Origin of the sequence: Actinoplanes sp. NPDC049668 (assembly GCF_044465445.1) — a bacterium.
GTDB lineage: Bacteria > Actinomycetota > Actinomycetes > Mycobacteriales > Micromonosporaceae > Actinoplanes.
In genome coordinates this window covers 56,025-170,325 of sequence record NZ_JBITLR010000002.1, presented here as the reverse complement: position 1 = coordinate 170,325, position 114,301 = coordinate 56,025, and the positions used below count along the sequence as shown (strand labels likewise).

Genomic DNA, 114,301 nt, shown 5'->3' with positions numbered 1-114,301 from the left:
GGCCGGGTCGAGCGGTGCGGGGCTGGTCGGCGCCTCGCCGGGCAGGCCGGAGGGCGAGATGAAACCGACCCGTGGCCGGCGCGGGCCGGCCGGTGCACCCGGCGCGTGGACGCCCTGGTCGTACGCGGCGGGGTCCGCGGGCGCGTCGTACGGCGCCGGCGACGCCGGACGCAGGACGTCGGCGGACGCGGCGGGGGTCTTCGGCACGTTCGGCGGCGCCGGCGTCACCACCCGCGGCGCGGCCGTCTGCGGCGGCGCGTCGACGACGCGGGGCGGCGCCGGCGGCTCGGCCTTCTTGATCACGCGCGGCGTCGCCGGCGGCGTCGCCTTGCTGATCACCCGTGGGGCGGTCGGGGGAGTGGCCCGGCTCTTGACGCGCGGGCCCTCGCCCGGCGTGCCCGTCTCGGCCGTCCGGTCGCCGACCTGCGGCCCGGCGGCCGCGGCGGCGGGCTGCTCGGACCACGGCTCCGGCCGGGACGCGGCGGGCAGGTCCGGACGCGCGATGCGTGGGTCGCCGCCGGGCTGCGCCGCGGCCGGGCGCCCCGATGGCACCTGGCCCGGCCGTACGGGCGGACGACGGTCCTGCCCCGGGGTGTCGTAGGTGCGCGGATCCGGCCGGCGCTCGTCCGGCGAGACCCGGGCCCGGCCGGCGGCCACGTCGGGCGCCTCGGGCACGTCGCGCCGGGTGCGCGGGTCGTATCCGTCGCGGTCGCGCGCCGGCTGGTTGCGGCGCGCGGCGATGTGGCGGCGCTGCTCCTCCCAGTCCTGTGCGTCGAACTCGCGGTCGTCGTACTCGAGCTCGTCGAAGTCGAGGCTGCGGCGCTGCCAGCCCTCGGCGCCGGGCGAGACCGGGGCGGCGTCGAGGTCGGCGGGGGCGAACGAGGGGTCGTCCAGCCAGCCCGGGCGCTCACCGTCGAAGGCCGAACTGATCCGCTTGTCGCGGTTCGGTGACCGCTGGTAGCCGGCCTCCCGCCGCTGACGGCGGCGCTCGGCGAGCTCGTCGACGCCCGGATCGAACGAATTGACCGGGGTGGACGCCGGGGTGGGCACCGGCGCGGACTGCGGGGCGGGCAGCGGGGCGGACACCGGGTCCGGCGCATCGCCGAAATTGTCGTCTTCGATGTATTGGGTGCGCTGCGCCGGCCGGCGGGTGTCGGCGCCCCACCGGGCCAGGACGGCGTCCGCATACGGGTCCCGCGCCGTGGCGGCGGTGTCCGTGTACCGCGACCTACGAGGGCCGTCGTCGTACTCGGATTCCCAGTATTCGTCGTCCTCGAAGCTCATCGGGTCACCCCGCGACGGCCCTCGGGAGCGCGCGAAACAGGATGCGCCGAGCCGGCCCGCTGCCGCATACGTGCCCCCCGTCATCGCCGCCGCGTAAACGCACCACGCGTCCCGTGACGCCTTCCGTGCGGACTGACTTGGAAGGTTAACCACGGGTTTGCGCGCAGCGCCACCGCCCGCGGAGGCGCGTCACCCGACCCACGGACGGCCGTTGCGCCCGGGACCGGCCCCGGCGCCGCGGCCCGCCGGGAGTGTTCCGTCAACGGACAGTACGGGCCGGCGCGCCGAGCGGTTCAATCGCCGAGGTAAGCGGTCGTGGAACGTTCGGGGCGCCTGACGGAAAGTGACCGCCTCGGATGCGGTCCGCGACATTCCATGAACGGTTTCCATTGTTACGCGGACATGGCGGGCCGCAGAAGTTAAGCCATTCTTAATGGCCCGCTGAGGAAAGCGACGGAAATGGTCCCGGGTGGACCGTCCCGGCCGTCGCCGGCGCGATCACGGAACGTGACCGTGGCGAGGGACACGTCTCCGCGCCGCGGATCATGGACCCGGTCGATGTCATGGTTGGAGCCGCGGGCCGGTCCGACGATGTACCGGCCCTGCGGCATGTCGGCGGGCCGCGGCCACCGGCCCGCGCAGTGACCGATACCCGACACCGATGGTGTCCACCCCGAACTCCCGGCCGGCGGCCACCGTCCCCCTCGAACGCCGCCATCAGCCGGGACACAGAAACGGCGGCGGGTGCACACGCCGCCGTTTCGACCTACCTCGGGCCCCGACGGGTCAGAGGCGGCCGTCCCTCGTGAACGGTCCGACGGTCGCCGGCAGTACCAGCCCGGCGTCCGCCAGCGCGCGCAGCAGCCGGCCGAGCTCGGTCCGGCTCAGCGTGCCGTCCGGCGCGGGCTCGCGGTGCGGCACGTCGAGCGCCTGCGCCGCCTCGACGGCGCGCACGCTGATGGCGGCCTCGACCGCCCACAGCCGGTGCGCCCGCATCGCGATGTGCGCGGAGCGGGTGAGCTCGTCGTGCAGCCGTAGCAGCCGGCGCAGGTCGGCCGCGAGCTTCTCGATGGGCAGGCCGATCGGCACGGCCTGGTGTTCGGCGTGCCGCGGCCAGACCTGGACCAGCGCGGCGCACCACCGGGGTGCGTAGACGACCACGGCGCCGATCAGGGTCGGTGTGACGGTGATGAGGGCGAGCTTGCCCAGGTCGAGCAGGTTCATGGTGAACTCCTTCAGCCCGCGTGCACGGCTGTCCCACTGACGATCCGCCCGCCCGCGACCACCGTCAAGCCGGGTTTGTGCGATTCGCCGTGGCGGATCTTCCCAGCTCAGCGCGTGCGGCCCCGGGCGACCAGCCGGGTGCTCGGCATCGGCGGCGCCGGGATGTCGGGCCCGTCGTAGCCGCGCACCCGCCCGAAGCGGCCACCGTCCGACCGGGACTCCCAGGCCTCCCGCGCCGCGACGATCTCGTCGTGGTCGCGGCCGACGAAGTTCCACCACATGACGATCCGCTCGCCGAACGGCTCGCCGCCGATCAGCAGGAGCCGGGTCGCCGGGCCCGCGGCCAGGCGCACCCGCTGCCGCCCCGCGCCGAGATAGAGCAGCGGCCCGGGCACGACCCGCGCGCCCTCGACGGTGGCGTCCCCGTCGAGGACCAGCACCGCGTGCTCGAAGTCCGGCCGCAGCGGCAGCGTCGCGCCCCCGTCCGGGGCCAGCGTGACCTGCGCACCCACCAGCGGCGAATGACAGACCGCGGGGGAGACCTCGCCGGCCAGCTCGCCCATGAGGACGGTGGCGGACAGGCCGCCGGCGGCGACCACCGGCAGGTCCGGGTGGTGCGTGAACGAGGGCGCCACGTCCCGGGCGGCGCCGGGCAGGGCGACCCACAGCTGCACGCCCTGGAGCACCGGGCCGTGCGCGGCGGGAGTCTGCTCGGAGTGCGAGATGCCGCGCCCCGCGGTCATCAGGTTGAGCCGGCCGGGCCGGATCTCCTGGACGTTGCCGAGGCTGTCGCGGTGCAGGACCTCGCCGGCGACGAGCCAGCTGACGGTCTGCAACCCGATGTGCGGATGCGGCCCGACCCGCATCCCCGGCGACCCGGCCAGCGTGTGCGGCCCGTACGCGTCGAGGAAGCACCACGCGCCGACCATCCGCCGGTGCTTGTTGGGCAGGGTCCGGGTGACCTCGAATCCCCGGGGCCCGCCGAGCGCGACGGGCGCGCCCTCCAGCAACTCCGTGCCCTCCGGCGACGGCGGCACGACCGGGCGGTCGACCTCGGGATCCGCTTCGAGACTGCTCACCGTCGAAAACTACCGCCGGGCTCCGACGATTATCACCGGTACGGCGTCAGAGTGGAGCGCCGAGGCTCACCGACCCGATCACCCGGGTGATCGTCACCTCGATCGCCACCCGCTCCGGGTTGGGGCGCGGCTGCCGGTAGCGCACGGCGTAGCGGCGGACCGCCTCGGCCACCGACTCCGGGTCGTCGCGGACCACGGCCTTGCCCTCGATCGTGCTCCAGCGCGCGCCGTCCACCTGGCAGACCGCCACCCGGTCGCCGCCCGCGAGGACGTGCCGGACCTTCGCCGAGCCCCGGAACGCGATGATCCGCAGCAGCCCGGCCGCCGGGTCGACCGTCGCGCCGACCGGGACGACGTGCGGCGAACCGTCGGCGCGCAGCGTGGTGAGCGTGCAGAGGTGCCGCTCGGTCCAGAACTCCAGCACCGCCGGAGCCGAGAGCTCCAACCGACCGCTCATGACATCGCCTCCGCTGGCGCTCCGGCGATGACAAGAGCTCGGCACTGAGTTGATGATTCGCTCGCAAGCTCGCTCATGCCTTCTCCTCTGCGGGTAACAGTCCTTTGCGGACGGCGTCCACCAGGCACTGGTGGTCGCTCTCGACCTGGTCCGCGTACGCGCGGGCGAACCGGGCGAACATCTCGTCGAGCTTGTCGCTGCCGCCGATGTAGCCCGCGATCATCGACGCGCCGCTGGTCCGGGCGTGGCTCTTGGCGAGCAGGTAGCCGCAGATGCCCGCGTAGTCGCCGAGCGCCGCCGCGTCGATGCCCTCGACCAGGATCGCGCCCTTCATGTCGCGGAACTGTCGCACGTAGAACTGCCGGTCGCCGATCGTGGTCCAGCCCAGCAGCGGGTCGCTGACCGTCTGCAGCGCCTGCTGATACTCCACCACCCGCTGGCCCTGGTGGCGGTGCCAGGCCGAGTCGCCGTGCTGGTGCTTGGCGATGACCGACCGGCGGGCCTGCTTGAGCTGCAGGAACACCACGTCGTCCGGGCTGCTGCCCTCGCACAGCGCCACGTAGGCCCGCAGCCCGACCGAGCCGACCCCGACCACCTTGTGCGCGATGTCGACGATCCGGTAGCCGGCCAGGATCCGGGTCCAGTGCGGCGGCAGCGTGTTCAGGTAGCCGTCCAGCGCCGCCGCCAGGTGCGCGTACTCCCGGTCGCTCGGCCTGGTGATCAGCGGCGGTTCCTCCACCAGCCGGACCGTGCCGTCGCCCTGTGCGTTGGTGAAGCGGGGCAGCGCGCGGTCGCTGGTGCGGCGCCGGGCCCGGCGGGCGGCCCGTTCGATCTCCTCGCGGAAGCCGGCCTTGGTGGCCGCCTTGCGCAGGTCGTCCACGTCGAGGGCGGCGAAGGAGCGGCCCAGCAGCGGCTGCGCGGCGAGGTGGCCGATCTGCTCGCGGTACTCCGCGACGCAGTGCCGCACCGCGTCCGCGCAGGCGTGCTCGCGGAAGCCGTTCTGCCGTCCGGCGACCCAGACGCTGGTGACGAGCCGGCGCAGGTCCCACTCCCAGGCGCCCGGGTGCGCCTCGTCGAAGTCGTTGAGGTCGAAGACGAGTTCGCGCTCGGGGGAGGCGTAGAAGCCGAAGTTGCCGAGGTGGGCGTCGCCGCAGATCACCGGCGTGATCCCGGTGTACGGCAGGCCGGCGAAGTCGTCGGCCATGATGTTCGCCGAGCCGCGCAGGAACGCGTACGGCGAGGCGAGCATGCGGCCGACGCGTACCGGGATCAGCCAGGGCAGCCGGCCCTGGTGCGCGTCGGTCAGCTGCCGGATCGGGTCGACCCGGTCCGGCGCGGGCCGCCAGTCGGCCAGGTCGGTGCGCGGCGAGCGTTCGCGCAGGGAGCGGCCGAGTTCGTAGCGCGCCGCGCGGGGCCGGGCGGGGGTGCGCAGCGAGGCGAAGCCGCCGTCGCCGCCGGTGCCGGGCACGGCGTCGCCGCCGTTCGGCGACAGAGCCGGGGCTGCGTTCATCTCCGATGAGCCTACGGCGCGGCCTCGGAAAGGGGGAAACGGGCAGGTTGACGCCGATCTTGTTATCGCTAACAATTACCGTCGGGCTCATCGCGCGGGACGGCCCGCGCCGCCGGTAACCGGCCGCGGGGATCCGCGCGGCGCCGGTACGGTCACTCATCGGGTCGCGACGGGTACAGGAGCGGCGATGGACGTCAAGGCAGCGCGCAGCCCGGCCATGACCGATGTCGCGCGGCTGGCGGGGGTCTCCCACCAGACCGTCTCGCGGGTGCTCAACGACCATCCCAACGTGCGCGAGCAGACCCGGCTGCGGGTGCGTGCCGCCATCGCCGAGCTCGGTTACCGCCCCAACCGCGCGGCCCGGGCGCTGGTCACCGGCCGCTCCCAGCTGATCGGCATCGTCGCGCAGAACAGCACCCTGTACGGCCCGGCCTCGCTGCTGGCCGCGTTCGAGCAGGCCGCCGCGGAGGCCGGGTTCGCGGTCAGCGTCGGCAGCGTCGGGCGCCTGGACCGGGAGTCGATCGCCGGCGCGGTCGAGCGGCACCTGGATCAGCGCGTCGCCGGGCTGGTGGTGATCGCGCCGGTCAAGTCCGCCGACGACGCGCTCGAGGACATGCCGGCCGGCGTGCCGCTGGTGACGATCGACGGCGATCCGCAGCGTTCGCACACGCTCGTCACCGTCGATCAGGTTGCCGGCGCCCGGGCCGCGACCGAGCACCTGCTGGCCGCGGGCCACCGCACGGTCTGGCACATCTCCGGGCCGGTGGACTGGTATGACGCGGCCGGGCGGATCGAGGGCTGGCGCGGCGCGCTGCAGGACGCGGGCGCCGAGGTGCCGCCGCTGATGACCGCCGACTGGTCGGCCTCGTCCGGCTTCGACGCCGGGCGGATGCTGGCGCGGATGCCCGAGGTCACCGCCGTCTTCGCCGGCAACGACCATCAGGCGCTCGGCCTGCTGCGCGCGTTCAGCGAGCACGGCCGCCGGGTGCCGCACGACGTCAGCGTCGTCGGCTTCGACGACGTGCCCGAGGCGGCGTTCTTCATTCCGCCGCTGACCACGGTCCGGCCGGACTTCGACGCGGTCGCCCAGGCGGGCCTCGACCTGCTGCTGGCGCAGATCACCGACGAGGCCGCGCCGCCGAACCGGATCGTGATCGCGCCGACCCTGGTCCAACGGGCGAGCGTGGCCCCGCCCGGCTGACCGCGACCGAGACCGTAAACGTTTTCGGCGGGGTTGCCCCGATGTAACCGTCCATCCCGTTGACATCGTAAATGTTAGCGCTCACACTCGGACCACGCCGCTGGCGTGCGCTCTGCGACCACACGGGCGGCACGCCAGGATCCCCCCTTCGCGGAGGTACAACACTCATGCCCGTCGCTGGTTCCGAGACCTATGTGATCGGCGTCGACTTCGGCACGCTCTCCGGGCGGGCCGTCGTCGTCCGCGTCTCCGACGGTGCCGAGCTCGGCTCGGCCGTCCACGACTATCCGCACGCCGTGCTCACCGAGGCACTGCCCGACGGCACCCCGCTCGGTCACGACTGGGCGCTGCAGGTGCCGGGCGACTACCTCGAGGTGCTGCGCGAGGCCGTGCCCGCCGCGGTGCGCGCCGCCGGCGTCGACCCGGCGCGGGTGGTCGGGATCGGCACCGACTTCACCGCGTGCACCATGATTCCGACGCTGGCCGACGGCACGCCGCTGAGCGAGCTCGAGGGTCTGGCGGACCGGCCGCACGCGTACGTGAAGCTCTGGCGCCACCACGCCGCCCAGCCGCACGCCGACCGGATCAACCAGCTCGCCGCGAAGCGCGGCGAGGCCTGGCTGCCCCGGTACGGCGGCCTGATCTCCTCGGAGTGGGAGTTCGCCAAGGGCCTGCAGGTCCTCGAGGAGGACCCGGAGATCTACCACCGGATGGACCGCTGGGTGGAGGCCGCCGACTGGATCATCTGGCAGCTCACCGGCGCATACGTGCGCAACGCCTGCACGGCCGGGTACAAGGGCATCCGCCAGGACGGGCACTACCCGGCGCCGGACTTCCTGGCCGAGCTGAACCCCGCCTTCGCCGGCTTCGTCGCCGACAAGCTGGACCAGCCGATCGGCGAGCTCGGCGACGCGGCGGGCACGCTGACGGCGCGCGCCGCCGCCTGGACGGGGCTGCCCGAGGGCATCGCCGTCGCGGTCGGCAACGTCGACGCGCACGTCACCTCCGCGGCCGCGCAGGCGCTCGAGCCCGGCCAGCTGGTCGCCATCATGGGCACCTCGACGTGCCACGTGGTGAACGGCGACGAGGCCGTCGTCGTGCCCGGGATGTGCGGGGTGGTGGACGGCGGCATCGTCGCCGGGCTGTGGGGCTACGAGGCCGGGCAGAGCGGGGTCGGCGACATCTTCGCCGCCTACCTGCGCCACCTCGCGCCGGAGTTCACCCACGAGCGGCTGACCGAGCTGGCGGCGCGGCAGCGGCCCGGCGAGCACGGGCTGATCGCGCTGGACTGGCACAGCGGCAACCGCTCGGTGCTGGTCGACCACGAGCTCTCCGGCCTGCTGATCGGCGAGACCCTCGCGACCCGGCCGGAGGACGTCTACCGGGCGCTGATCGAGGCGACCGCCTTCGGCACCCGCACGATCATCGAGACGTTCGGCCGGGCCGGCGTGCCGGTCAACGAGTTCATCGCCGCGGGCGGGCTGGTGCGCAACGAGCTGTTGATGCAGATCTACGCCGACGTGCTCCGGATGCCGCTTTCGGTGATCGGCTCCGAGCAGGGCCCGGCGCTGGGCTCGGCCATCCACGCGGCGGCCGCCGCGGGCGCGTACCCGGACGTCCGCTCGGCCGCGGCGGCGATGGGCCGCAAGCAGGCCGCGGTGTACCGGCCCGACCCGCGGGCCGCGGACGTCTACGACGATCTGTTCGCCGAGTACACCCGGCTGCACGACTACTTCGGGCGCGGCGAGAACAAGGTCATGCGCAACCTGCGGGCCATCCAGCGCCGGTCGGTCTCAGCATGATCGGCACGGACGCGATCAACGCGATCCGCCGGCAGGTGGCGCAGCTGCACGCCGAGCTGCCCCGCAACGAGCTGGTGGTCTGGACGGCCGGCAACGTCTCGGCCCGGGTGCCCGGCGCCGACCTGCTGGTCATCAAGCCGTCCGGGGTGCGCTACGACGAGATCACCGCCGACAACATGGTGGTCACGGACCTGGACGGCAACCTGGTCGACGGCGAGCTGAGCCCGTCGTCGGACACCGCCGCCCACGCGTACGTGTACAAGCACCTGCCGCACGTCGGCGGCGTCGTGCACACCCACTCCACGTACGCGACGGCCTGGTCCGCCCGGGGCGAGGCGATTCCGTGCGTGCTGACGATGATCGCCGACGAGTTCGGCGGCGAGATCCCGGTCGGCCCGTTCGCGCTGATCGGCGACGACTCGATCGGCCGCGGCATCGTCGAGACCCTGCGCGGGCACCGCTCGCCGGCCGTCCTCATGCGCAACCACGGCGTCTTCACGGTCGGCGCCACCGCGAAGGCCGCCGTCAAGGCCGCGGTCATGTGCGAGGACGTCGCCCGGACCGTGCACATCTCGCGCCAGCTCGGTGCGCCGGTACCCATCCCGCAGACCGACATCGACGCCCTCTACCACCGGTACCAGCACGCCTACGGACAGGAGTCCACCCGATGAAGCCCCAGATCTGGTTCCTCACCGGCAGCCAGCACCTCTACGGGCCCGAGACCCTGGACCAGGTCACCTCGCAGTCGCAGCAGATCCAGCAGCTGCTCACCGCCTCGGGCGGGATCTCCGCCGAGATCGTCAGCCGGCCGGTGCTCACCGACAGCGCGGCGATCCGCACGGTGATGCTCGAGGCCAACGCCGACCCGGCCTGCCTCGGCGTCATCGCCTGGATGCACACGTTCTCGCCGGCCAAGATGTGGATCACCGGGCTGGACGCGCTGCGCAAGCCGCTGCTGCACCTGCACACCCAGCTGAACCAGGCGCTGCCCTGGGCGTCCATCGACATGGACTTCATGAACCTCAACCAGGCCGCGCACGGCGACCGGGAGTTCGGCTACATACAGACCCGGATGAGCGTCGCCCGCAAGACCGTGGCGGGGCACGCCGCCGACCCGGGCGTGGTGGCCCGCATCGACGGCTGGGCCCGGGCCGCGGCCGGCGTGCAGCGCCTGCGCAGCCTGCGGCTCGCGCGCTTCGGCGACAACATGCGCGACGTGGCGGTCACCGAGGGCGACAAGGTCGAGGCCGAGCTGCGATTCGGCGTCTCCGTCAACACGTACGGCGTGAACGACCTGGTCGCCGTCGTCGACGCCGTCCCGGACGGCGAGATCGACGCGCTGGTCGCGGAGTACGCGGACGCGTACCGGCTGGACCCGGCGCTGGCCCGCGGCGGCGAGCGGCACGACTCGCTGCGGTACGCGGCGCGGATCGAGGCCGGCCTGCGGCAGTTCCTCACCGCCGGCGGCTTCGGGGCGTTCACCACCAACTTCGAGGACCTCGGCGGCCTGCGCCAGCTGCCCGGCCTGGCCGTGCAGCGGCTGATGGCCGACGGCTACGGGTTCGGCGGCGAGGGCGACTGGAAGACCTCCGCCCTGCTCGCCGCCGTCAAGGCGATGGGCGAGGGCAGCGGGCGCGGCACCTCGTTCATGGAGGACTACACGTACCATTTCGGCCCCGGCGAGCAGAAGATCCTCGGTGCGCACATGCTCGAGGTCTGCCCCAGCATCGCCGCGGCCCGGCCGTCCTGCGAGATCCACCCGCTGGGCATCGGCGGCCGCGAGGACCCGGTGCGCCTGGTCTTCGACGCCGCGCCCGGCCCGGGCGTGGTGATCGGCATGGTGGACCTCGGTGACCGCTTCCGGCTGGTCGCCAACACCATCGAGGTGACCGCGCCGGACGAGCCGCTGCCGAAGCTGCCGGTCGCCCGCGCCGTGTGGAAGCCGGCGCCGTCGCTGGCCACCTCCGCGGAGTCCTGGCTGACCGCCGGCGGGCCGCACCACACCGTGCTGACCCAGGGCGCCGGGGTGGAGTCGCTGCGCGACTTCGCCACGATGCTGCAGACCGAGCTGCTGCTCATCGACGAGCGCACGAACACATATGACTTCGCCGACCGCGTCCGGTGGAACCAGGCTTATTACCGTCAGTTCGCAAGGTAGGTCGCAGAGCGGCCGAATGTAACGCACCGCTAACAACCGTGTTCAGGATTGTTTACTTCTGAGCGGACGTGCGGGAAAGTTCCCTCGTCGCGTGCGTCCGCGACCCCCCATCGCAAGGAGAGATCGATGAAGTTGACCCGACTCGCGTCGGTGGCCACGGCCATGACGCTGGCGGCGGCCATGGCCGCCTGCGGTTCGAGTGAGAAGACGGCCGACCAGGACACCGGCACCGGCGACAACAGCGGCGCGCTCGTCGGCGTCACCATGCCGACGCGCTCCTCCGAGCGGTGGATCGGCGACGGCGACAACCTCAAGAAGCAGCTCGAGGCCAAGGGCTACAAGGTCGACCTGCAGTACGCCGAGGACGACATCCCCACCCAGGTCAACCAGCTCGACAACCAGATCACCCGCGGCGCCAAGCTGCTGATCATCGCGTCCATCGACGGCACGGCGATCACCACGCAGCTGCAGAGCGCCAAGGAGAAGAACATCCCGGTCATCGCCTACGACCGGCTGATCCGCGACAGCCCGAACGTGGACTACTACGCCACCTTCGACAACTTCAAGGTCGGCGTGCAGCAGGCCACCTCGCTGCTGGTCGGCCTGAAGCTGCTGAAGGAGGACGGCACCACCAAGGGCGACGCCAAGGGCCCGTTCAACGTCGAGCTGTTCGCCGGCTCGCCGGACGACAACAACGCCACCTTCTTCTTCAACGGCGCGATGTCGGTCCTGCAGCCCTACATCGACGCCAAGACCCTGGTCGTCAAGAGCGGTCAGACCGACTTCAAGCAGGTCGCCATCCTGCGCTGGAAGCCGGAGACCGCGCAGAAGCGCATGGAGGACCTGCTGACCTCCACCTACAAGGGCGGCGTCAAGGTCGACGGCGTGCTGTCGCCGTACGACGGCCTGTCCATCGGCATCCTGTCGGCGCTCAAGAGCAGCGGCTACGGCACCAGCGGCCAGCCCTACCCGGTCGTCACCGGCCAGGACGCCGAGGTCGCCTCGGTGAAGTCGATCATCGCGGGTGAGCAGTTCGCGACCATCTACAAGGACACCCGCAAGCTCGCGGACACCACCGTCCAGATGGCCGACGCGGTCCTCAAGGGCGAGAAGCCGCAGACGAACAACGACAAGGACTACGACAACGGCGTGAAGGTCGTCCCCGCGCAGCTGCTCGACTCGGTCATCATCTACAAGTCGAACTACGAGAAGGAGCTCGTGGCGTCGGGCTACTACCAGGCGTCGGACCTCCAGTGATCCGAACCGGCGCCCGCCGCTGAGCTCTCAGCGGCGGGCGCCGGTCCCTTCGCGTGCCGACCCTGGGGGATGAGCATGAGCGACACCATCCTGCAGATGCAGGACATCACCAAGACGTTTCCCGGGGTCAAGGCGCTCCAGGACGTCAATCTGTCCGTACGCCGCGGCGAGATCCACGCGATCTGCGGCGAGAACGGCGCCGGCAAGTCGACCCTGATGAAGGTCCTCTCCGGGGTCTACCCGCACGGCTCCTACGACGGAGAGATCACGTTCGAGGGCGAGCCGTGCAGCTTCGGCGGCATCCGCGACAGCGAGCACCGCGGCATCGTCATCATCCACCAGGAGCTGGCGCTGGCGCCGCAGCTGTCCATCGCCGAGAACATCTTCCTCGGCAACGAGCAGGCCACCCGCGGCCTGATCGACTGGAACCGCACCAACCACGCCGCGGGTCAGCTGCTGGAGCGGGTCGGGCTGCGGGAGAACCCGGTCACCCCGATCATCGACCTCGGCGTCGGCAAGCAGCAGCTGGTCGAGATCGCCAAGGCGCTCTCCAAGGAGGTGCGGCTGCTCATCCTCGACGAGCCGACCGCGGCGCTCAACGACGAGGACTCGGCGCACCTGCTCGGCCTGCTGCGCGGACTGCGCGACCACGGCATCACCTGCGTGATCATCTCGCACAAGCTCAACGAGGTCATGGCGATCGCCGACCGGGTGACCATCCTGCGCGACGGCCGCACCATCACCACGATGGATCTGGTCGCCGACGAGGTCACCGAAGACAAGATCATCTCGGGCATGGTCGGGCGCGACCTGGACCACCGGTACCCGCCGCACGAGTCGCGGATCGGCGAGGAGGGGCTGCGGATCGAGGACTGGACCGTGCACAGCCCCACCCAGCACGGCCGCGTGGTGGTCCGCAACGCCAACCTGAGCCTGCGCCGCGGCGAGATCGTCGGGCTGGCCGGGCTGATGGGCGCCGGCCGCACCGAGCTGGCCATGAGCGTCTTCGGCCGCTCGTACGGCACCGGCATCTCGGGGCGGATCTTCAAGGACGGCAGGGAGATCCACCTGCGGACCGTGCGTGACGCGATCAAGAACGGCATCGCGTACGCGACGGAGGACCGCAAGCGGTTCGGCCTGAACCTGATCGAGGACATCAAGCGCAACATCTCCGCGGCGGCCCTCGGCAAGCTCGCCAAGCGCGGCCTGGTGGACGAGAACGAGGAATACAAGGTCGCCGGCGACTTCCGCACGAGCATGAACATCAAGGCGCCGAGCGTGCTGAGCATCACCGGCAAGCTCTCCGGCGGTAACCAGCAGAAGGTCGTGCTGTCCAAGTGGATCTTCACGAACCCCGACGTGCTGATCCTGGACGAGCCGACCCGCGGCATCGACGTCGGCGCCAAGTACGAGATCTATACGATCATCAACCGCCTGGCGGACGAAGGTAAGGCGATTTTGGTCATCTCCTCGGAGCTGCCGGAGCTGCTCGGCATCTGCGATCGCATCTACACGCTGTCGGCGGGCCGGATCACCGGCGACGTGCCGCGGCACGAGGCCACCCAGGAAGGCCTGATGACGCTCATGACCAAGGGAACGGAGTAACCGCGATGTCTGTCGCACCCACCAACGCCGACCTCGCGGTGGACGCCACGCCGGGCGCACCGGCCGGGCCGACCGGGGACTCGCCCCGCAAGTTCAGCCTGAACCTGCGCCAGAGCGGTATCTACATCGCCTTCGCCATCTTCGTCGTGGTGTTCACCGTGCTCACCGACGGTGACCTGCTGGCGCCGCAGAACATCAGCAACATCGTCGTGCAGAACTCCTACATCCTGATCCTGGCGATCGGGATGATCCTGATCATCATCGCCGGTCACATCGACCTGTCGGTCGGCTCCGTCGTCGCGGTCTGCGGCGCGGTCGCCGCGGACCTGATGGTCAACTTTCACGTGGCGTGGCCGCTCGCGCTGCTGATCACGCTGGTGGTCGGCGGCATCATCGGCGCCTGGCAGGGCTACTGGGTCGCCTACTTCGGCATCCCGGCCTTCATCGTCACCCTGGCCGGCATGCTGCTGTTCCGGGCGGCGACGTTCTCCGTGCTGGGCAACCGCGGCATCGGCCCGTTCCCGGACCCGGTACGCACGATGGCGAACGGTTTCACCGAGGGCTACCTGGGCAACATCGGTCTCGGCGTGCTCGGCGGCGCGGACCTGTTCAGCCTGCTGGTCGGGCTGCTCGCCGTCGCGGGCATCGTCTTCACCCAGTGGCGCGCCCGGGCGGGCCGCCAGCAGTACGGCCAGGCCGTCGACGCGATGCCGCTGTTCATCGCCAAGATGGCGGTGCCGTCGATCCTGGTCATCGTCGTGGTGACGCAGCTGGCCCGGTACAAGAACCTGCCCTGGGTGCTGGTGCTGCTGGCCTTCCTGGTCATCGCGTACTCGGTGCTCACCAACCGGGCGGTCTTCGGCCGGCAGATCTACGCGGTCGGCGGCAACCTGCAGGCCGCGACGCTCTCCGGCGTCAAGGTCAAGTCGGTGATCTTCTGGCTCTTCGTCAACATGGGCGTCCTGGCGGCGCTGGCCGGCGTCATCTTCGCCGGCCGGCTGAACCAGGCCGGCCCGACGGCGGGCAACACGTTCGAGCTCGACGCGATCGCGGCGGCCTTCGTCGGCGGCGCGGCGGTGCAGGGCGGCGTCGGCAAGGTCGTCGGCGCGATCACCGGCGGCCTGCTCATGGGCGTGATCAACAACGGCATGTCGCTGATCGGCGCCGAGGTGCAGACGGTCATGTACGTCAAGGGCGGCGTCCTGCTGCTGGCGGTCGCGCTCGACGTGTGGAGCAAGCGCCGCGCCGGCGTCGCGCGCTGACGTCGAACCCGGTGCGGCCCGCCGAACGCGGCGGCCGCACCGGGGCCGCCGTCCGGCTCAGCGGGCGGCGGCCAGCCCGAGCGATGCCGGGGCGACGTCCGGGAAGACGTCCTTCAGCGACCCGAAGCCGCAGCGCTTCTGCAGGATCTCGCCGATGACCGCGCGGTAGTCGGTCGTCGCGGCGAGGTCGCCGGCGACCAGAGCGCCCGCGGACAGGCCCGGCCACTTGCCGTACACCTTGCCGCCCCGGACTCCGCCGCCCATGAGCAGCATCGCGTTGCCGTGCCCGTGGTCGGCGCCGCGGGAGCCGTTCTCCGCCACCCGGCGGCCGAACTCGCTCACCGTCAGCAGCGTCACGTTCGCCATCCCGGCCGGGCCCAGGTCGGCCGCGAACGCGGCCAGGGCGTTCGCCGTCTCGAACAGGTTGTCGTACATGCGCTGGCCCTTGACCGCCGTGCCGAGGCCCTCGTGCATGTCCCAGTCGCCGCAGTCGACCGCGGCGACGGCCAGCCCCGCCTTCGCCTTGATCATGCGCGCCACGTCGCGCAGCGCGGCACCCAGCGGCGTCGACGGGTACGCGGCGCCGTTCGCCGGCGCATACGCCGTGGCGCGCAGCCCGGCCGTCGCCGTCAGAGCCGAGTCCGCCGCCCGTGCCGGCGCCGCCAACAGGACGGGGGCCGAGGCGTACATCTTGCGCAGCGCCGCGGCCATCGGGCGCTTGTCGCTCTCGCCGGCCAGGGCCAGGCCGTCGACGGTCGCCATCGAGATGTCGGCGGACGGGCCGGTGAAGAGGCGGGAGGGCATCGCGGTGCCGAGCGAGACGCCGGCGAGCGGGCCGGTGGCGCCGGTCATCCCGAGCATCCGGTCCAGCCAGCCGGTGCGCGTCGACGTGCCGGCGGCCGCGCGCTCCATCTCCTCCATCGCCGCGAAGTGCGAGCGCGTCGGGTTGGGCTGACCGACCGCGTGCACCGCGGCCAGGCTGCCGCCCTTCCACATGGACAGCAGCGGTGCCAGCGCCGGGTGCAGGCCGAACATGGCGTCGCCGCCGATCGCCTGGCTCTTCGGCAGGGCGATCGCCGGGCGGGCCTTGTAGTACTCCGGGTCGCCGATGGGCGCGATCGCCGACAGGCCGTCGAAACCGCCCCGCAGCGACAGCACGACCAGCGTGTCGCCGGTGTACCCGCCGGCCGCGAACGCCACCCGGGTCGACAGCCCTTCGCCGACGAGGCCGGCCAGGGCTCCGGTCGCGCCGGCGGCCAGGCCGCGGCCCAGCAGCCCGCGGCGGCTCAGCAGTCTGGTGTTCTCGTCGCAGCACGCCTGTGCGGTCATGTCTTCACCTCACCTGGAACGAGGGCGAATCGAGCACGAGGGCGACCAGATACGGCAGGCTCCCGGCCACCGACTTGTCATTGCTGGTCAGAGGACTCGTCGGCAACTTTCCGGCAACGCTTAGCACGGCGGCGACGTGGTCGGCGGGCAGCGAGGTGCCGATCAGGCGCCGGGCCAGGGCGTCCACCAGGGCGCCGTAGGTCGCGGGCAGGCTCGGCACCAGCGCCTTGAGCAGGTCGGCGGGGCGGGTGAGCCCCTTGGGGTACCAGCCGGCCGCGAGGTTCAGGTGGTTGTTGCAACGCAGGACGAAACCGGACGGCGAGGCCCAGGCGGCCGCGACGTCCGGGAAGCCGTTCGGCGGGCTCCAGCGCGCCGGCGCGTTCCCGGCGTTGACCAGGTTGTTGTAGAGCGCGTCGAGCGCCTTGACACCCGAGGCCTCGGGGCCGAGGCCGAGCGCCCGGACCGTCGCGGCCAGGTCCTCGAACGGCGTGCGGACCTTCTGCCCGATCGAGGCGGCGAACTCCGGCGAGGTGAACAGGGCCCTCAGCACCGGTACGACGGCCGTGTCGTTGTCCAGGTACACCTTCGCGAGCTTGGCGACCAGCGTCGGCGGCGCCTCGTCGGCGACGAAGCGGACGCACAGCTTGGTGGCGACGCGCTCGGCGGTCGCCTGGTGCCTGGCCAGGTAGTCGAGGAACGCCAGCACGGCCGCCTCGCCGCCCGCGGCGGTGGCGTTCGCGTGGCTGAAGCCGAGGATCCGCACGGCACCGGTGGCGTGCTTGTCCGCCGCGTACAGGTAGGTGCCGTCCTTGCCGACGGTCAGCCCGGTGAGCAGCTTCGCCGCGGCCTGCACGTCCGCCTCGCTGTACTTCATGCCGACGGTGTGCAGCTCCATCAGCTCGCGGGCGTAGTTCTCGTTCGGCAGGGCCTTGGTCGACGACCGGTTGTCCAGGTACGTGAGCATCGCCGGGTGCCGGGCGGCGGCCTTGAGCATGTCGGCGAAGCGGCCGAAGGCGTGCTTGCGGATCACCGAGACGTCGTAGTCGGTCCGGCTGTCCCACACCCCGCTGGACGGCGCGGTGACGTGCAGGTGGTTGGCCCAGAACGCGGCGGTCGTCTCGAACAGCTGCCGGTTGCTCCAGATCGCCCGGGCGATCGTGGCGCGGCCCAGCTGACCGAACGCCTCGTACGAGTGCAGGGGCAGCTTGGCCCGGACGGTCGCGATGCCGGCGCCGGCCAGCGGGAGGCGGGTCAGCAGCGCGTCCAGCGCGGCATCGTCGATCTTGGCGGGGGCGAGCTGGCGGTCCAGCCAGCCGGCCGCGCCGAGCTTGGTGATCTCGGCGAGGGCGGCCGGGGTCGGGCCGAAGGTCGCCCGGCGCAGCAGGTGCGCGAGCGGGTCGGTGGACACGAGGCCGGCCGGCTCCGGGGTCGCGGCGGCGGCGGGCGCGGCCAGCGCGGCCTCGAGGGCCAGGCCCCCGGCGGTGGTCACGGCCACCGCCACGGCACCACCGAGAACGGCGCGGCGGGTGGTCTCCGGCTTCGTCGTCATACCGGGCACTTCGGCGCGTTTCCGGCCGTCCAGCGTCCGTTCGGCCGCTGGCAACCTGCCTGCAATCGGCGCGCACCCGTCGCCTACCGGCGGGTCCGCACGTACGCTCAGCCGTGTGGATCAGATCGATGTGGTGCGGACCCCGGCGTCCTGGGTGGTTGTTGGCCTCGACAACGGCGGCACCTGCAACAATGCGACCGTGCTGGACGCGACGGGCCAGTATCTCGTCGATCAGATGGTGGAGAGCCCCAGTCTGGTGACCGACGGCCCGCAGGCCGCGGTCGAACAGCTAGCCGAGGCGTTCCACGGCATCCTCTCCATGACCAGCACCCCGATGACGCTGGTCCGCGCCGTCGGCCTGGACACGCCGGGCCCGGCGAGCGCCGACGGGGTGATCTCCTCGAAGGGCTCGACGAACTTCTCCCAGCTCTCCTGGCACGGCTTCGACATCCGCGGCGCCCTCGAGGCGCGCATCGGCCTGCCGGTGATCTACAACAACGACGCCAACGCGGCGGCGCTCTACGCACACCACCGGCACTTCGGCGCCGAGGCGCCGCAGCGCTCGTCGGTGTCGGCGATCGTCGGCACCGGCCTCGGCGGCGGCGTGGTGGAGGACGGCAAGGTCATCGGCGGCGCGGTCGGCATGGCGGGCGAGCTGGGCCACGTGCAGATCCCGCTGCACGGCGTGCTGGAGGCCGACCAGCCGGTGCCGCGGTGCAACTGCGGCTTCGAGGGCGACGTGGAGAGCATCGCGTCGCTGACCGGCATCACCAACAACCTGCTGCCGTACTGGCTGAAGCGGTTCCCCGACCACCCGCTCGCCAATGAGTCGATCAAGAAGGCGGCCAAGCTGCTGCGCGGGTACGGCGAGCGCGAGGACCCGCTCGCGCTCGCGGTCTTCGGCCAGCAGGCGCGCGCGATCGGCAAGCTGTTCACGATCGCGGCGAACTTCACCGATCCGGCCGCCTACTTCCTCGGCGGCGGCGTGGTCGAGGCGGCGCCGCACTTCCGGCAGTGGTTCCTGAACACGGTGCGCGAGCACACCCAGCTCCGCGCCGAGCAGCAGGCGGCGGCGACGTTCGCGCTGGTGCCGGACCTGGACATGGCCGGCGCCCGGGGCGCCGCGGTCGCGGCGCTCGCCCGGGTGCGCGGCGCGCTGTAGGCCCGCGATCGAGCGGTCCGCCTCCCGTACACCGGAGGCGGCGGCGGGCCGCGCCCGCAGATTTCGTGGATTACGAACAATGCCGCCGTATCACCGCTATTCGGTGAATGGTATCGAGCATTCTCGATATACATTCCACCATTTGGAACGGGCGCGAATGTGGGCGTTCCTAACACCTTTTACAGCTCATTGACAGCCCTAGATATTGATCGACATCTTCAGTAGCGTCCCCAGTGCCGTCCGCGGCGGGGGGCCCGGACGCGCTGAAGGGGGATCACTGATGCGACGAAGCATCGCGACCGTCGGAGCTGTCGTGCTCGGACTCGTTGCGCTCACCGCGGGCGCGGCGCCGGCCGCTCCAATCCTGACCGACCCGGGGCTGAGCCCCGCCGACAAGGCATCCGTCGACGCCGGCCTGCCGGTGGCCGACAAGGCCAAACCGGGCACCAAGCCGGCCGGCCCGAACCCGTTCCTGTCCCTGCTGCCCGACGCGTCGAAGGCCGACTACAGCGGCTGGGCGACGTACCTGAAGAAGCAGGCCTCGGCGAAGGCCGCCGCCCGCCTGAAGGCCCTCGCCGGCACGCCGGCCGCGGCCGCCAAGGCCGCCGCGGCCGCGGTGGTCGTCGATGAGGCGGAGCCGGACGGCACCCGGGGCTCCAACGACAATCCCGCGTCCGCCCAGCTGATCAAGAACTTCGGCACCGGGGCCGCGCAGAACTCCGCGATCCGCATCCTGGGCCAGCTCGACCCCGAGACGGTCACCACCGTCGTCCGGCCGCCGAACCCGGAGGACGACGGGTCCATCACCCTCGCCGGCGACACCGGCATCGGCACGGTCCGGTCCGGGATCGTCACCAACGCCGTGATCGGCGACGGGCCGCACGGCTCGGCCGGCACCGGCACCAACGACTTCGACTTCTACAAGCTTCAGGCCACCGCCGGCCAGGTCGTGAAGGTGCAGACCGCCACGCCGACCGGCGCCCTGGACACCCTGGTCGCGCTCTACACCCCGGACGGCACGATCGTCGCCTCCAACGACGACTCGGGCGGCGGCTTCGACAGCCTGATGCAGTACAAGGTCCCGGCCACCGGCACCTTCTACGCGATCGTCGCGGCCTACAGCGGCCTGCCCGCCGACCCGTTCGACCCGGCCAGCGGCGACGGCGGCGCGAGCGAGGGCCCCTACACGGTCACCATCACGGAGGCCTCGGACGACAGCGACTTCTTCGCGGTCAAGCTCAAGGCCGGCGACGTGCTCGGCGCCTCGGTGAAGGGCTCCCCGGCGTACCTGACGGTCTACGACACCGTCCCGCGCGAGGTGCACGGCTCCGACCAGGATGCCAGCTTCATCTACCCGATGGACTCGCTGCTGCCCGGCGGCGGCAACGCGGTCACCGACTACGTGGCGACCAAGGCCGGCTGGCACTACGTCGCCGTCGCGCAGGGCAGCGGCTCCTACGACATCACCGTCGAGGCGTACCGGCCGGTCCTGCAGGGCGCGAAGCCGGTGCAGACGCTGTACCTGGACTTCGACGGTGCCCGGGTCAACACGGGTGTCTTCGGCGGAACGGGCAACGTGCAGCTCAGCCCGTTCTCGGCGTTCCTCGCGCTGTGGGGCATCCCCAGCGTGCAGGAGGACGAGGTGATCGACGCGGTGGTCGCCAGCGTCACCGAGAGCCTCAAGCAGGACCTGATCGACAGCGGTCTCAACAACCGGTTCAAGCTGAAGATCCTCAACAGCAAGGACCACGCGGACCCGTGGGGCCAGAAGAACGTCAGCCGCGTCGTCATCGGCGGCACGATCGACGAGTCCGGCGTCAGCACGATCGGCATCGCGCAGAGCATCGACCCGGGCAACTTCGAGACCGAGGAGACCGCCCTGGTGCTGCAGGACGTGCTCAGTGACCCGGCCGGCGGCCCGGCCTCGCTGAACACCTACCTGACCGCGGACAGCGACCGGATCGCCTTCGTCGGCCAGGCCGTCGGCAACGTGACCGCGCACGAGGCGGGCCACTTCTTCGGCGACTTCCACACCGACAACTCCGACGACATCCCCAACGTGATGGACTCGGGCGGCGCCAACTTCGACGTGCTCTTCGGCGTCGGCCCGGACGGCGTCGGCGGCACCGCGGACGACGTCGACGTCGACTTCGGCGACAGTCCGTTCAGCCCGGCCGAGGGCTTCATCGGCACGGAGGACACGCTGGGCCGGATCGTCTTCGGCGTCACCAGCTGACGTTTCGGCAGGAGTGGGGGCGTCCCGGTGACCCGGGGCGCCCCCATTTTCATTCCTTGAGCGCGGTCGCGACGTCGGCGTGCAGTGACATGTAGTCGGTCAGCCCGAGGGTGTCGAGCAGGCGGCGCAGGAACCCCGAGGGCGCGGCGAGCCGGACCCAGCCGCCGCGTTCCGTGGCCCGGCCGTGCGCCGTGACCAGCACGCCGATGCCCATCGAGTCGCAGAAGTCGAGCCCCGAGAGATCGACGACGAGGCGCGGGGCCGGGCGTTCGACGAGCCGGCCGAGGTTGGCCTTGAGCGACGCGGCGGTGTCGATGTCGAGGGAGCCGCGCAGCGTCAGAACGGCCGTGTTGGGCGGGTGGTGGGCGACCGAGACCTGCATGGCGGCGTCGCTTTCCTCGGGGGGCAGGGGTCAGCCGGGGGATCCGGGGGAGTATCGGCGGGTGTCTCCACCCTAAGGCCTGTTCCGTCGATCTTGTCTGGTTGCGCGGGCGCCGACAAGAGCGCCGCGGAGCCCTGGGGCCGGCAGCGGTCGCCGGTGGCAACCGGTAGCGGTACCTTGATCAAATGAGCATCGACAAGGGTGATGTCGCCCCCGACTTCGAACTATCCGACCAGGACGGCAATCCGCGCCGGCTGAGCACGCTGCTCGCCGACGGCCCGGTGGTCCTGTTCTTCTATCCCGCCGCGATGACCAGCGGCTGCACCGCCGAGGCCTGCAACTTCCGGGACCTCGCCGCGGAGTACGCGCAGGCCGGCGCGCAGCGGATCGGGATCAGCCGCGACGCCGTCGGCAAGCAGAAGAAGTTCGCCGACCTGCACGGCTTCGACTACCCCCTGCTCTCCGACAACGAGAGCACGGTGGCCGAGGCGTACGGCGTGAAGCGCAAGCTGCCGCTCGGCCCGCTGAGCATCCGGCGGATGACCTTCGTGATCGACACCGACCGTACGGTGCTGGAGGTCGTGCACAGCGAGCGGAACATGAACGAGCACGCCGACCGGGCCCTGGAGATCCTGAAGGCCCGATCGGCGCAGTAGTGCCGGCCGCTCAGATCGCGTTGCGCCACTTCCGGCCGCTGCGGCCGATGAGCCGGTCGGCGTCGGTCGGCCCCCAGGAGGCCGCCTCGTAAGTGGGGATCGGCGAATTGTCGTTCTTCCAGTGCTCGATGATCGGATCGACGATCCGCCAGCACTGCTCGACCTCGTCGGTGCGGATGAACAGCGTGGGGTCGCCGAGCAGCGCGTCGAGCAGCAGCCGCTCGTACGCCTCCGGCGACTCCTCGCGGAACGTCTGCTCGTACGAGAAGTCCATGCTCGCCGTGCGCACCCGGAACGAGTGCCCGGGCACCTTCGCGCCGAAGCGCAGCGAGATGCCCTCGTTCGGCTGGATCCGCAGGATCAGCGCGTCCGCGTCCAGCTCGGTGAGCTGGTTGGTCGGGATCGGCAGGTGCGGCGGCCGCTGGAACTGCAGCGCGACCTCGGTCACCCGGGCGGGCAACCGCTTTCCGGTACGCACATAGAACGGCACCCCGGCCCAGCGCCAGTTGTCGACGTTGAGCCGCATCGCCGCGTACGTCTCGGTGCGCGACAGCGGGTCGACGCCGACCTCCTCGCGGTAGCCGGCCATCAGGTCCTCGCGGGTGCCGCCGCGGGTGTACTGGCCGCGGACCGCCAGGTCGGCGATGTCGCGGTCGGTGGGCAGCCGGATCGCCTGCAGCAGCTTGACCTTCTCGTTGCGCAGCCCCTCCGCGTCGAACGACGCCGGGGGCTCCATCAGGGCCAGCGCGAGGACCTGCAGCACGTGGTTCTGCACGATGTCGCGCATCGCGCCGGCGTGCTCGTAGAAGCCGCCCCGGGTGCCGACGCCGAGCGTCTCCGCGACCGTGATCTGCACGTGGTCGACCCACGAGCGGTTCCAGATGGGCTGGAAGATCGCGTTGGCGAAGCGCAGCGCGAGCACGTTCTGGACGGTGTCCTTGCCCAGGTAGTGGTCGATGCGGAAGACCTGCGGCTCGTCGAAGGCGGCGTGCACGATGCCGTCCAGCTCGTTGGCCGTCCGCAGGTCGTTGCCGTAGGGCTTCTCGATGACCAGCCGGGCGAAGGAGCCCTCCCGGGGGTGGTTCAGGCCGGCGCCGGCCAGGCCCTTGATGACCGGCTCGAAGGCCTCGGCGGGGGTGGAGAGGTAGTAGATCCGGTTGCCGGACGTGCCGCGGGTGGCGTCGAGGTCGTCGAGCACCTCGGCCAGGCGCTTGTAGGTCTCCGGGCTGTCGTAGCCGCCCGTCACGTACCGGATGCCGCCCTGCAGCTGCGGCTTGTCCGCCAGGCTGCGGGTGCCGAGCGCGCTCTCGGCGAACTGCTGGTCCTCCATCGGCGTGCGGGCGACGCCGACCAGGGCGAACTCGCCGGGCAGCCGGTTGTGCCGGGCGAGGCTCTCGACGGCCGGCAGCAGCTTGCGGCGGGTGAGGTCGCCGGAGGCGCCGAAGATGACCAGGGTGGCGGGCGGTGCGTTGCGGTCCTGTGCGAGCTGGGGAACGGTGTCCATCGTCAGGTCTTCCTCCGACCGCGTTGCGTGAAGCTTCCGTGTGAACTTTACGCAGCGCGAGGGGCGCCGGATCAAACCCGTACGCCGATGCGACCAGGCCCCTAGCTGCAAAAGTGGCAAACTGGGGAGTAAGGTGCCAATCGGCAGAGGGAGATTGCTCGTGAAGTACCGGCTCGTGACCCGCAGCGACTTCGACGGTCTGGTCTGCGCCGTGTTGCTGCGCGTGCTCGACATGATCGACGACATCACCTTCGTGCACCCCAAGGACGTGCAGGACGGCGCGATCGCCATCACCGACCGTGACATCCTGACCAATCTGCCGTTCGCGCCCGGCGCGCACATGGTGTTCGACCACCATCACTCCGAGACTCTGCGTAACCAGGGCGACCGCTCGAACCACATCATCGACCCGGACGCGCCCTCGGCGGCGCGGGTCATCTACGACTACTACGGCGGGGCGGAGCGCTTCCCGGAGATCTCGGACGAGCTCATGCGCGCCGTCGACCAGGCCGACTCCGCGGACTACTCCCTCGACGACATCCTCAACCCGCAGGGCTGGACGCTGCTCAACTTCCTGATGGACAGCCGGACCGGCCTCGGCCGCTTCCGCGAGTTCCGGATCTCGAACTACCAGCTGATGATGCTGCTCATCGACGCCTGTCTCCAGCTGCAGGGTGTGGACGAGATCCTCGAACTGCGCGACGTCAAGGAGCGCTCGGAGCTGTACCACGACTGCTCGGCGATGTTCGTGGAGCAGCTGCGCCGGGTGAGTCACGTCGACGGCGACGTCGTCGTGGTCGACCTGCGCGAGGAGGAGACGATCCACGCGGGCAACCGCTTCATGGTGTACGCGCTCTACCCCGAGGCCCGGGTGTCGGTGCACATCATCTGGGGCCGGCAGCGGATCAACACGGTCTTCGCGTGCGGCAAGTCGATCCTCGACCGCTCGTCCCCGGTCGACATCGGCGAGGTGATGCTCCGCTACGGCGGCGGCGGCCACCTCGCGGCCGGCACCTGCCAGGTCTCGCACGAGGACTCGGCCCAGGTGCTCGCCGAGATCATCGACGCGCTCAAGACGCCCCGAACGGTCGCGGTGTAAAGAGCTGAGCGGAGCGGGAAGCCGAACCTTCCCGCCCCGCTCTATGCAGGTCGTGGGTCTTGCCCTTGACCCCACCCGCCGGTCGTGTTCCGCGCCCCACGCGCATCAGCACGACACACCCGCGCCCACCTGCGCGGGACGTCTATCAGTCGCCCGGACCGTCCTGGTAGCTCCAGGCGGTCACCCGCGGCGCCTTCGCCGCGCCGACCAGTTCCTTGTCCCCGGCGTCGTCGTCGCCCGCCTCGGGCTCCTCGCCGGTGGTCTCGCCCCGGCGACGGGACCGCAGCACCGCGATCGCGCCGGCGGCGACGGCCAGGGCGGCGACGACCCAGCCCGCGACGGTCCAGAAGCCCGGGCCGTCATCGGCCTCGAGCAGCGCCTCGATCACGGCCGGGTCGAGCTCGTCGGTGCCGGTGCCGGAGTGCCCGCCGTTGTGGCCGGCCGCGTCCTGCCCGGCCGGAGCCGGGGTGAGCGTGAGCACCACCGGCGGCAGCGGCGCGCCCTTGGCCGGGTCCGCGTACGTCGCCTCGACCTTGAAGGTCATCTGTGTGGTGGTCGGCAGCGGGCCCATGGCGACCACCAGGTCCGTCGAGCGGCCCGGGGCGAGCGCCTTGCCGGGCATCGCGATCCAGGTGATCGCCGCGGCGGCCTCGTTGACCTGGCTGTTGCCGTGCAGGCCGAGCATCGGTTTGTCGAGAGGCCGGTTGACGATCTGCGGCGCCCAGTCGTTCACCGAGAGGGGGTAGACCTCGGCGACCGGCAGGTCGGCGGGGAGCAGCAGCTTCACCCGGGTGATCGCGCTCTGCGCCGTGTTCTTCACCTGGAACGTCACGTCGGCGCCGCCGCCCTGCGGCGCGGTCGGCGGGCTGACCGTCACGTCGGCGGCGGCGGGGGACGCCGCACACAGCACGCCCGCGGCGACGGCGACGGCCAGTACGCCCGCCCGGCGGTGCTTCACGAGATGCCTCACGAGGGTTAGTTCGGATCACGGGCCCGAATGGTTCAACCGCGAGGAACTTTTTTCCGCGAGTTCGGCATGATGGTCGGCATGCGTGACGTGCCGATCGACAGCGACATGATCAGACTCGGACAGTTCCTGAAGCTTGCGGACCTCATCGACACCGGGGGTGAGGCCAAGATTCTGATCACTGTCGGCGACGTGACGGTCAACGGCGAGGTCGACACCCGGCGCGGCCGGCAGCTGCATCCCGGCGACGTGGTCTCGGTCCGGGGCCGGTCCGCCCGCGTCGCCTGAGGACGGTTCGGGCAACTTCGATACTCATATATGCAACATCGTGTGATGAGTTGTTGACAGAGTGTCGATCACAGGCATCTACTGAGGTCGGTTGTGTAACCGGCGTCACAGTTGTCCTGTTCGTTCCGCCTCGCCGGGGAGGCCCCTATGTCTCGTGCGGTCACGTCGGGAGCGGTCGCGGTGCTGCTCGCGGCGGCGCTCACCGGATGCGCGGGCTGGGGCGGAGGCGGCGGCGGGTCGGACGACGCGAACAGCATCGACGTGCTGATGGTCAACAACCCTCAGATGATCGATCTGCAACGGCTGACGGCCGAGAACTTCACCGCGAAGACCGGCATCCGGGTCAACTTCACCGTGCTGCCGGAGAACGACGTCCGTGACAAGATCAGTCAGGAGTTCTCCAGCCAGGCCGGCCAGTACGACGTCGCCTCGCTGAGCAACTTCGAGATCCCGATCTACGCCCGGAGCGAGTGGATCGCCCCGCTGGACGACTACGTCGCTTCCGACACCGGGTTCGACCAGGCGGACATCCTGCCGCCGATGACCAAGTCGCTGACCGCCGACGACGGCAAGCTGTACGGCGAGCCGTTCTACGGCGAGTCCTCGTTCCTGATGTACCGCAAGGACGTCCTCGACGCGCAGGGCATCCAGATGCCGGCGAAGCCGACCTGGCAGCAGGTCGCCGCCATCGCCGCGCAGGTCGACGGCAAGCAGCCCGGCATGGCCGGCATCTGCCTGCGCGGCCAGCCCGGCTGGGGCCAGCTCTTCGCGCCGCTCACCACGGTGGTGAACACGTTCGGCGGCACCTGGTTCGACGAGGACTGGAACGCACAGGTCGACGCGCCCGAGTTCCGGCGGGCCACCCAGTTCTACGTCGACCTGGTCCGCGCGCACGGCGAGACCGGCGCGCCGCAGGCCGGCTTCACCGAGTGCCTCAACAACCTGATCCAGGGCAACGTCGCGATGTGGTACGACGCGACCAGCGCCGCCGGCTCGCTCGAGGCCGCGGACTCGCCGGTCAAGGGCAAGATGGGCTACGTCGCCGCGCCGGTGGAGAAGACCGCGAGCTCGGGCTGGCTCTACGCCTGGTCCTGGAGCATCCAGCAGGCCAGCGAGAAGAAGGACAACGCCTGGCGGTTCATCTCCTGGGCGTCCGGCCGCGAGTACGAGGAGCTGGTCGGCGCCCAGCTCGGCTGGTCCCGGGTGCCCGCCGGCAAGCGCGGGTCGACCTACGACAACCCGGACTACCTCAAGGAGGCGTCGGCGTTCGCGGCGCCGACCGAGCAGGCGATCTCCAGCGCCGACCCGCGCAACCCCGGCGTGCAGCCGCGGCCGGCCATCGGCATCCAGTTCGTCGGCATCCCCGAGTTCACCGACCTCGGCACCCAGGTGTCGCAGTACGTGAGCTCGGCCATCGCCGGGCAGATGACCGTCGACGAGGCCCTCGAGCGCGGTCAGCCCTTGGCCGACGACGTCGCCGAACGCTATCGATCCCGCGAGAACGGCTGACGACAGGGAGGCGTAGCGACATGACATCCGTGGCCGAGAAGGCCGGCGAGGGGCAGGTCGGCAGCGCCCCCGTGCGCCCGCCCGGCGCGGCCCGGCGCGCCGCGGCCTGGTCCCGCCGCGCGCCGCTGCTGCCCGCCCTGGTCTTCATGATCATCGTGACCCAGCTGCCGTTCGTGGTGACCCTGGGCATCTCGTTCATGGACTGGAACGCCTACTACCCGCAGGAGCGCGGCTTCGCCGGCTTCGACAACTTCCGGCGGGTGTTCACCGACGTCAACATGCGCGACGCGGTGGCGACGACGATCCTGCTCACCGTCGGCGTCGTGCTGATCAGCCTGGTGCTCGGGCTGGGCATCGCGCTGCTGCTGGACCGTAAGTTCCGGGGGCGCGGCGCGGTCCGCACCATGATGATCGCGCCGTTCCTGGTCGTGCCGGTCGCGGCGGCGCTGCTCTGGAAGCACGCGCTCTACAACCCCGAGTACGGCCTCTTCAACGGCGCGCTGACCTGGATCTGGGGCGTGTTCGGCTCCGACGACCCGCCGCAGCCGGACTGGATCAGCAACATGCCACTGTGGTCGATCATCTTCTCGCTGGTCTGGCAGTGGACGCCGTTCATGATGCTGATCCTGCTGGCCGGACTGCAGAGCCGGCCGCTGGACGTGGTCGAGGCGGCGCGCATCGACGGCGCCGGCGGCTGGCAGATCTTCCGCAGCATGACGCTGCCGCACCTGCGCCGCTACCTCGAGCTCGGCGCGCTGCTCGGCTCGATCTACGTGGTACAGACCTTCGACGCCGTCTTCACCATCACGTCCGGCGGCCTGGGCACGGCGAACCTGCCGTACACGATCTATCAGATCTTCTATCAGGCGCACGACTACGGCCGGGCCTCGGCGGCCGCGGTGGTCGTGGTCGTCGCCACGATCATCATCGCGACGTTCGCGCTTCGGACGGTTTCGTCGCTGTTCAGGGAGGACTCGGGCCGATGAGCACTCTGACACCGACGGCGCCGCGGCGCCGGGACCGTGGCGGGCCGTGGCTCAGCCTGCTGGCCTGGGTCGTCGGCCTGCTGTTCGTGCTGCCGGTGCTCTGGATGGTGCTGACCTCGTTCCACAGCGAGGCCGACGCCGCGACCAACCCGCCCGCGGTCCTCGCCCCGCTGACCCTGGAGGGCTACCGCGAGTTCTTCTCCGGCGCCGCGAGCCCGTGGCCGCCGCTGCTCAACTCGCTCACCGCCAGCATCCTGTCCACGGTCCTGGTGCTGCTGCTGGCGTTCCCCGCCGCGTACGCGCTGTCCATCAAGCCGGTGCGCAAGTGGACCGACGTGCTGTTCTTCTTCCTGTCCACCAAGATGCTGCCGGTCGTCGCCGGCCTGCTGCCGCTGTACCTGTTCGCCCAGTACGCCGGCCTGCTCGACAACATCTGGCTGCTGATCGTCTTCTACACCTCGATGAACCTGCCGATCGCGGTCTGGATGATGCACTCGTTCCTGTCCGAGGTGCCGGTCGAGATGCTCGAGGCCGCGTCGATGGACGGCGCGGGCCTGGCCCGTACGCTGCGCTCGGTGATCGCCCCGGTGGTCCTGCCGGGCATCGCGGCGACCGCGCTGATCTGCTTCATCTTCAGCTGGAACGAGCTGCTCTTCGCCCGGGTGCTCACCGCGACCGTCGCGGAGACCTCCCCGGTCTTCCTGACCAGCTTCGTCACCAGCCAGGGCCTGTTCCTGGCCCAGCTGTGCGCGGCCGCCTTCGTGGTCTCGCTGCCCGTGCTCGTGGCCGGCTTCGCGGCGCAGGACAAGCTCGTGCAGGGCCTGTCGCTGGGCTCGGTCAAGTAGCCGCGCCCCCAAGCTCCACTCCGCCCCGATAAAGGTGACCGGCCCCGCCCCCTGGGGCCGGTCACCGCCCGCGATTTTTCCCCGATAGTGGTAGGAACCGGCCCGTCCCGGGGTACGTCTGACCGCCATGACGAGACTTCGCTGCCTGTGTACGGCCGCTGCCTCCGTGACCTTGTTCCTGCTCAGCGGGTGTGCCCAGTCGGCCGGCTCCGGCGCCGAGGCGTCGTCGTCCACCGCCGTTCCCGAGTCGCCCGCCGTACCCGGCAACGTCGACGCGCTGATGCTGCGGGTGGAGCACACCGGGGGCTTCGTCGGCCCGGACCTGCTCGCGAGCCGGATGCCGCAGATCAGCGTCTACGCCGACGGCCGGGTGATCTTCGACGGCCCGGTGCCGGCCGTCTACCCCGGCCCGGCGCTGCCCAACGTCCAGGTGCTGACCATCTCGCCCGACGCGCTCGGCACGCTGATCGACAAGGCCGTCGCCGCCGGGGTCGAGGACGGCGCCGACCTGGGCCACCCCGGCGTCGCGGACGCGCCGACCACCGAGATCACCGTCCGGACCGTGGCCGGCGAGCAGACCGTCGCCGCGGAGGCGCTCAACGAGGCGCAGGCCGACGACCCGATGCTCACCGCGCCGCAGCGGGAGGCCCGCAAGAAGCTACTGGCCTTCACCGAGGAGCTGGACCGGCTGACCAGCCAGCCGGCCGGCGGCACGCCGCAGCAGTACCGCCCGGAGACCTTGGCCGCGATCGTGCAGAAGTACGTGGCGCCCGACGACGCCGTGCAGCCGGTCCGGCCGCAGGCGGTCCGGTGGCCCGGCCCGGCGCTGCCCGGCGAGTCGCTGAACCCGGCCCTCGGCCTGAGCTGCGTCGCCGCCACCGGCAAGCAGCTCGACGCCGTGCTGGCCGCGGCGAAGGAGGCGAACGCCGTCACGCCGTGGACCTCCGGCGGCGACGCCTACTCGGTGCGGCTGCGGCCGCTGCTCCCGGACGAGACCGGCTGCGCCGACCTGAAGGCGGCCCGATGACCCCGATCGGCGAGCCGTTCGACGCGTCCCGGGGCTCGCGACCGGAGCCCGGCACGCCGGGCGGCGACGGGCCGGGACAGGCGCCGCCCGTCCCGGCCCGCACGACCTGCCGGCCCTGGCTTACTGCACGCCGTGCAGATCCACCACAAAGATGAGGGTCTCGTTCGGCTTGATCGCCCCGGCTGCGCCGCGGGAACCGTAGCCGAGGTGCGGGGGGATGGTCAGCTTGCGGCGGCCGCCGACGCGCATGCCGACCACCCCCTGGTCCCATCCGCCGATGACCTGGCCGTCACCCAGCAGGAACTCGAACGGCTGGCCGCGGTTGTACGAGGCGTCGAACTCCTTGCCCGTGGAGAACGCGACCCCCACGTAGTGGACGCTGACCCGGTGCCCCGGCTTCGCCTCGTCGCCGTCACCGACGGTGAGGTCATCAACGACCAAATCGGCCGGCGGCGCGCCCTCGATGGGGCCGACGTCGGGCTTCTCCATGTTTCCTCCTGTGTTGTATGCCTTCGGCCATGCAACCACAGCGCCGCGCCTTTTCGTGCCGGGACCACCCACCGTAGTGAACGACTGGGGGTCGATCTCCGTACTGTTCGCCGTGGGGCCGCTCCGGGCCTCGCGTTCGTCGTGCCCGCGAGCCGAGGAGGTCACATGACCGTCGTACGCCGTACCGTTGCCCTGGCCCTGGCCGGTGGGATCGCCGCGGCCGCCGCGGTGCTCCCGGCGGTACCCGCACTCGCGCACGGCGCGCCCACCTCGCCGATCAGCCGCACCGCGGCCTGCGCGCCCGGCGGTGAGAACTCGAGCTCGGCGGCCTGCAAGGCGGCCCGCGCGGCGAACGGCGGGCCGATCGGCCGCTTCGACAACCTGCGGGTGCCGAACGTGAACGGCAAGGACAAGCAGGTCATCCCGGACGGCGAGCTGTGCGGCGGCGGCCTGGCGGCGTTCCGGGGCCTGGACCTGCCCCGCACCGACTGGCCGTCGACCAAGGTCACCGCGGGCGACTCGCTGCCCATCGTCTACCGGGGGACCATCCCGCACCAGGGCACGTTCCGGGTGTACCTGACCAAGCAGGGCTACGACCCCACCGAACCGCTCGGCTGGGGCGACCTCGGCGGCTCGCCGATCCTGACGTCGCAGGACCCGCCGCTGCGGGGCGGCGCCTACCGGATGACCGCCAAGCTGCCGAAGGACCGCAGCGGGCGGCACGTGCTCTACACCGTCTGGCAGACCTCCAGCACGCCGGACACCTACTACTCCTGCTCCGACCTGCAGATCAAGGCCAAGCCCGTCGCAGTCGCCGCCACCAAGCCGGCCAAGGCGAAGCCCTCCGCGACGCCCAAGGCGTCGCGCTCGGCGGAGCCGGGGGTGGTCGCCTCGCCGCAGGAGGCCGCCGCTCCGGCGGCCGCGGACACGGAGCAGGCCAGGGAGGTGTCGCTGAGCCCGGCGGCGGCGGAGGCGCAGGACCGGGTGGCCCTGGGCCATCAGATCATCATCGCGGCGCTCGTCGTCATCGTCGGCGTCCTGGCCGGCACCGGCTTCAACCGCTGGCGCGCCGCCCGCCGGTAGCGGCCCGGCCGGCCCGATAGCCTGGGCGGTGATGAGACAGCGCAAGCGGTGGTGGGGCGCCGGGGCCGGTGCGGCGATCGTGCTGGTCGCCCTCGCGGTCGGGCCGGCGGACCACGACGGTCCACCGTCGACGGCCGCCGGCGCTTCGGTCCCGCCGCCGTCGGCGCCGGCGCCCGCGTCGGTGCCGCCCTCGCCCTCGGCCTCGCCCGCCGTGCCGGCGTGTGCCCGGGCGGTCGGCCGGCTCTCGCCCGAGGAGCGCGCCGGGCAGCTGCTGATGGTGGGCACGCCGGTGGACCGCCCGCGCGGCCTGCGGGCGGCGGTGCGGCGCCACCACCTCGGCGGCGTCTTCCTGGCCGGCCGCAGCAGGCGCGCCGCCGCCGCGCTGCGCGCGGACATCGCCGCCCTGCAGGGCGACGCCGCGCTGCCGCTGCTGGTCGCGCTCGACCAGGAGGGCGGCAGCGTGCAGACCCTCAAGGGCGCCGACTTCCCGCTGATCCCGTCGGCGCGGCGCCTCGGCGCCGGACCGCCGGCCGCGCTGCGGAACACCGTCCGCGACAGCGCCGGGCGGCTCGCCCGGATCGGCGTGACGGTCAACCTCGCGCCGGTCGCCGATACCGTGCCGGCCGGCCTGGGCGAGGCCAACCCGCCGATCGGGGCGTTCCACCGGGAGTACGGCTCCGATCCGGTACGGGTCGCCGAGGACATCCATACGGTGGTGCCGGCGTCGCAGGGTGCGGGGGTGCTGACGATCGTCAAGCACTTCCCGGGGCTGGGCCGGGTGCGGGAGAACACCGACACGTCCGCCCGGGCGGTGGACCGCACGGCGACCGTCGGCGACGCGTACCTGAAGCCGTTCGTGGCCGGGATCGAGGCCGGCTCGGCCGGGGTGATGATCTCCTCGGCCTCCTATCCGCGGCTGGACCCGGATACCATCGCGGCGTTCTCGCGGCCGATCGTCACCGGGCTGCTGCGCGACCGCCTCGGCTACACCGGCCTGGTCATGTCCGACGACCTCGGCGCGGCGCGGGCGGCGCGAGCGGTGCCGGCGGGGCAGCGCGCGGTGCGCTTCGTGCGCGCGGGCGGCGACCTGGTGCTGACGATCCGGCCGCAGGACGCCGGGCCGATGACCGCCGCGCTGATCGAGCAGGCCCGCGGCAACCCGGCCTTCGCGGCCCGGGTCGACGACGCGGCCGCGCACGTGCTGGCGGCCAAGCAGCGCGCCGGCCTGTTCCGGTGCTAGCTAGATCCTGATCCTGATCCGCGCGGCGATCGGCAGGTGGTCGCTGCCGGTCGCGGGCAGTGCCCAGAGCTCGGTGACGGTCAGCGACCGGCCCATTATCTGATCGACCCGCGCGACCGGCGCGCCCGCGGGCCAGCTGAACGCGAAGTCCGACTCCGCCGTGTCCAGCAGCGCGCTGATCGGCTCGAGGCCCCGGTCGTGCACCGTGTTGTTGAGGTCGCCGAGCAGGAGCACCCGGTCCAGCGGTTCGGCGGCGATCCTCGCGCCGAGCAGGGCGGCGCTCTCGTCGCGCCGCGCGCAGTCGAACCCGGCGAACCCGAGGCGCACCGAGGGCAGGTGCGCGACGTAGACGGCGACGTCGCCGTGCGGGGTGCGCGCCGTGGCCCGCAGGCCGCGGTTCCAGTCGGCGCCGAAGGCCTGCGGCCGGATGTCCACCGGGCCCGCGCCGGCGAGCGGGTAGCGCGACCACAGGCCGACGGTGCCCTGCACGGTGTGGTGCGGGTACTCCGGCGGGAACGCCGCGGCGTACGCCGGGAGCGCGGCCGGGGTCAGCTCCTCCAGGGCGACCAGGTCCGGCCGGACCTCGAGCAGCTCGCGTACCGTCGCCGCCGGATCGGCGTTCTCGTCGCTGACGTTGTGCTGCACCGCGGTGACGTCGTACGCCCGGTCCCGTCCCGGCAGCAGGTGCCCGCCGAAGAGGCCGAGCCAGGCGAGGAGGGCGAGCAGCACGGCGGGCAGGGACACGGCCGGGCGGCGCCACAGCGCCAGGCCGGCGAGCACCGGGATGCTCAGGCCGAGCCACGGCAGGAACGTCTCGAGGAGGCTGCCCAGGTGCGCGGCCGTGTTCGGCACGGCGCCGTGGCAGGCCAGCAGGGCGGCGACCAGCACGGCGAGCGCCGCGACGAGGAGCCCGCGCCATCGGCCGGTCCGAGGTGGAGTTCGCACCCGGCGATGCTCGCAGCCCGGCGCAACCGCCGGGGGAGGATCAGGCCGGCTTGCGCCCGACGCCGGCGAACTCGGAGACCTTGTCGGTGATGCCGGGGTGCAGCGGGTCCGGGCGCCACGCCGAGCAGGTCACGACGCCGGGGTCGAGCAGCTCCAGGCCGTCGAAGAAGCCGGCGATCTCGGCCCGGGTGCGCGCGGTGATCGGCGCGGCCCCGCTCTCGTTCCACTGGCGCATGGACTGCTCGACCGCGGGACCGTTGACCTCGGTGGTCGGGTGCGAGATCACCAGGTAGCTGCCCGGCGGCACCGCGTCGACCAGGCGCCGGACCACCGCCTGCGCCGCGGCGTCGTCGACGATGAAGTTGACGATGCCGAGCAGCATGATCGCGATCGGCTCGGTGAAGTCGAGCGTCTTCGCCGCGTCCTGCAGGATCCGCTCGACGTCGTTGGCGTCGGCGTCGATGTAGTCGGTGGCGCCCTCGGGGGTGCTGGTCAGCAGGGCCCGGGCGTGCACCAGCACCATCGGGTCGTTGTCGACGTAGACGATCCGGCTGCTCGGCGCGGCGGCCTGGGCGACCTCGTGCGTGTTGTTCGCCGTCGGCAGGCCGGTGCCGATGTCGAGGAACTGCCGGATGCCCTGCTCGCCGGCCAGGTGGCGGACCACCCGGCCGAGGAACTCGCGGTTCGCCCGGGCGGACTGGACGAGCTCGGGCATGAGGGCCAGCGCGTACTCGGCGGCCTCCCGGTCGGCGGCGAAGTTGTCCTTGCCGCCGAGCAGGTAGTTCCAGAGCCGGGCCGAGTGCGCCACCTCGGTGTTGAGCTGGTCGTGCAGTTCGGACCCGGTAGCGGGCGTCTGGTTCACGGCTCTGTGTCCCCTCGAATCACCGCTGGAGCTATGTGGACGGAATCCTAACTCCGCCCCGGGCGCCGCGGGAGTGCCCGAGGCGGCGAGATCACCGGCCGATCACATTGATCTCCGCGACGGCCGTCCAGGGTTGCCCGGCCACCTCCGACAGCGCCCGCAGCCGGAAGTAGTGGACGGGCCGCGCGCTGAAGCAGACGTTCTGCTCGGCCGTGCTGTTCAGCCAGGTCCCGGTCGCCACGGGCGTGCCCCAGGTCGCGCCGTCGGTGGAGGTGTACACCTCGTACCTGGCTATCCGGCCGTTGGCGCTGTTCTGCCGGGGCCGGTAGTAGATGCAGTTGACGTCGGCCGTGCGGCGAAGATCGATCTTGACCTCGTGGGGGTGCTTCGGATCGGCGGCCTTCCACTGGGTGTGCCAGTAGGTGGCCGGGAGGCCGTCCAGCACGTTCGTCGCCGGGGTGTCGGCCTCCGCGCTGTCGGCCGAGCGGACCCTCATCGCCGTCTGCGGCAGCCGCGGCGCGACGGCGACGTTGAGCTCGGCCGCCGACGCCCAGGGCTGGCCGCCCACCTCCGAGAGGGATCGGAGCCGCAGGTAGCGGCCGGTCGTTCTGGGGAAGGTGACGGTCTGCTCGGCGGCGCTGTCCGGCCAGGTGCCCGTGGCCACGGGCGTGCCCCAGGTGGTGCCGTCGGCGGAGACCAGCACCTCGTAGCGGGCGATCCGGCCGCTCGCCGAGGTCGGCCGGGGCAGGTAGGACAGGCCGGTCACGCTGTAGGTCGCGCCGAGGTCCAGCGTGAGCTGGTGCGGATGCGGGGGAGCGGCGGCGACCGACTGGGTGTGCCAGTGTGTCGCCGGATCACCGTCGAGCGCGTTGGTGGCGGGGCTGGAGGTCTCCTGGCTGTCGACGGAATGCACCTTCAGCTGCGACTGCGGCAGCCACTGGCGTACGAAGGTCGCGGTGTAGGTCTTCGGGGTGGTCGGCGCGACGATGATGTGCGTCTGCGCGCCCGCGTCGGACCAGGCGGCGTGGACGTAGGCGGTGCCGCCGGCGCTCTGCGGGGTGACGGCGCTGACGGAGTTCTGCGAGCCCTGGATCACCGTGCGGGTGAACGGGGTGGTCTGCGCCGTGCTGCCCACCGCCAGCCGCATGCCGGGCGGGTTGCTGGCGAACGTCAGGTCGACGGTGCGCGGGTCGATGCGCCGGGTGCTCGTCGCCGACAGCCCGCCGGAGTCGGTGGCGGTCAGCACCAGCTCCAGGTACGACGGATACTCGTGGTCCGGCGCCGGGAACGACCCACCGGACACCCCGTTCCACTCCTGCACCGTGTGGATGTGGCAGTTGTCCAGGGTGTAGCAGTGGTGCTGCAGCAGCCGCCAGCGCAGGGCGGACGCGGGCAGGTTGCCCAGCTCGGGGTCGACGGCGCGCCCGGCGAAGGTGAGCGTGTTGCCGACGGCGAAGGTGGTGCCGGCCGCCGGCGCGTCGATGAAGGCCGCCGGCGCGGTGTTGCCGGCCTGGATCTCGACGGTCTGCGTGTCGGCCGCGTCGAGGGTGTCCAGCACCCGCAGCCGCGCCGTGTACGGCCCGCCGGGCGGATAGATGTACCTCGCGGTCGGCGTCCGGGCGTCGACGGTGCCGTCGGAGGTGAAGTCCCACTCGTAGCGCAGCAGGCCCTCGTCGGCCGGGTCCGGGTCGGTGGACTGCCTCGCGTCGAAGTCGACGGTCAGCGGGCCGGGCCCGGTGGTCGGCGCCGCGACGAGGACCGCGTTCGGCGGCTGGTTGCCGGCGAAGTAGCGGATCCGCTTGATGGTGCCGGCCGCGTCGGCGTAGTACAGGTCGCCGCCCGGCCCGATCGCCAGGTCGACCGGGTTCGACGCCGCCGCGACGAAGGTCTGCCGGTCGGCCGCGTCCGGAACCCCGCCGGGCGCGGCCGGGCGCATCGCCCAGATGCAGTCGCGGCTGTAGTCGGCGAAGAACACCGCGCCCTGGTACGAGGCCGGGTAGTCGCCGCCCGAGGCCGGGTAGAACGCCACGCCGGAGATGCTGGAGCCGCCGGTCGGACAGGTCTCACCGGCGACCACCTTCACGGCGTGGTCGTACGCGTAGTGCGGCCCCGCCTGCCCGCCCGCCGTGTAGAGGTTCTCGCACATGCTGACGTTGGCGCCGTCGTAACCGTCCTGCCGGCCGGTGCCCTCGAAGCACGGCCAGCCGAAGTTGGTGACCCGGGCGGTCGGGTCGGTCAGGCGGTTGATCTCCTCCCAGGTTCTCCACCCGACGTCGCCGAGCCACACCTCGCTGGTGCCCGGGCGCATCGCGAACCGGTACGGGTTGCGCAGCCCGTGCGCGACGATCCGCCGGGTGTTGGGGTCCGCCGCCGCGCCGGCCGGGTTGCCGGCCGCGGCCGCGCCGGTGAGCGGGTCCAGGCGCAGGAGCGCTCCGTCGAGCCCGGTCGGGTCGGCCGAGGTGCGCACGTCCTGGGAGCGCAGCGCGCCGCCCTCGGCGCCCGGCGGCGTCATCGTGCCGCCGGGCGGGTCGGCGCACGGGTTGATCGGGGTGCCGAGCTGGCCGTAGTCGACGGCGCCGAAGCTGGCGCCGTCGCCGGCGGAGACGTAGAGCATGCCGTCCGCGCCGAAGTGCAGGTCGCCGATCGAGTGTGAGGGGAACTGCTGGCACCAGTCGTGCAGCAGCACCTGCTCGGTGCCGGTCATGACGTCGCCGGCCGCCCGCAGGCGGGACAGCCGGGCGGTGACGACGCACCGGCCGCCGTTGGCGCCGCCGACCGCGCTGCAGTTGTCGTTCCACACCGGCGCGGTCCGGCCCGGCGGGGCGTCGTAGGTATACAGCACGTAAACGTACGGTTGGGTGGGAAATTCGGGGTGCAGCGCGAGTCCGAGTAAACCCCGGTCGTTCTGATTGTGCACGTTGACCGAAAGGTCGGCGAAGAGGGTCGCCGTCGGATCGGCGATCGAGTCGAATACCTTGATCCGGCCGCCCTTCTCGGCGACGAAGATACGGCCGTCGGGCGCGAATTCGATGTTCATCGGCTGATTGAGGCCGGTCAGGACGGTCTGTTCGCGAAAGCCCGTGGGCAGCACGGCCGCGGCCGCCGGCGATCCGACGACGGCCGTCATGGTCACGATCAGTGCGGCCGTAAGGAAAACCGACAACGTGCGCCGATATGACACGGTCACCCACCCCCATCAAGGCGATGTCATAGGCGCGAATGACAACACGTCGAGAATGGATGCGGGGGACCGCGCCGATAGAGGACCGTTTATCGCCCCTTCCGACTCTTGCGATCAAACAGGAATGAATCCGGGATGAACGGACCCGGAACCGCCGGTACTCAGGTACGGCGCAGTACCAGCGTCACGAAGCCGAGCACGTTGCGGTACCCGCGCAGCCAGCCGTCGCGGTGCTCGCGGGCGCGGTCGAGCGCCGCGGCGGCGTCGGGGTGACCGGGATTGTCCAGCGCCCACTCGGTCAGGGACCCGGTCCAGGACCACTCGTAGTTGTCCCACTCGGCGGTGTCGCTGATGTGCGCGTACACCGGGGCCCAGCCGGCCCGGCCGGCGACGTCGACCAGGGTGGGCAGGTCGGTGAGGTCGTCCGGGGTGGCCTGCAGCCCGGCGAGGGCCTCGGGCGTCGGCGGTACCTGCCAGAAGCTCTCGCCGACCATCAGGATGCCGTCGGGCTTCACGTGCCGCCCGGCCGACTCGAGGGTCTCGGCGAACCCGCCGAACGCGTGCGTCGCGCCGACGCAGAGCACCAGGTCGTAGTCGCCGTCGGCGACGTACCCGCGCGCGTCGCGCTCGTGCAGGGTCAGCCGGTCGGCGAGGCCGCGCTCGGTCGCGGCGCCGGCCGCGCGCTCGAGGCCGTGGCGGCAGATGTCGACGCCGTCCGCGTGGCCGTCGGGGTAGTGCGCCAGCGCCTGCAGCGCCCACGCGGCCTCTCCGCAGCCGAGGTCGAGGATGCGTGCCGCCGGCTGCCGGGCGGCCCGGCGCAGGAGCCGGTTGACGTTGACGCCGAAGACCGGCGCCGCGATCGGGTGGTGCGTGTGCGCGATGCTGCTGAGGCGTTGACGGTCCACCGGCAAAGTGAACACGAAAACATCAGACAGCCTCGAACCGGCCCCCGACCCAAAAGTGGATGATGAAGCGCTTACACCGGCCCAAGCGGGCCGCCGCACCCTAGGCTGTTAAGGACCAGGCCTGGGGAGGAATCATGCGTATCAGTGACATTCTGCGTGTCAAGGGCGGTCGCGTCGTCACGGTTCCGCCGGAGACGCTGGTCGAGGCGCTGCTCTCGGTGCTTGCCGAGCACCGGATCGGCGCCATCGTGGTATCCCGGGACGGGTCCTCGGTCGACGGCATCGTCAGCGAGCGCGACATCGTCCGGGCGCTCGCCGTCCGCGGCGCCGCCGTGCTGAAGGAGCCGGCATCGGCCATCCACACCGCCGAGGTGCAGTCGGTCGCGCCCGAGGCCTCGCTGGAGGACGTGGAGCGGCTGATGACCGAGCGGAGGTTCCGGCACGTGCCGGTCCTCGTGGACGGCACCCTGCGCGGCATCGTCAGCATCGGCGACGTCGTCAAGGAGCGGATCGGAGAGCTGGAGACCGAGCGCTCGGAGCTCGCCGGCTACATCACCGGCGAGCGGTAGCCCCGCGGCCGGACGGTTCCGGGGGCGCCGTGGCCCCCGGAACCGCGCGCCCTACTGCAGGTGGAAGCGCTCGTCGACGGCGAGCGCGGCCAGCTGCGGCACCGTCAGGGGCAGCTTGTCGAGCGGCTTCAGCCCGCTCTCGGCGTTGGAGGCGTTGCGGGACTGGGCCACGAAGACCACGATCCCGTCCGGGTACCGGTACGCCGCCCACTGGTCCAGCCGCTGGTCGGTGCCGGGCTTGACCACCACGCCGACCTTGGCGGTGCCCACCGTGCTCTCCTCACAGGTGCCGCCCATGCCCCAGAACTGGCGGGCGAGCTCGCACGGCTCCTTGGCGAGGGTGTTGCCCGCGGTGTGCACCTCCACCAGCAGCCGTCCGGTGCCCCCGCCCTTGGCCAGGGCGGCCGACGCGAGGTAGCCCCACGACCCGTCGCCCTCGACCGCGCCCTGGTGATCGCGCAAACCGATGCCGTCGGCGCCTTCCCCGGTGGGCGTGGTGTAGCCCTTCGGCGCCACCGCGAGGATGCCGTTCAGGACGCGTTTGCCCTGTTCGTAGCGCAGGCCGGAGCGGGCCGTCGCGTCCTGTTGCGGCTGGCCGTCGCCGTCGAGGGGCCACGCCGGCTTGGTGTCGCCGGGCGCGGGGGCGGGGATCGTCGGCGTCGCGCCGGGGCCCGCCCACGGGCTCCCGCCGCCGTCGCCGGCGACCAGCCGCAGCCCGGGGCCGGCGGCCGCGACGCCCAGCGCGACCAGGACCGTCGCGGCGCCGGCGCCGGCCAGCGTCATCCGCCGCCGCACCGCCCGGCGGCCCGCGGTCACCGCCGTCGCCGAGTCCATCGGCGGCGGCTCCGGCGCGGCCACCAGCGTGCTGCGCATGGCTTCGCGCAGGTCGTTCTCGTCCACGGTGCCTCTCCTCATTCGGCGTTGACGGGTGGGGGCACCAGCGCGCGCATCGCGTGCAGGCCGCGCGCCGCCTGGCTCTTGACGGTGCCGGCCGAGCAGTTCAGGGCCGTCGCGGCCTCCTCGACCGACATGTCCTCCCAGTAGCGCAGGACCAGCACCGCGCGCTGCCGCGGCGGCACCGCGGCCAGCGCCCGCATGAGCACCAGCCGGTCGTCGGTGTGCGCCTGCGCGGCGGGGAGCTCGACCGGCGTCTCCTGCGGGCGTTCCCGCCGCCGCCAGCCCCGTCGCCCGTCGTCGATGAAGGTGCGGATCAGCATCTTCCGGACGTACGGGTCCAGCGCCTCGTGCCGTGCCACCCTGTTCCAGTGCACGTAGAGCTTGGTGAACGCGGCCTGTACGAGGTCCTCGGCACGGTGCCAGTCCCCGCAGAGCAGGTACGCCGTGCCGCGCAGGGCCCCCGACCGGGCCGCGAAGTACTCGGCGAACGCCGAGTCACGATCGCTCATCCTCACCCCAATCCGTGCGGTCGCGGGTAATCACGAGCCCGGGATGCCGTGGGGTTGCATCACCGGGTGAGGAAATCTCCGGTGTGGGCCGGGCGCGGGTAGCGGCGGGCGACCACGTGCAGCGCGAACAGAGCGTAACCGGCCAGCACCGGCACCAGCACGGGGTGCACCAGGACGGCCAGGACGCCGGCGAGCGCCAGGACCCCGGCGGCCGCCGGCAGCGCCCGGTTCAGCGGTACGCCGCGGGCGGCGTCCCGCCACGGCCGGTCCGGGCGGGCGCCGATCGCCACGACCGCCAGCCCCGCGTATCCGGCGGCGGCGGCGACCAGGGTGGCCGTGAGGAGCAGCAGCGGCGTGCCGCCGGGCACCGCGCCCCGGCGTACGGCCAGGAGGTCGACGACGATCAGGGCGGCCGCCGCCACGCAGGCCGGGCCGGCGAGCAGGCCGGGCACCAGGGCCCGGCGGAAGACCGCCCAGCTCAGCCGCGCGGACGGCCACCGGTCGTGCGCGAGGTGGTGGTGCACCGCGGCGCTGCCGGCCGCGACGGCGGCGCCCGCGGTGAGCAGCGGGAGCGCCGCGGCCGTCACGACCAGGCCGAGCAGCGCCAGGTCGGTCGCGACCTGCACGGTGTCCCGCCAGTCCCGCCTCATCCCTTGATCCCGCTGGTGTTGATGCCCTCGACGAGCATCCGCTGGAACGCCACGAAGAACATGAACACCGGGACCAGCGACAGCAGCGACATCGCGAACATCGGGCCGACCGAGCTCTCGCTGGTCGAGTCGATGAACAGGGTCAGCGCCACCGGCGCCGTGTAGTCCTGCAGCTCGGAGAGGTAGACCAGCTGCCGGAAGAAGTCGTTCCAGGTCCAGATGAACGAGAAGATCGCGGTGGTCACCAGGGCCGGGCGGCTCAACGGCAGGATGACGTGCCTGAACACCGAGTACGGCGACGCGCCGTCGATCTTGGCGGCCTCGTCCAGCTCGCGCGGGATGCCCCGCATGAACTGCACGATGAGGAACACGAAGAACGCCTCGGTGGCCAGGAACTGCGGCACCAGCAGCGGCAGGTACGGCCAGTCGCCGCCGACCCAGCCGAGCGTCCGGAACAGGATGTACTGCGGGATGATCAGCACGTGCCCGGGCAGCAGCAGGGTGGCGATCATGATGGCGAACCAGAACCTGCGGCCCCGGAACTTCAGCCGGCCGAACGCGTACGCGGCCAGCAGGCAGGACAGCGTGTTGCCGACCACGGTCAGCGCGGAGACCATCGCGCTGTTCATGAAGAACCGACCGAAGCCGACGTCGAACTTCTGCCAGCCCGCGGTGAAGTTGCCCGGGGTGAACTCGGTGGGAAACAGCCCGATGTTGCTGGCGATCTCCTGCGGCGACTTGAACGAGGTGCCGACCATCCAGGCCAGCGGGTAGAGCACGACCGCCAGCAGGGCGATCAGCATGAGCAGGCGCAGCCGGCTACGCATCAGCGGTCCTCGCCGTCGGAGTAGTGGACCCAGAACCGGCCGGTGCGGAACAGCACCACCGTGATCAGGCCGATGGCCAGCAGGAACACCCACGCCATCGCGGAGGCGTAGCCCATGTCCAGCTCGACGAAGCCCTTGATGTAGAGGTCGAGGGTGTACATCAGGGTCGAGTCGACGGGCCCGCCGGTGCCGTTGCTGAGCACGAAGGCGGACGTGAAGCCCTGGAAGCCGTTGATCGTCTCCAGCACCAGGTTGAAGAAGATCACCGGGGACAGCATGGGCAGGGTCACGTTGCGGAACTGCCGCCAGGACCCGGCGCCGTCGACCGAGGCGGCCTCGTACAGCTCGGTCGGTATCTGCTTGAGGCCGGCCAGGAAGATCACCATCGGGGCCCCGAACTGCCAGATGGCCAGCAGCATCAGGGTCTCCAGGGCCCAGGCCGGGTCGTTCACCCAGGGCGCGCCCTCGATGCCGAACAGGCCGAGGAAGGAGTTGAACGCGCCGTCGCGGTTGAACATGTTGACCCAGACGATGGCCAGCGCCACGCTGCCGCCGAGCAGCGACGGCAGGTAGAACAGCCCCCGGAACACGCCGATGCCGCGGATTCCCCGGTTCAGCAGCATCGCCACCCCGAGCGCGGCGGCCAGCTTCAGCGGCACGGCGACGAACGCGAACGTGCAGGTGACGGCGACCGCGTGCCAGTACGACGGGTCGGCGGTGAACATTCGTCGGTAGTTGTCCCAGCCCACCCAGTTGGCCTCCGAGAGCGGGGTGAGCACGTCGTAGTCGGTGAAGCTGAGGTAGAGCGAGAGCAGCATCGGGATCGCCGTGATCGCGAACAGCCCGAGCAGCCAGGGCGAGAGGAAGACGTACCCGGGCAGGTTCTCGCTGTGCCTGCGCCCGCGCGGGCCCTGCCGTTCGGCAGGGCCCGCGGGGACTGTCCGGAGTCGGCTGCGTGCCGGTCGCACAGTGGTCACGTCGACCGTCAGCCCTGCCCGATCGCGGCCTTGGCGGCGGCGACGAACGCCGCGGCGCCCTGCGCCGGCGTCTGCCGCGCGAACTGGACCTCCTCGGCGATCCGCACCAGCTCGCTGCGCACCTTGCTGTGACCCTTCAGCGGTACGGCCGGAGCGGGCCCGAAGGTCTTGCCGAGCTCGGTCTGGAACGCGATGGTCTGCTTCATGGCCGGGTCGGTGGTGCTCTCCTCGACCGCCTTGCGGATGTCGAGGTTGGACGGCAGGCCCCGCTCGGTACCGAGGATCAGGCCGGCCTCCTTGTCGTTGGCGAGGAAGTTCACCACGTCGACGGCCGCGTCCTTCTGCGGGCTGCCGCTGAACACCGAGAAGTACATCGAGGCGCGGGCCCACTGCGCCTTCTGGTCGCCGGGGTAGGCGATGACGTTCAGGTCGCTCTCGGTGTTCTTCTTCAGCTCCGGCATCTGGTTGGCCCACACCCAGGAGGTGCCGGCCTTGCCGGTGACCACCAGCTGCTTGCTGATGTCGGTGGCGTTGCCCTCGTGGATGACGTCCGGGGTCGGCGTGGCGCCGCGGGCGCGGGCGCCCTTCCAGAGCTCGAACCAGGCGGTGACGTCCTGCTCGGTGAAGCCGAGCTCCTTGCCCTGGTAGAGGTCCTTGCCCTGCTGGCGCAGCCAGACCCAGAAGGCCTGGTACACGGCGCTCGGGTCCTGCGTGCCGGGCACCTTGGCGACCTTGGAGACGTTCTCCGCCCAGGTGATGAAGTCGTCCCAGGTCATCCCGGTGGTCGGCGCGGGCAGCTTGTTCTTGTCCAGCAGGGTCTTGTCGAAGACCAGGCCCTGGGTGTTCTCGCCGAACGCGACGCCGGCGAGCTTGCCGTCGACCTTGCCGTAGTCGCGCAGCCCCGGCGGGAACTTGGACAGGTCGAGCCGGCCGTCGCCCGCGTACGGGGTGAAGTCGAGGGTGACGTTGCGGCCCGCGTACTCGGCGATGTAGTTGTCGTCGATCTGGAAGATGTCGGGTGCGTTGCCGCCCGCGGTGAGCGTGGCGAGCTTGTCGAAGTAGCCCTGGTTGGCCTGCCAGGTCTTCTTGAAGGTGACGTTGGGGTGCTTCGAGTGGTACAGGTCGAGCGCCTTCTCGGTCAGCTCGGCGCGCTTCTCGGCGCCCCACCAGAAGATGGACAGCTCGATCTTGCCGTCGCTGGAGTCGTCGCCGCCGCCGGCGGCGGCGCCGCCGAGGGCAAGGGGTATGACCAGGGCCGCGGCGAGTAGCCGTCGCCTGGTCGCGGTACGGTGGCCGCGCGTGGTTCGCGCGCCCGCCGTCGGGGTCTTGTCGGGGTGCATTGCGCTCACTCCTTGGCGTAGGAGGCGACAGCGTCGGGGGCGGCGGCAGCCGCGTAGCCCGGATCCGCATGGCTGTGCGGATCCGGGCCCGGTCCCGTCGAGTCGCGGATGACCAGTTCGGTCCGAAGGCTCGCGTGTGCGGTGGTGCGGCGGTCGTCTCCGTGCGCTAGGAGCATGTCGACGGCCGCCCGTCCCGCGGCGGCGGCAGGTGTCGCCACCGTGGTCAGCTTGGGGTGGATCAGGCGGCTCAGCGCGATGTCGTCGATGCCGACGACGCTGATGTCCTCGGGCACCCGCACGCGGAGCGCGTGCAGGCCCTCGATGAGGCCGATGGCCATGAGGTCGTTGTAGGCGAGCACGGCGGTGACGCCGCTGCGCAGGACCTGCTCGGCCGTTGCCGCGCCGCCGCTCTCGTTGGGCGGGTTGGGGCCGATGACGGTGAGCTCGGCGTCGGCGGCCCGGGTCGCGGTCGCCGCCGAGCGGCGGATCTCCTTGCTGGTCCAGGAGCCGCGCGGCCCGGCGATGAGGCCGATCGAGCGGTGGCCGAGCCCTGCCAGGTGCTCGACCGCGAGCCGGGCGCCCTGCGCCACGTCCATGACGACCGTCGGCAGGCCGGCGATCGCCCGGTTGACGACGACCAGCGGCACCTCCCGGCTGAGCAGCTCGATCAGGCTGTTGCTCATCCGCGGGCTGCACAGCAGGATGCCGTCGACCTGCTTGGCCAGCGCGCGGACCAGGTCCTCCTCGACCGCTGCGTCCTCATTGGAGTCGGCGACGAAGATGTGGTAGTCCCGCTGCCGGGCCTGGCTCTCCGCTGCCTTGATCAAGGGTGGGAAGAACGGGTTGGCGATGTCGGCCACGATCAGTCCGACGTTGTACGTGCGGCCGGTGATCAGCGCCCGGGCCGCCCGGTTGGGCCGGTAGCCGAGCTGCTCGGCGCAGGCCAGCACGCGGGTCCGGGTCTCCGGGTTGACCAGGTGCGGCGCCGAGAACGTCCGGGAGACCGTGGAGATGTGCACTCCGGACTCCCGTGCGACGTCGCGAATCGTGGCTGGCACGCCGGCCCTTCCTTCGATGGATGTGGCTGTGGTCGGGGTCACTCTGGTCGCCAATTAATGCAAACGGTTGTAGCTCTGTCAACGGTCATTTATTGCGGGTTCGTGTCCGCTGTCCGCATTGAACGTCCACTGAGGGCCCTCCAATAGGGATATATCGCAACGAAGCGGTGCGGATTTCTTGACGGCGGGGCATCGACGTGTTTAGTTCTGCTGCAAACGTTTGCAGGAAGGAGACGCGGTGGACGGACGACGGCGCTACGCGTTGGTCGGTGCCGGTGCCCGGGCGGAGATGTTCGTGCGCGCGCTCGCGCTCGACCACGCCGGCACGGCCGAGCTGGTCGGCCTCGCCGACGTCAACCCGGCCCGGATGGCGGCGCACAACCGCTGGCTCGCGGAGCTCGGCGCCAAGCCGGTGCCCACCTGCGCGCCCGAAGGGTTCGCGGCGATGCTGCGCGCGGAACGGGTCGACGAGGTGCTGGTCACCAGCGTCGACCACACGCACGCCGGCTACGTGGTCACCGCGCTCGACGCCGGCTGCGACGTGATCACCGAGAAGCCGATGACCGTCGACGTCGACGGCTGCCGGCGCATCCTGGCCGCGGTCGAGCGGACCGGCCGGCGGGTGTCGGTCGCCTTCAACTACCGCTTCAACCCGCTGCACGAGGCGGTCCGGGAGGTCCTCGCAGCCGGCGAGATCGGCGAGGTCGGCTCGGTCCACTTCGAATGGCTGCTCGACGTGCGGCACGGCGCCGACTACTTCCGGCGCTGGCACCGCGAGAAGGCCAACTCCGGCGGGCTGCTGGTGCACAAGTCGGGTCACCACTTCGACCTGGTGAACTGGTGGCTCGGCGCCGCGCCGGCGCAGGTGTACGCCGCCGGGCGGCTCTTCTTCTACGGTGAGAACGGGCGCCGGCACGGCTACGCCCGCGACTACCCGCGCGCGCACGGGCACCCGGCCGCGCAGGGCGATCCGTTCGCGCTGAGCCTGCGGGACAACCCGCGCCTGCGCGAGCTCTACCTGGACGCCGAGGCCGACGACGGCTACCGGCGCGACGTCAACGTCTTCGCGCCCGGCGTGACGATCGAGGACGACCTGGCGGTGCTGGTGCGCTACGACTCCGGCGCGACGATGACCTACCACCTGACGGCGTACGCGCCGTGGGAGGGCTACCGGGTCATGTTCAACGGCAGCCGGGGCCGGCTCGAGCTCGAGGTGGTGGAGAGCGACCACGTCAGCCCGGCCGGCGCGCGCGAGGTCAAGGGCGCGGCGCTGCACGGGGTCACCGAGGCCGTCGAGCACGGCCGGGCCGCGCTGACCGTCCGGCCGTTCTGGGCGCCGCCGCGCGAGCTGCCGCTGCCCGCGGCGTACTCGCGCGGCGGGCACGGCGGCGCGGACACCCGGATGACCGCCGTCCTGTTCGGCGCCGCGCAGGATCCCATGCACCGCTCCGCCACCGCGCGCGACGGCACCCTCGCGCTGCTCACCGGCCTCGCCGCCAACCGCTCCATCGAGACCGGAGCCCCGGTCCGCGTCGCGGACCTGCTCGACCTGCCCTGACCCGCTGCCGATCTGAGGTACCCATGTCCGACCTGCTGTTCGCGGCCGAACCCCGGCAGCGAGACATCGCCCGGGAGCTCTACGCGCTCGCCCGGGACCTGCCGCTGATCTCACCGCACGGCCACGTCGACCCCGGCCTGCTCGCCGGCGACGAGCCGTTCGGCGACCCGGCCCGCCTGCTCATCGTCCCCGACCACTACGTCACCCGGATGCTGCTGAGCCAGGGCATACCGCTCGCCCGCCTCGGCGTGCCCAGCCGCACCGGTGTGCCCGTCGAGCAGGACCCGCGGGCGATCTGGCGGCTGCTCGCCGAGAACTGGTACCTGTTCCGCGGCACGCCGTCGCGGCTCTGGCTGGAGCGCACGCTGTCCACCGTCTTCGGCGTCGACACCCGGCTCGGCCCGGACACCGCCGACCAGGTCTACGACACGATCGCGGAGCGCCTCGCCGAGCCCGCGTTCCGGCCCCGCGCGCTGTTCGAGCGGTTCGGCATCGAGGTGCTGGCCACCACCGAGTCGCCGCTGGACGACCTGAGCCGGCACGCCAAGCTGGCGGCCGACGGCTGGGGCGGGCCCGGCGGCCGGGTCATCACCACGTTCCGCCCCGACGACGTGGTCGACATGGAGTTCGACGGCTGGGCCTCGTCGGTGTCCCGGCTCGGCGAGATCACCGGCGAGGACACCGCCACCTACCGCGGGTACCTCGCCGCGCTGTGGTCGCGCCGGCAGGCGTTCCAGGCCGCGGGCGCCACCTCGTCCGACCACGGCCACCCGACCGCGCACACGACCCTGCTGAACTCCGCCGAGGCGGCCCGGCTCTTCGAGCGGGGCCTGCGCGGGCGGGCGTCGGCCGCCGACGCCGAGGCGTTCCGCGGGCACATGCTCGTCGAGTTCGCCCGGATGTCGATCGAGGACGGGATGGTGCTGCAGCTGCACCCCGGCGCGGTGCGCAACCACAACCGCAGCCTGCACGCCGTGCACGGCCGCGACGTCGGCGGCGACATCCCGCAGGCGACCGACTACGTGCACGCGCTCGCGCCGCTCCTGGAGGCGTACGGCAACGACCCGCGGCTGCGGCTGGTGCTCTACACGCTCGACGAGGACGTGTTCACCCGGGAGCTGGCGCCGCTCGCCGGCGGCTACGCCGCGCTGTACCTCGGCGCGCCCTGGTGGTTCCTCGACTCCCCGGACGGGCTGCGCCGCTACCGCGACGCGGTCACCGAGACCGCCGGCTTCTACAACACGGCCGGCTTCGCCGACGACACCCGGGCGTTCTGCTCCATCCCGGTCCGCCACGAGGTCGCCCGCCGCGCCGACGCGGCCTACCTCGCCCGGCTCGTCGCCGAGGGCCGGCTCCCGCTCGACGAGGCCGCCGAGACCATCGCCGACCTCGCCTACCACCTGCCGAAGAAGGTGTTCCGCCTGTGACCACTATCCAATCGGTCGACGTGCACGACGTACGCTTCCCGACCGCCGCGGCCGGCGACGGCTCCGACGCGATCAACCGCGGCGACTACTCCGCGACCTACGTCGAGCTGCGCACCGACACCGAGCACACCGGCGCCGGGTTCACGTTCACCAACGGGCGCGGCAACGAGATCACCTGCGCCGCGGTCCGCGCGCTCGCGCACCACGTCACCGGGCGCACCCTCGCCGAGCTGTTCGCCGACCCGGCCGGGTTCCACCGGAGCCTGACCGCCGACCCGCAGCTGCGCTGGCTCGGCCCGGAGAAGGGCGTCATCGCGATGGCGACCGGCGCGCTGGTCAACGCGGTGTGGGACCTGCGGGCCAAGGACGCGGGCGTGCCGCTCTGGCGCCTGCTCGCCGAGCTGCCGACCGCGGAGCTGGTCGCCTGCGTCGACTTCCACCACATCGGCGACGCGCTCACGCCCGCCGAGGCCGCCGAGATCCTGGACAAGGGCCAGGCCGGCATGGCGGAGCGGCTGGCCGAGCTGGCCCGCGACGGATTCCCGTCGTACACCACCTCGGTGGGCTGGCTCGGCTACCCCGACGACAAGGTCCGCGGCCTGGCCCGGGAGGCGTACGCGCAGGGCTGGCGGGCGATGAAGATGAAGGTCGGCGGCGACCTCGAGGACGACGTGCGCCGGGCGACCCTGATCCGCGCGGAGATCGGCCCGGACGCGCTGCTGATGATGGACGCCAACCAGGTGTGGGACGTCGAGGAGGCGATCACGGCGATGGGCCGGCTCGCCGCGCTGGACCCGTACTGGATCGAGGAGCCGACCCACGCCGACGACGTGCTCGGCCACGCCCGGATCAACCGGGCGGTCGCCGGGCTCACCGGCGGGCGCTGCCGGGTGGCGACCGGCGAGGTCGCCGCGAATCGGGTGATCTTCAAGCAGCTGCTGCAGGCCGGCGCGATCGGCGTCATGCAGGTCGACGCCTGCCGGGTCGCCGGGGTCAACGAGGTGCTCGCCGAGCTGCTGCTGGCCGCCAAGTTCGGCGTGCCGGTCTGCCCGCACGCCGGCGGGGTCGGGCTCTGCGAGCTGGTGCAGCACCTCGCGGTCTTCGACTACCTGCGGGTGGGCACCTCGCTGGACGGGCGGATGGTCGAGTACGTCGACCACCTGCACGAGCACTTCGAGGATCCGGTACGCACCAGCGGCGGCCGCTACCTGCTGCCGGACCGGCCCGGATACAGCGCCACCATGCGCGCCGCGTCCATCGCCGAGTTCTCCTTCCCCGACGGTCCGGCATGGCGGTGACCACCGCGCCGCTGCTCGGGCTGGGCACCCTCGGCCGGCTGCCCGAGCAGAGCCGCCCGCTGCTGCGCCCCGGCTCCGTGCCCGCCGGGATCGTCCACCTCGGGCTCGGCGCGTTCCACCGGGCGCACCAGGCCGTGTACACCGAGGAGGCCGTCGCGGCGGCCGGCGGCGACTGGGGCATCGTCGGCGTCTCGCCGCGCTCGGGCGCCGTCGTCGCCGACCTGCTGGCACAGGACCGGCTGTTCAGCGTGACGAGCCTGTCCGGCGCGGGCCCGCGTACCCGGGTGATCGGCGCCCTGGCCGGGGTCCGGCACGCCGCGGCCGACCCGGGCGCCGTCCTCGCGCTGCTCGCCGACCCGGCGATCCGGGTGGTGACGCTGACCGTCACCGAGAAGGCGCACCGGCTCGACCCGGTGACCGGCGAGCTGGCGGTGGACACCGAGCTGCTGGCCGACCTGGCCGCCGCGGGGCCGCCGGTCACGATTCCCGGGCTGCTGGTCCGCGGCCTGCTCGCCCGCTACCGCGCGGACGCGGGGCCGCTCGCCGTGGTGAGCTGCGACAACTTCGCCTCCAACGGGCGCCGCCTGCACGGGATGGTGGAGCAGTCCCGGGTGCTGGTTCCGGGCGCCACCGGCGGCTTCGGCGACTGGCTGCGCGACAGCGTCACGTTCCCCGGCACCATGGTCGACCGGATCGTGCCCGCGAGCACGCCGGCCACCCTCGCGGTCGCGCAGGCCGCGCTCGGCGCGCGCGACCTGGCCGGGGTGCACGGCGAGCCGTACCGGCAGTGGGTGATCGAGGACCGCTTTCCCGGCGGCCGGCCGGCGTGGGAGAAGGCCGGCGCGGTGCTCGCCGACGACGCGGGGCCGTGGGAGCGGCTGAAGCTGCGCTCGCTCAACGGCGTGCACTCGGCGCTGGCGTACCTCGGCGCCGTGGCCGGGCGCGAGACCATCGCCGCCGCGCTGGAGATACCCGGCATGCGGCCGGTGCTGGAGCGCTTCGTGGCCGAGGACGTCGCCGGCAGCTTCGAGCCGCCGCCGGGTGTCTCGGTCGTCGGCTACGGCGCGTCGGTGCTGGAGCGCTTCGCGAACCCGGCCATCGCGCACCGGACCCGGCAGGTGGCGATGGACGGCACGCAGAAGCTGCCGCAGCGGGTGCTGCACACCATCATGGACCGGCGCGCGGCCGGCGCGTCGCCGCGTTGGGCCGCGCTCGTCGTCGCCGCCTGGATGCGGTTCGTGCAGGGCAGCGACGACGACGGGCGGCCCCTGCCGCTCGACGATCCGCTGGCCGGCGAGATCCGGGAGCGGCTGGCGGCGGCGCCGTCGACGCCGCGGGGCGTCGTGGACGCGCTGTTCGGTCTCGACGCGGTCTTCCCGGCCGGGCTGGCCGCCGACGAGACGGTCCGCGCGCTGGTGCTCGACTGGCTGACCGCCCTCGACCGGCACGGCGTCGAGGCGACCCTGTCCGGCGAGGCAGCGCCGTGACCGACTGCACCGAGCGAAGCGAGGGCCGGGAGAGCATGGCAAGGGAGACACAGCCGTGACCGGCCGCGCCGCCCGGGTCGCGCTGATCGGCGCCAACGGGCACGGGCGGGCGCACCGGCGCCGGATCGCCGAGCTCGAGGCGGGCGGGGCGCTGCGGCTGGTCGCGCTCGCCGACGTCGATCCGATCGAGCCGGATCCGCCGGTGCCGCCCGGCGTGGCCGTCTTCACCGGCCATCGCGAGCTGCTCGCCGCGGCCCGGCCCGACGTCGTGGTGATCTGCACCCCGCCGCACACCCACCTGGCGATCGCCCTCGATGCCCTCGACGCCGGCTGCGACCTGCTGCTGGAGAAGCCGCCGGTGCCGACCCGGGCGGCGCACGCCGTCCTGGCGGCCGCGGCGGCGGAGGCGGGCCGGTCCTGCCAGGTCGGGTTCCAGGCGCTCGGCTCGCTCGCCGCGCGGCACCTCTTCGACGCGGTCGCCGCCGGCGCGCTCGGCGAGCTGAGCGCGGTCGCGACGGTTGCCTCCTGGCGGCGCGACGACGCGTACTACGCCCGCGCGCCGTGGTCGGGCCGGCGCACCGTCGACGGCCGCCCGGTGCTCGACGGCGCCCTGGTCAACCCGCTCGCGCACGCGGTGATGCAGAGCCTTGCCGTCGCCGCGGCGGCCGGCGCGGGGGAGCCGGTGCTGCTGGAGGCCGAGCGGTACCGGACCCGGGACATCGAGGTCGACGACACCGCCTTCGCCCGTATCACATTCCGCGGCGGGCTGCGGCTGATGGCCGCGGTGACGCTCGCGGGGGAGGAGTTCATCCCGGGCGAGGTCGTGGTCACCGGCACGGCCGGGCGCGCGGTGCTGGAGTACCCGACCGACCGGCTCGTCATGCCCGGCCCGGCCGCGCCGCCCGGCCGCGTCGACCTGCTCGAGAACCTGATCGCGCACCGCCGGGACCCGGCCCGCACCCCGCTGGTCGCGCCGCTGGAGCGCACCGCGGGCTTCACCACCGTCGCCGAGGCGCTGACCGGCGCTCACGCGCCCGCGCCGCACCTGATCGACGACGCACACGTGACCTCGGCCGGCGCGCCGCCGGGCCGGGTGCGGGTCATCGGCGGCATCAACGCGGTGCTGCGCCAGGCCGCGGAGACGATGCGGCTGCCCGCCGAGTCGGGCGTCGCCTGGGCCGTGCCCGCATTCACGGAAAGTCTGCTGCAAACCACGGGATGAACGCCGCCGCGAAAAGCGGACCGAAGTGCATTACTCGGCCATTCACCGGCCGTGACGATACATTCTTGCCATTCTTGTCTGCAACATTTCTGCATATTGAAAACATTGAATGTAATGGATGTGAATGGGACCGTTGGGGAAGTGAACAGACCCGTCTCCCCACGGAGGAATCATGCAGCGGAAACATCTGGCGAGGACGGCGGCGGCCACCGGGGCCGGCCTGCTCGCCCTCGCCCTGACGATCGGACTGGCGGGAACCGCCCGCGCGGCGACCCTGTTCAGCGACGATTTCAGCGGCGGAACCGGCTCCTGGTCGAAGTCCGGCGGTGACTGGTCGACGGTCACCGACGGCTCGGCGACGTTCCAGCAGGCCAACACCGGCAGCGAGCTGGCCCGCCAGTTCGCCGGCGACACCGGCTGGACCGACTATCAGGTGCAGGCCCGGGTCAAGCCGCTGGCGTTCAACGGCAGTAACCGGCTGGTCGCCATCGGCGCCCGGTCGACCAGCGCGTCGAAGAGGTACCAGCTCGCGCTCACCAATGCCGGCCGCGCCGAATTGCAGGCCGTCGACGGCAGCTCGATAACGGTGATCGGCTCGGTGGCGCTGACGGTGAGCACCGGGACGTGGTACACCCTGCGCATCGAGGCCAGCGGCAGCACCATCAAGGGCTTCGTCAACGGCAGCCAGATCGCCTCCGGATCCAATTCCGCCTTCGGCGCGGGCCGGATCGTGCTGGTCACCGCGTACGCGTCGGCGCGCTTCGACGACGTCAGCGTCGACACGGTCGGGTCGACCCCGACGACGCCGCCGACCACCGGACCGACCACCCCGCCCACGACGCCGCCCACGACCCCGCCGACCACCGGACCGACGTCCCCGCCGCAGACCGGCCTCGTCGGCTGGGCCACCCAGAACGGCGGCACCACCGGCGGCGGCAGCGCGGCGGCGACCACCGTCACCACCGCGTCCGCGCTGACCACCGCGCTGGGCTCCACCTCGGCCGCGGTCATCCGGGTCTCCGGCACGATCTCCTGCTCCGGCATGCTGCGCACCCGGTCGAACAAGACCGTCATCGGCAACGCCGGCGCCGCCATCGTCGGCTGCGGCCTGACCATCAGCGGCGACCGCAACGTCATCATCCGCAACCTGACGTTCCGCGACTGGGACGACGACGCGATCAACGTCGAGACGTCGGCCACCAACGTCTGGGTGGACCACAACAGCTTCACCAACGGCTACGACGGCGCGGTGGACATCAAGCGCGGCTCCGACTTCGTGACCGTGTCGTGGAACCGGATCTTCGGCCACGACAAGTCGATGCTGCTCGGCCACAGCGACGACAACGCCAGCCAGGACGTCGGCCACCTGCGGGTCAGCTACCACCACAACTGGTTCGACGGCTCGGGCACCCGGCACCCGCGGGTCCGCTTCGGCAACCCGGTGCACGTCTACAACAACTACTACTACAACAACGAATACGGCGTCGCCTCCACGATGAACGGTGGCGTGCTGGTCGAGGGCAACTACTTCGAGGGCGTCGACGAGCCGACCCTCGTCGGCTACGCCGACTCCGACCCCGGAACCCTGGTGCAGCGCAACAACTACTTCACCGGATCCGGTACGCCGCAGAGCGCGGGCTCGGTCGCCTCGATCCCGTACTCGTACCAGCTCGACTCGGCGTCGTCGGTGAAGTCCATCGTCACCGCAGGCGCGGGCGCGGGCCGCATCTGAGCCCTGCCGCGAGCGAGGGCCCCCGCCGATCGCGGGGGCCCTCGTGTCCCGCCTCGAGGTCGGAGACGACCTCGGCCTTCAGTGTCTTCAGGCCAGGTTTGTAGGTCAGCCTTAGCCCGATGCGGCTGTACAGCTCTGCCTTGTCGCGCGGGTCAGCCTCGCGGAGGGCACCGAGCGGGCTGCCGAGGCCGTCGACGATCGCGGCGATTTGATCTTCGTTGGGTCTCTGTGGTGGTGCCGCGCTCATCCGCAGCGCGGCGGCCGCGGTCGCCCCGGCGGCGGATGTCTCGCGGATCCAGCCGGCGATCAGTGCCGGGTCGCCTCCCGCGTCGAGCGTGGCCCGGTAGCGGTCGATCTTGGCGTCGCAGTCTGTGATCGTCCGGTTGAGCTGTTCGCTCTCGTCATCGGCGGCGTGTGCGGCGAGCTGGGCGCGGTGGTGGGCGTCGGCCAGGCTGCGCAGGTTGGCGGCGAGGGTGTTTCCGCTCAGCTCTTGGCGGATGAAGCGGTCGATCGGTTCGGTGATGGTGTCTTCGCGGAGGTAGAGCACCGGCGGGTGTGGGATCTCGTGCTGGCGGACGAAGTCGCGGGATGCCTTGCAGCGGTAGTACAGCCGATCGTGGTTGGGGTTGCCGACCATCTTGCGGTCACACAGCCCGCAGGTGATGAGCCCTCGGAACAGGTACGGGCGGAGGCTGCGCCGAGGTGCCCGGCCGGTCTCGCTGCTCGTTCCGCGCGTCTTGATCGTCGTCTGCGCCCGATCGCACAGGTCGGCGGGGATGAGCGGCGTGTGCGCCTCGCCTTGGGACCATACCCAGTCGGCGCGGTCGTTCCACCGCTGCTTGTTCTCGTGGCCGAGGGCGATGTCCTCGACGTCGATGAGGCGTCATGCTGTGGATCACGAGGTAGCACCCGCTGTGGATCACGCTGAAATTTGCGAGATTGCCGGCCTGCTCGCCCACCCTGTTCCAAGCCCAGCGCAGTTTACCCAGGCCGGAGCGGTGTGCGGCGCGGCGGCGGGCGATGACCGGGCGATCCTCCTGCACGTACCAAAGCGCAGTACGCGACGTCGATCGGCAGCGTGTCCAGGTGGCAGCGCAACGCTCGGGTCGCTGCCCGCAGCGCGCGCGTCTGCGGCGTGGTCACCCGATTGTCTGGACGCATTCTGCTTCACTCCTACATCGATCAACTCGATGTCGACACCGCGGCGCGCTTGTGGTGATCTTCAGCGGACTGCTGCAGTACGCCCAGTGCCTGCGCTGAGCCGGATACGCGCTGCGCCGGGCGGGAAGGCTGACCTGTGTACTGTCTAGCCGCCACAGCGGTCGAGGCAGACCAGCAGGCATTGGGCGTGTTCGGAATCTATAAACCTGCTCTCAACCTCCTCTCTCTGGTTCAGGAGAACGATATCGGCCAGCTTTCGCAGGCCGGCGATTCTCTTGATGAGTTCGTTTCTGATCTTGATGGCGTCACCGACGTTACCCGGCGGGTAGACCAGCAGTAGGTCCACATCCGATGAGCTCATCCAAGCCGCGCAAGCGTCCGGCAGGGCATTGCACCGCGAAGCGCTACCGAATGCCAGTACTTGCCAATCATGTGGGACCGTGTCATCGACGATGTGCTTCACGCTGAGCAGGAGGCAGGTACTCAAGGAAGCTCTCACCGTCATAATAAACCGCTCCCAGAAATTCACTGGACTTAAACAGCCCTACTCCTCGTTCCTTGGCCATCATCTTTGCCTCAGACGAGTAATGGTTATAGTCCATGGTCGAAACTATGCATGTCGTTTCTGGCGCTTCGGCGAGAATGTCCTCGACATCAGCCACGCCGAGCATGTATAGGTTTGTCAGGAAGACTCTAATTTCTGACATTCGAACCCGGCGAACTATCAGTCTAAAGTCGTCTATCTCTTCGACAGAAGAGACCGTCCGTCGCGAAGGCAGATACCTCTTAAGGTGTTCTCGATGCTCCTTCCGTGGTCGTTTCTTGTAATATCCATCTTCCGGCATCTCGACCTCCGACTGGTTCAGTAAATGTCGTCAGACAGCACGATTTCCATCTGCTTCGGAAAGCGGGGAGCAGCGGGATTGACGACGCCGCCAAGGTGTCGATCCTCCAAACCGCGAGCGTGTATGCGGAATTCGGTAAGCGTTTCTAGCTCATCTGGGCGAAGGAGTTCCAGGTTCGCCTCAAGAAGTCGAACCACTCGCGAATTATTGGGCAGAATCCGCTGGATTACCTCAGCTTGCCAGGCGCCAATCGTATTCGAACCGAAACCGTGCAAAGCTGCCTCGGATTCAGGACCGTATGTGCGCCATATCGCCTTGTTCTCATTTAAGATCAGTTCGACGTCTCGTCGCAGTGTCCGCCTGTCGCCATATGAACGGAGTCCCAGGGCCTCTCGTATGCGGCTCTCGTGGCGCCGCTTCCATTCTTGAAGAGTCTCTACTGGAAAGGCATCCGGAGTAGCGTCAACAACAGTATGGCAATTGGGGCAAAGGAGGAGTAGGTTGGCAAATGAGGTTAGTTCATCATCGCTCGCATCGACGTCCGCGCGAGGACCCTCTTGGCCAGCAGCAACAATGTGTGCGACTTCGGCCAGCTTCACCGCTCGGCCATCGTCCAATTCATGCCAGAGGAAGCCAATAGGGCAATCCGGCTTGTAGCAGTGCCCCGCGCCAGAAGCGATGAGGCGGACAACTGTTTCGCGGCGAATGCTTCGCCCTCGGACACCTTTTTTGCAGCGGCTTGCGATAACCTCCGTCACGCTAGAGAGCATCCCACACACGCGGGCGTTCAGTTAGGCGGACCGCCGGCAATTGGCTGTTTCTAGGCGATCAGTTCGCCCGACTTAAAATATAGACATCCAGATTTGTCGGATTCTGTCGTCGGTATGAGGGAGTTGCTTCCAATGGCCGCTCACTGTGCTGGCCGTCCAACGCTCTCGGCTTGTCAGGCGGCGAACACGACCGACGACCCGGTTGTTAGAGCCGTTGATGGGCCATCGCCAACGCCGACGTGGTGTCAGCGAAAAAGATCATCAAGTTCTTCTGCGAGTTGGGAAGCTTTGTCCCAGCCAGCGCGGACTCGACGAGGTCACCGGGATCGGAGCAGGGAGCCGCTCGTCGCCGGCAGCCCCTTGGCCGCCAGGACGGCGTCGTTGCCGACGGAGGCGGTTCGAGACAGTGCGTTACCCGGCGCGATGGTGGCCAGGTCGACCGGGCCCGCGGCGACGGCCGACATGGTCCGGTCCCGGGTGGCCCGGTCGGTCAGCGAGCGGGCGACCTCGCGTGCCAGGTTCTCGGTGGTCCCGGCGATCGGTCCGGATCCCGCCGGCGGGGCCGCGTCGGCTCGGGAGTGTGCGGCGACAGCTGTGGGGTAGGCCAGTGTCGCCGCGACGGCGCTCAGGGCGATCAGGGCCAGCCGGTAGGTGCGAGTGGACACGCAGAGCTCCTCTGCATCCCGGGCGTCGAAGTCTTTGACGCCGGTAAATGTTTCTCGAATTCACCCACGGGGCCTGCGGGCGGGATTCTCAATCCCATTCATGCGGTTTTGGCGATGAAATCTGGAAAACCGTCCCGTGTCTGGAGAGTGGCGGGTTCGCGGTCGGTCGGCCGGTCCAAGCGGGGGCGGCGCCCGATGCCCTCCCACCGCGGCCGGCGACGGTGGGGCGTCCTGCTGAGTCAATTGCAATTAGTGGTGAAATTTAATCGACAGTCTTCAATACTACTGCCGCCTTGACGGTGCCCGCGGCCCAGACCAGTTTGAAAATGTCAGCGGCGAATACGGCCTGCCCGTGAACCACCGAAGGAGAAGCGCAATGACCTCCATACTGCACAGAAAGAGCCCCGGCGGCCCCGTCGTGGCCGCAGTCACGGGCGTCCTGGTGATGTCCCTGGCCGCGCTGGGCCTCGCGGGTCCGGCACAGGCGGCCGGGCCGTCGGTCGCCGCGGCCGATGCCCTCGACCAGTGGACCAACTGGGGCGAACTGCCCGGTGGCGGTGCGACGCCGGACAGCCCCGCCGCCGTGTCGTACAACGGAAACCAGAACGTGTTCGTCCGCGGCACGGACAACGCGATCTACCGCAACGTTCTCAGCGGTGGTGCCTGGAGTGGTTGGGCGCAGGTTCCCGGTGGTGGGGCTACTACGTCGGGTCCTGCGGCTACGGTGTTCAATGGCGCGCTCAACCTTGTTGTCCGGGGTACGGACAATGCGATCTACCGCAATGTTCTCAGTACCAGTGGTGCCTGGAGTGGTTGGGCGCAGGTTCCCGGTGGCGGGGCTACTACGTCGGGTCCTGCGGCCACGGTGTTCAACGGTGGGCTCAACCTTGTTGTCCGGGGTACGGACAATGCGATCTACCGCAATGTTCTCAGTACCAGTGGTGCCTGGAGTGGTTGGGCGCAGGTTCCCGGTGGCGGGGCCACGCCCTCGGCTCCTGCGGCCACGGTGTTCAACGGTGGGCTCAACCTTGTCGTCCGCGGTACCGACAACGCGATCTACCGCAACGTTCTCAGCGGCGGCGCCTGGAGTGGTTGGGCGCAGGTCCCCGGCGGTGGGGCCACGCCCTCAGGTCCCGCGGCCACGGTGTTCAACGGTGGGCTCAACCTTGTCGTCCGCGGTACCGACAACGCGATCTACCGCAACGTTCTCAGCGGCGGCACCTGGAGTGGTTGGGCACAGGTCCCCGGCGGTGGGGCCACACCTTCCGGCCCGGGTGCCGATGTCTTCGGCACCACGCTGCAGCTGTTCGCCCGGGGAACCGACGACCGCATCTACCGCAACGTACTCGTGCCCTGACGTGTCACCGGCGCGGGCTGGAGGTCACAACCACCACCCCGCGCCGGCCCGGGCGTGGTCCCCGACCGATGGTCGGGCGAGGCCACGCCCGGGTACCGCGGCCGGATCAGGTTTGCAGGAAAGCCAACAGATCCGCGCTGATGATCTGGGCGTGGGTGGTGGGCATGCCGTGCGGGAAGCCCGGGTAGGTCTTGAGCGTGCCGTTCTGCACCAGCCGGGCCGACAACGGTGCGGAGTCCGCGTACGGCACCACCTGGTCGTCGTCGCCGTGCATGACCAGGACCGGTACCGTGATCCGCTTGAGGTCCTCGGTGAAGTCGGTCTGCGAGAACGCGACGACGCCGTCGTAGTGTGCCTTCGCGCCGCCCATCATGCCCTGCCGCCACCAGTTCTGGATGATCGCCTCAACGGGCTCGACGCCCGGTCGGTTGAAACCGTAGAAGGCGGTCGCGGGCAGGTCGCGGTAGAACTCGGACCGGTGACTGGCAACCTGGGCCTGAATGTCGTCGAACACCTTCTTGGGCAGGCCGCCGGGGTTGGCCTCGGTCTGCACCATGATCGGCGGCACCGCGCTGATCAGAGCAGCCTTGGCGACCCGGCTCTGTCCGTGCCGGGCGAGGTAGCGAACGACCTCGCCGCCCCCGGTCGAGTGGCCCACGTGTACGGCGTCGCGCAGGTCCAGGTGGGTGGTGAGCGCCGCCAGGTCGTCGGCGTAGTGATCCATGTCGTGACCGTCGCCGGTCTGCGTGGAGCGGCCGTGCCCGCGCCGGTCGTGCGCGATGACCCGGTAGCCGTGTCGCAGGAAGAACATCATGTGGGTGTCCCAGTCGTCCGACGACAACGGCCACCCGTGGCTGAAGACGATCGGCTGGCCGGATCCCCAGTCCTTGTAGAAGATCTCCGTGCCGTCGGTGGTGGTAATCGTTCCCATGTTGCCTCCAAAGGGGCACTGGCGCCGATGTACAAACACCTGTCCACCCCACTAAACCAGGCCGGCCCGTGTGCCGTGAACGCCCGAAAACGGGCGCACCTGGAGCCGCGGACGGTGACCAGCCCGGGCTCGGCGATGGGCGAGCAGGTCGTCGGCGTCGGCCGGGATTTGCAGCGGCTACGGCTGTCGATCCGCTATCTGGTTCCGGGTGAGCAGGCCGTCCGCGACCAGGACGGTCAGCGACCGCTCCAGCGGGACGCCCGCGCGCACCACCAGCTCCTTCTCGAAGGCCAGGGCCGCGCAGACGCCGGCGTAGCCGCCGTTGGCGGTCCGGACGAACCACCGGTCGTCGTCGCGCAGCCCGCGGAACACCAGCGTGTACGGCCCCGGGCCGGTCAGCGCCACCCACGGCTCGGCGCTGCCGTTCACCTCGTCCTCGCCCTCGTGGTCGCGGGTGAACGTGGTCGCGGGGCCGGGCGCGGCGCGCCAGAAGAAGCCGCCGTAGCCGGCGCCGTCCGGGCGGCCGTTGGTCGCGGGGCTGCCGAGCCGGACGTCGCGATCGGCGGACAGCGCGTACGAGAAGGAGAGCTCCCAGCCCAGCGGCGCCGGCTCCGCGCGTACCGTGCGGACCTCGGTGAGCAGGACCTCGCCCGCCGGGCTCAGCCAGCGCAGGCGCTCGGCGAAGCCGCCGGCGGGCGCCGGCAGCCACGCCGCGTGCTCGATGCGGCCGTGGTCCTCGAGCCAGGTGTAGCCCTGGCCGCGCACGTACGTCCTGCCGCCCCACAGGTTGACGCCGTCGGCGTCCTGCATGGCCACCGAGACGCCGAGGTGCCAGCGATGGTCCTCCGGCAGGGCGTCGGTGACCGGGACGCCGCCGAGCGTGCGGACCGGGTGCAGGTAGGGCCGGGGGCCGAGCAGCGGGTCGACGTCCGGTTCGGCCTGGTACTCCGCGACGACGGCGGCGCCGGCCATGATTCGCATTCCGGGACGGTACCGCGCCCGACAGCTATGTTCATATTCGGCGCGGGATCTGATCCACTGTGGGCGACAGCGGCCTGCGCGGTTTGCCGCGAGCAGAGAGGATGCGTATGTGGGCACCAGGGAAACACCGGATCACATCCTCGACCAGCTGCTCGTCGGCCTGGTGTTCTACGAGGCCGAGCTGACCCTCATGCACTTCGAGCCCGGTGGCACCGCGCTCATCAGCGACTCGTTCGGCGACGTGTTCGCCTGGCTGTGGCGGGAGAACCCCGCCAAGGCGACCATGATGGTCGCGGACTACCTGGCCGAGCTGCGCTTCTACCACCACAACGCGAACCGGACGCTCGGGCTCGAGGCGGTGCTGGAGGGCCTGCCGCCGTCGCTGCGCGGGGTGCCGCCCGAGGAGGTGGCGGCGATGCAGGACACGCTGCGCCGCGACGTGCCGATGTACGTCAGCCAGGGCGACTGACGCCCTCACCCGGCGCGGATGATCCGCATCGGTCGCCGGCCTGGAACTCTGCGGTGGACGGATCCGCCGAGCGGAGGGCGTGACGGCCTTGGTTGAGATGCATCGCCGCGTGTGGGTCATCGTGATCGCGACGATGCTCGCGGTCGCCGGCTGCGGCGGCGGCGACGGCGGCGGCCAGGTGCGGCTCGCCGAGAAGCGGCTGGCCGACAAGCAGCAGGCGCTCACCGAGGCCCAGGCCGAGCTCGCCGGCCGGGTCGACGCGTTCTGCCGCACCAGCGCCGGCTACGTCACCGCCCTGGACCGCTACGGCGACCTCATCAACGAGACCGCGCCGACCGTCGGCGACGTCAAGGACGCCGGCGCGGAGCTGACCGAGCCGCGCGCCGAGGTCGTCTCCGGCGCCGAACAGGTCGCCGCCGCCCGCCAGGAGCTGGCGACGGCCGAGAAGGAGCTGGCTGAGGCCACCGAGTCGCTGGCGGCCGCCCGCGCCGGTGCGTCCCTGTCGCCCGCGCCTCCGCCGTCACCGCCGTCCGCGTCGCCGTCGGTCGCCGCGACCCTGCCCGCCGCCACGGTGAACCGGGTGAAGCAGGCCGACGCCGACTTCACCGCGGCGCAGGCCGGGATCACCGACCAGACGCCGCTGCGGCAGGCGTCGGAGCGGTTCAACGCCGCGGCCGTCGCGCTGGAGATGTCCTGGCTGCGGCTGCTTTCCGACGGCGGCTGCCTGAGCGAGGAGCAGGAGGGCGCGGCCCGCGACTACACCGAGGCGGTGCAGCGGTCGCTGGCCGAGGCCGGCTACTACGACGACGAGGTCGACGGCGTCTACGGGCCCTCGACCGTGGCGGCCGTGCAGGACCTGCAGAAGGCGAACGACCTGCCGGAGACCGGTGCGTTCGACAAGGCGACCGGCGCGGCGCTGGAGGCGGAGCTGCGGGCCAAGGGCGGCGCGGCCGCCGGCGACGCCATCGCGTCGACCGCCGCCCTGCAGCAGACCCTGAAGTTGGCCGGCTTCTGGACCGGCCCGGTGGACGGCGCCTGGACCCCGGAGCTGACCGAGGCCCTGAAGTCCTTCCAGAAGGCCCTGGACGTCGAGCCGACCGGGACCGTGGACGCGGCGACGATCGCCGCGTTCGAGCGCGCCATGGCGCAGCGGTCAGCGCCGCCAGCCACCCCGTCGGCGTCCCCGAGCGGCTGACGCCCGGCCGGCTGGCGGGCCGGCCGGGCGCGGTCTCAGAGGTTGATCATGTGGCCGGTCAGGCCGTGGAACGCCTCCTGGAGGGCCTCGCTCAGGGTGGGGTGGGTGTGCACGTTGCGGGCCAGCTCGTTCGCCGTCAGGTCCCACTTCTGCGCCAGCGTCAGCTCGGGCAGCAGCTCGGAGACGTCCGGGCCGATCAGGTGGCCGCCGAGCAGCTCGTTGTACTTCGCGTCCGCGACCAGCTTGACGAAGCCGGTCGGCTCGGCGAGGCCGTGCGCCTTGCCGTTGGCCGTGAACGGGAACGTGGAGACCTTCACGTCGTAGCCCTCGTCGCGGGCCTGCTGCTCGGTGAGGCCGAAGCTGGCGACCTGCGGCTGGCAGAACGTCGCCCGGGGCATCATCCGGTAGTCGCCCAGCGTCATCGTCTCCGCGCCGGCGATCGTCTCCGCCGCCACCACGCCCTGTGCCTCCGCGACGTGTGCGAGCTGGAGCTTGGAGGTCACGTCGCCGATCGCGTACAGGTGGGCGATGTTGGTCCGCATGTGGTCGTCGATCTCGATCGCGCCGCGGTCGGTGAGCTTGACGCCGGTGTTCTCCAGGCCGTAGCCCTCGACGCGGGGGGCGAAGCCGACCGACATCAGCACCCGGGCCGCCTCGATCGTCTCGCTCTTGCCGTTCCTGGTGTAGGTCACCACGACCGAGGTGCCCTTGTCGGTCACCGTCTCCACCTTGGCCGACGCGATGATCGGGATGCCGAGCTTGCGGTACTGCTTGGTGATCTCCTTGGACACGTCGGCGTCCTCGTTGGGCAGGGCCCGGTCGAGGTACTCGACGATGGTGACGTCGACGCCGTAGTTCTTCAGGACGTAGCCGAACTCCATGCCGATCGCGCCGGCGCCGACGATGACGATCGACTCCGGCAGGTCGCGGTCGAGGATCTGGGTCTCGTAGGTGACCACGTTGTCGCTGAGCTCGACGCCGGGCAGCAGCCGGACGGTCGAGCCGGTCGCGATGATCGCGTTGTCGAACGTCAGGGTCTGCGAGCCGCCGGTGCTGAGCGCGACGTCGAGGGTGTTCGCGTCGCGGAACGTGCCCAGGCCGTCGTACTCGGCGATCTTGTTCTTCTTCATCAGGTAGTGCACGCCCTTGACGCGGCCGTCGGCGACCGTGCGGCTGCGGTCGAAGGCCGCGCCGAAGTCGAAGCTCACCTCGCCGGTGATGCCGAACGTCCGCGCCTGGGTGTGGAAGATGTGCGCCAGCTCGGCGTTTCGCAGCAGGGCCTTGGACGGGATACACCCGACATTGAGGCAGACACCGCCCCAGTACTTCTCCTCGACGACGGCCGTGCGCAGGCCGAGCTGGGCCGCGCGGATCGCCGCGACGTAGCCGCCCGGTCCCGCGCCGAGGACGATCAGGTCGTAGTGCTCGCTCATGGTGAGGCTCTTCCGCGTCGACGTCAGATCGGTACGGAAGAAGTATCTCGCAGTGCGCGCTCAGCCGAGCAGGAAGACCGATGCGTCGCCCGTCACCACCCGGCCGCGTTCGTGCCGCAGGTAGCGGGTGGCGTCGCCGGCGAGCTGGATGCGGACCCCCCGGCCCGCCGGTAGCCTGCGGAAATCCGTCGGCGTGCCGGTCTCGACGCGCACCGCGCCGTCGACGACCCGGACGTGCCGGTCCGGGAGATCGACCGACTGGATCACCTCCGTGCCGTCGGCCGAGGCGACGAAGCGGAACTGGGTGTCGGCGAGCGCGTGGCCCGGCGGGCCGACGACCAGGGCGGAGTCGTCGCGGCGCACGAACCACGCGCCGCGCTCGGCGGGCGAGAGGCGAACGATCGGCCCGCCCGCCCCGACCGGTACGCCGAACAGCGGCGTGCCGTCCGGGTGCCAGTAGAGCCGCTGCACCCGGGTGTGCCGGTTGGGGTCGTAGAGCGGGTCGCCGACGATGTCGCGGTAGTCGCGGGCGTGGTAGACCAGCACGTCGGTGACGCCGTCCTCGGCGACGGTGAAGCTGTTGTGGCCCGGCCCGTAGCGGCCGGTCGCGGTGTTCGTGACGAAGACCGGGTCCGGCGTCTTCGACCAGGACGCGTGCGCGAGCAGGTCGGCGCGGGCGTCGGCGGTCAGCAGGCCGACGCAGTAGCGCGCGTCGGTGGCGCTGGCGGAGAAGGTCACGAAGACCCGCCCGTTGCGGACCAGCACCGCCGGGCCCTCGTTGACCCGGAAGCCCTGTATCTCCCAGCTCCGGGTGGGGGTGGCGATCCGGGTCGGCTTGCTCTTCAGCGCCAGGGGCGAGCTCATCTCGGCGATGTAGAGGCTGGAGTTCACCGCGATCTCCGGCTCGCTCTGCGCCCACACCAGGTAGCGGCGGCCGCGGTGCGCGAACGTGGTGGCGTCCAGCGAGAAGCCGTCCCACTCGGTGGCGAGCTGGCCGCGCAGGGTCCAGCCGGCTGGGTCGGTCGGGTCGTCCAGCGGGGACTCCAGCACGTACATCCGGATCCGGAAGACGTTGCCGGCGTCGCCGGCGGCGAAGTAGAGGTACCAGCGGCCGGCGATCCGGTGCAGCTCCGGCGCCCAGATGTGCCCGCCCATCGGGCCCGTCGCCGGGCGGCGCCAGACCACCGACTCGGCGGCCGTGGCGAGACCGGCGATGGTGGTGGCCCCGCGTACGACGAGGCGGTCGTACTCCGGCACCGAGCCGGTGAAGTAGTAGCGTCCGCCGGTCCGCGGGGTGATGAACGGGTCGGCGCGCTGCTCGATCAGCGGGTCGGCGGTCGGCACGCCGTAGATCTGCGCGTCGGTTCGCGTGCCGCGGTCCAGCGCCGGGGCGGTGAGCGCGCCGACGCCGGCGACGCCGAGCCCGCCGCGCAGCAGGGTACGGCGACTGATGTCGTTGCTCATGACGGTCTACCCCTCAGGCGCAGGAAGGTGACGGAGTTCGGGGCGAACGTGCGGGTGAAGGTGGACCCGATGCCGCCGACGGTCGTGGTGACCGGCTGGATCGGCTCGGCGGACCGGGTGTTCTGCTCCTGCGGGTCGCCGGCGATGACCGTCATCCGGGCCCGGCGATCGACGGTGCGCCCGCCCAGGTCGATCGCGGTCACGGCCGGGGCGTCCTGGGCGTTGACGACCTTGACGATCAGCTCGCCGGTGGCGTCGTCGTGCGTGACCACCTGCGCGAACGGCTCGGTCACCTGGTTGTCGGTGAAGCTGCCCCACTCGGCGCCGTCCAGGAACAGCCGCACCGTGGTGCCGCGCACCTCGATCCGGATGTCGTAGGTGACCCCGGTCGCGATGCTGTTCGGCTTGGCGAGCACGATCTCCTTGCTGCCGCCGGCACCCTTCTGGATGGCGCCCTGGGTGTTGTTCCAGCCGCCGAGGTTCCACCAGTAGAGCTCGCCGGACTCCTGCACGCCGAACGCGACGAGGAAGCCCTCGGCGCCGGCCTGCTTGGTGGCCTTCAGCGTCAGGTCGTAGTCGGTCGCGGTGATGTTCCCGGCCTTGACCAGGGTGTCCAGCGCGGCGGTGTCGCTCTGCCGGTAGCCGCCGTCGACCACGGACCAGGCGCCGCGGGGCTCGACCGGGGTCCACTGCCCGGCGCCGCCGGAGAAGTCGTCGGCGAACAGCACCTCGCCGGCGGGCGTGGTCACCTTGATGTCGTCGTAGGTGGCCGCGGTGGCCCAGGTGGAGAGCCCGACCGCGCCGGTGATCGGCTTCGGTTCGATCACCTTGCCGGTCGCCCGGCTCGGCACCACCCGGTCGCCGACGTTGTTCATGAACAGCTTCTGCACCTGGTAGCTGGTGGTGCCCCAGGACTCGTCGTTGTCGAACCAGATCAGGTCCGGGCGCCACTGCACGTTGTCGACGTTGGCCAGCAGCGGCGCGTACGAGGCCATCCGCACCACGTCGGCGTTGCGCTCCAGCCCGGTCATGTACGACGCCTCGGCGAGGGAGTTGAACAGCTTGTTGTCCAGCGAGGCGTACTCGCCGAGGAAGACCTCCGGTCCGGCCCGGTCGTAGCCGTCGTAGCGCCGGTTGTTGCCGAGGAACCACGCCGGGCTGTTGTAGTAGTGCTCGTCGACCATGGCCACCCCGGCGGCCCGGTTCTTGGCCCACAGGTTGTCGAAGGTCGCGCCCTGGTCGTCGGGCCCGGAGTTGCCGACGACCGTGATCCCGGGGTACTTCGCGGCGATGGCGTCGCGGAACCGCAGGAAGTTGGCGAAGTAGGCGTCGGGCAGGTTCTCCTCGTTGCCGACCGCCACGTGGGTCAGCCCGAACGGCTCCGGGTGGCCCATCCGGGCGCGCAGCGCGCCCCACTCGGAGCTCGCCGGCCCGTTGGCGAACTCGATCAGGTCGAGGGTGTCCTGGATGTGGCGTTGCAGCAGCGCCGGGTCGTTGGTCGCCCGGTTCTGCCCGCAGCCGGTGACCAGCGCGGGCACGACCGGCAGCGGCATGGCGCCGATGTCCTCGGAGAACTGGAAGTACTCGTAGTAGCCCAGGCCGTAGGACTGGTGGTATCCCCAGAAGTTGGCGTTGGCGGCGCGGGTCTCGACCGGCCCGACGGTGTCCTTCCACTGGTAGGAGCGGGCCCGCGGGAAGTTCGAGGCCGCGTCGTAGCCGTAGTGGCTGCCGGTGTTGACCAGGCAGCCGCCGGGGAAGCGCACGAAGCCGGGCCGCAGCGCCGCGATCTTCTCGGCGAGATCCCGGCGCAGCCCGTGTCCCTTGTAGGTGTCGCGCGGCAGCAGCGAGATCATGTCGAGGCGCAGGGTCCCGATCCCGCCGGCCAGGACCGCGAGGCGGCCCGCGTCGGTGGTCCGGCTCGCCCGTACCGGTACGGCGTAACGGGTCCAGCCGTCGCCGCGCACGGTCAGCTCGGCGGGCGCGGAGAGCGGTTCGCCCGCGGCGTCGCGCAGGACGACGGTCAGCGGCGTGCCGGCGGGTGCGTCGGTGCGGGCCCAGAGCGAGAAGTCGTAGGTCGCGCCGCGCCGCACCGCGAGCCCGGTGTTCCAGCCGCCGTTGGTCACGCCGTAGCGCCCGCCGTCCGGGCTGGTCAGGTCGAGCCTGAGGTGGGTGCGGTTGCGTTCGTTGAGGCGGTTCGCGTCGTTGACCGTCGTCGCGGCGCCGGTGCCGCCGGACTCGCCGCCGGGGGTCCAGCCGGTCAGTCCGCGGTAGGACGTGTTGTCCGCCGGGAGGAACTCGAACGAGCGGTTGCGGACCAGCTCGGGGTAGAGGCCGCCGTCGGCCGCGAAGTTGATGTCCTCGAAGAACACGCCGTACATGGAGTCGGCGATCGCGGGGCCGGTGGCCGCCGGGTCGACGGTGATCGTGTAGTCGGGCGCGGCGGCCGGCGCCTCGGCCAGGACCGGTCCGGCCCCGCCGGTCGCGGCGACCAGCAGAGCGGCGGTGGCCAGCCCGAAGATAGCGCGTGACGGGGACATCCGTGTCCTCCCGATGTGAACGTTAACAACGCGCGTCGATTATCATCGATGTGTCACGCGTCGTCAATGCCCGGTTACTCCGGCGGCCAGACGCCCCGGGCGGCGTACACGTCGCGAAGGACGTCGATGCGGTCGGTCATGACGCCGTCGACGCCGAGGTCGAGCAGCCGGTGCATCTCGGCCGGGTCGTCGATCGTCCACACGTGCACCTGCAGGCCCAGCCGGTGTGCCCGGGCCACGAACCGGCGGTCGACGACGGTCACCGGGCCGACCTTGACCGGCACCTGCGCCGCGGCCGCCGACGCCGGCAGCCGCAGCCGCGTGCCGGCCAGCGAGGAGATGCGCAGGCGCAGCACCTCGCGCTGCCCGAGCGACGTCGCGATCCCGGGCCCCGCCAGGGCGCGGACCCGGGCCAGCCGCGCGTCGCTGAACGAGGCCAGCAGGACCCGGTCGCCGGCGCCCGCCCGGGTCACCGCCGCCACGGTCGGGCCGGCCGCGTCGTCGGCCTTGACGTCGATGTTGAACCGGACCTGCGGCCAGGCGGCGAGCACGTCGTCGAGGCGGGGCACCGCGCCCGCGCCGCCGACCCGCAGCGTGGCCAGGTCGGCCCAGCGCAGGTCGGCCACCCGGCCCGCGGTGCCGGTCAGGCGCCGCAGCGACGGGTCGTGGAACACCACGGGCACGCCGTCGGCGGTCGCGTGCACGTCGGTCTCCACGTACCGGTAGCCCAGCGCGACCGCCCGGCCGAACGCCTCGGCGGTGTTCTCGTCGCCCTCGGCCGCGCCGCCGCGGTGCGCGAACGCCAGCGGGAGGGGCGAGTCGAGAAAGCGGAAGCGGACGCCTACAGACACGCGTCGTCCAGGTCGGCGAGCAGGGTGTCCCGGCTCTCCAGCAGGTCGAACCAGGTGGTGGTCCGGGGCAGCTCGTGGGCGAAGAAGTAGCGGGCCGCGAGGCGCTTGCCGTCGTAGAAGGCACCGTCCCGGCCGGCCGCCGCGGTCGCCTGCTCCAGCCACATCCACGCGACGACCAGGTGGCCGGCCGCGTTCAGGTACGCGGTCGAGTTGGCCAGCGCGGTGGTCGGGTCCGCGTCCGACCAGAGCTTGCCGGTGACCTCGACGAGGCGCGCGCAGCCGGCCTCGAGCCGCTCCGCCATCCACCCGAGCTCGTCCGGCGCGCGGCCCGCGGCCTCGCGGATCTTGCCGACCAGCAGGGTCAGGCCCGCGCCGTCGCGCATGGTCACCTTGCGGCCCAGCAGGTCCAGGCCCTGGATGCCGTCGGTGCCCTCGTGGATCGGGTTGAGCCGGTTGTCGCGGTAGAACTGCTCGACCGGGTACTCGCGGGTGTATCCGTAGCCGCCGTGCACCTGGATGGCGTGGTCGTTGGCCTTCAGGCACCACCGCGACGGCCAGGCCTTCACGATCGGCGTCAGCACGTCCAGCAGCAGCGCGGCCTCGGCGGCGTTCCCGGTCTCCTGCTCGTCGACGAGCTTGGCGGCGTACAGGATGAGGGCCAGGCCGCCCTCGACGTAGGTCTTGGACGCCAGGAGCATCCGGCGCACGTCCGGGTGCCGGATGATCGGCACGGGCGGCGCGGCCGGGTCCTTGCCGGCCACCGGCCGGCCCTGCACCCGCTCCCGGGCGTAGGCGAGCGCGTGCAGGTAGCCGGTGTAGCCGAGGGCGACCGCGCCGGCGCCGACGCCGATCCGCGCCGCGTTCATCATCTGGAACATGTAGGCGAGGCCCCGGCCCTCCTCGCCGACCAGGAAGCCCTCGCTGTCGGTGAACGACAGCGCGGCGTTGGTCGTGCCGCGGAAGCCCATCTTGTGGTTCAGCCCGACCAGCTCGACGCCGTTGCGCCGCCCGGGCACGCCGTCGGGGCCGACGACGTGCTTGGGCACGATGAACAGCGACAGGCCCTTGACGCCGGGCGGCGCGCCGGCGGCGCGGGCCAGCACCAGGTGCACGATCGTCTCGCTCAGCTCGTGGTCCCCGCCGGAGATCCACATCTTGCTGCCGGTGACCCGGTACGTGCCGTCGCCGGCGGGCACCGCGCGGGTGGTGACGTCGCTGAGCGACGAGCCGGCCTGCGGCTCGGACAGGCACATGGTGCCGGTGAACCGGCCCTCGACCATCGGGCCGACGAACCGCGCCACGTGCTCCGGCGCCGCGTACGTGCGCAGCAGGTTCGCGTTACCCATGGTCAGCATCGGGTAGGCGGAGGTGGCGATGTTCGCGGCCTGGAACCAGGCGAAGCAGGCCCGGTGCACGACGTGCGGCAGCTGCAGCCCGCCGTCCTCGGCGTCCAGCCCGCCGGCCAGCAGGCCGGACTCATTGAAGGCGGTCAGCGCCGCCTTCACCTCGGGGATCACGTGCGCCCGGCCGTCTTCGAAGCGCGGCTCCAAGACGTCGCCGCGCTTGTTGTGCGTGGCGAACTCGCGCTCGGCGATCTGCGCCGAGACCTGCAGGAACGCGTCGAACGTCTCCCGGGAGTGCTCGGCGAAGCGTGGTCGCGCGGTCAGCGACTCGACGTCGAGCCACTCGTAGAGCAGAAACTCGAGATCACGCTGCGAGAGGATGTTGGACACCGTTGGACACCGCCGTTTCGCGTTCGGGCACGTCGCCTCACACTAACGGCGCATTCTCCAGTCATAGGCCCGACAGGTGTCTCGTGTGGTAAAGCGCCGGCTCGTACCGTCACGCACAGTCGCTACGGAGGTGCGCTATGTCGATCATGGCAGAAGTCAAGCTGGAGGCCGACCACGGCCTGGGCGCGGTGCGGACGATGCCGCAGTTCCGGCAGGCAACCGAGCAGGCGGCGCTGACCGCCGCCGACCGGCAGCTCCTGCTCGACCAGGCCGCCCTGCTCATCGACACCGTGTACGTACACCTGCTGCACAAGCGCGCCATGTACGCGATCGAGCCCTCACAGCGGCTCCGGCTGCTGCGCCACCGGCTGAACCGGCTGAGCGACGCGCAGTTCCACGCCGAGCTGCTGCGGATCTTCATCGAGCTGCGCGACCTGCACACCAACTACGTGCTGCCCCGGCCGTACCAGGGCCCGTTCGCGTTCCTCGGGGTGCTGATCGAGCAGTTCTGGCGCGACGGCAGGCCGGGCTTCCTGGTGTCCAAGACGTTCCCGCACCTCACCGGCGACCCGCAGCTGGTGGACGGCGCCGAGATCACGCACTGGAACGGCGCGCCGATCGCGCTCGCGCTGGCCCGCAACGCCGACCGCGAGGCCGGCAGCAACGCCGACGCCCGGCTCGCCCGCGGGCTGGAGAGCATGACGCTGCGCACGCTGGCGCTCTCCGCGCTGCCGGACGAGGACTGGGTCGACCTGCGCTACCTGGTCGGCGGCACCGCGCACGAGACCCGGCTGCACTGGCGGGTCTTCGACACCAGCGCCGACCTCAACGGGCCGCTGCCCGACAACGGCCCGTTCGCCGGGCTGAGTGTCCCGTCCGCGCACCTGGTCGGGCTCGACCTGCGCACCGAGGTGGTCCGGCAGGCGAAGAAGCAGCTCTTCGTGCCGGCCGCGGTGGACGAGGAGCGCCGGGTCGCCGAGCAGGCCGGCGAGGTGCCGCAGCCGACCGCCGAACAGCTCGCCGCGGGCGAGATCCCGACCACGCGCCCCGACGAGCTGCGGGCCCGGGTCGTCTCCACGCCCGCCGGCACCTTCGGGCACCTGCGGATCTTCACGTTCCACATGCGGGACCAGGGCATCGAGGCGTTCCTGAACGAGGTGATCCGGCTGCTGGACGTGCTGCCGAAGAACGGCCTGATCCTGGACGTGCGCGGCAACGGCGGCGGCTACGTCGTCGCCGCGGAGTTCCTGCTCCAGTTCCTCACCCCGCGCCGGATCCAGCCCGAGCCGATGCAGCTGATCAGCACGGACGCGACCCGGCAGCTCTGCGCGAGCGTCGACGACCTCGCCGACTGGCGCGCCTCGGTCGACCAGGCCGTCGAGACCGGCGCGCAGTACTCCAGCGCGGTGCCGCTGTACCCGGCCGAGGTGGTGAACAGCGTCGGGCAGGTCTACCACGGCCCGGTGGTGCTGATCACCGACGCCCTCTGCTACAGCGCGACGGACATCTTCTCGGCCGGCTTCCAGGACCACGAGATCGGCACGGTGCTCGGCATCGACGAGGCGACCGGCGCCGGCGGCGCGAACGTGTGGACCCAGCAGAACCTGGTGGACGGCTGGCGCGGCGGCCCGTTCCGCCGGCTGCCCGCGAGCGCGCAGTTCCGGGTGGCGCTGCGCCGCTGCCTGCGCGTCGGCAAGCGTAGCGGCGAGCCGGTCGAGGACCTCGGCGTACGCCCGGACGAGCTGCACCGGATGACCAGCCGGGACCTGCTGGAGGGCAACGCGGACCTGCTGGCCCGGGCCGGCGCGATCCTGGCCGCCGGCACGCCGCGGCGCCTCGACGCGGACGCGGGCGCGCGCACCCCGGCCGGCGTGGCGCTCTCGCTGACCACCGAGGCGCTGACCAGCGTCGACGTCTACGTGAACCAGCGGCCGGTGAAGTCGGTCCCGCTCACCGACGCCAAGCCGACGGTGCAGGTGCCGCTGCCCGCCGACGGGCCGGCGGTGATCCGGCTCGAGGGCTTCGACGGCGACACCCTGGTCGCGGCCCGCACGCTCGAGGTGACCACCTGATCGATCACGCCGGCGGCGGGTTGGCGCTCAGCCAGGCCGCCGCCCGGCGGGCCGATGCCCGGGACAGCCAGGCGTCCTGGATCACCTCGGCCAGCTCGGCGCGGCTCAGCTCGCCGACGCGGGCGGCCCGCAGCAGCACGGACAGGTGCCCGTTGAAGTGCGCGGTGGTGAAGAACGGCGACGACGGATCCTGGACGAGGGCCTGCTTGTCGGCATCCGACGGCACCCAGAAGACGATGACGTCCGGGTAGCGCTCCCCGGTGGCGGGGTCGACCGCGTCCGGCCGCGGGTTGCGGAAGAAGACGAACGACTTGCGGCCCACCTGGTAGACCGGGTTGTCGCCGGAGCCGTACTCGACGGTGACGTGCGGCATGGCCGAGGCCAGCTCGTGCACGTCCTCGACCCGGGCCTTCATCGGGGGCCCAGGATCTCGTCCAGCCAGGCGTTGCGGAACGTGCCGGCCGGGTCGTACTCGGCGACCAGCGCGCGGAAGTCGTCGAAGCGCTCGTACCGGGACCGCACGACGGCCGGGTCGAGGGTGAAGACCTTGCCCCAGTGCGGCCGGGCCGACAGCGGCGTGAGCCGCTCCTCCAGCGCCGAGACGACCGGCAGGACCGCGGCGGTGTCGGCGATCCAGGTGAAGTGCAGGCCCAGGCTGTCGCGGTGGTAGTTCATGCTCAGCCACAGGTCGTCGGCCGCCACCGTGCGGATCTCGTTGACCTGCAGGACCGGCGCGACCGCCTCCCGCAGCGAGGCGACGGCGTCGATCGCCTCCAGCGCCCGCTCGCGCGGGACCATCCACTCCGACTGCAGCTCCGCGCCGGTGCTCGGGCTGAACTCCATCCGGAAGTGCGGCAGCCGGGCGTGCCACGGCCCGGGCACGCCGAACTGCTCGGTGCTGTTGTCCGCCGGCACGCCCGGCACCGGATGGCGCGGGCCGTCGGCGGGCCGGGCGCCGAACCACGGGCCGTCCGGCATCGGCTCGGTGCGCTTGAGCCAGGCGTGGTTGATGTCCGGCCCCGACCAGTCGGTGAACAGGCTGACGCTGTAGCCGGCGCCGAGGATCTCCGGCAGGTCCGTGTCCAGGCGGGCGCGGGGCAGGTCGTCGTAGACGTACTGGCGTATTTCGAACGCCGGCACCACGTCGAGGGTCAGCGCCGTGACCACGCCGAGCGCGCCGAGGCCGACCACGGCGCCGTCGAAGCCCTCGTCGCCGCGGCGCAGCGTCACCAGCTCGCCGTCGCCGCGGATCAGCTCCAGGGCCGAGACGGCGGTGGCCAGGTTGCCGTGGCGCACGCCCGATCCGTGCGTGGCGGTGGCGACCGCACCGGCGACCGAGATGTGCGGCAGCGACGCCATGTTGTGCAGCGCCAGGCCCTCCGCGTGCAGCCGCACGGCGAGCTCGCCGTACCGGATGCCGCCGTCGACCCGGACGCTGCGGCGGTCCGCCGCGATCTCCACGACCCGCGGCAGGCCGTCGAGGCTGACCAGGTCGCCGGTGGTGTCGGCCATCCGGTTGAAGGAGTGTCCGCTGCCCAGGACCCGCAGCGGCCCGCCGGCGGCGACCAGTTCCCGCAGCCGGGGCACGGTCAGCTCCCGGTGCACCCGGCTCGCGCCGAACGTGATGTTGCCGGCCCAGTTGCGCACCACCTCTGCCACCACACCAGCGTAAGCGGTGCGGGGGTCAGGAGCCGACCGGCGCCGGGGTCGAGTCCGTCGCCGGGCGCTTCCAGCGGGTCGCGGGCTGCTGCTTGCGGCCGGTGACCGGCCGGGGCGCGGCCGCGGCGATCTTGGCGGCGCCGCGGTTGGGCAGCGAGAGCCGGAAGACCTTGGCCCAGGCCGAGGCGACCTGCTTGGGCATCGGGCCGGTGACGTAGTTGAGCTCGTAGCGTTCGAACAGGTCGCGGATCTTCGGCGCGATCTCCTGGTAGCGGTTGCTCGGCAGGTCCGGGAAGAGGTGGTGCTCGATCTGGTACGACAGGTTGCCGGTCATGATGTGCATGACGCGGTTGCCGTCGATGTTGGCCGAGCCGAGCATCTGCCGCAGGTACCACTCGCCGCGGGTCTCGCCCTCGATCGAGTTGCGCTCGAACGTCTCCACGCCCTTGGGGAAGTGGCCACACATGATCACCGAGTGGGTCCAGAGGTTGCGGACCAGGTTGGCGACGGCGTTGGCGGCGAGGGTGTGCAGGAACGAGCCGGTCACGATGGACAGCGCCGGGTGCACGACGTAGTCCTTCAGCATCTGCTTGCCGATCTTGCGGCGGACCTGCTTGAGTCGGGCCCGGAACTCCGGCGACCGGCGCCGCTTCTTGCTCTTCAGGTTGCGGCCCAGCTCCAGGTCGTACGCGGCGATGCCGTACTCGAAGAAGCAGGCGTTGACGAAGTTCCACAGTGGCTGTCCCAGGTAGACCGGGTGCCAGGGCTGCTGCTCGTCGACGCGCATGATGCCGTAGCCGAGGTCGTTGTCCTTGCCGACCACGTTGGTGTAGGTGTGGTGCAGCTCGTTGTGCGAGTGCTTCCACTGCTCGGCCGGCGACGCGTTGTCCCACTCCCAGGTGGTCGAGTGGATCTTCGGGTCCCGCATCCAGTCCCACTGGCCGTGCATGACGTTGTGCCCGATCTCCATGTTCTCGAGGATCTTGGCGACCGACAGGCCCGCCGTGCCGAGCAGCCAGGCCGGCGGGAACAGCGAGAAGAGCAGGACCGCGCGGCTGCCCAGCTCGAGGCGCCGCTGCACGCTGATCACGCGCCGGATGTACGCGGCGTCGCTCTCACCGCGGCTCGCCACGATCTCGTCCCGGATGGCGTCGAGCTCGCGGCCGATCGCCTCGATGTCGTCGGCGGACAGGTGCGCGATCGGGCTGACGCTCTTGCGCTGCAACGTGGTCACGGGGGTCCTCGGTTTCTTCGGGTGCGGAAGCGGGGGGAGGGGCAGGCTCAGGCGTCGAGCTGGCAGGGGCCGGCGGCGGCCGAGACGCAGGTCTGCACCAGGACGTTGTCGCCCTCGACGGCGGTGGTGATCGAGCCGTCGCGCAGGTCGCGGACGGCGCCCTCGGTCATCGGCAGCACGCAGCTGAAGCAGATGCCCATCCGGCAGCCGGACGGCATCAGCACGCCGGCCGCCTCGCCCGCCTCCAGGATCGGCACGTCGCCGGCGGCCTGCACCACGGTCCCGGACCGGCCGAAGGTGACCTTGCCGCCGTCGCCGGCCGCGATCACGGTGGGCCGGAAGCGCTCGACGTGCAGCAGCTCCGCGGCGCCCGCGCCGGCCCAGTGCGCGCCGAGGTCGTCCAGCATCTCGTTCGGCCCGCAGGCCCAGGTCTCCCGCTCGAACAGGTCGGGGACCAGCTCGGCCAGCTCGGCCGGGGTGATCCGGCCGCCGGTACGGGTGTGCCGCTCGATCAGCCGGATGCGGCCGTCGGCGGCCAGGGTGCGCAGCTCGTCGCCGAAGACGACGGCGTCGCGCTCCGGCGCCGAGTGGACGACGACCACGTCGCTCAGCTCGTGCAGGGCGCTGCGCAGCATGCCCATGACCGGGGTGATGCCGCTGCCGGCGGTCACGAACAGCACCCGGCCGGGGCGGGTGACCGGCAGCGTGAAGTCGCCGGCCGGGTGGTCCAGGTGCACGATCATCCCGGCCCGGGCGTTGCGGATCAGGTGATTGCTGACCGCGCCGTCGCGGACGGCGTTGACGGTCACCGACAGCCCGCCGGGCGCGCAGGTCACGGAGTACGCGCGCCACAGCCGTACGCCGTCGACGTCGACGCCGATCCGCACGTACTGGCCGGGCTCGTGCGGCCGCCAGCCGCGACCGGGCCGCAGCACCAGGGTGACGCTGTCGCGGGTCTCGGGCCGGACGGCCACGATCCGCGCGCGCAGCACGCCGGCGTTGCGCAGCGGCGCGACCACGTCGAGGTAGTCGGCCGGCACGAGGGGCGTCGTCAGCAGTTCGACGACGCGCCACGCGCCCGATCGCAGGGTCTGTGTCACCGCCATGCCACAAGGGTGCGGGGTTTCCGGGGTAATCGCCTGACCCGATCTACGTGAATCGGGTCCGCGTTATTGTTCGCAGCGAACAATTGGAGGCCAGAGTGAGCGACGATCAGTACTTCCGGCTGTCCGCGGAAGCGGTCACACCTCTCAGACATGCCCTTCCCGCCGTCGCCGCCCAGACGGTCGAGGCGATCACGCAGGGCGTGCCGGCCTACGCGGAGGCGTTCAGCGGCACGCTCGGCCCGCAGATCGAGAAGGCGGTCCGGGCGGCACTGGGTACGTTCCTGAACCTGGTCTCCCGGCCGGCCCGCACGGCGCCGGGCACGCCGCTGACTCCGGCGCTGGAGGCCGCGTACGCGCTCGGGCGGGGCGAGGCGCGCAACGGCCGCAGCCTGGACGCCCTGCTCGCCGCGTACCGGCTCGGCGCGCGGGTGGCCTGGCGGGAGCTGGCCGCGATCAGCGTCCGGGCCGGCGAGGACTCCGTGACGATCGCGCACTTCGCCGAGCTGGTCTTCGCGTACATCGACGAGCTGTCGGCGGCCAGCGTCGCCGGGCACGCGGACGAGCTGGCCACCTCCGGCCGGGCCCGCCGCCGGCACCTGGAGCTGCTCGCCCAGGCGCTGCTGGCCGGCGAGCCCGAGCACGTGGCCACCGTCGCCGCCGAACGCGCCGAGTGGGTGCCGCCGCAGACCCTGACCGCGGTGCTGGTGCCCGAGCCCGCCGCGCGCGCGGCCCTGGAACTGCTCGACGCCCGCACCCTGCAGGCGGCCGAGGGCGGCCCGGAGGAGACGTCCGTGCTGCTCGTGCCGGACGCGCACGGCGTGTCCCGGGCACACCTGATGCGGCTGCTGGCGGGCCGCGGCGCGGTCGTCGGCCCGTCCCGGCCGTGGCTGCGGGTCCGGGAGTCGCTGGCCCGGGCCGTGCGCACCGCCCGGTTCGCGCCCGGCGACGGCGCCGCCGCGGTCGACACCGAGGACCACCTGGTCGCGCTGGTCCTCAACGCCGACCCGCAGGCCATGGCCGACCTGCGGGAGAAGGCCCTCGCCCCGCTCGCCGGCGAGCGCGGCCCGACGGCCGCCAAGCTCGCCGAGACGCTGCGCGGCTGGCTGCTGCACCACGGGCGCCGCGACGAGGTGGCGGCGGCCCTCTTCGTGCACCCGCAGACCGTGCGCTACCGCATGACCCGGGTGCGCGAGCTGTACGGCGACCGCCTCCGCGACCCGCAGTGGCTGCTGCTGCTCACCGTCGCCCTGGCGTAGCGGAGTGTCGCGTCTCATCGATGCCCTTGACTCCCGCGGTGGTGCGCGACAACGTCGCGGTGATGAGACTGACCCGTCGCACCCTGCTCGGGGCCGCCGTCGCCGGCGGCACTCTCGTGGCCGGTGCCGCCCCGGCGCAGGGCACGCCCCGCCGGACCGTGAAGCCGCCGATGCTGCGCCCCGGCGACCGGGTACGGGTGATCGCCCCGGCCTATCCGCCGGACACCCGCCTCGCCCGCGGCATCGAGATCCTGACGGGTTTCGGCCTCGTCGTCGAGGTCGGTGCCCACGTCAACGACCGGTACGGCTACCTGGCGGGCACCGACGAGGACCGGCTGGCGGACCTCAACGCGGCCTTCGCCGACCCGGCCGTCCGCGGCGTCTTCGCGGCCCGCGGCGGATACGGCACGCAGCGCGTCGTCGACCGGCTGGACCTCTCCGCGGTGCGCCGGGACCCGAGGGTCTTCGTCGGCTTCAGCGACCTCACCTCGCTGATGGGCCGCCTCTGGCAGGGCGCGCGGCTGGTGACCTTCTACGGCCCGATGGTCAACTGGACGGACTCCCGGACCGGCCCGGTGGAGATCGAGTCGCTGCGCAAGGCGATCATGACCACCGAGCCCGTCGTGCTGACCCGCGACCCGGCCGAGCCGAGCGCCGCGGTGCTGGTTCCCGGCACGGCGACCGGGCGGCTGCTCGGCGGCAACCTGACCATGCTCCAGACCGCCGTCGGCACCCGCGACCTCCCCGACCTCGCCGGCGCGATACTGCTCTTCGAGGACGTGGACGAGGCGGCGTACAGCTACGACCGGATGCTCACCCAGCTGCGGCGCGCGGGCGCGCTGGACCGGATCGCCGGCATCGCGATCGGCCAGTTCACCAGCGCGGCGAACTCCGGCGAGTGGAACGCGGCGACCGCGGTGCAGGACCGGGTCGGCGACCTGGGCGTGCCGGTCCTCGGCGGGCTGCGCGTCGGCCACGGCAACGGCCAGCTCACCGTCCCGCTCGGTGTGAAGGCCACGATCGACACGGCGGCCGGCACCCTGACCGTCGCGCCCGGCGTCACCGGCCGGCCGGTCACGGTGCCGAGGTGATGGATACGTTCGCGAACTCGATCCGCGTGCGCCCCGGACGCCCTGAGGGCGGTGTGCCGGGCACGAGCCCGAGGGCGACGGTGCCACGGGCGAGAGGCGGGCGGGTTCGGGGCTTGCTGACCACCTGTTCGTGATCGAGGTTCACCATGATTCCCGGCCCGGGCGTCAGCACCTCGATCTCGTGCCAGTCGGTGGGTTCCACCGGCGGGTCCAGCACGCCGAAGGCGAGGGTCCGGGCCCTGCCTCGCTCCTCGAGGTCCAGCGTGATCCGGTCCGCACAGATGGTGATGCGGTAGCCGTTCTCGTCGGCCTGGTGGGTCCAGATCGCGGCGCAGGCGCCCGGCGCGCCGAGCCGGACGCGGGCGCGGATGGTCTGCTCTCTGGGAGTGTGCGACGCCGGGCAGCTGAACGGCCGAGGTGCCTGCGGCGTGACCTCGAGAGGGCCGTCGAGGGTGCAGCCGCCGCGTGAGCCGCCGCGGCTGGTGCGTTCGTCGGTGGCGGCGTCACGCCCGCCCGCGGGGCCGGACCCGGACGGCGACGGCGCGGGTGCGCCCGTGTCCGTCACGCGCCGGGCGAGCGGATCGGCGACGAGGCCGGCGACGAGGGCGAGGGCCGTGACGGCGGCGACGGCGCCCGGTGGCATCCACCGGGTCCGGACGGAGCCCGCCCGGACGAGGGTGGTCTTGGTGGCCCCCGGCCGACCTATCCTCGCCGCGATGTCGTCCAGGCGGACGGTGCGCCGGACCGCGGCGGCGGCACGCTTCAGTTCGGGCCGGTTCTCGAGGCCGGCGCGGATGACGGAGTTGCCGGCCGCGCCCGCCTTGAGGAGCCGCTCGAGCAGTTCGTGAGCGGTGGGCCGGTCGTCCGGATCCTCCCGCAGGGCCGCGGCCACCAGGTCGCGTAGCGGCATGGGCAGTGCGGACAGGTCCGGCGTGGGCAGGGCGATGCCGGCCGCGGTGGCGATCAGCGCCTCCGGTGCGAACGGGGTGTGGCCGGTGGCGGCGTAGGTGACGACCGCGCCCCAGGCGAAGACGTCGGTGCTCGGTGCGGCGGTCTCGGCCCGCCGTGCGTCGAAGCGTTCCGGGCCCATGTAGGCGATGGTGCCCAGTACCTGCCCGGGCACGGTGTGCCGGCTGGTCGTGTCGAGGGCCTTCGCGATGCCGAAGTCGATGACCTTCGGGGTGCCCAGCGAGAACAGGACGTTGGCCGGCTTGAGATCACGGTGGATGACGCCGGCATCGTGTATCGCGGCGAGCGCGGTCGCTACGCCGATGGCGAGGCTGTGCAGGCCACCCCCGCTCAGCGGACCCCGTTCCTGGACGATCTCCGCGAGGTTGGGCCCGTCGACATACTCGACGACGAGGTACGGCGTGGCGTGGTTGGCGTCGGCGTCGAGCACTTCGGCGGTGCAGAACGGCGGCACCTGACGCGCCCGCTTGACCTCGCTGCGAAACCGGGCGCGGAAACCCGGGTCGGACGACAACTCGGGGCGGATCACCTTGACCGCCACCTGTCGGCCCTCGGCCGACTCACCCAGATAGACAGACCCCATTCCGCCCGCTCCCAGCCGGCTGGTGAGGCGGTACGCGCCGAGTTGCCGTGGATCGTCGGCGCGCAGGGGACTCGGAGTCACGTGTCCAGCCACCTATTCACTGTGAGTCAGCTGAATGGATCGGTTCGCACCGTACACATCGCGCGCACCGCGGTCATCGCCGTCGCCGCCTCCGGAATGGCGGGGACGAACCGGAAGGAGTCCTTATCGTCCTGGGTGGCCGCACGTCTGCCCAGTTGAGAGCATTGATCGATTTGGCGGCAGGAGTGCGGAACGCACTTTGCAACAGTTCGGTGAATGGAGATCTATTTCGGCCGCCCGTGCTAGAAACATGGCCCATGGACAGCGCGAACATTCGGATCTCGTTCCTGCCGCCGAGCCGATCGGGCGACGACGAGTGCGTCGCCGTGATCACCGATCTGGTCAACGTCGTCTACGCGGCGGCCGAGGAAGGCCTCTGGATCGAGGGCACCGAGCGGACCTCGCCGGCCCAGGTCGCCTCGATCATCGCGGCCGGAGAGCTGGTGGCGGCGCGGGCGGGCGACGAGCTGGCCGGGGTGGCGCGGCTGCGGCGCCTGCCGACCGGCGAGGGCGAGCTCGGCATGCTGGTGGCACACCCGGCGCGGCGCGGCGCCGGCGTCGGGCGCGACCTCATGGCGTACGCCGAGGGGTGGGCCGGCGCACAGGGCATCGAGACCATGCGGCTGGAGCTGTTGTTCCCGCAGGCCTGGACCCACCCGGTGAAGCAGTTCCTCTACGACTGGTACACCCGGATCGGCTACCGGGTGGTCGGCAAGGGCGACCTCGCCGACGAGTACCCGGACCTGGTGCCGCGGCTGGCGACGCCGTGCGACTTCCTGGTGTTCCGCAAGGAACTGGTCAGCTGAGCTCCCGGTCGCCGAGGCGGACCGTCACCACCCCGCCGATGATCAGGACGCCGCCGGCGAGCTGGGCCGGTCCGGGCAGCTGGGCGACCAGCAGCCAGGCGAACAGGACCGCGGCGACCACCTCGAGCAGGGCGACGAACGACGCCACCCGGGAGCCGAGCCGGCGGCTGGCGGCGATGCCGGTCGCGTACGGCATGGCCGCGGTGACCAGGCCGAGCAGGACCACCGGCACCCACCAGGGCGGGCTGCCGAACGAGTACTCCGGTGCGAGCGTCGAGGCGTGCATCGGCAGCAGGCCGGTCGCGGCGAAGGCCAGCAGCACGAGCGTGCCGACCGTGAGCCCGGTGCCGGCCAGGGCCAGCGGCGGCAGGCCGGTGTCGGTGTCGGCCGAGATCAGGAAGTACGCCGTCGCGCCGATCATCGCGCCCAGCGCCCAGGCGACGCCCGACCAGGCCAGGTCGGCGCCCGACGCCAGGTCGAGCACGAGCACCAGGCCCGCCGCGGCGACGACCGCGCCGACGACGGTCAGCGGGCTGGGCCGCTGCCCGCGCCGCAGCCAGAGCCAGGCGACCACGGCGGCGGGCGCCGTGTACTCGATGAGCAGGGCGGGCGCGACGTCCATGGTGGCGACCGCGGAGAAGTAGCAGAACTGCGCGCCCGCGACGGCGAGCGTGCCGTACATCAGGACCTGACCGGCCTGGCGGCGCAGCAGGTGCCACCGGCCGCGCAGCGCGGCGAGGGTGAAGGGCGCCAGCGCGAGGGCGGCGAGCGCCATCCGGCCGAGCACGATCGCGCCGGGGCTCCAGCCGGTGCCGAGCAGGCCGGCGGCGAGCGGGCCGGAGAGGCCGAAGCCGGTCGCGGAGACGATGGCGAGCAGCAACCCGCCGCCGATGCCGGGCGCGGCCGCAAGCACGGGCCTGTCATTGGCTAACTGGGTCATAGATGATGACGCTATGGAGACCGGCGTAAGGTGTCAAGGTGGTTATTGCCCATGACACAGCCGCCTCGCTGCAGGCGGCGGTCGAGTTGGTCAACAGTGGCGCCGAGCCGGACACGCTCACATCGACGGAGTGGGTCGACGCCTGGTACGCCCGGCACCGCTACACGGGCCGCCGCGACCGCGACGCGGCGGAACTGGACGAGCTGCGCGCCACCCGCCCGGTGCTGCGGTCACTGCTCACGGCGGACCGCGACGCCGCCGCCGAGCTGGTCAACCGGATGCTGGCGCAGGCGGGCGCGGTGCCCTGGCTGGCCCGCCACGACGGCCTCGACTGGCACTTCCACGCCGTGTCGTCCGACGAGCCCCTCGTGCGGCGCGTCGTGGTGGAAACGGCGATGGCCATGGCCGATCTGGTACGCGGCGACGAGATGTCCCGCCTGTCGGTCTGCGCCGTCGAGAACTGCGACGGCCTCGTGCTCGACCTGACCCGCAACCGCTCCCGCCGCTTCTGCGGCACCGCCTGCGCCAACCGGGTCGCGGTCGCCGCCTACCGCGCCCGCGCCAGGGCCGCCAGATCCTGACACCCCGGGCCCAGGGTGGCCTGCCGTCAACCCCAGGGTGTCGCCCGGATCTCAGGGGGGTCCGGAATCCCTAACGTCATTCGGGTCCGGTGGCTCCCTCGACGGGTGAGCGGGGCCGGGATCGCAGGGAGGCGCGATCATGACGATCGACCAGTACGACGGCACCCGGGAGACCATCCGCGACGCGCAGTCGGGCGACACGCACGCGGCGGACCAGTTCGTACGGCAGTTCGAGCGGCTGGTCTGGTGGACCGTGCGGTCCTTCCGGCTGCCGGACGCGGATGCCGAGGACGTCGTGCAGAACACCTGGCTGCGGGTGTTCGAGCACCTCGGCGACGTGCGGGAGCCGGACCGGATCGCCTCGTGGGTGGCGACGATCGCCCGGCGGGAGTGCCTCAAGCACATGCGGGCCGGGCGGCGCGAGGTGCCGGGGCTGGAGCTGCGGGCCGAGCAGCTCGACGACGAGCGTGCGCCGCACCCGGAGCGCGTCGCCGTCGACGCTCAGATGATCGACCTGCTGTGGCAGCACGTGAACTCGCTGCCGGGGCCGGCCCGCGAGATGGTGGTGACGCTGAGCGGCAACGACGCGCCCGCGTACGCCGACTTCGCCCGCCGCAAGGGCATCCCGGTCGGTAGCATCGGGCCGACCCGGATGCGCTCGCTGCGCAAGCTCCGGGTCACGCTCGAGGGCCACGGCCTCGGGGCGCACGCGTGGCACTAGAAGTGTCAGGCCTTGACGGCGCCCGCGATGCCGGCGAGATCGGTCCGGGACCGGATGTTGGTTTTGCGGTAGATGTTGCTCAGGTGGTACTCGATGGTCTTCTGGCTGAGGAACAGGGTCGCCGCCGCCTCGTGGTTGGTGGCGCCCCGGGCCACCACGAGCGCCACCTGCAGCTCCTGCGGGGTGAGTTGGGGCAGCGCGTCCGCGGAGCGGCGGACCGTCGTGCCGGTGGCGCTGAGCTCGGTGCGGGCCCGCTCGGCCCAGGGCTGCGCGCCGAGCCGGGTGAAGGTCTCCAGGGCGTCGTGCAGGTGCTTGCGGGCCTGCGCGCGCTGCCGCTGCCGGCGCAGCCGCTCGCCGTACGCGAGCTCGGTGCGGGCCCGCTCGAACGGCATCAGCGCGCAGCCCAGCGACTCCAGGGCGGTCTTGAACGCCGCGGCCATGTCCTCCGGGGCGGCCAGCAGCGCCCGGCACCGGGCCGCGGCCGCGTCGGCCCACATGCCGCCCGGGCCGTCCCGCTGCGCGTCGAGCAGCTCCCGCGCGGCGTCCGGCCGGCCGTCCCGGATGTACGCCTCCACCAGGTCGAAGACCCACGGCACCACGGCCGGGTCCCGGATGTGCGCGGCGACGGGCAGCGCGCGCACGGCCTCCAGGTGGGTGATCGCCTCGCCCGCCTCGCCCTGGCTCAGCGCCAGCAGGCCCAGCTCGTGACCGGTGTAGAGCGCCATCAGGTCGACGCCGAGGCGCTCGGCGACCGCGACGGTCCGCTCGACCCGGCGGCGGCAGTCGTCGGCGCGGCCCTGCACCGCGTCGAGGCGGCCGCTGAAGAACAGCCCGTAGAGGTCCGCCTGGCGGGTCTCGCTGGCCAGGCGCAGGCTCTCCGCGGCGCCGGCCCGGGCGTCGTGCCAGTTGCCGACCCGGAAGTGCAGCTCCGAGTAGATGCCGAGGGCCTGCGGGAGCACGCCGAGCGCGCCGGCGGGCCGGGCGGCGGCGATGACGCGGTCGAGCAGCTCGCCGGCGGCGTCGAAGCCCTCCAGCCAGATCCAGGTGAGCGCGGCGTGGCAGAGGTCCTGCGCGCGTACCAGGGGATCGGCCCGCATCAGGTCGGGGTGGCAGCGGCGCAGCAGCGCGTCGGCCGCGCGGCGCTCGCCCGCCAGGGTGAGGCCGCCGGCCAGCGCGACCGCGGCGACCAGCTGCGGCGCGCCGCCGGCCCGCGCGGCCAGCTCGTGGCCGCGGCGGACCACGGCCTGGAGCTGCTCGATGTCGCCGACCATGAAGTACGGGATGCAGGCGTCGGTGTACATCAGCGCGGCCCGGCCGGGGTCGGCCTCCTCCACCGCCTCCGCGCTGGCGACCAGGAATTCCAGTACGCCGTCGGGGCGCTCGCGCCACATCCGGACGTAGGCGCTCATGTGCTGGATCAGGGCGCGCCGGCTCGGGTCGGTGGTCAGCGGCAGCGCCTCGTCGAGCAGGGGGAGCACCTGATCGTTGCGCCCGGCGAGCTGCCAGCAGCGCGCCGCGCGCAGCAGCCGGCGGGCCCGGTCCGGGCCGCGGCTGAGCCGGGCGGCCTGCCCGAACGCGCGGGCCGCCGCCACATACCCGGCGCGGCTGCTGGCCCGCAGCGCCGCCTCCTGCAGCAACGTTGCCACGTCTTCATCGGGGGAGAGCGTTGCGGCGGCGAGGTGCCAGGCGCGCGCGTCGGCGGCCGCGTCGCCGGGTATGTCGGCGAGCACGGCCGCCAGGGCGTTGTGCGCGGCGCAGCGATCGTCCATTGTGGCGGCGTGGTAGACCACCGAGCGCAGCAGCGGGTGCCGGAACTCGGTGCGCCGGTCGTCGATGGTGATCAGGTCCTGGGTCTCGGCCGGCGCGAAGTCGCGCAGGTGCAGCCCGGTCGCCTCCGCGGCGAGCAGCAGGATGCCGGTGTCGCCGCCGACCGCGGCCGCGGCCAGCACCAGGGCGCGGCGGGTCTCGCCGGGGAGCTCGGCGAGGCGGGCCTGCAGCGCGCGCTCGATCCGCGAGCCCGGCGGCACGTACGGCGCGGCCACCCCGGCGTCCTGCTGGTGTCCGTCCCGCTCGCGGCTCAGCTCGATCACGCCGAGCGGGTTGCCGGCGGTCGCGGCGTGCAGCCGCGCGGCGGCGCCCGGCGGCGCGGCGGGCACCGTGGCGCGGCACAGCTCGTCGACGTCGTCGATCGAGAGCCCGGTCAGCGCGACGTGCTGCGCGCGCAGGTCGACGGCGTCGGCCGGGTTGCGCGTCGCGACCAGCAGCGCGATGCCGTCTGCGTGCAGGCGGCGGCCGGCGAAGAGCACCGCCTCGCGGGAGGAGGCGTCCAGCCACTGCAGATCGTCCACGACGATCAGCAGCGGGGAGGTCTCGGCGGCGGCCGCCAGGATTCCGACGGTGGCGGCGCACACGGTGAACCGGTCGCCGGCCACCGGCGGGCCGAGCGCCAGCGCGCTGCGCAGCGCGGCGGCCTGCGGGCCGGGCAGCCCGGGCAGGCCGTCGAGGACCGGGCGCAACAGGTCGGCCAGGCCGGCGAACGGTATCTCCGACTCGTCCTCGTAGCCGCGCGCGGTGAGGACCCGCATGCCGGCGGCCTGCTCGGTCGCGTAGCCGATCAGGGTGGTCTTGCCGATGCCGGGCTCGCCGGTGATCACCAACGCGTCGCTGCGACCGTCGCGCGCACCTGTCAGAAGAGCGTCGATCAATGCACGTTCGGCGGTCCGTCCGAGCATCATCGGCCGAGTGTATTCCCGTGCCCGGGAGCGCGAGGCTACCGCACCGAATCGGCGCAGCTGATCTTTCCCGAAGGGTCATGATCATGATCGAGACAACCGGTACCCCGCCCGTCGGCCAGCCGCGGGACGGCTCCTATCTGGCCCCGGTCGGCGGCCGCGGCACGCCGCTGACCGTGCTCAGCCCGATGCCGCGCCGGTGGACCTGGCTGCTGCGCGGGCTGCTCTTCGTGCGGCACCTGATGGGCGCTCCGAAGGATCTGCGGCAGCTGTCGTTCATCCACTTCGCACACTGGTCGGTGATCTCCCGGTTCCCGGGACAGCAGCGCCGCTCCCGGTACGCGTACCTGCTGTTCCGCAGCGACTTCAACGGCGCCTGGAGCAAGTACATCGACGCGTTCTCGATCCGGATCCCCAGGCGGATGGCGCTGATCTGGGGCTGGTCGTACGGGTTCCCCGGCGCGCTGCCGCCGGACCCGTTCCGCCGCTACATCGCCGCCAACGACCTGCCGGTCGACCACTACTACTCCGCGTACCCGGACTCCGGCGTCACCGAGATCGCCGCCGCGCTGCGGGTCCGTGACGCGTTCGAGCGCCACGTCGGCGACTCCCCGCCGGAGGACTTTCCGGAGGCCTGGCGCCGGTTCCTCGACGAGGCGCAGGAAGACCTGTACAGCTGGGAGGCCGGATCATGAGCATCGGACAGCGAACCCGCACCCGGTCCGTCACCGTGTTCGCGCGCATCGCGGACGGTCGCGCCGGGGCGGTGCGCGAGCGGCTGCGGGCGTACGAGAAGGACAGTCCCTTCGCCCGGCTGCCGGGTGTCCACTTCGCCCGGTTGATCGTGCTCGAGCACGCGGTGCGCCAGGAGCGGCCGGCCAAGATGAGCCGGCGTGCGCGGCTGCTCGACCTGGTCGCGCACTTCGGGCGGGGCCCGCGCCCGGACGACCTGCCGCATCCGTACCTGATGATGACCGCGACGGTCGACGGCGACCCGGCGGACTTCTTCCGGGTGCTGCGCGAGCTCGGCCCGGACGCCGACGCGATCTGGGGCGACTGCACCGGCTACCCCGGGCACGCGGCGGAGCAGGAGGCGTTCGCCGGCTTCTTCCGGAGCCGCGCCCTGCGGGCGAACTACACGTTCGCCGGCGCGCCCGACGGGACCGTGACGGAGATCCGCGACGCGGTGCTGCTGCGCCGCCAGCTCGCCGCGTTCGCCGCCACCGCCTCCGACGTCTCCGACGACGCCCTGTTGCGCCGCTTCCGCACGGCCACCGCCGGGCCGCCCGCGACGCGGCCGGCCACCGAGGCGCCGCCGGCCGGGCTCGACCCGGCCGACGTGCAGGGGCTGGTGCTGCGCGGCTACGGCGACCACGCCGTGGCGGCCCATCTCCACCTGCGGATCACGTCCGGGCCGCCGGCGCGGCGCTGGCTCGGCGCGGTGACGTCCGAGGTCACGTCGGCCGCGGACCTGCCCGGCCGGCCGGGCCGGGCCCTGCACGTCGGCATCAGCCACTCCGGACTGTCCCGGCTCGGCGTGCCGCAGGAGGAGCTCGCCCGGCTGCCCGAGGAGTTCCGCGAGGGCATGTACGCCCGGGAGGACAGGCTGTCGCCGGGGCGCGGCACCGGGCCCTGGCATGAGCCGTTCGACGGCGCCGGCGCGGTCGACGTGGTCCTGCTGCTGTCGGCGACCGGCGACGCCGAGCTGGACCCGTGGCTGCGCCGGCTGCGGCGCGACGCCACCGACGGCGGCGGCGTGCGCGTCGTCGGCGAGCAGCGGGGCCGGCGGATGCCCGGCCCGGGCCGCACCTTCATCGAACACTTCGGCTTCGCCGACGGGCTGTCCCAGCCGCGGATCGCGGGGTACGGCCGCGACGGCTCCGGCGAGGTGCTGCCGCCCGGCGAGTTCGTGCTCGGCCTGCCCGATGTGGACGGCGACATCGCCGGGCGCGACCTGCCGGCCGCGCTGATCCGCAACGGCAGCTTCCTGGTGTACCGCAAGCTCGAGCAGGACGTGCCCGCGTTCCGGGCGATGACCGAGGCCGCCGCCGGGCCGTTCGCCGACGGCGCGGACGACGTCGCCGCGGGGCTGGTCGGCCGCCGCCGCGACGGCGCGATGCTCTCGCCGTGCCCCGCCGGCTCGCACGTGCGGCGGACCAACCCCCGCGACTCGCTGCCCGGCGGGCGCGAGCTCACCCGCCGGCACCTGATGCTGCGCCGCGGCATCCCGTACGGGCCCTACCTGCCGCCGGGCGCGAGCGACGACGGGCAGGAGCGCGGGCTGCTCTTCCTCGCCCTCGTCGGCGACCTCGGCCGGCAGTTCGAGTTCGCGCAGACCGAGTGGCTCGGCGACGGCAACGTCTTCGGGCGCGGCGCCGAGCAGGACGTCTTCAGCACGGCCGGCGGGCCCGGCGCCCGGATTCTGCTGACCGGGTCGCCGCCGGCGTACGTGAGCGTGCCCGGGCCGCTGGTGACGTGCCGCGGCGGCGAGTACTTCCTGCTGCCGGGCCTCGAGGCGCTGCGCGCGCTCAGCTCGGCGCCCGCGGACCGCTGCTCTCCCTGATCACCAGCGCGGTCGCCAGCTCGATCCGGTGGCTGTCCAGCCGCTCGCCGTTGATCACCCGCAGCAGCATGCGTGCGGCCGCGACGCCCATCTCGCGCAGCGGCTGGCGCACGGTGGTCAGCGCCGGCGCCATCCAGGGCGTGAAGTTCAGGTCGTCGAAGCCGACCACGCTGCACTGCTCGGGTATCCGCAGCCCGCGCGCCCGGGCGGCCGAGTAGACGCCGGTGGCCAGGTGGTCGCTGCCCGCGAAGATCGCCGTCGGCGGTTCGGCCAGCGCGAACAGCCGCCGGGCCGCGTCCAGGCCGCCGTCGTGGTGGAACGGCGCGTAGCGGACCAGGTCGCGCTGCGCGCGCAGGCCGGCGGCCTCGAGCGCGGACCGGTAGCCGGCCACCCGGGCTCGGGTGCAGAGCAGCGACTCCGGGCCGCCGATCGTCGCGATCCGGGTGTGGCCGAGGCCGATCAGGTGCTCGGTCGCCGCGAACCCGCCGGCGAAGTTGGTCGCGCCGACCGACGGCACGTCCGGCGGCGGCGCGGACACCCCGTCGACCAGGACGAACGGCAGCGTGCGCCGGGCCAGCTCGGCGCGCTGCGCCTCGTCGAGATCGGAGAGGACCAGGATGGCGCCCTGCGACGCCCGGGACAGCAGCGATTGCATCCAGCGCCGGGTCAGGCTGGCCCGGTTGTGCACCGCCGAGACGGCCAGGGTGAGCCCGGCCTCCTCGGCCACCTGCTCGACGCCGGTCAGTATCGCCAGGCCCCAGTTGCTGTCCAGGTCGTTGATGACCAGGTCGATGAACTCGCCGCGGCGGTTGCTGCGCCGCGGCGACCGCGGCCGCTGATAACCGTGCTCGGTGAGCAGCCGTTCGATGATGGCGCGGGTGTGCGCGGCGACGTCGCTGTGTCCGTTGAGGACCTTGGAAACGGTCGGCACGGAGACGTTCGCCTCGCGGGCGATCGTCGCCAGGGTGCAACGTGGCACCGCGGCCACCTCCTCGGCTCGCCGGAAGCCACAGTCTGATCACCGAACCCCGGAGTTTCCAAGAAGTTTCGAAAGTCGTCCGGAGATATTTCGGGCCGTCAGAACTCCTCGAGGCGGCGGTCCTGGTCCGGGCAGACGTTGTCGATCGCCATCTTGATGAGCTTGTGCGCGGTCTCCTCGTCGGTGCCGAACCGCTCTGTACCGGCCACGATGGTGCGTGCGCCCTCGCCGGCGGCGAGGGATGTGCACGCCTGCCCGGCGATCTCGGCGATCTCCTCGTCCCGGTGGTCGACGGCCAGCTCGGGCAGCCGGTTCTGCACCGCGGCGACGAATCCCGAGGTCTCCAGCGCGACGATCCGCGGCGGCTTGGCCGCCCGGCGGCTGGGAGACGGGCCGGGCCTGGCGGGGCGCGGGTCGCTCGTGACGGCCGGCGCCGGTCCGGTGCGGCCGGCGGCGTGCGCCGGTGCCGAGAGTGTCGGCACCGCGCTGCTGGTCGCCGGCGCGGGCACGGTCGCCGGCCGGGTGTCGTCGCCGCATCCGCTCAACGCGACCAGCAGCGCCGTCGCGACCAGCCATCTCTGCGCCATCATGCGGCCAGACCCTAGCCGGGGCGGACCGGCGAAACGGCGGCTCGCCCACAGACGGGGGAAAGGGCCCCCGCACGGGTGAAAGTCCGGGCGCACCGGGCGGATGGGAGGATCACCGGATGCGCGAAGTGGTCGACGGAGTTTTCGAGCTGGGCATCGGGTACGTGCACATGCACCTCGTCGTCACCGACGACGGTGTGGTGCTCGTGGACACCGGGCTGCCCGGCAGGTCCGCCAAGGTGGACCAGGCGCTGCACGACATCCGCCGCAAGATCGGCGATGTGCGGACCGTGCTGCTCACCCACCACCATGCCGACCACACCGGCAACGTCGCCGACCTGCGCCGCCGCTCCGGCGCCCGGGTGGTCGCGCACGCGGCCGACGCGCCGTTCATCGCGGGGGAGGCCAAGGCCGTCATCCGGCACCCCATCGTCAAGGTGACCAGCCGCCTGATGGGCACGCCGGAGCCGGTAGCCGTCGACGACGTCGTCAGTGTCGACGGCTCCTCGCCGCTGCCCGGCTTCACCGCCCTGCACACCCCCGGCCACACGGCCGGGCACCTCTCCTTCCTGCTGGACCGGGCCGGCGGCGTGCTCTTCGCCGGCGACGCCGCGCGGGGCGGGCGGGGCGGGCGGATCGGCGGCTCGCCGAAGATGGTCGCGGACGACCTCGCCCAGCAGGAGAAGAGCGTCGCGCGCCTGGCCGAGCTCGAGTTCGAGCACGCCGTCTTCGGCCACGGCGGCGCCGTCTCCGGCCGGGCCGTGGACCGCTTCCGCCAGTACGTCGTACAGCGAACTCACAGAGGGCTCTCGGGTAGCTGACAATTCGGCGAGCCACTGTTGGGTCATGACCGATCTGCTGACCAGGCCCCCGTACACCCAGGACCACACCGCCGCCGCGCCACCGTTCCCCCCGCTTCCGCCGAACGCCGTCAGCCACCGGGGCACCCCGCGGCGCTGGCCGCGGCGGGTCGCCGGCGGTGCGGTCGTCCTCGCCCTGATCGCCGGCGGTGGCACGGCCGGCGGCGCGATCGCCGAGCGCTACGCCGCCGACCGGCCGGCCGCCGCGGCCAGGACGACGGCGACCGGTGTCCCGGCGGTGGCCGCGAACGACGACCTGGCGGCGGTCGCCGCGAAGGTGTCGCCGAGCATCGTGACGGTGCTGATGGAGAGCTCCGAGGGGTCGGGGCTGGGCTCCGGCGTCGTGATCTCCGCGGACGGCCTCATCGTCACCAACAACCACGTGGTCGCGTCCGGCGGCACCGCGAGCGTGCGGCTCGCCGACGGCCGCACCGTGCCGGCCGAGGTCCTGGCCACCGACCCCGGCCACGACCTGGCGCTGGTCCGGGCGTCCGGCGCGGGAGACCTCACCCCGGCCACCTTCGGCACCGACGACAGCGTCGCCGTCGGCGACACCGTGCTCGCGTTCGGGGCCCCGCTCGGCCTCGAGGGGACCGTCACGTCCGGCATCGTGTCCGCGCTCGACCGGGAGGTCGGCACCGACGGCGAGAAGCTGACCGGGCTGCTGCAGACCGACGCCGCCATCAACCACGGCAACTCCGGTGGCGCGCTGGTCGACACGGCCAGCAACGTCATCGGCATCAACGTGGCCATCGCCGCGCCGAGCGAGGACTCCGGCAGCATCGGCCTCGGCTTCGCCATCCCAGCCGACACCGTGACCAGCGTCGTCAGTCAACTGGAGGCCGGGGCCTCCCACTGACAGTGGGAGACCCTAGCCGGCGAGGTGGCCGTACCGGTCCTCTAGTTCGAGCCAGGTGCCCTGCGCCACCGCGCGGCCGCCGATCAGGACGACCACCCGGTCGGCGCGGGACAGCGCCGCCCGCTTCGACGTCGAGCCGACCACGGTGACGCCGTGCTCGCGCAGCGCCCGCCACAGCTCCAGCTCGGTGGTGACGTCCAGCGCCGACGACACGTCGTCCGCGACCAGCAGCTCCGTGCGCGGCGCCAGGGCCCGGGCCAGCGCCAGCCGCTGCAGCTGGCCGCCGGAGAGCCGGGTGCCCTTGTGCCCGATCAGCAGCTGCAGGCCGCCGCCGGTGGCCGCCAGGTCGTGCTCCAGCTGCGCCGTCGTCACCGCGTCGGCCGCGTCGACCTCGTGGCCGAGGCGGATGTTGTCCGCGACCGTGCCGGACAGCACCCGCGGCAGCTGCGCCACGTAGCCGACCTGGTTCGGCCGCAGGAACAGCTCCGGCTCGTCGACCGGCCGGCCGTTCCAGCGCAGCGCGCCGGTGTGGTGCACGATCCCGGCCAGGGCCCGCAGCAGCGACGACTTGCCGGAGCCGACCGGGCCGACCACCAGCACCAGCTCGCCCCGCTCGACGATCAGGTCGATGTCCTGCGCGCCGACCGTGCCGTTCTCGTGCACCGCGCTGAAGCCCGAGAGCGTCAGCGTCCGCAGCGGGTTCCGCGGCGCGACCGGCGGCGCCTGCGCGGTGCCCTCCGCGATGTCCACGCCCGGCACCGACGACGAGTACTCCGCGACGCCCGCCATGGCCACCGTGCGCCGGGTCCAGACCCGGGCCGACGGGTAGTGCGAGACCAGCGACGCCGTCGTCCAGGCGATCCACCGGGCCGAGCCGAGCGTCGCCACGGCGATCAGCGTCGCGGCCGCCGACAGTTGGCCGTTCAGGTACATCGCCCAGGCGGCGATCGGCAGCAGGCCGCTGACGATCGACGGCGTGGACCGGGCCCACACCTGAATGGAGATCTCCCGGCGCTGCCGGTCGCTGCGGGCCGTGTCCAGCCCGGCCAGGTGCTCCAGCACCGGCCGGGTCGCGCCGGCCAGCTTCACCGTGCGCGCCGCCGACAGCGACGAGACCAGGGCGGTCGCGAACGACGCCCGGGCCGCGACGGTACGCCGGGCCGCCCGCTCCAGGCGCGGGCCGAACAGCGTCGCGGCCAGCCCGGAGATCACCATCGTGCCGAGGAAGAACGCGGCCGGCACGTACGACTGCGAGGCCAGCGTCATCGTCAGGATCACGACCAGCCCGATCCCGGAGTCGATCATGTTGTCGGCGAGCATGACGACCCGCTCGGTGTCGCCGCCCTGGGCCACCACCTCCGCCGGGGTGTACTTGCTGATCCGGCGCGGGCCGGTCTGTCCGTGCACCAGCCGCATGCTGATCCGCAGCATTTGCCGGACCCACCACTCGGGGAACCAGGCGCCGGTGAAGTACAGCGTCGGTATCGCGACGATCAGGCAGACCGCGATGGCGATCGCCGGCGGCATCGGGTCGCCGACGCCGTCGACGACCTTCGACCACAGCAGCGGCAGGACCGCGCCGTCCAGGCCGAGCACCACCAGCACGATGAAGACCCCGATCGCGGCGAGCCCGTACCGCGGGTCGTTGACGGTCAGCCGGGCGATCTCGCGCATGGTGTGTGCCCGCGGCGGTTCGGGCAGCGGCGGCGGCTCGGCCATCGGGAGCGTGTTGCCCAGCTCCGTCTCGACCGGCGCGTCCGGCTCGCGCTCCAGCAGCGCCACCCCGCCGGCCGGGCGCACCGGCGCGGCGACGCTGGAGCTGGCGAGCAGCTCGGCGAAGCGCCGCGACTCGGCCAGCGGGCCGGCCTCCAGCACCTCGCCGTCGGCGAGCACGACCACCTCGTCGCAGCGCCGGACCGAGGACAGCCGGTGCGCGACGATGACGCCGATGCGGCCCTGCAGCAGCCGGTCGGTGGCCCGCTGCACCCACGCCTCGGTGACCGGGTCCATCCGCGCGGTGGCCTCGTCGAGGATCACCACGTGCGGGTCGCGGACCAGGATCCGGGCGAACGCGACGAGCTGCTCCTGCCCGGCGGAGAGCACGTAGCCGCCCTCGCCGAGCTTGGTGTCCACGCCGTCGGGCAGGCCGTTCACCCAGGCCGTCAGACCCAGCTCGTCCAGCGCAACAGCCGCCTGTGACAGCAGGTCCGGGTCGAAGAGCGCGATGTTCTCCGCCAGGGTGCCGGCCAGGATCTCGGTGCGCTGCGGCACGATCGCGGTCCACCGGCGCAGCGCCTCGATGTCGAGGTCGTCGATGTCGGCGCCGCCGAGGAACACCGTGCCGCGCGGCACGTCGACGGCCCGGGTCAGCACCTTGGCCAGGGTCGACTTGCCGGAGCCGGTGCGGCCGATCAGCGCGTACGAGCGGCCGCGGGTGAACGACAGGTTCACGTCGCGCAGCGCCGGCGGGCGCCCGGAGTCCGACTCGCCGTAGCGGAACGTCAGGCCGCGCACCTCGAGGTCGCCGTCGACCGGCGGCAGCCCGTCGGTCGGCTCCTGCCGCACGGCGCGCAGCGACTGCACCCGGGCCCAGGCGCCGAGCGCGTTCTGCAGCTCCGGCACCATGCGGGTGACCTGCTCCAGCGTGCCGCCGAAGCCGAGCGCGAGCAGCCAGACCGCGGTCAGCCGGGCGCCGTCGATGTGCCCGCCGATCAGGGCCCAGGCGCCGACGATCACGAGCGCGGCAATGAGGGACCGGGTGAGGGCGCCGGCGCCCATGGTGATCCGCGACGACGACCGCCAGACCTTGCGGCCGCGGACCAGCACCTCGCGGGCGCGCTGCGCGTAGAGCCGGCGCACGTACGGCGCGGCGAGGCTGGTGCGTACGTCGTCCTGGCCGTGGATGGACTCCTCCATCACGGCGGCCAGATCCGACCAGGCCTCCTCCTCGTGGATCCGCAGCGGGGAGAGCCGCCGGGTCGGCTTGTTCAGCATCAGGACCAGCAGGATCGACACCAGCACCATGGCGATGCCGGCCGGCCACCAGACGAAGAACGCGGTCACCACCGAGAGCGCTGCGAGGGCGAGGGACTGCGTCAGCCGCACGCCGCTGCCGCGCAGCTCGGAGCCGACCTGGTAGACGTCGCTGTCGATGCGGTCGAGCAGCTCGCCGACCGGGGTGTTCTCCAGCGTCGGCAGGTCCTGGCCGAAGGCGACCCGGCACAGGCCGCGGCGCACGGACGCGGCCCAGTCGGCGGTCAGCCCGGCGGCGACCAGGCCGACCACGAGGTCGCTGAGGACCGCGACCACCAGGGCGGCGGCGAGCAGGGCGAAGAGCGGAACGGACCGGTCGACGAGGACCGCGCCGGCCAGACCGAGGGCACCCGCCTGACCCGCCGCGCCCATGACGATGAGGGTGACGACCAGGGCGGTGCGACGGGGCGAAGTGGCCCATAAGTCGCGAAGGAGGCGCATTGTGGTCCTCACGGATAGGGGAGGCGGTGGACCCATCCTGCGTTGCGCGGCACGGCGAGCTCAACGCAATTACGGGTCCGGCGGGTATCGCGTGTGTCACCATCGCGGTGCGCGCCGCTCGGCGGTGGCGCTGCTCACGCCGGGCGCTGGAGGTGAACGCCATGGTCGCCGGACCGCTCGACGCCGAGTTCACGGCCGTGCTGGAGAAGAGCGCCGCCGCGGGCGGCTGGACGTACGTGATCATGCCGGGCTCGGCGGAGTTCTTCGGCACCCGCGGGCTGGTCAAGGTGCGCGGGACCGTCGACGGCGAGCCGTTCCGCAGCTCGTTCATGGCCCTGGGCGACGGCCGTCACAAGCTGCCGGTCAAGGCCGACCTGCGCCGCCGGATCGGCAAGGAGGCCGGCGCGACCGTCACCGTGCGCCTGGTCGAGCGGCTCGGCTGACGGCGCCGGCCCGGCTCAGCGGGAGCGCAGCGTGATCAGGGTGATCTCGCTCGGCGCGAAGATGCGGAACGGCGGGCCCCAGAAGCCGGTGCCCCGCGAGGTGTAGAGCTGGGTCCGCTCGCCGTGCCTGCTCAGGCCCTGCAGCACCGGCTGGTCCAGGCGGACGAGGTAGTGGAACGGCCACATCTGGCCGCCGTGGGTGTGCCCGGAGATCTGCAGGTCGACGCCGTGCGCGACCGCGCCGGTCACCTGCTGCGGCTGGTGCGCCAGCAGCAGCACCGGCAGGTCCTCGTCGGCGCCGGCCAGCGCCGCCTCGTGGTCCATGTGATGGCCCGGCAGCCCCGAGCCCGCGGCCGTGCGGTCGTCCACCCCGGCCAGGATCATGCTGCTGCCGTCACGGGTGATCACCAGGTGCCGGTTGTGCAGGGCCTCCCAGCCCAGCGACGCCATGTGCTCGACCCAGCGCTGGGCCCCGCTGAAGTACTCGTGGTTGCCGGTCACGTAGACCCGGGCCAGCCGGGCCCGCACGTCGCCCAGCGGCGCGGCCTGCTCGTGGCGCTGCGCCACCTCGCCGTCCGCGATGTCGCCGGTGTGCGCGACGACGTCCGGGTCCAGCGAGTTGACGACGTCCACCACGCCGCGTGACCAGCGGGCGCGGTCTATCGGCCCGTAGTGCGTGTCGGTCAGCAGCACCACCCGCAGCCCGTCGAGGCCGGGGCCGAGCCGGGGAAGGACCACGTCGACGCGGCGCACGCGGGAGACCCGCATCGCCTCGGCGTAGCCCCAGAGGAGCAGGACGATCGAGACCAGGGCGACCGCCGCCGTCACGATCCGCGAGCGGACCGGGTCGCCGACGCCCGCCAAGGCGAGCGCGAGCCGCAGCACGCCGCCGAGGATCGACCACACGAACAGCACCCAGACGACGCCGAGCAGTGTGTCGGCGACGCGGGAGGAGCCGTCGTGGTGGCGGGCGTGGCCGCGGAACATCAGGACCGGGAACGCGGCCGCGGCGGCCGCGAACAGCACGGTGCCGGCGGCGAAGACCGCGCCGGGCCACCGGTTGCCGGACCAGAGCAGCGTCCACCAGGGCACGCCGAAGAGCAGGAGCAGGACAACGGCGACGATCAGGCCGAATCGCAGCGCGGAGCCGCGCCGGCGCCGCGGCGGGGCCTGCGCCTCGACGGTTTCACCCACAGACACAGCGCAAAGTCTGCCACGCGGGCGTTACGGCCTCACAGGCCGAGCCGCAGGCCGGTGACGCCGGCGGGGGACTGCGGCCGGGTGGTGGCCCGCAGCAGGTCGTCGTGCACGCCGGCCGGCAGCTGCGTGCCGAGCGCGCACAGCGCCGGATAGAGGTCGAGCACGTCGCGGTGGCTGAGCGCGCCGACGCCGATCAGCAGCCCGGTCACCGCGCCGGGCGTGCGGGCCAGCTCGGCGCAGAGCTCGGTACGCCAGTCCGCGTCCTCGACGTGCGTGGCGAACTCGCGGGCGATCCGGTTGCTGGCCGAGCAGCCCTCCTCGGGCGCGGCGTGCCGCCCCGAGCGGGCCAGCACCGGCGCCATCCGGACCACGACGCCGAGGCGCAGCGCCAGCTCCGGCAGGGTCAGCGCGTCGAGGCCGAACGCGCAGTTGTCGCAGAGCCGCTGGTAGGTCTCGGCGTGCACCACCACCGCCGGCTGCGGGCACTCGCCGGCCGGGCCGCAGACGGTGTCCATGATGATCTCGGAGAGCCGCCCGGCCGGGTCGAAGCGGCCGATGCCGAAGAACGCGGACGGTGTCTCTCGGTAGCGGGCCAGGGCGGCCCGCTCGCTGCCGTAGCCGTCCGCGTCGAAGCCGATGCGGGGTACGCCGTACTGTGCCTGGAGCTGGATGAGCCGGAACATCCTGTTCACTCCCGTGAGGTTCGGTGATGACGGTGCATCTCGGGATACGCGCCAGGAAGTCCCTCGGTTCAGTCCTTACGCTGGGTTAGACCAAGATTCCGTCGGTCCCGCTGTCCCGTCAAGAGGAAACAGTCGAACGTGACTGCGTGTAATGCATACGTCGCTGCGGTGAGTGCCAGCAGCATGCCCGCCAGCACGGCGACCAGGCCCGTGTCGAGGGCGCGCCAGGCGGTGGGCAGCGCGACCAGGCCGAGCACGAGGCCGGCCTCACAGGCGGCCTCGGCGAGGCGGCGCGCACGGTCCGGTTTCATGGCCATCACCTTTCCGTGACCCGGGGCGCGGCCGCTTCCCTCCGCAGCCGGATCGACGGCTACGACTTTCGGCAGAGGGCGCCGGGGTGCCGGCGCCACGGCGGAGCCGGGGTCGGTGACCGAAAGTGCACGGTAGTTGTCCCCGAACCATGAAGCTTGCCGGGACACCGACCGATAGTGGTCATGTGCGGCATGCGGGTGGGAGGAACGAGCGGTGACCGTCGCGGCAACGCCGGCGTGGGAGTCCATGCCCGCGCTCATGTATCACTCCGTGTCCGCGGTCGGCGGCCCGCTGAGTGACCTCGCCGTGCCCCGTGAGCGCCTCGCCGAGCAGCTCGGCGCGCTCACCGCCGCCGGCTACCGCCTCGTCGGGCTCACCGACGCGCTCGACCTGCTCGCGCGCGGCAGCACCGACAAACTCCTCGCGGTCACCTTCGACGACGGCTACCGCGACTTCCTCACCGAGGGTGTTCCCGTCCTCGCCGAGTTCGGCGCCGGCGCCACCCTGTACGCCTCCGTCGGGCACCTGGGCGGTCAGGCCGGCTGGCTCGGCCGCTGGGCGCCCGACTTCGGCACCCTGCTGAGCTGGGACGAGCTGGCCGAGGTCGCCGACGCCGGCATCGAGATCGGCAACCACAGCCTGCTGCACCACCCGCTCGACGTGCTGCCCCGCGCCCAGCTGCGCGAGGAGATCGTGCGCAGCAAGGAGGAGCTGGAGCAGCGCCTGGGGCGGCCGGTACGCGGCTTCGCCTACCCGCACGGCTACAACGGCGCCCGGGTCCGCGACGCGGTGCTCGAGGCCGGGCACGACAACGCCACCGAGGTCGGCCGGCGGCTGCACACCCCGGGTGAGCGGCGCTTCGCCGTACCCCGGCTGCAGCCGACGCCCGGCATGACCGGCGCCGACCTGGTCGACCTGGTCGCCGGCGGCGGATCCCCGCTGGTGCCGCGGCTCAAGCGGCTCGCCCAGCCCGGCTGGCGCGCGGTGCGCAAGGTCGCCCGCGCCGCCGGCCGGAACCTCACGTGATGTCGGCGCACCGGGCGCCCCGGCGGCTGACCCGCCGCCACCTGCTCGGCCTGGCCGGTCTCGCGGCCGTACCGCTGACCGGCCTCGCCGTGCACCGGATGCGCGGGAGCGACGGGCCCGCCACGACCACCGCCCCGCCCGGGCCGGCCGCCGCGTCCGGCGCGCCGAGCCCGAGCGCGTCGGCACCGCGGGTGGTCACCAAGGGCGGCGGCACCGTGCCGTTCCGGCCCGGCCGGACCATCCTCGGCTCGTACCTCTCGCTCGAGGGCATGTCGTTCGCCGAGAGTGTTGCCCTGCGCCGCCGGCAGACCGGCCGCGACCAGCGCATCGTGCACGTCTTCTACGACTGGGTGGACACGCTGCCCGCCCGGATCGACGGCCTGCCCGCGGGCGCGACGCCGCTGATCTCCTGGCGCGGCAGCGCGTACCCCGAGATCACCTCCGGCCGCGGCGACGCGCGGATCGCCGCGGCCGCCCGGCAGCTCAAGCGGCAGGGCCGGCCGGTGCTGCTGCGCTGGGGCTGGGAGATGAACGGCGACTGGTACAAGTGGGGCGCGGCCCGCAACGGCAAGGACCCGGCCGGGTACGTCGAGTGCTGGCGGCGGATACACGACATCTTCGCCGAGCAGAAGGCGACGAACGTCTCGTGGGTGTGGAGCCCGAACTGGAACTCCGCGCCGGCCGAGGAGTGGAACACCGCCGAGGGGTTCTACCCCGGCGACCGCTACGTCGACTGGGTCGGCGTCTCGGGGTACAACCTGCACCGCGAGACGCCCGACACCCTCTTCGGCCCGATCTACCGGGACTTCGCGGCGCGGAAGCCGCTGATGATCACCGAGGTCGGCTCGGTCGACCGCGGCGGCCGCACCAAGGCCGACTGGATCACGCTCTTCGCGCGGTGGGTCGAGGCGCACCCGGCGGTGGGCGGCGTCGTCTGGTTCGACACCGACACCCACCCCGGGTACAAGGAGAAGTGGCGCATCGACACGGACGGCGAGTCGCTGGCGGCGTTCACCGCCATGGCGAAGAGCGTCCGCTTCAGCGGCTAGCCTTCTCCGCCGCCTCGATCGCGTTGCGGAACAGCATCGCCACCGTCGTCGGGCCGACGCCGCCGACCCGTGGGGTGATCGCCCCGGCGACCGCCGCGACCTCCTCGGCGACGTCGGGCAGCAGCCGCCGGCCCTCGTAGCGCACGCCCGCGCCGATCACCGTGGCGCCCGGCCGCACGTGCTCCGGCTGGATGATCCCCGGTACGCCGACCGCGGCGATGAGGATCTCGGCGCGCCGGGCGTACCGCTGCCAGTCCGGCACGCCGGTGTGCACGACCGTGACGGCCGCGTTCGCGGTCGGCCGCTTCTGCGACAGCAGCATGGCGAGCGGGCGGCCGATGGTCGCGCCGCGGCCGAGAATGACCACCTCGCGGCCCGCCACCGGGATGTCGTGGTGGGCGAGCAGCGCCTCGATGCCGGCCGGCGTGCACGGCCGCGGACCCGGCAGCCCGACGGAGAGCCGGCCCAGGTTGAGCGGGTGCATGCCGTCGACGTCCTTGTCCGGGTCGACGGTGAGCAGCGCCGCGTCGTAGTCGATGTGCGCCGGCGGCGGGTACTGGATCAGCAGCCCGTGTACGGACGGGTCGGCGTTCAGCCGGTCGATCGCCCGGAGCAGGTCGTCCTGCGTCGCGGAAGCGCCGAGGTGCTCGTGCGGCGAGACGAAGCCCAGCTCGGCGGCCTGGCGCTGCTTGATCCGGATGTAGCCGGCGCTGGCGTCGTCGTCGCCGACCAGGATGGTCGCCAGCGACGGCACGACGCCGCCCTCGCGCAGCTTCGCCGCGCGCTGCGCGACGTCGGCGAGCACCGCGTCGGCCACCGGCTTGCCGGGCAGCAGTCTTGCTTCATGGGGTACGGACATGTGCGCCTACTCCGGCGTGGGCACCCAGGCGGACGGCCCCCACAGCGAGCTCCCCGATGGTGGTCCCCATCCTCGATGCCGCCAGTCGCGTGTCCCGCTCAGTCTACGGCGCTGAGATACAGCGTTCGATAGGCGGTGTCGACACCCGCCCGATAGAGGTTGACGGTCATGCGCTGCGCGCCCGGCAGGCGCAGCGCCGCGGTCCAGGTTCCGTCGGCGTTCGCCGTGACGGGCCGGGTCAGCACCACCTTGCCCGCCGCGCTGAGCACCCGCAGCGTGTACGGCCCGTCCTGCGGCAGCAGGCCCTTCGCCGAGACCTGCACCGTGCGGTTGCCCGCCCGGTCGACCGGGCCCGACGGCCCGGCCCACAGCGCGGTGACGGCGGTGTCGTGCGTCGTGCGCGAGGTCTCGAACGACAGCCAGCCCGCGCCGCCGAGCACCAGCAGCACCAGCGCCAGCGGCAGCACCTGCCGGACCAGGCGACGGCGCCCGGCCTTCTCCTGCTCCGCCGCCTCGACGGCCTCCTCGACCTCGGCGATCGAGATCACCACGGTGGCGTCCTGGCCGGCGCCGTGCGGCAGGCGCGCGGCCGCGCCGCCGGCGCCCGGGTGCGCCGGCGCGGCCGGTGCGGCCGGCGGCTCCGGTGCCCGGCGCGGCGCGAGCCACGCGACGGCGAGCGCGACGAGGGTGACCCCGCCGGTGGCGACCGACCAGGAGGCCCGGTCGATCGGCAGGCCGGCGACGTGGATGGCCAACCCGGAGAGGATCAGCACGCCCATGCTCAGCGCCGGGGTGAGCACGATGCGCTCCACCGTGCTCAGCTCCCGCCGGGGGAAGATCGCGCCGATCAGCGCCAGGCCGGGCAGCACGAAGGCGAGCAGCAGGCCGCCGGCGATCGCCACCACCTGATGGCCGAGCAGGACCGCGGCAAGCGCGGCGACGGTCAGCGCCGCGACCACGCGGCCCAGCCGGGCGCTCACCGCTCACCCATCCGGTAGACGCGGACGGTGCCGTTGTCGTACATCCGGTCGACGTCGGTGAGCGTGTCGAACTTGCCGAGCTGTGCGTCGGTCAGCGGCGAGGTGATCTGCCCGGAGCGCGGATCCAGCTCGAAGTAGGCGCCGCTCTCCGGCAGCTGGGTGCCCAGCCGCCGGTCGACCACCAGGTACTGCAGGTGCAGCTGCTCCACCAGGTCCTCCTGCTCGAGCCCCCAGGAATCGGCGTAGTACAGCGGGCCGACCTCGCGTACCGGGTCCTGGCGGCCGTAGGTCGAGGCGAGGGACACCGAGGTCGCGTCGCCGCCGACCCGGTTGCCCGGGCCCAGGACGCGGCGCTGCCACTCCGCGGCCGCCAGCCCGGGCTCGTCGACCGAGCGCTCGTAGCCGCCGGGCAGGTACGGCCCCGGCAGCAGCGAGGCGAGCGGCGGCCAGCCGCCGGCCCGCGCGCCGATCATCAGCAGCGTGATCATCGCCGCGCCGGCCGCGACCCGGCTGTACAGGTTCCAGCCGCCCGGCATGACCACGTCGATGGCCGGGGCGGCGGCGCGCCAGCGGTGCCCCTCGGCGTCCCGGGCCGGTATCAGCTGCACGCCCCGGACCAGGCCGATCGCGGCCAGGATGGAGATCGGGATGTAGGTGAACGTGGAGAGCCGGCCGGCGATCTCCGGCCCGTTCTGCCCCAGGAACCGCACGCCGTTGCCGGCGAAGAAGATCAGGCCGCCGGCCACCGCGGCCCACCGCCACCAGTCCCGGTCGTGGCGCTGCACCATGTCGCGGGTGACGGCGACGTAGAGCACGGCGAGGCCGAGCAGGCCGGCGCCCTGCACCGCCAGCTGGCCCAGGGAGACCGGCGCGGACTTCGCCGCCGGTTCGCTCGTGCCGGACAGGAGCTGCGACACGGTACGCATCACCTGGTCGACCGGCTCCTCCAGGTAGCCGAGGACGTCGGTGGCGACGAGCAGGATCCAGGCCGCCACGACCGCGACGGCGGCCGCCGGCATGATCAACGCCGACCAGCGCCGCGGCCGTTCCGTGGTCAGCTCGGCGACGGCGAGCAGCAGCAGCGTCGCCACCAGCGCGAACGCCGTCACGTGATGGCTGACCGTGGTCAGCGCCATCGACACCACGGCGAGCCAGGCGAACTGCGGGCCGCCGCCGGTCCGCCAGCGCCGTACCGCCCAGATCGTCAGCATGAAGAACGGCAGCGCGGCGGTCTGGTACAGGAACATCGAGTTGAAGAAGAGGTAGTGCAGGGCGGTCGCGTAGATGGCGCAGGCGACGCCGGCGACCGCGGGCGAGTTGCTGGCCCGCAGCACGACGGCGAAGAGCAGGCCCACGAAGACCAGGTGCGCGACGCCGGCGACGATGACGCCGGCGGCCGTCACCGGCAGCCCGGTCAGCTGCGCGACGGCCGCGCCCATCTCGGCCAGGCCGGGGAAGTGCTCGGCGGGCGGCAGCGCCGGGTTCGGCCCGAACAGCTCGCCGGACTCGAGGATGACCGTCGTCGCGAGCCAGTGCTGCAGCTCGTCGGGGAACCGGAACTGATCCGGGGAGTACATCCACTTGAGCAGGTACTGGTTCAGGGCCAGGCCCATGACCAGCACGAACGACTCGGCGACGCCCGCCATGCGGCGGCTGAGCAGCCGCACGACGACGGGCGTGAAGACCACGACCTGCCCGATCCAGTACGCGAGGTGCGCGTTGCCGGTGCCGACCCGGCCGCCGGCGTAGGCCAGGGCGACCATGAGGACGCCCAGCGCCGAGATGGTCAGCACGGCCGGGGCGTGCCCGAGGTCGAGGGGCTCGCGGCGGGGGCGGGCGGGCTTGGGCGCGCGGCCTGGGTCGGGCGGGTGCGGGGCCTCGGTGGCCCGGCCGGGCACCACCGGGATGACGGCGGTGGCGACGTCGGTCGGCCGGGCCACCCGGAACGCCGGGATCACGACGGTGTCGTCGGCCTTGGGCGGTTGGGCCTTGGGCGGTTGGGCCTTGGGCGGCTGCGGCGTCGGGACGGTCAGGACGGCCGTGTCCTCGGGCGAGGCGGGCTCGACGCGCAGGACGACGGTGTCCTCGGCGCTCGCCGTGGCCTTGGCCTCGGCTTCGGCCTTGGCCCTGGCCATGGCGTCGGCCCTGGCCTTCGCGATGGCGTCGGCCATCACCTTGGCCTTGGCCGCGGCCAGCTCCTTGGTCGTCTTCGGCACGCCGGACGTCGTCTGCACGTCCGCCGCGGGCGGGCGCGCCCGGTCGGCGCCCGGCCGCGCGCCGTCCTGGGTCTTGCTCGGTTCGGGCGAGCGCTGTTCTGCCGAGCGCTGGTCCGCCATGGGCTGGGCCTCCGCGGCGTCGTCGGGGGATTGGTACTGCTGGGGGGAGGTCTCGGGCCGGCCCGGCCCGGAGCCCGGACCCTCGGGCTCGGGGGAGGGGCGCCCGGTCAGCATCGGGCGGCCGTCCCGCTCCATCGAGCCGAGGCGGCGCGCGGATTACCGGCCGTTCGCCACATACAGGTCCTCTGGACCGAGAATGCCGGGTATGCGGGGAACTTTCCGGTGAACGGCCGACTCGGCACGATCAGCGGCTGCCGCGGGCCTTCGCCCGGGCGGCCCGCCGGCCCTTCAGGTAGGCGCGGGGGCCCGCCAGCATGCCGCGGCGGTTGGCGCTCAGCAGCTCCCGCGGGAAGTCGTCGCGCAGCGTCGAGACCCGCAGGCTGTCCTTGCTGGTGAGGTCGCGCAGGGCGCCCGGCGCCAGCCGCAGCAGCGGCCAGAGCAGGCCCGGGCGCTTCAGCAGCAGGCTCGTGTACGCGGCGGTCAGCCCGGCGCCGTACCCGACCATCTGCTTGTGCAGGCCCTCGAGGTCGCGCCGGTGGTAGTGGTGCGTCACCGCGGTGGGCTGGTAGACGATCGTGCCGCCGCCGACCAGGACCTGGGTGAACGCCAGGGTGTCCTCCGAGCCCATCGCCGGCGTGCCGGCGCCGAGCGCGGTGTCCCAGCCGCCGATGCGCTCGATGACCCCCGGGCGGAAGGTCATGTTCGCGCCCGTGCCGAACGGCGGCAGCGGGTACAGCGGGCTCTGGATGTGCGCGGTCGCGGGGCTGAACACGTCCGGCTTGAAGCCGCGGCCCTTGCTGTGCCCGCCGAACTGCTCGAACCAGAGCTGCGCCCGGGTCTCCAGCTCGGCGGGGACGATCACGCCGGAGACGACGTCCGCCTCGGGGTGGTCGGCCAGCGCCCGGGCGACCTCGGCGAGCCAGTTGACGTCCGCGTACTCGTCGTCGTCGATCCAGGCCAGGATCTCGCCGGGCGCGGCCGCGACCGCCGCGTTGCGGGCGAAGGAGAGGCCGCCGCGCGGCTCGACCAGGTAGTCGACGTTGCCACGGCGGGCCGCGGCGCGGACCACCTCGGCGGTCGCGCCGGTGACCGGGGCGTTGTCGACGACCAGGACCCGGAAGTCCGGGTACGCCTGCGCGAGCAGGCTGTCCAGGCAGCGGGCCAGGGCGCCGGGCCGCTCCCGGGTGCAGATCACCACGGTGATCGGCGGCGCGTCGGCGAGCACCTCGCGGCGACGGGCCAGGAAGGCCGGCTCGGTCGCGGGCGTGCAGCCGTCGATCGGCAGCGCGGCCAGCCCGAGGCCGGCGAGCCGCGGCGCCAGCTCCGTGCCGAGCTCGGCCTGGATGGCGGCCGCCAGCTCGGCGGGCCGCAGACCCCGGGTCGGTACGTCGATGAGCACGGTGCCGATCGGCTCGGTGAAGAGCCGGACGAGCACCCAGGCCTGCAGCACCCGGCGGTGGTCCGTGCCGACGCCGGCGACCGCCGGCAGCGGCTCGGAGAGCTCCAGGTCGAGCACGGTCGCGGGCAGCGCCTCGCCGCTGGGCTCGAAGGCCGGCGGCGTGATCATCTCGTCGACGCGCTGCTCGGGAACCCAGACCTTGCCGTTGATGCCGACACCGTTCACCCCCGCGGTCATCGGGCCATTCCGGCCGGGACGGTGCGGCGGGCCGCGAACGTCTCGACGACACCGCCGACGGCGGCCGCGGCGACCCCGGCGAGCACGCCGCAGGCCTTGAGCAGGTGGTGCGTGCCCCGACCGCGGGTGGCGGCGGCCAGGTTGCGGAACACCGCCCCGGGCAGCGAGCGCAGGTAAGCCTGCTCGGAGCCGAGGCTCTGCGAGCCGTCGAGCAGCCCGGCCATCGCGACCTTGCCGCGACCCTCAGCGTAGCAGCGGCGCAGGAAGTATCCGAAGGTTGAGTGGGTTGCCGGTACCTCGTGACGAATTGTCGCGTGCGGCACGTACATCCACCGGCCGCCGGCCAGCGCGCTCATCCGCAGGCACAGCTCGGTGTCCTCGGGCCGGTTCTGGTTGCCGAGCTTGCCGAAGCCGGTCCGGAAGCCGCCGACCGCCAGGAACGTCTCGCGGCGCACCACCATGCTGGCCGACCAGACGTTGCGGATCGGCGCGGTGCTGGTCGGCATGCCCGCGTACGAGCCGCCGACCGCCCACAGGAACTCCGCCGGCATCCAGGCGGGCTCGGTGCGCTCCCACGCGGGCTGGATGCCGCCGCCGGTGCCGACCACCGCCGGGTCCGCGAACGGCGCGACCAGGCCGGCCAGCCAGTCGGGGCCGGCGACAGTGTCGTCGTCGAGGAACGCGATCAGCGAGGTGCCGGTGTGGAACGCGCCGGTGTTGCGGTTGCCGGAGACGCCCTGTGCGTACAGGTTCTCCAGCACGGTCACGCCGCCCAGGTCGCGCCGGGCCCGGCGGAACAGCGCCGGGTTGTGGTCGACCACGACGATGATCTCGGCGGGGGCGTACGTCTGCGACCGGGCGGAGGCGACGGTGCGCGCCAGCGCGGACCAGCGCTGCTCGCTGTGGGTCGGAATGACGATGCTGACGGCGGGGCGGTGGGTGGATTCCACGCTGGGTACTCCTCGGGCGGGGTGGGGACCAGGACTGCGGAGCGGGAGAGCTCAGTCCTCGTGGGCGGCGCGGGCCTGGGCGGCCCGGATGTCCTCGGTGCGGCGGGCGCCGGCCTCGCCGCGGCGGGCGCGGTTGACCCGCGCGACGTGCGGGCGGGGTTCGCCCGTGGCCGGCGGCCGGTTGACGACCTTGTTCAGCGGGCGCGCCGGCGGGGTGTTCGCGGGCCGGGCGGTCGGGTGCTGGTGCACGATGACGCCCTGGCCGGCGGCGCCGTTGCGGCGCATCCGGCGCATCCGGCCGTACTCGCTGAAGATGGTGCGCAGCACGCGGAAGCCGTCGCGGAAGGTGTTCAGGTTGCTCTGGCCGTGGATCCGGGCGTGCTCGATGCTGCCCACCTCGCCGACCTTCATCCCGTCGGCGGCGGCCCGAATGTTGATCATCGTCTCGATCTCGAAGCCGTCGCCCCAGAGCTTGCTGCCGTCGGCCGGGCGCGGCAGCGTCGGGTCCGGCAGCGCGAGGGTCGGCACGACCCGGCGCCAGAACGCGTTGTAGCCGTAGCAGAGGTCGGTGAACCGGGTTCCGAACAGGACGTTCACCACGAGGTTGAGGCCGTCGTTGCCGAGCTTGCGCAGCGGGGTGATGTCGTGGCTGTGCCCGCCCTTGGCGAAGCGCGACCCCTTGACGAAGTCGGCGCCGCCGACCAGCTCGGCGACGAAGCTCGGGATCTCGGCCGGGTCGGTGGAGCCGTCGGCATCGATCATCACGATGATGTCGCCGGTGCAGGCGGCGAAGCCGCAGGCCAGCGCGTTGCCCTTGCCGGTACGGGTCTGCTGGACGATCACCGCGTCCGGCCGCAGCTCGAGGGCGACCGCGACGGTGCGGTCCTGTGAGCCGCCGTCGACCACGATCACCTCGCTGACGCCCTCGGGAAGCTTCGCGAAAACGTGCGGCAGGTTCCGCTCCTCATTCAGCGCCGGGATGACGACGCTTACGGTCGGTGATGCCTTGCTGTTACTCACCGTGTTGCTCGAGGACGAAAAGTGCGGCATGCGGGTCCCTCCTGGGGGCGGCGGATGCGACTGAATCGGTTGTTTCCGGGGGCAGAAACTCAGTCGCTCGCTTCTGACGACAAATCTAGCCGAGGGCTACGTAGCGTCAACTAACCAAAGAGTCAGGGTGACGATATCCGTGCGGTGAACCCCGGCTGATCGAATGACCAGTGGTTATTCACATGGGCCCCAGAAATGACCATCAGTCCCAGTCGTTACATCCAGTAACGGACACTGGGGCACGCCAGGCCGGAGAATGGTCGCCGGGTGCCATTTGCGGCGGAACGGATGGGTGCCGCGGCGACAACTGGACATAAACCTAATGTCGGATTTTTACGATGTGACTGAGGTCACTCTCAGTGTTGTCACCCTGCGTGAAATCCAGGGTGCAGAACGGTTATATCGGGGGTCGGGCGCTGGATCGGCCCGTCGATGGATAGGTTGAGACCGTGATCTGCGCGCCGGCCCGACGACGTGACGCACGGTCGACGGCACTGTGGGTGAACCGGTGACGGCGGCCGAAGCGCTGTGTGTTTGCGGCCATCGGCGAAGCGCACACGAACACCACCGCGCGGGCACCGATTGCACGTTCTGCGGCCCGGGGGTCTGCCCCCGCTACCGGCGGCGCCGCTGGTGGCACCGGCGCGCCTGATCCGGCGCTCCCGCCAGGAGAGACGGCGGTGGTGAATGCCTACTTATTCTGTAGGCTAACTACCACTATTGCGGGGTGCCGCGCACCTCGTGCGGCGCGCCGCACCGCGCGAGGAGGGACCCCCCATGCCGCTCCCTGACTTCCTGATCGCCGGCGTTCCGAAGGCGGGCACCACCGCGCTGCACGCGGCGCTGGTCCGCCATCCGGGGCTGTTCCTGCCCACGGTGAAGGAGCCCAAGTTCTTCCTCACCGACGGCCCCCCGCCGCGCACGGGCGGACCCGGGGACGTGCAGACCTACCAGGAGCACGTCTGGCGCCGGGCCGACTACGAGGCGCTCTTCGCGCCCGCGCCGGCGGGCACGCTGCGCGGCGAGGCGACACCCTTCTACCTGTACGACCACGGCGCGCACGACCGCATCCGCGCCCTGATGCCGGAGGCGAAGCTGATCCTGCTGCTGCGCGACCCGGTGGACCGGGCGCACTCCAACTGGACGCACCTGTGGAACGCCGGCCTCGAGCCGGAGGCCGACTTCCTCACCGCCTGCCACGCCGAGCAGCAGCGCCGCGCCGACGGCTGGGCGGCCTTCTGGCACTACGTCAGCCTCGGCCTGTACGGCCGCCAGGTGCAGCACCTGTACAAGGTGTTCGCCCGCGAGCAGGTGCTGCTGCTGCGCTACCGCGAGCTGAAGGACGCGCCGGCCGCGACGCTCGACCGGGTCTGCGACTTCCTCGGCGTACCCGCCGGGGTGCTCCGGGAGATCCCGAAGGAGAACGTGAACCGGCACGTCGTCGAGGACAACGGGGTCAACCGGGTGGCCCGCGGCCTGCTCCGCGCCGGCGGCCGGTTCGGGCACCGCTTCCCGGTGCCGCTGCGGCTCGCGGCCCGCGGGCCGATCCTCACGCTGCTGCACCGCAAGCGCGGCGCCCGGCCGGTGACCACCCCGGAGGAGCGCGCCGCGCTGCTGCCGCTCTTCGCCGACGACATCGCGCTGCTGCAGGATGTCACCGGCGAGCGCTACGACGACTGGCTCTCCGTCGACCGACACGCCCGCGCGTCGTAATCCCTATCTTCCCCATAGATCAGCCAAACTTGAGCAGTCACTCGTCGTTGTGCCGCTGACGTCACGAAACGGAGCCGCCTTGTCCATCGGAATCCAGGCCCTACCGCTACCTCGCTGGGAAGACGCGACGGTGGTGGTCGAGCCGCCCGGAGACGAACCGGGAGCGTGGGCGGGCGCACCGTCGGCGATCGTCGCGGACGGTGAGGTCTACCTCGCGTACCGGCTGCGGCTGCCGATCGGAGAGGGGCGCGGCATCTCCAATGTCGTCGCCCGCTCCGCCGACGGACTGCACTTCACCGTCGTCGCCGAGATCGGCAAGGACCTCTTCGGCGCCGAGTCGCTCGAACGCCCGGCCCTGGTCCGTACGCCGGAGGGCCGGTGGCGGCTCTACATCAGCGCCGCCACCCCCGGCACCAAGCACTGGCGGGTCGACCTGCTCGAGGCCGCCACCCCCGAGGGCCTGGCCACCGCGTCGCCGGTCACGGTGCTCGCCGGCGACGAGACCGCCGGGGTCAAGGACCCGGTGCTGCACCACGACGGCCACGGCTGGCACCTCTGGGCGTCGGTGCACCCGCTGGAGTCCTGGGACGACGCCGACCGCATGACGACCGAGTACGCGACCAGCCCCGACGGCGTGCACTGGACCTGGCGCGGCACGGCGCTCGCCGGCCGCCCGGGCCGCTGGGACGCGCGCGGCGTGCGGATCTCCTCGGTGTCGGTCGACGGCGACTCGATCGTGGCCGCCTACGACGGGCGCGCCACGGCCGGGGAGAACTGGGAGGAGCGCACCGGCACCGCCCGCGGCGTGCGGCTCCCGGACGGCAGCTTCGGCGAGCTGACCGCTGAGGACGGCGAGCCCGTCGGCAGCCCGCACGCCCCGAACGGCCTGCGCTACCTGAGCCTGGTCACCATGCCCGACGGCCGGCAGCGGATCTACTACGAGGCGACCCGCGAGGACGGCGCACACGACCTGCGCACGGAGCCCGGCTACTGACGGGTTACGCCGCTGAGAGCACCATCACGTCGGCGGGGCCTGCGGTGCCCGTCGTGATCGACTTGTCCTAGCGTCAGACACACAAAAGCCCGGTCTCCGGCGCCCGCCACCATCAACGGCGGGTTCATAGCGAGACCGTAATGGCGGAGCCCGTCCCACGAGGACGGGCTCCGCCATTTCTGCTTTCTCCGCCGGGCCGGACCAAGGCGCCCGCGCCCTCCAACATCGACGTTCACCCGGACTCGCCCCGGGTCCATGCCGCGGCGGCGGCGCCATCACCTGGGCGACCGCATCGGCGATCCGTGTCTGATCGCGCGGTCCTGTGCATCGCAGAGCGGTGCGTGAGCGTTCCCGCGATCTAGCTACAGAAGGTAGTGAACACGCTCCGGGCCGTAGAGATCTAACCGGCCTGCACCCCGGAATTCACGCACGGTGACGACGTTGCAGGTGACCCGCACCACTCGGACTAGTCGGACATGGAAGTCTTATGCCCCGCAGGCGCTCTCGTGCCCGATCGTGTCCGACCGTCCGGTCCTGTCGCGGATCGTCGTTCACCCGCACTGATGGGCGAAACCCACGGGACGGAACGGTCCTGGAGGGGCCCTTGGTGCGGCACCTCGATCGTTCGGTCAGCCGGGGGACCCCGGCCGGCGATTGTCACCCCGCCTTTGCGGTCAGTTGACCCTGGGTAACTCTTTGCTAGATTTGCTGACAGAAGCGAGCGAGTCGGGCTTCTACCCAGAAAGCCCCAAACTTGCAGCATCTGCCACCACGGAGGAACCGAAATGCCGCTCATCGCGACATCGAATACCACGAAGCGTGATGACAAGGAATCACCCAGAGTGAACGGTGGTCAACGCAAGCCGGCCGCGGGCAGCAAGCCGCGGCCCAGCACGGCCCCCTCCTGGTGACCCGCACCGCTCCCGAAACCCCTGCACCGGAAGGCACCGCCGAAGTGCCGGTCGTCCTCGACTTCACAAGGGACTACTTCAAGACCACCGAGATCGTCTCGAAGGAGTTCTGAGCGTGACCGCGACGACCGTCCGCTACGACCTCGACGCCGCCGGGATGCAGCGCATCACCGCGGAGTTCCTGGCCGCGGCGCCTTCCGCAACATCTCGATGATCGGCGCGCCGATGCGCACCCTCGCCGACTCCGGGCCGTTCGCCTACCTGGGTTCGCCGGAGAACCGCGCGGTCTACATGGACTTCCCGCTCATCGAGCCCGCGGTCCGCGAGCAGGCGGTCCGGATGCGCCGGGCGGCGCGGCCGACGTGGTCGGCGCTGCGCCGCTCCGGCCTGCGCAAGCTGCTGACCCGCCGGATCGCGTCCCAGGTCTCCACCCGCATCGGTACGGGCGCGGACGTCGACGAGCACATCGTCGTCGTCGAGGACTGACGCGGCGTTTTGCCCGGCGGGCCGCCGGGTAGAGACCCCAGCTACCACGGCGCGGGCAGCGCCCTGGGTGCGACAGGGGAGCGCGATGCGAACGCTGGGCGATCGGTACCGGCTCGAACGGCGCATCGGCGTCGGCGGCATGTCCGAGGTGTGGCGCGGACACGACCGGGTGCTCGACCGCCCCGTCGCCGTCAAGATCATGGCGCCGGCCGTCGAGGGCACCCTCGGCCGGGTCTGCGGGGTCGACCTGGTCCGCACCGAGGCCCGGTCCGCCGCGCGGCTCGCGCACCCGAACGTCGCCGGCGTGCACGACTTCGGCACCTCTCCGGCGCCGGACCGCGAGGTTCCGTACATCGTCATGGAGCTGGTCGAGGGCCAGACCCTGAGTGCGCACCTCGACGCCGGCCTGTTCGACTGGCGCATCGCCGTCCGGATCTGCGCCGAGGTCGCCGCGGCCCTGGCCGCGGCGCACGCGCAGCAGGTCGTGCACCGTGACATCAAGCCCGCGAACGTCATGCTCACCCCGGCCGGCGCGAAGGTGCTCGACTTCGGCATCGCGGCCGCGGTGGGCAGCCACGACCCGGACCCCGACGGCCCGGTCATGGGCACGCCGGCCTACGTCGCGCCGGAGCGCTTCGCGGGCCTGCCCGCGACCCCCGCGTCCGACATGTACTCGCTCGGCGTGCTGCTCTACCACTGCCTGTCGGGCCGGCTGCCCTGGACGGCGACGGGCGACACCGCGATGGTGCGCGCGCAGCGCGACCTGGACCCCGCGCCGCTGCCGCACATCGACGGGCTCGCCACCGAGGTGCTCGACCTCTGCTCGCGCTGCCTGCACCGGGACCCGGCCGAGCGGCCCACCGCGCTGGTCGCGGCCCTGCTGCTGGCCGAGGCCGTCGACGCCCGCGTGTACGTCCCCCTGACCGACCCGCGCCCGCCCTCGGTGCCGCCGTGGGACGCCCGCGCCGCGGCGGCCCCGACGAGCGCCGCCCTGCCCGAGGCGCCCGCCCCCCTCCCGCCGCACCACGACGACCGACCGGGCCGCCACCGCGCCGCCCCGCCCAGGAACCTCCGGGCCTGACTGCCCGCGCGCCCGGCGGGCGGCCTCACCTGGCGATGCGGCGTTGCGCGGCCGTCCGCCGGATTCTCTTCGTCCTGCCGTGCAGCGCCAGTAGATCGAGGACGGGCGCGACGGTGGAGATCTCCGCGAGCCTGATCTGAAGCCAATCGGTCCAGCCGGTCACCGATGCCTGCCCGAGATCGGGGACGGCGCCGTGAATCCGCAGGATGTCGACCTCCCTCCCACGCCGGGTGGCATACCGCCGGTCCCTGTCGGTGCGCACCGAGGCGATCCACGGCTCGCGCTGCGACGCCTCCACCCACTCCATCATCTGGATCACGACGGAGGCGACCAGCCCGTCATCCGGGTCGGCGTGGAGGGCGGCGAGCAGCGGCGGGTGACACGCCTCGCGGGAGATCGCCCTTCGATAAAGC

99 protein-coding genes (2 of these 99 only partly in view) are annotated in these 114,301 nt (G+C 72.2%); 45 read left to right on the top strand and 54 right to left on the bottom strand.

What is annotated here, in order from left to right; all coding sequences use genetic code 11:
* From ACIBSW_RS07880 to ACIBSW_RS07860, 5 genes are all read right to left on the bottom strand, one after another.
* On the bottom strand, window positions 1–1,284 hold the 5' portion of the coding sequence (locus tag ACIBSW_RS07880; RefSeq protein ID WP_404799267.1) for a hypothetical protein. Its footprint begins 2,892 nt before the window's first position; the window shows 1,284 of its 4,176 coding nt (coding positions 1–1,284); the start codon lies at window positions 1,282–1,284; the stop codon falls past the left edge of the window.
* A gap of 786 nt (window positions 1,285–2,070) precedes the next feature.
* Entirely contained in the window at window positions 2,071–2,508 is a 438-nt protein-coding gene (locus tag ACIBSW_RS07875) for a hypothetical protein (RefSeq protein WP_354729999.1), read from the bottom strand.
* A 107-nt stretch (window positions 2,509–2,615) separates the two neighbouring features.
* Window positions 2,616–3,587 carry a pirin family protein gene (locus ACIBSW_RS07870; protein WP_354730001.1) on the bottom strand — a complete coding sequence of 324 codons (972 nt, stop codon included), beginning with the start codon at window positions 3,585–3,587 and terminating at the stop codon, window positions 2,616–2,618.
* 46 nt (window positions 3,588–3,633) lie between these two features.
* Complete coding sequence (locus ACIBSW_RS07865) at window positions 3,634–4,044, bottom strand: TIGR03618 family F420-dependent PPOX class oxidoreductase (protein WP_354730003.1); 411 nt, start codon at window positions 4,042–4,044, stop codon at window positions 3,634–3,636.
* A gap of 73 nt (window positions 4,045–4,117) precedes the next feature.
* Window positions 4,118–5,554 (bottom strand): DUF2252 domain-containing protein, encoded by a 1,437-nt coding sequence (locus ACIBSW_RS07860; protein ID WP_354730005.1) that lies wholly within the window; start codon window positions 5,552–5,554, stop codon window positions 4,118–4,120.
* A gap of 187 nt (window positions 5,555–5,741) precedes the next feature.
* On the opposite strand from ACIBSW_RS07860, the gene ACIBSW_RS07855 reads away from it, so the two are divergent.
* The 7 genes from ACIBSW_RS07855 (at window position 5,742) to mmsB (ending at window position 14,839) form a co-directional block, all read left to right on the top strand.
* The gene (locus ACIBSW_RS07855) at window positions 5,742–6,755 is read left to right on the top strand and encodes a LacI family DNA-binding transcriptional regulator (RefSeq protein ID WP_354730007.1); all 1,014 of its coding nucleotides are present in this window, start codon (window positions 5,742–5,744) and stop codon (window positions 6,753–6,755) included.
* Window positions 6,756–6,922: 167 nt separating this feature from the next.
* Window positions 6,923–8,557, top strand: a complete 1,635-nt coding sequence (araB, locus tag ACIBSW_RS07850; RefSeq protein WP_354730009.1) for a ribulokinase — start codon at window positions 6,923–6,925, stop codon at window positions 8,555–8,557.
* Window positions 8,554–9,228 carry an L-ribulose-5-phosphate 4-epimerase gene (locus ACIBSW_RS07845; RefSeq protein WP_354730011.1) on the top strand — a complete coding sequence of 225 codons (675 nt, stop codon included), beginning with the start codon at window positions 8,554–8,556 and terminating at the stop codon, window positions 9,226–9,228. The genes araB and ACIBSW_RS07845 overlap by 4 nt, the downstream gene beginning before the upstream one ends.
* A complete protein-coding gene (gene araA / locus ACIBSW_RS07840) occupies window positions 9,225–10,715 on the top strand; it encodes an L-arabinose isomerase (protein ID WP_354730012.1) in 1,491 nt (496 codons plus the stop codon). The genes ACIBSW_RS07845 and araA overlap by 4 nt, the downstream gene beginning before the upstream one ends.
* A gap of 126 nt (window positions 10,716–10,841) precedes the next feature.
* Entirely contained in the window at window positions 10,842–11,972 is a 1,131-nt protein-coding gene (chvE, locus tag ACIBSW_RS07835; protein WP_354730014.1) for a multiple monosaccharide ABC transporter substrate-binding protein, read from the top strand.
* A gap of 75 nt (window positions 11,973–12,047) precedes the next feature.
* The gene (mmsA, locus tag ACIBSW_RS07830) at window positions 12,048–13,577 is read left to right on the top strand and encodes a multiple monosaccharide ABC transporter ATP-binding protein (RefSeq protein ID WP_354730767.1); all 1,530 of its coding nucleotides are present in this window, start codon (window positions 12,048–12,050) and stop codon (window positions 13,575–13,577) included.
* A 5-nt stretch (window positions 13,578–13,582) separates the two neighbouring features.
* The gene (gene mmsB, locus ACIBSW_RS07825; protein WP_354730769.1) at window positions 13,583–14,839 is read left to right on the top strand and encodes a multiple monosaccharide ABC transporter permease; all 1,257 of its coding nucleotides are present in this window, start codon (window positions 13,583–13,585) and stop codon (window positions 14,837–14,839) included.
* 57 nt (window positions 14,840–14,896) lie between these two features.
* Here mmsB and ACIBSW_RS07820 read toward each other — a convergent pair whose 3' ends face one another.
* Window positions 14,897–16,168, bottom strand: a complete 1,272-nt coding sequence (locus ACIBSW_RS07820) for a DUF1501 domain-containing protein (protein ID WP_354728361.1) — start codon at window positions 16,166–16,168, stop codon at window positions 14,897–14,899.
* A gap of 4 nt (window positions 16,169–16,172) precedes the next feature.
* Complete coding sequence (locus tag ACIBSW_RS07815) at window positions 16,173–17,717, bottom strand: DUF1800 domain-containing protein (RefSeq protein WP_354728362.1); 1,545 nt, start codon at window positions 17,715–17,717, stop codon at window positions 16,173–16,175.
* A gap of 115 nt (window positions 17,718–17,832) precedes the next feature.
* Here ACIBSW_RS07815 and ACIBSW_RS07810 point away from each other — a divergent pair, with 115 nt between their 5' ends.
* Together ACIBSW_RS07810 and ACIBSW_RS07805 are read left to right on the top strand one after the other, a co-directional pair.
* Window positions 17,833–18,879 (top strand): ROK family protein, encoded by a 1,047-nt coding sequence (locus ACIBSW_RS07810; RefSeq protein ID WP_354728363.1) that lies wholly within the window; start codon window positions 17,833–17,835, stop codon window positions 18,877–18,879.
* Window positions 18,880–19,159: 280 nt separating this feature from the next.
* A complete protein-coding gene (locus ACIBSW_RS07805; RefSeq protein ID WP_354728365.1) occupies window positions 19,160–21,115 on the top strand; it encodes a PPC domain-containing protein in 1,956 nt (651 codons plus the stop codon).
* Window positions 21,116–21,164: 49 nt separating this feature from the next.
* Here ACIBSW_RS07805 and ACIBSW_RS07800 read toward each other — a convergent pair whose 3' ends face one another.
* On the bottom strand, window positions 21,165–21,497 hold the full coding sequence (locus ACIBSW_RS07800) for an STAS domain-containing protein (protein ID WP_354728367.1): 333 nt from the start codon (window positions 21,495–21,497) through the stop codon (window positions 21,165–21,167).
* Window positions 21,498–21,682: 185 nt separating this feature from the next.
* On the opposite strand from ACIBSW_RS07800, the gene ACIBSW_RS07795 reads away from it, so the two are divergent.
* Complete coding sequence (locus ACIBSW_RS07795) at window positions 21,683–22,153, top strand: peroxiredoxin (RefSeq protein WP_354728369.1); 471 nt, start codon at window positions 21,683–21,685, stop codon at window positions 22,151–22,153.
* A gap of 10 nt (window positions 22,154–22,163) precedes the next feature.
* On the opposite strand, the gene zwf is transcribed toward ACIBSW_RS07795, so the two are convergent.
* The gene (gene zwf, locus ACIBSW_RS07790) at window positions 22,164–23,657 is read right to left on the bottom strand and encodes a glucose-6-phosphate dehydrogenase (protein WP_354728371.1); all 1,494 of its coding nucleotides are present in this window, start codon (window positions 23,655–23,657) and stop codon (window positions 22,164–22,166) included.
* Between the two features lie 160 nt (window positions 23,658–23,817).
* Here zwf and ACIBSW_RS07785 point away from each other — a divergent pair, with 160 nt between their 5' ends.
* Window positions 23,818–24,756, top strand: coding sequence for an exopolyphosphatase (locus ACIBSW_RS07785; protein WP_354728373.1), 939 nt, complete (start codon window positions 23,818–23,820; stop codon window positions 24,754–24,756).
* 145 nt (window positions 24,757–24,901) lie between these two features.
* Here ACIBSW_RS07785 and ACIBSW_RS07780 read toward each other — a convergent pair whose 3' ends face one another.
* Window positions 24,902–25,726 carry a DUF1775 domain-containing protein gene (locus ACIBSW_RS07780; RefSeq protein WP_354728375.1) on the bottom strand — a complete coding sequence of 275 codons (825 nt, stop codon included), beginning with the start codon at window positions 25,724–25,726 and terminating at the stop codon, window positions 24,902–24,904.
* Between the two features lie 78 nt (window positions 25,727–25,804).
* Between ACIBSW_RS07780 and ACIBSW_RS07775 the strand changes: the two genes are divergently transcribed.
* The 5 genes from ACIBSW_RS07775 (at window position 25,805) to ACIBSW_RS07755 (ending at window position 30,378) form a co-directional block, all read left to right on the top strand.
* Window positions 25,805–26,011, top strand: coding sequence for an RNA-binding S4 domain-containing protein (locus ACIBSW_RS07775; RefSeq protein ID WP_354728377.1), 207 nt, complete (start codon window positions 25,805–25,807; stop codon window positions 26,009–26,011).
* Window positions 26,012–26,158: 147 nt separating this feature from the next.
* Window positions 26,159–27,520, top strand: coding sequence for a sugar ABC transporter substrate-binding protein (locus ACIBSW_RS07770; protein ID WP_354728378.1), 1,362 nt, complete (start codon window positions 26,159–26,161; stop codon window positions 27,518–27,520).
* A gap of 20 nt (window positions 27,521–27,540) precedes the next feature.
* Complete coding sequence (locus ACIBSW_RS07765; RefSeq protein ID WP_354728380.1) at window positions 27,541–28,506, top strand: sugar ABC transporter permease; 966 nt, start codon at window positions 27,541–27,543, stop codon at window positions 28,504–28,506.
* Entirely contained in the window at window positions 28,503–29,351 is an 849-nt protein-coding gene (locus ACIBSW_RS07760) for a carbohydrate ABC transporter permease (protein WP_354728382.1), read from the top strand. The genes ACIBSW_RS07765 and ACIBSW_RS07760 overlap by 4 nt, the downstream gene beginning before the upstream one ends.
* A gap of 166 nt (window positions 29,352–29,517) precedes the next feature.
* The gene (locus ACIBSW_RS07755) at window positions 29,518–30,378 is read left to right on the top strand and encodes a hypothetical protein (RefSeq protein WP_354728384.1); all 861 of its coding nucleotides are present in this window, start codon (window positions 29,518–29,520) and stop codon (window positions 30,376–30,378) included.
* 120 nt (window positions 30,379–30,498) lie between these two features.
* On the opposite strand, the gene ACIBSW_RS07750 is transcribed toward ACIBSW_RS07755, so the two are convergent.
* Window positions 30,499–30,867 carry an FKBP-type peptidyl-prolyl cis-trans isomerase gene (locus ACIBSW_RS07750; protein WP_354728386.1) on the bottom strand — a complete coding sequence of 123 codons (369 nt, stop codon included), beginning with the start codon at window positions 30,865–30,867 and terminating at the stop codon, window positions 30,499–30,501.
* A 165-nt stretch (window positions 30,868–31,032) separates the two neighbouring features.
* Here ACIBSW_RS07750 and ACIBSW_RS07745 point away from each other — a divergent pair, with 165 nt between their 5' ends.
* Together ACIBSW_RS07745 and ACIBSW_RS07740 are read left to right on the top strand one after the other, a co-directional pair.
* On the top strand, window positions 31,033–31,950 hold the full coding sequence (locus ACIBSW_RS07745) for a lytic polysaccharide monooxygenase (RefSeq protein ID WP_354728388.1): 918 nt from the start codon (window positions 31,033–31,035) through the stop codon (window positions 31,948–31,950).
* Window positions 31,951–31,981: 31 nt separating this feature from the next.
* Window positions 31,982–33,190: a glycoside hydrolase family 3 N-terminal domain-containing protein gene (locus ACIBSW_RS07740; protein ID WP_354728389.1), complete on the top strand. Its 1,209-nt coding sequence runs from the start codon at window positions 31,982–31,984 to the stop codon at window positions 33,188–33,190.
* On the opposite strand, the gene ACIBSW_RS07735 is transcribed toward ACIBSW_RS07740, so the two are convergent.
* From ACIBSW_RS07735 to ACIBSW_RS07720, 4 genes are all read right to left on the bottom strand, one after another.
* Window positions 33,191–34,135 carry an endonuclease/exonuclease/phosphatase family protein gene (locus tag ACIBSW_RS07735; protein ID WP_354728391.1) on the bottom strand — a complete coding sequence of 315 codons (945 nt, stop codon included), beginning with the start codon at window positions 34,133–34,135 and terminating at the stop codon, window positions 33,191–33,193.
* A 40-nt stretch (window positions 34,136–34,175) separates the two neighbouring features.
* Complete coding sequence (locus ACIBSW_RS07730) at window positions 34,176–34,997, bottom strand: SAM-dependent methyltransferase (protein ID WP_354728393.1); 822 nt, start codon at window positions 34,995–34,997, stop codon at window positions 34,176–34,178.
* Window positions 34,998–35,088: 91 nt separating this feature from the next.
* Window positions 35,089–38,124, bottom strand: coding sequence for a discoidin domain-containing protein (locus tag ACIBSW_RS07725; protein ID WP_354728394.1), 3,036 nt, complete (start codon window positions 38,122–38,124; stop codon window positions 35,089–35,091).
* 215 nt (window positions 38,125–38,339) lie between these two features.
* The gene (locus ACIBSW_RS07720; protein WP_354728396.1) at window positions 38,340–39,083 is read right to left on the bottom strand and encodes a class I SAM-dependent methyltransferase; all 744 of its coding nucleotides are present in this window, start codon (window positions 39,081–39,083) and stop codon (window positions 38,340–38,342) included.
* Window positions 39,084–39,217: 134 nt separating this feature from the next.
* Here ACIBSW_RS07720 and ACIBSW_RS07715 point away from each other — a divergent pair, with 134 nt between their 5' ends.
* On the top strand, window positions 39,218–39,652 hold the full coding sequence (locus ACIBSW_RS07715; RefSeq protein WP_354728398.1) for a CBS domain-containing protein: 435 nt from the start codon (window positions 39,218–39,220) through the stop codon (window positions 39,650–39,652).
* A 51-nt stretch (window positions 39,653–39,703) separates the two neighbouring features.
* Here the strand turns inward: ACIBSW_RS07715 and ACIBSW_RS07710 are convergent, their stop codons facing one another.
* The 7 genes from ACIBSW_RS07710 to ACIBSW_RS07680 are packed head-to-tail and all read right to left on the bottom strand — an operon-like array spanning window position 39,704 to window position 45,910.
* On the bottom strand, window positions 39,704–40,552 hold the full coding sequence (locus ACIBSW_RS07710; protein ID WP_354730678.1) for a hypothetical protein: 849 nt from the start codon (window positions 40,550–40,552) through the stop codon (window positions 39,704–39,706).
* Between the two features lie 11 nt (window positions 40,553–40,563).
* A complete protein-coding gene (locus ACIBSW_RS07705; RefSeq protein ID WP_354730676.1) occupies window positions 40,564–41,058 on the bottom strand; it encodes a SigE family RNA polymerase sigma factor in 495 nt (164 codons plus the stop codon).
* A 59-nt stretch (window positions 41,059–41,117) separates the two neighbouring features.
* Entirely contained in the window at window positions 41,118–41,708 is a 591-nt protein-coding gene (locus ACIBSW_RS07700; protein WP_354730674.1) for a hypothetical protein, read from the bottom strand.
* The gene (locus tag ACIBSW_RS07695) at window positions 41,705–42,535 is read right to left on the bottom strand and encodes a carbohydrate ABC transporter permease (protein ID WP_354730672.1); all 831 of its coding nucleotides are present in this window, start codon (window positions 42,533–42,535) and stop codon (window positions 41,705–41,707) included. Before ACIBSW_RS07695 ends, ACIBSW_RS07700 begins: the two co-directional genes overlap by 4 nt.
* Window positions 42,535–43,512 (bottom strand): sugar ABC transporter permease, encoded by a 978-nt coding sequence (locus tag ACIBSW_RS07690; RefSeq protein ID WP_354730670.1) that lies wholly within the window; start codon window positions 43,510–43,512, stop codon window positions 42,535–42,537. Before ACIBSW_RS07690 ends, ACIBSW_RS07695 begins: the two co-directional genes overlap by 1 nt.
* Before the next feature lie 8 nt (window positions 43,513–43,520).
* On the bottom strand, window positions 43,521–44,852 hold the full coding sequence (locus ACIBSW_RS07685) for an ABC transporter substrate-binding protein (protein WP_404799266.1): 1,332 nt from the start codon (window positions 44,850–44,852) through the stop codon (window positions 43,521–43,523).
* Between the two features lie 5 nt (window positions 44,853–44,857).
* Window positions 44,858–45,910 carry a LacI family DNA-binding transcriptional regulator gene (locus ACIBSW_RS07680; RefSeq protein WP_354729652.1) on the bottom strand — a complete coding sequence of 351 codons (1,053 nt, stop codon included), beginning with the start codon at window positions 45,908–45,910 and terminating at the stop codon, window positions 44,858–44,860.
* Window positions 45,911–46,199: 289 nt separating this feature from the next.
* Here ACIBSW_RS07680 and ACIBSW_RS07675 point away from each other — a divergent pair, with 289 nt between their 5' ends.
* From ACIBSW_RS07675 to ACIBSW_RS07650, 6 genes are all read left to right on the top strand, one after another.
* Window positions 46,200–47,468, top strand: a complete 1,269-nt coding sequence (locus ACIBSW_RS07675; protein WP_404799312.1) for a Gfo/Idh/MocA family protein — start codon at window positions 46,200–46,202, stop codon at window positions 47,466–47,468.
* A 23-nt stretch (window positions 47,469–47,491) separates the two neighbouring features.
* A complete protein-coding gene (gene uxaC / locus ACIBSW_RS07670; RefSeq protein WP_354729656.1) occupies window positions 47,492–48,895 on the top strand; it encodes a glucuronate isomerase in 1,404 nt (467 codons plus the stop codon).
* On the top strand, window positions 48,892–50,193 hold the full coding sequence (locus ACIBSW_RS07665; RefSeq protein ID WP_354729658.1) for an enolase C-terminal domain-like protein: 1,302 nt from the start codon (window positions 48,892–48,894) through the stop codon (window positions 50,191–50,193). The genes uxaC and ACIBSW_RS07665 overlap by 4 nt, the downstream gene beginning before the upstream one ends.
* Window positions 50,184–51,680, top strand: a complete 1,497-nt coding sequence (locus tag ACIBSW_RS07660) for a mannitol dehydrogenase family protein (RefSeq protein ID WP_354729660.1) — start codon at window positions 50,184–50,186, stop codon at window positions 51,678–51,680. Before ACIBSW_RS07665 ends, ACIBSW_RS07660 begins: the two co-directional genes overlap by 10 nt.
* Before the next feature lie 55 nt (window positions 51,681–51,735).
* Window positions 51,736–52,902: a Gfo/Idh/MocA family oxidoreductase gene (locus ACIBSW_RS07655; RefSeq protein ID WP_354729662.1), complete on the top strand. Its 1,167-nt coding sequence runs from the start codon at window positions 51,736–51,738 to the stop codon at window positions 52,900–52,902.
* A gap of 172 nt (window positions 52,903–53,074) precedes the next feature.
* Entirely contained in the window at window positions 53,075–54,634 is a 1,560-nt protein-coding gene (locus ACIBSW_RS07650) for a right-handed parallel beta-helix repeat-containing protein (protein ID WP_354729664.1), read from the top strand.
* On the opposite strand, the gene ACIBSW_RS07645 is transcribed toward ACIBSW_RS07650, so the two are convergent.
* The 5 genes from ACIBSW_RS07645 to ACIBSW_RS07625 form a co-directional block, all read right to left on the bottom strand.
* Entirely contained in the window at window positions 54,603–55,313 is a 711-nt protein-coding gene (locus tag ACIBSW_RS07645; RefSeq protein WP_404799311.1) for a zinc ribbon domain-containing protein, read from the bottom strand. The two genes, ACIBSW_RS07650 and ACIBSW_RS07645, sit on opposite strands and share 32 nt — an antisense overlap.
* 627 nt (window positions 55,314–55,940) lie before the next feature.
* Window positions 55,941–56,258: a hypothetical protein gene (locus ACIBSW_RS07640; protein WP_354729666.1), complete on the bottom strand. Its 318-nt coding sequence runs from the start codon at window positions 56,256–56,258 to the stop codon at window positions 55,941–55,943.
* Window positions 56,239–56,457 carry a hypothetical protein gene (locus ACIBSW_RS07635; protein ID WP_354729668.1) on the bottom strand — a complete coding sequence of 73 codons (219 nt, stop codon included), beginning with the start codon at window positions 56,455–56,457 and terminating at the stop codon, window positions 56,239–56,241. The genes ACIBSW_RS07640 and ACIBSW_RS07635 overlap by 20 nt, the downstream gene beginning before the upstream one ends.
* 200 nt (window positions 56,458–56,657) lie before the next feature.
* On the bottom strand, window positions 56,658–57,398 hold the full coding sequence (locus ACIBSW_RS07630) for an HNH endonuclease (protein WP_354729670.1): 741 nt from the start codon (window positions 57,396–57,398) through the stop codon (window positions 56,658–56,660).
* Between the two features lie 329 nt (window positions 57,399–57,727).
* Window positions 57,728–58,075 (bottom strand): hypothetical protein, encoded by a 348-nt coding sequence (locus ACIBSW_RS07625; RefSeq protein ID WP_354729672.1) that lies wholly within the window; start codon window positions 58,073–58,075, stop codon window positions 57,728–57,730.
* A gap of 376 nt (window positions 58,076–58,451) precedes the next feature.
* On the opposite strand from ACIBSW_RS07625, the gene ACIBSW_RS07620 reads away from it, so the two are divergent.
* A complete protein-coding gene (locus ACIBSW_RS07620) occupies window positions 58,452–59,432 on the top strand; it encodes a hypothetical protein (protein ID WP_404799265.1) in 981 nt (326 codons plus the stop codon).
* A 106-nt stretch (window positions 59,433–59,538) separates the two neighbouring features.
* Here ACIBSW_RS07620 and ACIBSW_RS07615 read toward each other — a convergent pair whose 3' ends face one another.
* Together ACIBSW_RS07615 and ACIBSW_RS07610 are read right to left on the bottom strand one after the other, a co-directional pair.
* On the bottom strand, window positions 59,539–60,363 hold the full coding sequence (locus tag ACIBSW_RS07615) for an alpha/beta hydrolase (protein WP_354724665.1): 825 nt from the start codon (window positions 60,361–60,363) through the stop codon (window positions 59,539–59,541).
* Between the two features lie 177 nt (window positions 60,364–60,540).
* A complete protein-coding gene (locus tag ACIBSW_RS07610) occupies window positions 60,541–61,344 on the bottom strand; it encodes a PmoA family protein (protein ID WP_354724667.1) in 804 nt (267 codons plus the stop codon).
* Between the two features lie 109 nt (window positions 61,345–61,453).
* Here ACIBSW_RS07610 and ACIBSW_RS07605 point away from each other — a divergent pair, with 109 nt between their 5' ends.
* Window positions 61,454–61,813: a hypothetical protein gene (locus ACIBSW_RS07605; RefSeq protein WP_354724669.1), complete on the top strand. Its 360-nt coding sequence runs from the start codon at window positions 61,454–61,456 to the stop codon at window positions 61,811–61,813.
* 79 nt (window positions 61,814–61,892) lie between these two features.
* On the top strand, window positions 61,893–63,008 hold the full coding sequence (locus tag ACIBSW_RS07600; protein ID WP_404799264.1) for a peptidoglycan-binding protein: 1,116 nt from the start codon (window positions 61,893–61,895) through the stop codon (window positions 63,006–63,008).
* Window positions 63,009–63,043: 35 nt separating this feature from the next.
* Here the strand turns inward: ACIBSW_RS07600 and lpdA are convergent, their stop codons facing one another.
* The 5 genes from lpdA to ACIBSW_RS07575 form a co-directional block, all read right to left on the bottom strand.
* Complete coding sequence (lpdA, locus tag ACIBSW_RS07595) at window positions 63,044–64,441, bottom strand: dihydrolipoyl dehydrogenase (RefSeq protein ID WP_354724672.1); 1,398 nt, start codon at window positions 64,439–64,441, stop codon at window positions 63,044–63,046.
* Window positions 64,442–64,501: 60 nt separating this feature from the next.
* Complete coding sequence (locus ACIBSW_RS07590; protein ID WP_354724674.1) at window positions 64,502–65,905, bottom strand: glycoside hydrolase family 43 protein; 1,404 nt, start codon at window positions 65,903–65,905, stop codon at window positions 64,502–64,504.
* Window positions 65,902–68,442, bottom strand: a complete 2,541-nt coding sequence (locus tag ACIBSW_RS07585) for an alpha-L-arabinofuranosidase C-terminal domain-containing protein (RefSeq protein WP_354724676.1) — start codon at window positions 68,440–68,442, stop codon at window positions 65,902–65,904. Before ACIBSW_RS07585 ends, ACIBSW_RS07590 begins: the two co-directional genes overlap by 4 nt.
* Before the next feature lie 74 nt (window positions 68,443–68,516).
* The gene (locus tag ACIBSW_RS07580; RefSeq protein WP_354724678.1) at window positions 68,517–69,293 is read right to left on the bottom strand and encodes a glycerophosphodiester phosphodiesterase; all 777 of its coding nucleotides are present in this window, start codon (window positions 69,291–69,293) and stop codon (window positions 68,517–68,519) included.
* Complete coding sequence (locus ACIBSW_RS07575; protein ID WP_354724680.1) at window positions 69,284–71,026, bottom strand: acyl-CoA dehydrogenase; 1,743 nt, start codon at window positions 71,024–71,026, stop codon at window positions 69,284–69,286. Before ACIBSW_RS07575 ends, ACIBSW_RS07580 begins: the two co-directional genes overlap by 10 nt.
* A 146-nt stretch (window positions 71,027–71,172) precedes the next feature.
* Here ACIBSW_RS07575 and ACIBSW_RS07570 point away from each other — a divergent pair, with 146 nt between their 5' ends.
* Entirely contained in the window at window positions 71,173–73,098 is a 1,926-nt protein-coding gene (locus ACIBSW_RS07570; protein ID WP_354724682.1) for a S41 family peptidase, read from the top strand.
* 4 nt (window positions 73,099–73,102) lie between these two features.
* Here the strand turns inward: ACIBSW_RS07570 and ACIBSW_RS07565 are convergent, their stop codons facing one another.
* From ACIBSW_RS07565 to ACIBSW_RS07550, 4 genes are read right to left on the bottom strand one after another with little or no spacing between them, the layout of a single operon-like run.
* A complete protein-coding gene (locus tag ACIBSW_RS07565) occupies window positions 73,103–73,513 on the bottom strand; it encodes an MmcQ/YjbR family DNA-binding protein (RefSeq protein WP_354724684.1) in 411 nt (136 codons plus the stop codon).
* Complete coding sequence (locus tag ACIBSW_RS07560; protein WP_354724686.1) at window positions 73,510–74,757, bottom strand: D-arabinono-1,4-lactone oxidase; 1,248 nt, start codon at window positions 74,755–74,757, stop codon at window positions 73,510–73,512. The genes ACIBSW_RS07565 and ACIBSW_RS07560 overlap by 4 nt, the downstream gene beginning before the upstream one ends.
* 25 nt (window positions 74,758–74,782) lie before the next feature.
* Window positions 74,783–75,991 (bottom strand): acyl-CoA desaturase, encoded by a 1,209-nt coding sequence (locus ACIBSW_RS07555; RefSeq protein ID WP_354724688.1) that lies wholly within the window; start codon window positions 75,989–75,991, stop codon window positions 74,783–74,785.
* A gap of 47 nt (window positions 75,992–76,038) precedes the next feature.
* The gene (locus tag ACIBSW_RS07550) at window positions 76,039–77,097 is read right to left on the bottom strand and encodes a ferredoxin reductase (protein ID WP_354724690.1); all 1,059 of its coding nucleotides are present in this window, start codon (window positions 77,095–77,097) and stop codon (window positions 76,039–76,041) included.
* A 95-nt stretch (window positions 77,098–77,192) separates the two neighbouring features.
* Here ACIBSW_RS07550 and ACIBSW_RS07545 point away from each other — a divergent pair, with 95 nt between their 5' ends.
* Complete coding sequence (locus tag ACIBSW_RS07545) at window positions 77,193–78,353, top strand: helix-turn-helix domain-containing protein (protein WP_354724692.1); 1,161 nt, start codon at window positions 77,193–77,195, stop codon at window positions 78,351–78,353.
* 170 nt (window positions 78,354–78,523) lie between these two features.
* Window positions 78,524–79,444, top strand: coding sequence for an LD-carboxypeptidase (locus ACIBSW_RS07540; protein ID WP_354724746.1), 921 nt, complete (start codon window positions 78,524–78,526; stop codon window positions 79,442–79,444).
* Here ACIBSW_RS07540 and ACIBSW_RS07535 read toward each other — a convergent pair.
* Complete coding sequence (locus ACIBSW_RS07535; RefSeq protein WP_354724694.1) at window positions 79,428–81,077, bottom strand: serine/threonine-protein kinase; 1,650 nt, start codon at window positions 81,075–81,077, stop codon at window positions 79,428–79,430. The genes ACIBSW_RS07540 and ACIBSW_RS07535 overlap by 17 nt on opposite strands.
* Window positions 81,078–81,334: 257 nt before the next feature.
* Here ACIBSW_RS07535 and ACIBSW_RS07530 point away from each other — a divergent pair, with 257 nt between their 5' ends.
* Window positions 81,335–81,883 (top strand): GNAT family N-acetyltransferase, encoded by a 549-nt coding sequence (locus tag ACIBSW_RS07530; RefSeq protein ID WP_354724696.1) that lies wholly within the window; start codon window positions 81,335–81,337, stop codon window positions 81,881–81,883.
* On the opposite strand, the gene ACIBSW_RS07525 is transcribed toward ACIBSW_RS07530, so the two are convergent.
* Entirely contained in the window at window positions 81,876–82,796 is a 921-nt protein-coding gene (locus ACIBSW_RS07525) for an EamA family transporter (protein WP_404799263.1), read from the bottom strand. The genes ACIBSW_RS07530 and ACIBSW_RS07525 overlap by 8 nt on opposite strands.
* A 65-nt stretch (window positions 82,797–82,861) precedes the next feature.
* On the opposite strand from ACIBSW_RS07525, the gene ACIBSW_RS07520 reads away from it, so the two are divergent.
* Window positions 82,862–83,404, top strand: a complete 543-nt coding sequence (locus ACIBSW_RS07520) for a CGNR zinc finger domain-containing protein (protein ID WP_354724700.1) — start codon at window positions 82,862–82,864, stop codon at window positions 83,402–83,404.
* Window positions 83,405–83,543: 139 nt separating this feature from the next.
* On the top strand, window positions 83,544–84,125 hold the full coding sequence (locus tag ACIBSW_RS07515) for a sigma-70 family RNA polymerase sigma factor (RefSeq protein WP_354724702.1): 582 nt from the start codon (window positions 83,544–83,546) through the stop codon (window positions 84,123–84,125).
* A 5-nt stretch (window positions 84,126–84,130) separates the two neighbouring features.
* Here the strand turns inward: ACIBSW_RS07515 and ACIBSW_RS07510 are convergent, their stop codons facing one another.
* A complete protein-coding gene (locus ACIBSW_RS07510) occupies window positions 84,131–86,860 on the bottom strand; it encodes an AAA family ATPase (RefSeq protein WP_354724704.1) in 2,730 nt (909 codons plus the stop codon).
* An 83-nt stretch (window positions 86,861–86,943) separates the two neighbouring features.
* On the opposite strand from ACIBSW_RS07510, the gene ACIBSW_RS07505 reads away from it, so the two are divergent.
* Complete coding sequence (locus tag ACIBSW_RS07505; protein ID WP_354724706.1) at window positions 86,944–87,552, top strand: hypothetical protein; 609 nt, start codon at window positions 86,944–86,946, stop codon at window positions 87,550–87,552.
* Window positions 87,549–89,420 (top strand): hypothetical protein, encoded by a 1,872-nt coding sequence (locus ACIBSW_RS07500; protein ID WP_354724708.1) that lies wholly within the window; start codon window positions 87,549–87,551, stop codon window positions 89,418–89,420. Before ACIBSW_RS07505 ends, ACIBSW_RS07500 begins: the two co-directional genes overlap by 4 nt.
* Here the strand turns inward: ACIBSW_RS07500 and ACIBSW_RS07495 are convergent.
* The gene (locus ACIBSW_RS07495) at window positions 89,386–90,399 is read right to left on the bottom strand and encodes a LacI family DNA-binding transcriptional regulator (protein WP_354724710.1); all 1,014 of its coding nucleotides are present in this window, start codon (window positions 90,397–90,399) and stop codon (window positions 89,386–89,388) included. The genes ACIBSW_RS07500 and ACIBSW_RS07495 overlap by 35 nt on opposite strands.
* Before the next feature lie 98 nt (window positions 90,400–90,497).
* The gene (locus ACIBSW_RS07490; RefSeq protein ID WP_354724712.1) at window positions 90,498–90,989 is read right to left on the bottom strand and encodes a DUF732 domain-containing protein; all 492 of its coding nucleotides are present in this window, start codon (window positions 90,987–90,989) and stop codon (window positions 90,498–90,500) included.
* A 116-nt stretch (window positions 90,990–91,105) separates the two neighbouring features.
* On the opposite strand from ACIBSW_RS07490, the gene ACIBSW_RS07485 reads away from it, so the two are divergent.
* Both ACIBSW_RS07485 and ACIBSW_RS07480 read left to right on the top strand, forming a co-directional pair.
* The gene (locus ACIBSW_RS07485; protein ID WP_354724714.1) at window positions 91,106–91,807 is read left to right on the top strand and encodes an MBL fold metallo-hydrolase; all 702 of its coding nucleotides are present in this window, start codon (window positions 91,106–91,108) and stop codon (window positions 91,805–91,807) included.
* A gap of 25 nt (window positions 91,808–91,832) precedes the next feature.
* Window positions 91,833–92,705 (top strand): trypsin-like peptidase domain-containing protein, encoded by an 873-nt coding sequence (locus ACIBSW_RS07480; RefSeq protein WP_354724716.1) that lies wholly within the window; start codon window positions 91,833–91,835, stop codon window positions 92,703–92,705.
* Window positions 92,706–92,717: 12 nt separating this feature from the next.
* Here ACIBSW_RS07480 and ACIBSW_RS07475 read toward each other — a convergent pair whose 3' ends face one another.
* On the bottom strand, window positions 92,718–96,179 hold the full coding sequence (locus ACIBSW_RS07475; RefSeq protein ID WP_354724718.1) for an ABC transporter ATP-binding protein: 3,462 nt from the start codon (window positions 96,177–96,179) through the stop codon (window positions 92,718–92,720).
* 161 nt (window positions 96,180–96,340) lie between these two features.
* Between ACIBSW_RS07475 and ACIBSW_RS07470 the strand changes: the two genes are divergently transcribed.
* Window positions 96,341–96,622, top strand: a complete 282-nt coding sequence (locus tag ACIBSW_RS07470) for a DUF1905 domain-containing protein (protein WP_354724720.1) — start codon at window positions 96,341–96,343, stop codon at window positions 96,620–96,622.
* A 15-nt stretch (window positions 96,623–96,637) separates the two neighbouring features.
* Here the strand turns inward: ACIBSW_RS07470 and ACIBSW_RS07465 are convergent, their stop codons facing one another.
* From ACIBSW_RS07465 to ACIBSW_RS07455, 3 genes are all read right to left on the bottom strand, one after another.
* Complete coding sequence (locus ACIBSW_RS07465; RefSeq protein ID WP_354724722.1) at window positions 96,638–97,822, bottom strand: metallophosphoesterase; 1,185 nt, start codon at window positions 97,820–97,822, stop codon at window positions 96,638–96,640.
* Between the two features lie 32 nt (window positions 97,823–97,854).
* Window positions 97,855–98,505 carry a hypothetical protein gene (locus ACIBSW_RS07460; RefSeq protein WP_354724748.1) on the bottom strand — a complete coding sequence of 217 codons (651 nt, stop codon included), beginning with the start codon at window positions 98,503–98,505 and terminating at the stop codon, window positions 97,855–97,857.
* Window positions 98,506–98,573: 68 nt separating this feature from the next.
* Window positions 98,574–98,816 carry a hypothetical protein gene (locus ACIBSW_RS07455; protein ID WP_354724724.1) on the bottom strand — a complete coding sequence of 81 codons (243 nt, stop codon included), beginning with the start codon at window positions 98,814–98,816 and terminating at the stop codon, window positions 98,574–98,576.
* A 214-nt stretch (window positions 98,817–99,030) separates the two neighbouring features.
* Between ACIBSW_RS07455 and ACIBSW_RS07450 the strand changes: the two genes are divergently transcribed.
* Both ACIBSW_RS07450 and ACIBSW_RS07445 read left to right on the top strand, forming a co-directional pair.
* Complete coding sequence (locus ACIBSW_RS07450; RefSeq protein ID WP_354724726.1) at window positions 99,031–99,843, top strand: polysaccharide deacetylase family protein; 813 nt, start codon at window positions 99,031–99,033, stop codon at window positions 99,841–99,843.
* Window positions 99,843–100,892 carry a glycosyl hydrolase gene (locus ACIBSW_RS07445; RefSeq protein ID WP_354724728.1) on the top strand — a complete coding sequence of 350 codons (1,050 nt, stop codon included), beginning with the start codon at window positions 99,843–99,845 and terminating at the stop codon, window positions 100,890–100,892. The genes ACIBSW_RS07450 and ACIBSW_RS07445 overlap by 1 nt, the downstream gene beginning before the upstream one ends.
* Here ACIBSW_RS07445 and ACIBSW_RS07440 read toward each other — a convergent pair.
* From ACIBSW_RS07440 to ACIBSW_RS07415, 6 genes are all read right to left on the bottom strand, one after another.
* Complete coding sequence (locus ACIBSW_RS07440) at window positions 100,882–101,751, bottom strand: tetrahydrofolate dehydrogenase/cyclohydrolase catalytic domain-containing protein (protein ID WP_354724730.1); 870 nt, start codon at window positions 101,749–101,751, stop codon at window positions 100,882–100,884. The two genes, ACIBSW_RS07445 and ACIBSW_RS07440, sit on opposite strands and share 11 nt — an antisense overlap.
* 98 nt (window positions 101,752–101,849) lie before the next feature.
* Window positions 101,850–102,731, bottom strand: a complete 882-nt coding sequence (locus ACIBSW_RS07435; RefSeq protein WP_354724732.1) for a DUF1616 domain-containing protein — start codon at window positions 102,729–102,731, stop codon at window positions 101,850–101,852.
* Window positions 102,728–105,202 (bottom strand): hypothetical protein, encoded by a 2,475-nt coding sequence (locus tag ACIBSW_RS07430; protein WP_354724734.1) that lies wholly within the window; start codon window positions 105,200–105,202, stop codon window positions 102,728–102,730. Before ACIBSW_RS07430 ends, ACIBSW_RS07435 begins: the two co-directional genes overlap by 4 nt.
* Before the next feature lie 109 nt (window positions 105,203–105,311).
* Window positions 105,312–106,703 (bottom strand): glycosyltransferase, encoded by a 1,392-nt coding sequence (locus ACIBSW_RS07425; protein WP_354724736.1) that lies wholly within the window; start codon window positions 106,701–106,703, stop codon window positions 105,312–105,314.
* Window positions 106,700–107,653: a glycosyltransferase gene (locus ACIBSW_RS07420; protein WP_354724738.1), complete on the bottom strand. Its 954-nt coding sequence runs from the start codon at window positions 107,651–107,653 to the stop codon at window positions 106,700–106,702. Before ACIBSW_RS07420 ends, ACIBSW_RS07425 begins: the two co-directional genes overlap by 4 nt.
* Window positions 107,654–107,704: 51 nt before the next feature.
* Window positions 107,705–108,703 (bottom strand): glycosyltransferase family 2 protein, encoded by a 999-nt coding sequence (locus tag ACIBSW_RS07415; protein ID WP_354724740.1) that lies wholly within the window; start codon window positions 108,701–108,703, stop codon window positions 107,705–107,707.
* A gap of 777 nt (window positions 108,704–109,480) precedes the next feature.
* Here ACIBSW_RS07415 and ACIBSW_RS07410 point away from each other — a divergent pair.
* The 4 genes from ACIBSW_RS07410 to ACIBSW_RS07395 all read left to right on the top strand — a co-directional run bounded on the left by ACIBSW_RS07410 (window position 109,481) and on the right by ACIBSW_RS07395 (window position 113,888).
* Complete coding sequence (locus tag ACIBSW_RS07410) at window positions 109,481–110,416, top strand: sulfotransferase domain-containing protein (protein WP_354724742.1); 936 nt, start codon at window positions 109,481–109,483, stop codon at window positions 110,414–110,416.
* A 79-nt stretch (window positions 110,417–110,495) separates the two neighbouring features.
* A complete protein-coding gene (locus ACIBSW_RS07405) occupies window positions 110,496–111,410 on the top strand; it encodes a hypothetical protein (RefSeq protein WP_354724744.1) in 915 nt (304 codons plus the stop codon).
* Between the two features lie 1,121 nt (window positions 111,411–112,531).
* Window positions 112,532–112,807: a hypothetical protein gene (locus ACIBSW_RS07400; RefSeq protein ID WP_404799262.1), complete on the top strand. Its 276-nt coding sequence runs from the start codon at window positions 112,532–112,534 to the stop codon at window positions 112,805–112,807.
* 85 nt (window positions 112,808–112,892) lie between these two features.
* Entirely contained in the window at window positions 112,893–113,888 is a 996-nt protein-coding gene (locus tag ACIBSW_RS07395) for a serine/threonine-protein kinase (RefSeq protein ID WP_354729462.1), read from the top strand.
* A gap of 25 nt (window positions 113,889–113,913) precedes the next feature.
* Here the strand turns inward: ACIBSW_RS07395 and ACIBSW_RS07390 are convergent, their stop codons facing one another.
* A protein-coding gene (locus ACIBSW_RS07390; RefSeq protein WP_354729464.1) for a hypothetical protein crosses the window boundary here: on the bottom strand, window positions 113,914–114,301 show its 3' portion. 74 nt of this gene lie beyond the right edge of the window; 388 of the gene's 462 nt are visible here — the last part of the coding sequence; its start codon lies off the right edge, out of view; the stop codon is at window positions 113,914–113,916.

Coding starts and splice junctions, on each gene's coding strand:
- ACIBSW_RS07875 (WP_354729999.1), bottom strand. CDS start 2,508: ATGAACCTGCTCGACCTGGGCAAGCTCGCCCTCATCACCGTCACACCG.
- ACIBSW_RS07865 (WP_354730003.1), bottom strand. CDS start 4,044: ATGAGCGGTCGGTTGGAGCTCTCGGCTCCGGCGGTGCTGGAGTTCTGG.
- ACIBSW_RS07860 (WP_354730005.1), bottom strand. CDS start 5,554: ATGAACGCAGCCCCGGCTCTGTCGCCGAACGGCGGCGACGCCGTGCCC.
- ACIBSW_RS07855 (WP_354730007.1), top strand. CDS start 5,742: ATGGACGTCAAGGCAGCGCGCAGCCCGGCCATGACCGATGTCGCGCGG.
- araB (WP_354730009.1), top strand. CDS start 6,923: ATGCCCGTCGCTGGTTCCGAGACCTATGTGATCGGCGTCGACTTCGGC.
- ACIBSW_RS07845 (WP_354730011.1), top strand. CDS start 8,554: ATGATCGGCACGGACGCGATCAACGCGATCCGCCGGCAGGTGGCGCAG.
- araA (WP_354730012.1), top strand. CDS start 9,225: ATGAAGCCCCAGATCTGGTTCCTCACCGGCAGCCAGCACCTCTACGGG.
- chvE (WP_354730014.1), top strand. CDS start 10,842: ATGAAGTTGACCCGACTCGCGTCGGTGGCCACGGCCATGACGCTGGCG.
- mmsA (WP_354730767.1), top strand. CDS start 12,048: ATGAGCGACACCATCCTGCAGATGCAGGACATCACCAAGACGTTTCCC.
- mmsB (WP_354730769.1), top strand. CDS start 13,583: ATGTCTGTCGCACCCACCAACGCCGACCTCGCGGTGGACGCCACGCCG.
- ACIBSW_RS07820 (WP_354728361.1), bottom strand. CDS start 16,168: ATGACCGCACAGGCGTGCTGCGACGAGAACACCAGACTGCTGAGCCGC.
- ACIBSW_RS07815 (WP_354728362.1), bottom strand. CDS start 17,717: ATGACGACGAAGCCGGAGACCACCCGCCGCGCCGTTCTCGGTGGTGCC.
- ACIBSW_RS07805 (WP_354728365.1), top strand. CDS start 19,160: ATGCGACGAAGCATCGCGACCGTCGGAGCTGTCGTGCTCGGACTCGTT.
- ACIBSW_RS07800 (WP_354728367.1), bottom strand. CDS start 21,497: ATGCAGGTCTCGGTCGCCCACCACCCGCCCAACACGGCCGTTCTGACG.
- ACIBSW_RS07795 (WP_354728369.1), top strand. CDS start 21,683: ATGAGCATCGACAAGGGTGATGTCGCCCCCGACTTCGAACTATCCGAC.
- zwf (WP_354728371.1), bottom strand. CDS start 23,657: ATGGACACCGTTCCCCAGCTCGCACAGGACCGCAACGCACCGCCCGCC.
- ACIBSW_RS07775 (WP_354728377.1), top strand. CDS start 25,805: ATGCGTGACGTGCCGATCGACAGCGACATGATCAGACTCGGACAGTTC.
- ACIBSW_RS07770 (WP_354728378.1), top strand. CDS start 26,159: ATGTCTCGTGCGGTCACGTCGGGAGCGGTCGCGGTGCTGCTCGCGGCG.
- ACIBSW_RS07765 (WP_354728380.1), top strand. CDS start 27,541: ATGACATCCGTGGCCGAGAAGGCCGGCGAGGGGCAGGTCGGCAGCGCC.
- ACIBSW_RS07760 (WP_354728382.1), top strand. CDS start 28,503: ATGAGCACTCTGACACCGACGGCGCCGCGGCGCCGGGACCGTGGCGGG.
- ACIBSW_RS07750 (WP_354728386.1), bottom strand. CDS start 30,867: ATGGAGAAGCCCGACGTCGGCCCCATCGAGGGCGCGCCGCCGGCCGAT.
- ACIBSW_RS07745 (WP_354728388.1), top strand. CDS start 31,033: ATGACCGTCGTACGCCGTACCGTTGCCCTGGCCCTGGCCGGTGGGATC.
- ACIBSW_RS07740 (WP_354728389.1), top strand. CDS start 31,982: ATGAGACAGCGCAAGCGGTGGTGGGGCGCCGGGGCCGGTGCGGCGATC.
- ACIBSW_RS07725 (WP_354728394.1), bottom strand. CDS start 38,124: ATGACGGCCGTCGTCGGATCGCCGGCGGCCGCGGCCGTGCTGCCCACG.
- ACIBSW_RS07715 (WP_354728398.1), top strand. CDS start 39,218: ATGCGTATCAGTGACATTCTGCGTGTCAAGGGCGGTCGCGTCGTCACG.
- ACIBSW_RS07705 (WP_354730676.1), bottom strand. CDS start 41,058: ATGAGCGATCGTGACTCGGCGTTCGCCGAGTACTTCGCGGCCCGGTCG.
- ACIBSW_RS07700 (WP_354730674.1), bottom strand. CDS start 41,708: ATGAGGCGGGACTGGCGGGACACCGTGCAGGTCGCGACCGACCTGGCG.
- ACIBSW_RS07695 (WP_354730672.1), bottom strand. CDS start 42,535: ATGCGTAGCCGGCTGCGCCTGCTCATGCTGATCGCCCTGCTGGCGGTC.
- ACIBSW_RS07685 (WP_404799266.1), bottom strand. CDS start 44,852: ATGCACCCCGACAAGACCCCGACGGCGGGCGCGCGAACCACGCGCGGC.
- ACIBSW_RS07675 (WP_404799312.1), top strand. CDS start 46,200: ATGTTCGTGCGCGCGCTCGCGCTCGACCACGCCGGCACGGCCGAGCTG.
- uxaC (WP_354729656.1), top strand. CDS start 47,492: ATGTCCGACCTGCTGTTCGCGGCCGAACCCCGGCAGCGAGACATCGCC.
- ACIBSW_RS07660 (WP_354729660.1), top strand. CDS start 50,184: ATGGCGGTGACCACCGCGCCGCTGCTCGGGCTGGGCACCCTCGGCCGG.
- ACIBSW_RS07650 (WP_354729664.1), top strand. CDS start 53,075: ATGCAGCGGAAACATCTGGCGAGGACGGCGGCGGCCACCGGGGCCGGC.
- ACIBSW_RS07620 (WP_404799265.1), top strand. CDS start 58,452: ATGACCTCCATACTGCACAGAAAGAGCCCCGGCGGCCCCGTCGTGGCC.
- ACIBSW_RS07615 (WP_354724665.1), bottom strand. CDS start 60,363: ATGGGAACGATTACCACCACCGACGGCACGGAGATCTTCTACAAGGAC.
- ACIBSW_RS07610 (WP_354724667.1), bottom strand. CDS start 61,344: ATGCGAATCATGGCCGGCGCCGCCGTCGTCGCGGAGTACCAGGCCGAA.
- lpdA (WP_354724672.1), bottom strand. CDS start 64,441: ATGAGCGAGCACTACGACCTGATCGTCCTCGGCGCGGGACCGGGCGGC.
- ACIBSW_RS07590 (WP_354724674.1), bottom strand. CDS start 65,905: ATGAGCAACGACATCAGTCGCCGTACCCTGCTGCGCGGCGGGCTCGGC.
- ACIBSW_RS07585 (WP_354724676.1), bottom strand. CDS start 68,442: ATGTCCCCGTCACGCGCTATCTTCGGGCTGGCCACCGCCGCTCTGCTG.
- ACIBSW_RS07570 (WP_354724682.1), top strand. CDS start 71,173: ATGGCAGAAGTCAAGCTGGAGGCCGACCACGGCCTGGGCGCGGTGCGG.
- ACIBSW_RS07565 (WP_354724684.1), bottom strand. CDS start 73,513: ATGAAGGCCCGGGTCGAGGACGTGCACGAGCTGGCCTCGGCCATGCCG.
- ACIBSW_RS07550 (WP_354724690.1), bottom strand. CDS start 77,097: ATGGCGGTGACACAGACCCTGCGATCGGGCGCGTGGCGCGTCGTCGAA.
- ACIBSW_RS07540 (WP_354724746.1), top strand. CDS start 78,524: ATGCTGCGCCCCGGCGACCGGGTACGGGTGATCGCCCCGGCCTATCCG.
- ACIBSW_RS07530 (WP_354724696.1), top strand. CDS start 81,335: ATGGACAGCGCGAACATTCGGATCTCGTTCCTGCCGCCGAGCCGATCG.
- ACIBSW_RS07515 (WP_354724702.1), top strand. CDS start 83,544: ATGACGATCGACCAGTACGACGGCACCCGGGAGACCATCCGCGACGCG.
- ACIBSW_RS07510 (WP_354724704.1), bottom strand. CDS start 86,860: ATGATGCTCGGACGGACCGCCGAACGTGCATTGATCGACGCTCTTCTG.
- ACIBSW_RS07505 (WP_354724706.1), top strand. CDS start 86,944: ATGATCGAGACAACCGGTACCCCGCCCGTCGGCCAGCCGCGGGACGGC.
- ACIBSW_RS07500 (WP_354724708.1), top strand. CDS start 87,549: ATGAGCATCGGACAGCGAACCCGCACCCGGTCCGTCACCGTGTTCGCG.
- ACIBSW_RS07490 (WP_354724712.1), bottom strand. CDS start 90,989: ATGATGGCGCAGAGATGGCTGGTCGCGACGGCGCTGCTGGTCGCGTTG.
- ACIBSW_RS07485 (WP_354724714.1), top strand. CDS start 91,106: ATGCGCGAAGTGGTCGACGGAGTTTTCGAGCTGGGCATCGGGTACGTG.
- ACIBSW_RS07480 (WP_354724716.1), top strand. CDS start 91,833: ATGACCGATCTGCTGACCAGGCCCCCGTACACCCAGGACCACACCGCC.
- ACIBSW_RS07475 (WP_354724718.1), bottom strand. CDS start 96,179: ATGCGCCTCCTTCGCGACTTATGGGCCACTTCGCCCCGTCGCACCGCC.
- ACIBSW_RS07470 (WP_354724720.1), top strand. CDS start 96,341: ATGGTCGCCGGACCGCTCGACGCCGAGTTCACGGCCGTGCTGGAGAAG.
- ACIBSW_RS07460 (WP_354724748.1), bottom strand. CDS start 98,505: ATGTTCCGGCTCATCCAGCTCCAGGCACAGTACGGCGTACCCCGCATC.
- ACIBSW_RS07455 (WP_354724724.1), bottom strand. CDS start 98,816: ATGAAACCGGACCGTGCGCGCCGCCTCGCCGAGGCCGCCTGTGAGGCC.
- ACIBSW_RS07445 (WP_354724728.1), top strand. CDS start 99,843: ATGTCGGCGCACCGGGCGCCCCGGCGGCTGACCCGCCGCCACCTGCTC.
- ACIBSW_RS07440 (WP_354724730.1), bottom strand. CDS start 101,751: ATGTCCGTACCCCATGAAGCAAGACTGCTGCCCGGCAAGCCGGTGGCC.
- ACIBSW_RS07430 (WP_354724734.1), bottom strand. CDS start 105,202: ATGGAGCGGGACGGCCGCCCGATGCTGACCGGGCGCCCCTCCCCCGAG.
- ACIBSW_RS07425 (WP_354724736.1), bottom strand. CDS start 106,703: ATGACCGCGGGGGTGAACGGTGTCGGCATCAACGGCAAGGTCTGGGTT.
- ACIBSW_RS07415 (WP_354724740.1), bottom strand. CDS start 108,703: ATGCCGCACTTTTCGTCCTCGAGCAACACGGTGAGTAACAGCAAGGCA.
- ACIBSW_RS07410 (WP_354724742.1), top strand. CDS start 109,481: ATGCCGCTCCCTGACTTCCTGATCGCCGGCGTTCCGAAGGCGGGCACC.
- ACIBSW_RS07400 (WP_404799262.1), top strand. CDS start 112,532: ATGATCGGCGCGCCGATGCGCACCCTCGCCGACTCCGGGCCGTTCGCC.
- ACIBSW_RS07395 (WP_354729462.1), top strand. CDS start 112,893: ATGCGAACGCTGGGCGATCGGTACCGGCTCGAACGGCGCATCGGCGTC.